A 115,343-nucleotide genomic window follows, 5' to 3' on the forward strand; every position below is an offset into this window, starting at 1 on the left:
GCGTTCAAAAGGGACCCCCGATCGGCGTCGAAGAGGGACCCCTTTTCGGATAATATGATGCTGGTTTGTTGAAGATGGCCTTGCGCTGCGTGCGGCGGAGGGCGGGCGTAGCCCGACCGGAGGCGCGCGCAGCGCAAGATAGATTTTGAAGGCGCCGAAGGTGGCTGTCAGCTGCGGTTTTTGAAGCGCCAGCTGTCGTTGCCCGTCTCGACGATATCGCAGTGGTGGGTGACGCGGTCGAGCAGCGCCGTGGTCATCTTGGGATCGCCGAACACGGTCGGCCATTCGCCGAAGGCGAGGTTCGTGGTGATGATGACGCTGGTCCGCTCATAAAGCTTGCTGATGAGGTGGAACAGCAACTGCCCTCCCGAGCGGGCGAACGGCAGATAACCGAGCTCGTCGAGCACGATCAGGTCGAGCCGCGACAGCTGCGCCGCCAGGGTCCCGCCTTTGCCGATCCGGGTCTCCTCTTCGAGGCGTGTCACCAGATCGACGGTGTTGAAGTAGCGGGCGCGAGCGCCCCTTCGCACGACATTGGCGGTGATCGCGATGGCGAGGTGGGTCTTGCCTGTCCCCGTGCCGCCGACCAGCACGATATTGCGGCGAGGCGGGAGGAAGGAGCCATCGTGAAGGGAGCGGATCATCTCCTCATTGATCGGTGTGCCCTCGAAGCTGAACCGCTCCAGGTCCTTCACCACGGGCAGCCTCGCAGCCGTCATCCGATAGCGGATGGAGGCTGCATCCCGGTGGGTCGCCTCAGCACGGAGCAGGTCGGTCAGTATCTCCATGGTGGTGCGCTTGCGCTGGAGGCCGGTGGTGACCGCCTCGTCGAACGCCGCCGCCATGCCCTTGAGTCCGAGGCCGCGCATCGTGTCGATCATATCATGCCGCTGCATCATAGCCTCGCAGCAGATCATAGCGGGCACAGTCGGCGAGCGGAGGATGCTGCAGCATCCGGTCTTCCGAAGTGACGATGCTGTGGGGTGTCGCCGGCTCGCGGCGCCGGGAGAGGATGTTGAGGATCAGCTCGTCGCTGGCCGTTCCGTTCGCCAACGCTTCGCGCACGGCAGCCTCTACCGGCTCCAGGCCATCGGTGAGCACCGCCGAGAGGACCCGCACGAACCTGCGATCGGCCTCGTCCCCGGTGCCGAGCCTTCGCCGTAATCGGTGCAGGGCGGGCGGCAGATCCCAGTCCTGGAACGGTGCGCCGTTACGCAGCGCGCCGGGCTTGTGCGCGAGGACCGGCAGATAATGCCAGGGATCGTATATCGTGCGGTTCCGACCGAAGTGGCGCTCTGATCTTCCTCCGGTTGTGCGGACACTAGGGTTAGCCCGTCATGCGTTGCTCGGCCTGTTCGGGGGTGAGATACCCGAGCGCCGAGTGCATGCGATGCCGATTATAATAGCCTTCGATATATCCGAACAGAGCCTGCCGGGCTTCGACGTGCGTTGCCCAGCGGCATTGATGGACCAGTTCGACCTTCAGCGTATGAAAGAAGCTCTCCATCGGCGCGTTGTCGTAACAGTTTCCGGTGCGGCTCATCGACGCGGTCGCGCCGATCGCGGTGAGTTGATCGACATAAGCCCCGGCGGCATATTGCGATCCGCGATCGGAGTGATGCACGAGTCCGCGTGCTGGTCGCTGCCGTTGGGCGGCCATCATCAACGCAGCGAGCGTCAGTTCGGTGCGCATGTGATCCCGCATCGCCCAGCCCACGATCTTGCGCGTCGCCAGATCGAGCACGGCCGCCAGATACAGCCAGCCTTCGCCGGTCGGGATATAGCTGATATCGGCCAGCCACACGCGGTTCGGCGCCGTTGCTTCGAAGCGCTGCGCTAGCAGGTTCGGCGCGATCGGCAGGTAATGGCGGCTGTCGGTCGTCGAGGGCCGAAAGCGGCGACCGGCAAGCGCACGAATGCCGTGACGGCGCATCAGCCGCTCGACACGACCGCGGCTGCAGCCGCGCCCTTCCGCGCGCAGCGCGGCATGCATCCGGGGACTGCCGTATCGCCCGGAATGCCGCGCCTGGATCCGGCGGATATCGGCGAGCAACACGGCGTTCTCCGTCATGCGCATACTCGGCGGTCGATCGCGCCAATCGTAATAGCCGCTGCGCGACACACCGAGCATGCGGCACATGACGCTGACCGGCCAGGGGCCAGCATGGGCGCGGATGAACTGGAACTTCACCGTGGCATCTCCGCGCAAATGCCGACCGCTTTTTTAGAATGTCGCGCTCCATGCGCGTGCGATCGAGCTCGCGGCGTAGCCTGGCAATCTCCGACGCCTGATCCGCCGGCGACGCCATCGACGATGATAGCGGCTTCGCCGCAGGCACTGTCCCCTTGATCTCCAGTGCCCGTTGCCAGCGCCTCAACATCGTCGGCATGATACCCAACTCACGCGCAACGTCGGCCTGCATCCGACCGCTCGTCTCCCATAGCGTCACCGCCTCGCGCTTGAACTCGTCCGTGAAATATCGCTTCCCAACCTTTGCCATCTTACACCTCCTGGCTCCAATGAGCCCTTCATCGGTGTCCGCGCAACCGGGGGAAGATCAGCTCATGCTCCCCGACGATCGCATCGCCGCAGCGTATGACGATGCGATCGGCATAGGAGCGCACCTGAACGGTCCGGCGTGCGGCCGTCGACATGACCGAGTAGCGGTTGCGATCGAAGCTGATGAGGCAGGTGCCGGTGACGGCATGCTCGCTCTCATGGAAGCCGTCGAACGGTGCCAGGATCGGCTGCAGGGCCGGTCGCTCCATATCCAGCGCCTCGGCGACGGTAATATCCCCGCGTTCGGGATGGGCATGATGCTCGGCCCAGCGCCGGCACTCGGCCTCCAGCCACCCGTTGAGCTCGGCCAGGCTGGCGAACCGGAGTCGCGGCTGGAAGAAGCGGCCTCGGATCGTCTGGACCTGCTGCTCGACCTGGCCCTTCTCCCATCCCGCCGCCGGCGAGCAGGCGGTCGGCTCGACCATGTAATGATCGGTCATGATCAGGAAGCGGCGGTTGAACACACGCTCCTTGCCGGTGAACACGGCCGTCACCGCCGTCTTCATATTATCGTAGATACCGCGTCGCGGCACACCGCCGAAGAACGCGAACGCCCGGGCATGGGCATCGAACAGCATCTCCTGGCCCTCGCGCGGATAGGCTCGGACATAGGGTGCGCGCGAGTCGCAGAGACGCATATGCGCCACCTTCACCCGCATCGGCTTGCCGGCGATCTCCACATCCTCGTGGCTCCAGTCGAACTGGTAGGCCTCACCCGGCTGGAAGGTCATCGGGATGAACGCCGGTGCGCCTTCGCCAGCATCCTTCCGCCGCGCAGCACGCCAGCGCGCCGCATAGCGGCGCACCGCATCATAGGATCCATCGAACCCCTCGCGCACCAGCAGGTCATGGATACGCGTCATCCGTAGCCGATCGCGGCGGCCGCGACCTTCGTTCTCCTCAAGCAGCGCATCGAGACGATCCTGATAAGGACCGATCCGCGGCAGCGGCTGGACTTTGCGCTGATAGTTGAACGCCGCCTCCGGCGACCGGATCGCTTTGCGGACGACCTTCCGCGACAAACGAAGGTCACGAGCGATCGCCTTGATCGCCTTACCCGCTGCATGCTCACGCCGAATCCGAACCACTGTCTCCACGATCAACATCCCGTTCTCGCCAACTGATCAAAACCAGTCGGCCGACTAAATCCCCGGGATGAAGGGGTCCTTTTTGCACGCCGATCACCCCACGAAGGGGGTGCCTATTGCACGCTGATCCTCACCGCTCAGCATCTCCGCGCTCACCGCCGAGCAGATCGAGAAGCGCGGTTTCGACGGCTTCACCGATTACGCCCGCAGCGTCCCCGGCCTGTCGTTCGTGGATCGCGGCTCGGGCCGCAACAAGATCACGCTGCGCGGCGTCTCCACCGGCGTCGACCAGAACCACCAGTCGCCGGTCGGCGTCTACATCGACGAGACCCCGGTCAGCTTCCCCAACAACGAGCCCGACCTCCGCCTCTACGACGTCGAGCGCATCGAGGTGCTGCGCGGCCCGCAGGGCACGCTCTACGGCGCGGGCTCGATGGGCGGCACGATCCGCATGATCACCGCGAAGCCGAAGCTCGACCGCATCGAGGCCTCGGTGAGCGGATCGCTCTCCACCACCCGCCACGGCGACGAGAGCGTTGCGCTCAATGGCATGATCAACGTGCCGCTCGCCGCCGACAAGGTGGCGATGCGCACCGTCTTCTACTACCGGAACGAGGGCGGCTTCGTCGACAACGCGCAGCTCGGCAGGAACGACGTCAACGACGCCGAGACGTGGGGCGCGCGCTTCGCGTTGAAGATGGCGCCGAGCGAGACGTTCGATGCGACCGCGAGCATCCTCCTCCAGCGCTCCGACTTCGGCGGCACGCAGGAGATCGACCCGACGCTCGCGGGCCTGACGCAGCGCCGCGCGGTGCCGGAACTGCGCAGCGACGACCTCACCGTCTACAGCCTCGTGCTCCACAACGATTTCGGCTGGGCGGACCTCATCTCCTCGACGAGCTATCTCGACCGCAAGATCAACGACAACCGCGACGTGACCGCCTTCCTCGGCGTGCCGGTGCCCGTGTGGCTGAACAACGTCGTGCCGGACAAAAACTTCGTGCAGGAAATCCGCCTCGCCTCGCCGAGCGGCGGCACGGTCGAGTGGATCGCGGGCCTCTATTATTCGCGGCGCAAGAACTCGCTCTACCAGCTCGCGTGGCACGGCGGCCTGTTCGGCATCCCGACGACGACGCCCCTCCTCGACAGCGACATCAACAACGTGACGAAGCAATACGCGGCGTTCGGCGAACTCACCGTCAACGTGAGCGAGGCGCTGAAGATCACCGGCGGCCTGCGCGCCTTCAAGGTGAAGGAGCGCTTCAGCAAGGTTTCGGACGGCATCATCGCGGGCGGCTATTCCGCGGATTCCGGAAATTCGAGCGAGAGCAAGATCAACCCGAAGATCAACATCTCGTACAAGGCGACGCCGGACATTCTCGTCTACGCGCAGGCCGCGCAGGGCTTCCGCGTCGGCGGCCCGAACACGACCGTTCCGCCGCTCGGCGGCGTGTCGGCGCCCGCGACGTTCGATTCGGATTCGCTGTGGAACTACGAGGTCGGCATCAAGTCCGGCTTCCTCGGCGGCAAGGGCACGTTCAACGCCTCCCTGTTCTACATCGACTGGACCGACATCCAGGTGACGGTGACGCGGCCGGACGGTTTCTCCTACGTGACGAACGGCGACAAGGCGAAGAGCAAGGGCGCGGAGGTGGAACTGACGCTGCGCCCGGTCGGCGGCCTCGAATTCGGCGCGACGCTCGCCTACACCGACGCCTATCTCGCCGCGGACAGCGCGAGCGGCGCGGGCCTGAAGGGCGACCGCATCCCGGCGGTGCCGAAGTGGAGCTACGACCTTTACGGCCGCTACGCCTTCCCGCTGTCGGACGCACTTTCCGGCTACCTGCAGGCGAACGTCCAGCACGTGGGCGGCAGCTACAACGGCTTCCCGAGCGACGTGCCCGCGCCCGACCTCCAGCACGGCTACGAGCTTGCGAACGCGAAGATCGGCGTCGAGACGAACGACCTCGACATCAGCCTGTTCGTGAACAACATCTTCGACAAGCGCGCCGAGCTTTTCGTCGACACGACGCTCGGCGACCAGCGCATCAACGTCAATCGCCCGCGCACGTTCGGCATCAGCGCGAGCAAGCGGTTCTGAACGTCTCTTTGATGACCCTTATTTCGCGGGCGCGACGGCGATTGCAGCCGCCGCGCCCAGTTTTTCGCGCGGCGGATTGGCGAGGAACACGGCGCGGTAGGTGAGCGTCGCCAGCGCCTCGGCAAGCTGGTCCAGCGAATCCACGCAGCCCGCGAGATCGGGATTCCGCTGCACGTAATATTCATGGACGACGCCGTCCGACATCGAGCCGAGGCAATAGGCCATGAGCAGGCTGGTCTTGCGGTCGAGCCGGTCGGGGCCGAGCGCCTCGGACAGCCGCCGCGCGAAGCTGTGCGTCCACTGGCGGTTGGAGGCTTTCCAGATCTCGCCGAACTCGGGGATTTCCTCGGAGGCCTGCAACATGCAGCGCATCAGCCCCGGCTGCTCCTCGAAATGGCCGATCAGGATCTTGTATTGCTCGCGCAGCGTTTCGAACAGGTCGTCGCTCGGGCTCACTTTACGCGCCTTCGCGGTCATCTCGGCCATGTAGTCGGACAGCACCTCGCTGGTGACGGCCTTGAGATCGGGGAAATAATGATAGAACAGCCCGACCGCGACGCCCGCCTCGCGCGTCACGTCGGCGATGCGCATCTGCCGGTAGCCGATGCGTCCCAGAACGCGGATCGTCGCCTCTTTCAGACGCGCCCGCGTTTCGACCGCCTGTTCCTTGCGCGTCAGCGCCTTGCGTGCCGGCGTTTTGCTGCGCCCTGTCATCACCGTCTCCCCGGATTGCCGACGATTTGCTAGTCAGGGTTGAACACGAGTTCAATGAATTTCATCGCGCACCTTGCATCGCCGGCGATTTCGATTGACAGGGCGGCAATGATGAATATGTGCTCATTGAATATTAATTCATCGAAACTTCAGGGTGGGGGTCCGGTGCCGATGCGCGTTCTGAAATGGCTCGCCTGCCTCGTCGCGCTCCTCGCGGCGCCCGCGTCCGCCGACACCCCGCAGCCGCTCGAGGCCTGGGCCGACGCGCTGTTCGAGCCCGCGCTGAAGACGCACCGCTTCTCGGGCGCGGAAATCGTCGTCGTGGAGAACGGCACCGTCGCGCTCGCCAAGGGCTACGGCCTCGCCGACCCCGCCACGGGCCGCGCGATGGACCCGGCGGCGACGGAAGTCCGCATCGGTTCCACCACCAAGGTGATCACCGCGACCGCCATCGCCCAGCTTCACGAAAAGGGCCTGATCCGCTCGCTGGACGACCCCGCGAACCGGTACCTGAAACGCGTGCGGCTTCCCGACTGGAAGGGCCGCCCGATCACCATCCGGCACCTGCTGACGCACCGCGCCGGTTTCGAGGACAAGGCGTTCGGGCTCGGCACGGACCGCGCCATCGCGCACCCGGTGAGCGCCGAGGTCATCGCCCGCGCGATGCCGAAGCTGGTGCGCGCGCCCGGCACGTGGTCCGTCTATTCGAACTTCGGCACCGCCGTGCTCGGCCTCATCGTCGAGGACGTTTCGGGCGAGCCGATCGACCGCTATTTCGAGGTGCATATCTTCCGGCCGCTCGGCATGGAGCGGTCGTACCTCAATTTCGATCTCTCCCCCTTCCCCGCGCACGCCCGGCCCTACGCGACGTTCCCGAACGGCGCGCAGCAGGCGATCGGCTACGTGCCGATGAACCCGTTCATCGCGCCCGCGGGCGGCGTCAGCACCACGGGGCTCGACATGGCGCGCTTCATGACCGCGCAGATCGAGGGCGCGCAGGGGAAAGCCTCGATCCTGTCGCCGGAGGGCTTCCGGCGGATGCAGACGCGGCACGTCGCCAACCACCCGGCGACGACCGGGTTCGGCATGGTGTTCATCGAGGGCGCGTGGAATGGCGCGCATGTCGTCGAGCACGGCGGCGGCTGGCCGGGCTTCCAGACGGTGATGCTGCTGATCCCCGAGCGCGGCGTCGGCGTGTTCGCCTCGATTGTCGGCGAGGCGCCGGTCGTCGATCTCACCGAGCAGCTTCGCTCGCTCGTCGGCAAGACGCGCCTCGCCGCGGACCCGGCGAACCCGGTCGAGCCGGTGCTGAATTCCTCCTACATCCGCGAGGCCGCGCTGACGCGCTTCCTCGGCGCCTACCGTTCGGCGGAAGCCCCGGTGACGCGCCCGGCGAGCGACTTCGCCGGAACCTATTGCCGCCAGCGCCGCTCCTACAGCACCGTGGAGGCGGCGTTCGATTTCCTCGGCGCGGGCTATGCCGTCATCAAGGCGGCGGCGGGCGCGGACGGCACGCTCACGATCCGGGGCGTGCCCGGCTACCGTCAGGTCGCGTCGGGCGTGTTCTTCAACCCCGCCGCCGCGCCCAAGGCGCTCGGCGATCCGAATGCCTCGGCGCTGTTCGCCTTCACCGCCGAGGGCGACCGCACGACCGGCATGGCGCCGCTGCTGTCGGTGGATGCGTGGGAACGGTGCAGCGACACGTGGAACCCGCTGACCGCGGGCATGATGCTGCCGGTGCTGCTGCTCGTGGCGCTGACCGGCACCCTCTGCCTGTTCTGGCCGGGAAGCCGCCGCGCCGAGCGCCTGTCCCGCTGGCTGCCGCTGCTTCAGGTCGGCACGCTGCTTGCGCTGCCGCTGGTGCTGCTCGGCTTCTACGCGGCGGACGACGGGATCATGTACCACGTGCTCGAAGCGCGGCCGGGGCGCTTCGTCGCCCTTGCCGTCGCGGGCAACCTCGCCGCGCTCGTCGCCGTTCTCACGATCGCCGCCGCCATCGCGGCGTGGCTGCGCGGCTGGTGGGGCGACACGCGCCGGGCGATCTTCCGCCGCGTGCATTTCAGCCTCATCGCCGTCGCGGCAGCAGGCATCCTCGCCTTCCTGATTTCCCTGAACCTCGTCGGCTGGAACCTGCCGTGAACACGATGCAGCGCACATCCGCCTACGTCCCCATGCCGGACGGTATTCGCCTTGCCGTCGACGTGTGGCGCGATGCCAGCCTCGCCGAAAATCACGCCCAGCCGGTGCTGCTGCTCTCCACGCGCTACTGGCGCGCCTTCGATCTCGCGGAAGGCGACGAGACGCTGCAACCGCTCCACGCGCTCGCGCGCCATGCCGCGTCGCGCGGCGTCACGGTCGTCAACGTCGACAGCCGGGGCTCGGGCGCATCGTTCGGAACGCGCCGCACCGAGTGGTCGGACGAGGAGCGCGACGATTTCGGGCCGGTGATGGACTGGATCGCAGCGCAGCCGTGGTCGAGCGGCAGGATCGCCACGTTCGGCTATTCCTACGGCGGCAACACCGCCTTCCTCGCGGCGACGAAGGGACATCCGGCGCTCGCCGCGATCCTGCCGCAGTTCGCGGATTTCGATCTCTACCGCCACAACCTGCTGCCCGGCGGCATTCCCAACCTGTGGCTGGGCGACAACTGGGCGCGCGTCACCGCCGCGCAGGACAGCGCCGACGTGAAGGCGCTCGCCGAGGCGATGCCGGGCATCGACAAGGCATCGTTCCTGCGCCACGTGCGCGGCCCTGCGCCGGTGGGCGGCGTACCGCTGGCGGACGCGGTCCGCGAACACGCCGACAATTTCAACATCGCCGCCACCGTCCGCAGCATCGTCTGCATGGACGACGCCGCGCGGCTGAACGCGGGCCGCCGCATCGACGCCGTGCTCGACCCGGACCGCTACAGCATCCGCAGCCACAAGGCCGCCATCGAGGACTCCGGCACGCCCATCGCCTATTGGGCGGGCTGGTTCGACGCGGGCACGGCCGAAGGCGCGATCGAACTGTTCCGCAGCTTCTCAAATCCCATGCGCGTCATCATCGGCCCGTGGAGCCACGGCCGCCGCTGGGTGCAGGACCCGTTCGCGATCGACGTGGAACCCGCGCCGATCCCGCTCGAGGAGAATTTCGACGACATCCTCGATTTCGCGGACGCGCCGCCGGAGGGAAAGCGGCTCGACTATTACGTGCTCGGCAGCAACGTCTGGCGCAGCACGGACGTCTGGCCGCCTGCGGGCATCGCGCCGCTGCGCTATCATTTCGCGGACGGCGGCCTTGTCCGGGATGCCCTCCCCTCCGCGCCCGCCGAATGGGCGCCGGACCCCGCCGCCTGCACCGGCACGCGCAACCGCTGGTGGACGCAGATCAACTGTATGCCCGTCGATCACGACGACCGCAGCGCGGCGGACGCGCGCCTGCTCGTCCACGACAGCGCGCCGCTCGCCGAGGCGCTGGAGATCGTCGGCGCACCCGTCCTGCATCTGGCGCTCGCCTGCGACAGCACGGACGCGGCGCTCCATGCCTATCTCGAAATGATCGCGCCGGACGGGCGCGTCTCGCTGCTCACCGAAGGCCGGCTTCGCTTGCTCCATCGCCGCACGCTGCCGCCGGGCGCGTCGCCGTTCGAGCTCGAGCCCGCGCGCAGCTACACCCGCGCCGACACCGCGCCGGTGACGCCGGGCGAGATCATGGCGATCGACATCCGCCTGCTGCCGATCGCGATCCGCATCCCGGCGGGCTTCCGCCTGCGCGTCGGCCTCGCGGGCGCGGACGCCGATACGTTCGGCGCGGTGGGAAATCCGGCGCCGACCTTCACCCTTCATCGCGGAGATGCCGCCGGGTCGTGGATCGACCTGCCGGTGATCGCCGCCTGACTCATCAACGAAACGGGGCAATTGCAGGAATGAGCATGAAAGACAGGATCGGGGAAACGCTGGGCACGTCGCGCTGGTTCGACGTCGAGCAATCGCTGATCTCGCAGTTCTCGGCCTCGACGCTCGACGACGATCCGATGCACCTCGATGTCGAATGGGCGAAGGCGAACACGCCGTTCGGCGGCACGGTGGCGGCGGGGTTCTGGACCACCTCGATGCTCATCACCATGTCGCACGACATCGGCTTCATCGACGCGTTCGGGCGCGAGGCGGAACCGTATTATGCGCTCAACTACGGCTTCAACCACATGCGGCTGATCACGCCGGTGCCGGTGGGAAGGCGCATTCGCGGCCACATGCGCCTGCGCGATTTCCAGGATCGCGGCGAGGGCAAGTTCCTGTTCGTGATCGACGTCGAAGTGGAGATCGAGGGCGAGGCGAAACCCGCGCTCGTCGCCGAATGGCTGGCGATGGTCGTCCGGCACGGATGAGGCGCCGCGACGTCCTTGCAGCGGGCGCGCTCGCGTGGCTTGCCGGTTGCGGACGCGCAGGCAGCCAATCGCCGACGCTGGTGATCGGCAAGCCCGGCGACATCAGCACGATGGACCCGGCGATCACCACCATGTCGGGCGATTTCGCGCCGATCGGGCTCGCCTACGAAAAGCTCGTGCGCTTCGTGATGAAGGACGGCGCGCCGACCGGCGACGTGGAAGGCGAACTCGCGCGGGCGTGGACGCTCGATGCCGACGGGCGAAGCTGGGTGTTCGACCTTTCGCCCGGACACCGTTTCGACGACGGCAGCGAGGTGACGGCGGACGCCGTGCGCTTCTCGTTCGAACGCTGCCTGAAGATCGGGCGCGGCGTCGCGCAGGCGCTCGGCGGGCTCGAAGCGGTGGAGGTGCAAGGCCCCCACCGCGTGCGCTTCCGCATGGCGGCAGCGATGCCGATCTTCCCGCTGATCCTCGCGCTCGCGCCGATGGTCGTCATCAACCCGCGCGTGATGCGTTTCGAGACGAACGGCGATCTCGCGCGTGCGTGGCTTTCCGAACACACGGCGGGCAGCGGCCCCTATCACGTCACCGGCTGGCTGCGCGGCCAGCGCGTGACGCTGAAGGCCAACCCGTTCGCGGCTGTGAAGCCGCGCCATTTCGAGCGCGTCGCCATCAAGGTGGTGAAGGACGAATCGGCCTATCGCACGCAGCTTCGCAAGGGCGACATCGACATCTACGAATCGGTGACGCCGGACGCCGTGGAACCGCTCGCCGCGATGGAGGGCGTGCGCGTGATCTCGCAGCCGATGCCGCTCGTCATCGCGCTCGTCCCCAACAACCGGAGGAAGCCGCTCAGCGACGTGCGCGTGCGCCGCGCGCTGGCGCACGCGGTCGACGCGGCGGGGATCGCGCGCACCATCGTGCGCGGGCGCGCCTCCATGATCCACGGCGTCCTGCCGGCCGGCGTGCCGGGACAGGACGCGTCGATCCCGCTCATCGCCTACGACCCGGCGGAAGCGCGCCGCCTGCTGGACGAAGCGGGCATCGCGCCCGGCCTCGCACTCACCCTGTCCTACGCGCAGACCTCCGCCGCGAGCGACACGGTCGCGCTCGCCATCCAGAGCCAGCTTGCGAAGGTCGGCATCGACCTCCGGCTCGAAGTGCTCGCGCCCTCGGCGATGAGCAAGGTGCGCAGCGGCGACTTCGACCTTTCGATCAGCACCTGGTACGCCGATTTCCCCGACCCGTGGCCGATCATGAAGTTCGCCTACAATTCCGCGAACATCGGTGAGGGGCTCAATCTCTCGCGCTATTCCAATCCCGCCGTCGACAGGCTGCTGAACACAGCGGAAGCGACGATGGATCAGGCAGAACGCATCCGGCTCTATCGCGAGGCGCAGCGCATCATCGTTTCCGACCAGCCGATGATCGACCTGTTCTCGCTGCACGGCATCATCGCCTGCCGCGCCGACATCGAAGGCTTCGACTACAGCTTCTGGCAGCCCGGCATCTACAACGCCGCCGCCATGTCGCGCCGCGCGGAAAGCGCCGCGGCATGACGATCGCGAAACGCCTCGCTGGTCTCGTCGCAGTGATCTTCGGCGTCACCGTCATCACCTTCGCGATTTCGCACATGATTCCGGGCGATCCCGCGCAGATGCTCGCCGGGCCGCGCGCGACGCCGGAAGCCGTGGCGAAGATCCGCGCCGACCTCGGCCTCGACCGGCCGCTTCTCACGCAATACACGCGCTATCTCGGCGATCTCCTGAGCGGCGATCTCGGCACCTCGATCGTCACCGGCAGACCGGTCGCCACCGATCTCGCGCAGGTGTTTCCCGCCACCATCGAACTCATCGTCGCCGCGCTCGCCGTTTCGATCACGGCGGGCATCCTCGTCGGCACGCTCGCCGCCGTCTATCGCGGCTCGCCGCTCGACGTCGCCGCGCGCCTCATGGCCTCGGCCTCGATCTCGATCCCGGCGTTCTGGCTGGCGCTCATGCTGCTGCTGCTGTTCTACGGCGTGCTCGGCTGGCTGCCGGGCGACGGGCGCATCGGCGTCGCCTTCGACCCGCCGCCGCACGTCACCGGGTTCTACACGCTCGACGCGCTGTTCGCGGGAAACCTCGCGCTGCTGGCGGACGCGCTCGCGCACCTCGCGCTTCCGGCGCTGACGCTGGCGTTCGCCTCGGTGGGCGGCATCATCCGCGTGGTGCGCTCCTCGATGATCGAGGTGCTGAACGAGGACTATATCCGCACGGCCGTCGCGAGCGGCCTGCCGCGCCGCACGATCATCTTCAACCATGCGCTGAGGAACGCGCTGATCCCGGTCGTCACCATGCTGGGGCTGGAGGCGGCGGCGCTGCTGTTCGGCTCGGTCGTCGTCGAGACCGTGTTCGTCTGGCCGGGCGCGGGCTCCTATGTGCTCGGCGCGATCTTCGCGCTCGATTTCCCCGTCATCATGGGATTCACCGTGATCGCCTCCGTCGCCTACGTGCTCATCAACACGGGCGTCGATCTCCTTTACCGCGTGCTCAACCCCGCGATCCGGGAGATCGGCTGATGCGCCGCCCGCCCTCGCTCGTGATCGGCGGCGCGCTCGTCGCGCTCATCATGCTGGCCGCGCTGCTCGCGCCGTGGCTGGTGCCGGACCCGAACGCCATCGCGCTCGATCAGCGGCTGCTGCCGCCCTCGGCGCTCCACTGGGCGGGAACAGATGAAGTCGGCCGCGACCTCTTCGCGCGTATCCTCTGGGGCCTGCGCGCGTCGCTCGCGGCGGCGATCGCCATCGTCGTCATGGCGAGCGTCGCGGGCACCCTCATCGGCAGCCTGTCCGGCTTCGTCGGCGGCCTCGTCGACACGGCGCTGATGCGCCTGATGGACATGGCGATGGCGCTTCCCGGCCTCGTCGTCGCGATGGCGCTCACCGCCGCGCTCGGCGCCAGCCTGCCGAACGCCGTGCTGGCGCTCGGCCTGCTCGGCATCCCCTATTACGCGCGCGTCTCGCGCGCCGAGGCGCTGGCGCTGGCGAACCGGGATTTCGTGCGTGCATCGGCGGTGATGGGCGCGGGCCTCTGGCGGCAGCTTCGCGTCAACATCATCCCCAATCTCGCCGCGCAGGTGCTGGTGGTGATGACGCTGCACATCGGCGCCGCGATCCTCGCCGTCGCCGCGCTCAGCTTCATCGGCCTCGGCGCGCAGCCGCCCGCCTCGGAGCTCGGGATGCTCGTCGGCACGGGCCGCCGCTACATCCTCGAACAATGGTGGTATTCGCTGTTTCCGGGCCTCGTCATCGTCGTCACGGTGCTGGCGTTCAACCTCCTCGGCGACGGGCTTCGCGACCGTATCGACCCCCGCGCCGGCAAGCGGTCGCTGGTGGGATGACGCGGGTGACGCAGCCCCTGCTCGGCTACCGGGACTTCAGCCTGGAATTCCCGACGCCCGAAGGCCCGGCGAAGGCGCTCGACCGCGGGTCGATCACGGTCGGCGCGGGCGAGATCGTCGGCCTCGTCGGCGAATCCGGCTCGGGCAAATCGGTCGCGGCAATGTCGGCGATGCGCCTGCTGCCGCGCGGCGCGTACCGTGTCACCGGCGGGTCGCTGAATGTCTTCGGGCGCGACGTGATGGCGATGGACGCGCGCGATCTCGAGGCGCTGCGCGGCGCGGAGATCGGCATGATCTTCCAGGAGCCGATGAACGCGCTCAACCCCGCGATCCGCGTCGGCGAACAGATCGCCGCCGTGCTTCGCCGCCACAAGCGGCTCGGCCGCGCGGAGGCGTCGGCGGAGGCCGAGCGCCTGCTCGGCGACATGCTGATCGCGGACCCGGCGGTAGTGATGAAACTCTATCCGGCGGCACTCAGCGGCGGGATGCGGCAGCGCGTGCTGATCGCGATGGCGTTCGCCTGCAAGCCCCGGTTGCTGATCGCCGACGAGCCGACGACCGCGCTCGACGTGACGGTGCAGGCGCAGGTGCTCTCGATCATCCGCGACCGCGCCCGCGCGCTCGGCACGGCGGTGCTGTTCATCAGCCACGACATGGCGGTGGTCGGCCAGCTCTGCGACCGGCTCTACGTGCTCTACGCGGGCACCGTCGTCGAAAGCGGGCCGACGCAGGCGGTGCTCGCCGCGCCGCGCCATCCCTACACGCGCGTATTGCTCGCCGCGCTGCCGGACGGGCACCCGCCGCGAAGCGAGCTCGCGGCGATTCCCGGCAGCGTGCCGTCGCTGGTCGACCCGCCCGAAGGCTGCCGGTTCCGCCCGCGCTGCGCGCGCGCCGCGGACGACTGCACGCGCCGCCCGCCGCTCGGCGAGGCGCCGCACGCCGCCGCCTGCTGGCACCCGGAAATCGCGGCATGACGGACGCCATCGCCGTCGACGATCTCGTGATCCGCTATCCGGGCCGGAAGATGCCCGCCGTGGACGGCGTCTCGCTGCGCGTCGCGCGCGGCCGCACGCTCGGCGTCCTCGGCGAATCCGGCTGCGGCAAGAGCACGCTCGCGCAAGCGATGGCGGGGCTGGTGAAACCGGCGTCGGGCAGGATCGCCTTCGACGGCGTGACACTCGAACCCCGGCGGCGCTTCGGCCGCGCCGCGCCCGCGCCCGCGCAGATGATCTTCCAGGACCCGCAAGGCTCGCTCAATCCGCGCCGCCGCGTCTGGCAGATCATCGCCGAGCCGCTCGCCATCGCGGGCGAGGACACGCGGGCGCAGCGCCTGCGCGCCGCCGACCTCGGCGCCGAGGTCGGGCTGTCGCCCGAACACCTCGACCGCTTCCCGCACGCCTTCTCGGGCGGCCAGCGGCAGCGCATCGCCATCGCGCGGGCGCTCGCCACCGATGCGCGCATCCTCATCCTCGACGAGCCGACCTCGGCGCTCGACGTTTCCGTGCAGGCGCAGGTGCTGAACCTGCTGCTCCGCCTCCAGCGCGCGCGGGGCATGACGTGCGTGTTCATCAGCCACAACGTCTCCGTCATCCGGCACATGAGCGACGAGATCGCGGTGATGCAGGCGGGGAGGATCGTCGAGGCCGGACCCGCCGCCGCCGTGCTCGAACGCCCCGGCCATCCCTATACGCGCGCGCTCATCGCCGCCGTGCCGAGGCTCTGCGCATGATGCTCCGCCCGCCCCTCAGGATCGCCGTCACGCGCGGCGGCCATGTCGAAAGCCGTCACGCGGTCTCGGCGGCGATCGTGCGCGGCGACGCGATCCTCGCCGGGTGGGGCGACATCGACGGCAATGTGTTCGCGCGGTCGTCCTTGAAGCCGCTCCAGGCGCTCGGCGTGCTCGGGCACAGCCCGAAGCTCGATGCGGAACGGCTGGCGCTCGCCTGCGCCTCGCACAACGGCGAGGCGGTGCACGTGGAGGGCGTCACCCGCTGGCTCGCCGATCTCGGGCTCGGCCCCGAGGCGCTCGAATGCGGCGCGCATCCGCCGATCGACCCGCCGAGCGCGCGGACGATGATCGAGGCGCACGGCACGCCGGGGCGGCAGCACAACAACTGCTCGGGGAAGCATTGCGGCTTCCTGCAACTCTCGCAGCAGCTCGGCGTCGACCCGCACGGCTACACGGGCCGCAACCACTCCGTGCAGGCGGAGGTGCGCCGCCAGATCGGCCGCCTGCTCGGCCTCAACATGACGGCGCTGTCGTGGGGCGTCGACGGCTGCGGGGCGCCGATCTACGCGTTTCCGGTCACGGCGCTGGCGCGCGGCTTCGCGCGGCTCGCGGCGCCCGAGAGCCTGCCGCGCGATCTCGAAGCCTCGGCCACGCGCATCTTCGCGGCGATGGCCGGGGCGCCATACCTCGTCGCCGGGCGCGACCGTTTCGACACCGCCGTCATGCAGGCGCTGCCCGGACGCCTCATCGCGAAGGGCGGCGCGGAGGGCGTTCTGACCGCCGCCGACGCGGAAACCGGCCTCGGCATCGCGCTCAAGGTGCACGACGGCGCGAAACGCGCGGCGGAAGTCGCGATGGCGGCGCTGCTCGGGGCGGCGCTCGGCGTGGACGGCAGCGCCGTCGCCGCGATGGCGGCGGTGCCGGTGCTGAATGCGGAGGGCCGCGCCGTCGGCGACATTCATCTGGAACAGGAAGGTTCGCTTTCGTGGACGTGAGGTTTTCCACCGGCGGCGGAGACGGCATCGCCGTCACGCTCGCCTTTTCGGATCGCGGCCTGCCCGAAACGCTGAAGGCCGCGGCGGAAGCGCGCGGCTTCACGGGCAAGGCGGACGAGACCGTCGACTTGGTGGTCGCGGACGGCGCAGTCGCACGGCGCGCCCTGCTGATCGGTGGCGGGCCACAGGCTGATTTCACGCCGGTCGCAGCGACGGCGGCAGGGCGGCACCTGTCCGCGATCGCAGGGCTCGGCGGGCAGGCGCTCGACGTGCGCGGCGTGCCGGATGCCGTCGTCGCCGCCTTCGCGTTCGGCGTGCTCGACGGGGCCTATCGCGACGACCGCTACAAGACCGCGCCGCCCACGCCGCTCGCACCCGCCGCGCTCACCATGATCGTGGACGCCCCGGACGCCTGCACGGCAGACTTCGCGGCCATGCCCGCGCTCGCGGAGGGCATCGCCGCCGCGCGCGACCTCGCCAACGCGCCGCCCAACCGCATGACGCCGCCGCTGTTCGCGGACTGGTGCCGTGCGCTCGCGATTCCGGGCCTCGACGTCGAGGTGCTGGACGCGGAGGCGCTCGCCGCGCTCGGCATGGGCGCGCTCATCGGCGTCGGGCAAGGCAGCGCCGCGCCGCCGTGCGTCGTCGTGCTGCGCTGGTCGGCACGCGGCGGCGAGGCGCCGCTCGCCTTCATCGGCAAGGGCGTCACCTTCGATTCGGGCGGTCTCCTCCCCAAGCCGGCCGAGGAAATGTGGGACATGAAATACGACCGCGCGGGCGCCGCCGCCGTGGTCGGCGCGATGATCGCGCTCGCGCGCCGGAACGCAGCCGTGGACGCGGTCGGCATCATCGGGCTTGCCGAGAACATGCCCTCCGGCGCGGCCCAGCGTCCCGGCGACGTCGTCGTCTCGCACTCGGGGCAGACGATCGAAGTGCTGCACACCGATGCCGAGGGGCGCCTGCTGCTCTGCGACCTCCTCAGCTACGCCCGCGCGCGATTCAAGCCGTCCGCGCTCATCGACATCGCGACGCTGACCGGCGGCCTCACCTCGGTGCTGACCGATCAGTACGCGGGGCTCTACGCCAACGACGATGCGCTCGCAGCATCGCTCACGGAGACCGGCGAGGCGTGCGGCGAGCGGCTGTGGCGGCTGCCGCTCGGCGAGGCGTTCGACCGCATGATCGATTCGCCCGTCGCCGACATGCAGAACATCTGCAAGGTGCGCTGGGGCGGCACCGTCACCGCCGCGCAGTTCCTGAAGCGCTTCGTTGGCGACACGCCGTGGGCGCATCTCGACATCTTCGGCCCGGCGTGGAACCACGGCGCGAAAGGACGGCACGGCGCGACCGGATACGGCGTCCGCCTGCTCGCGGCGATCGCCGAACGGCAGGCCGCGCAATGAACATCGACGTGCGCGTGGAGACGTGGCCGCTGCGCGATCCGATCCGGATCACCGGCTACACGTTCGAGAGCTTCGATTTCCTCGTCGTGACGCTGGAGGAGGACGGCTTCACCGGCCGCGGCGAGGCGAGCGGCGTCTATTATCGCGGCGACCTGCCCGCGAAGGCCGCCGCCGAGATCGAAGCGCTGCGGCCGCGCCTTCGCGGCATCGACCGCGCCGCGCTCGCGGAGCTGCTGCCGCCCGGCTGCGCGCGCAACGCGCTCGATTGCGCGCTCTGGGAACTGGAAGCGCGCAAGAGCGCCACGCCCGTGTGGGCGCTTGCCGGGCTGGAACAGGCACCGAAGCCGCTGAAAACGACCTTCACCGTGGGCGCCGAAGACCCCGACACGCTCGTGAGGATCGCCACCACGGCTTACGCGGACGCGAAAGCGATCAAGATGAAGCTGACCGGCGAGGCCGTGGACGCCGACCGCGTGCGCGCCGTCCGCGCCGCCCGGCCGGACGTGTGGATCGGCGTCGACGCCAATCAGGGCTTCACGCGCGCCAGCCTCGATGCGCTGATGCCGGTGCTCGTCGAGGCGGGCGTCGGCCTCATCGAGCAGCCCTTCGCCATCGGCCGCGAGGCCGACCTCGACGGTCTCGCCTCGCCGATCCCGGTCGCGGCCGATGAAAGCGTGCAGTCGACCGCCGAGATTCCCGGCCTCGTCGGCCGCGCGGACATCGTCAACATCAAGCTCGACAAGTGCGGCGGCCTCACCGAGGCGCTGGCGATGGTGAAGCTGGCGCGCGAGCTTGGCCTCGGCGTGATGGTCGGCAACATGGTGGGCACGTCGCTGGCGATGGCCCCGGCCTGCCTCGTGGGGCAGCTTTGCGACTTCGCCGATCTCGACGGCCCGCTCGCGCTGCGGGACGACCGGGCGGCGCGCGTGCTTTACGCGGGCGGCGAGATCACGTGCCCGTCGGACGTATGGGGCTGAGCCTTTCCGTCAGCGTGAAGGCTTGCCCTGCGGCCTCGGGCGGCGCGGCTGGCCCGGGCGCGGCGCACCGCGCGGACCGCCGGGACCGCGCGGGCCTGACGGCTGGGGCTGCTGCGGCCGGCGCGGCGGCGGTGCGAGATCGGGGTTCAATACCGTGTACCCCTCCTTCTGGAGCCGCGTGAACGCCGCCCGCACGCTCGCGAGGATCGAGGCCTGAAGCGCCTGCGGCAGGTCGTCGAAGGTCGTGTTGGGGTGAATGGCATTGAGGTCGCGCAGCAGCGTGTTGGGCACGCCGCCCGATGCCGTGCGCAGCGCGGACACGCCGTCGATCACCGCCGCGACGATCGCCTCGCGCATCACTTCCGCCGCCGGTTTCACCATGACCTTTCGCTCCTGCCCCGATGCCGGACGCGACGCGCTATACACAGCGGCACGCAGGCGCGGAACCGGAATCATCAATCCGCCCAATAGAGCCGTTCTGGGTTCGTCACGAGCAGCTTGCGCTGCAACGCCTCCGTCACCGCGATGCGCGGCAGCACGTCGACGAGCGTGCCGTCGTCGGGGATGCGGTGCTCCATGTTGGGGTGCGGCCAGTCGGTGCCCCAGAGCACGCGGTCGGGGTAGCGCTCGACGATCGGGCGGACGACCTCCACGAAATCGTCGAACGGCGGGCCCATCGGCGACAGGCGTTCGGCGCCGGAGACCTTGGTCCAGATGTTGGGATGGCTGTCGAGCAGCGCCTTGAACGCGCTGATGTCGGCGCCGTCCGGCCCCTGCGAAATGTCCGGCCGGCCGAGGTGGTCGACGACGATGGTGGTCGGGATCGCTTCGAGGAACGGGATCAGCTCTTCGAGGATGTCCGCCTCGAAATAGACGACGACGTGCCAGCCGAGCGGGGCAACGCGCTTCGCGACCTCGATGAATCTGTCCTTCGGGGCATTGTCGACGAGGCGCTTCAGGAAGTTGAAGCGTATGCCCCGTATGCCGCCCGCGTGCAGGCGCTTCAATTCGTCGAGGCCGATATCGGGATCGACCACGGCAACGCCGCGCGCGCGGCCGCCCGATTTGGCGATGGCATTGAGCGTCGCGGCATTGTCGGTGCCGTGGCAACTCGCCTGCACGATGACGTTCTTCGAAAAGCCGAGGTGATCGCGCAGCGCGAACAGCATCTCGGGCGTCGCGTCCTCGGGATGGTACTTGGCGAGCGGGCTGAACGGGAATTCCGCTTCGGGGCCGAACACGTGCACGTGCGCGTCGACGGCACCGGGCGGCGGCGTCCATTTCGGCTTCGAGGGGAAATCGACCCAGGTCCTGCTGCGCGCCATCGCCTAGAACACCACCCCGTCCATCAGCTTGCGCGCCGTGCGCAGCAGCGCCGCGCGCGTCACCGCGCCGCTCTCGTCGACGTCGAGCACGCAGCTCATCTCGCCGGTCGGATGCTCGACCGAGATCAGCCTCCGCATCCCCTCCGGCACTGCGGCGACGGCGGCGGCGGGAGACCCCGCGATCAGGCAGGCCGTCGCCACGCTCACCGCGCCGAGCACGCCGATGCTCGCGTGCGCGCGGTGCGGGATGAAGCTGCGGACGCTGATCGCCCCGCCGCTGCGCGGCGGCGCCACCAGCATCATCTTCGGCACCGATTTCGCCGCGACATCGCCGAGGTTCATCATCGGGCCGGCCTTCAGGCGGATCGCCTCGATCCGGGCCTTGAGCGCCGACGCGGCGTCGAGCGCCTCGCGGCTCTCGTAGCCGCTCGCGCCCACGTCCGCCGCCCGCATCACGACGCAGGGCATCCCGTTGTCGATGAGCGTGCAGGGCACGCCCTCGATCACGTCCACGGCCTGCCCTGTCGGCAGCAGCGCGCCGCAGCTCGACCCCGCCGTGTCGCGGAACGCGAGCGGCACGGGCGCATGGGCGCCCGGCACGCCGTCGATGCGCGCGGTCCCCTCGTAGGTCACGGCGCCGCCGGGCGTGCTGACCGTCGCCACCGCGATCTGGCCGGTGTTTTCCATGTAGATGGAGACGTTCGTCTCACCGTCCTCCGCCGTCACCAGCCCGCGCTCGATCGCGAACGGGCCGACACCCGCGAGGATGTTGCCACAGTTCTGCGCGTCGCTGACGACCGCCTCGTCCACGAACACCTGAAGGAACAGGTAATCGACATCCACGCCCGGCCGCGCGGATTTCGAGACGACGGCGACCTTGCTGGTCAGCGGATCGGCGCCGCCCATGCCGTCGATCTGGCGCGGATCGGGCGAGCCCATGATCCGCAGCAGCAGCGCGTCGCGCGACGCCGGGTCCTGCGGCAGGTCGGCGCCGAGAAAATAGCCACCCTTCGACGTGCCGCCGCGCATCCACATGCAGCGGACGCCCTCAGACATATTTGAGGCCCATCGCCGCGAGCTTTTCGCGCATGGAATAAATGTCGAGCCCGAGTTCGCCCGCCGCGAGGCGTTCGCGCTTCGCCGTCTCCGCCGCCTCGCGCGCTTCCGCCTTCGCGAGCGTTTCGGAGGCGGACTCGCGCGGCACCACGCAGACGCCGTCGTCGTCCGCGACGATCACGTCGCCCGGCATGATCGCCGCCCCGGCGCAGACGATCGGCACGTTCACCGAGCCGAGCGTCGCCTTCACCGTGCCTTGCGCGGACACCGTCTTCGACCAGACCGGGAAGCCCATTTCGGTGAGGTCGCGGACGTCGCGCACGCCCGCGTCGATGACGAGGCCCCGGCAGCCGCGCGCCATCGCCGAGGTCGCCAGCAGATCGCCGAAATAGCCGTCCTCGCAGGGGCTGGTCGGCGCCAGCACGAGGATGTCGCCGGGCCGGAGCTGCTCGATGGCGACATGCACCATCCAGTTGTCGCCGGGCGGCGCCGAGATCGTCACCGCCGAGCCCGCGATGCGCGCGCCCGCGTAGATGGGCCGGATGCGGCCGGCGAGCAGCCCGGTGCGCCCCTGCGCCTCGTGCACCGTGGCGACGCCGCAGCGCGCGAGGCCGTCGATGACGGCGGCGTCCGCGCGCGCGATGCTCTGGACGACGATGCCGGACATGATCCCTCCCGTTTTGCCGCATCCCGGATGCGCCCGCCCCGCCCCGCCCGCAATTCGGAACTGTGCACTCGCCATAGGCTGATGCTAATTGTCGCTCCGTGGACTACTGGAACTTCAATCTGCGGCACCTCGGTGCCCACGCCATCGTCGCGCGCGCGGGCAGCATCTCGGCGGCCGCGCGCATCATCGGCCTCACCCAGCCCGCGATCACCGAAGCGCTCGCGCGGCTGGAAGGCCGGCTCGGCCTCGGCCTGTTCGAGCGCATCCCTTCGGGCATGTCCCCGACCGAGGCCGGACGCCTGCTCGCCGGGCGGGCGGAGGCCGCGCTCGCGCAGATCGGCTCGCCGCGCGTGACGATGGCGCAGCTCCGCGCGCTGCTCGCGGTCGCGGAAAGCGGCGGCTATGCGGGGGCGAGCCTCGCGACCGGCCTTGCCGAGCCTTCGCTGCACCGCGCGGTCCGCGACCTGTCGGTGGCGCTGAGGCGCACGCTCGTCGAGCGGCGCGGGCGCAGCGTGGCCCTGACGGCGGGCGGCAGGCGCACGGTCCGCGCGTTCCGGCTCGCCCGCGCCGAACTCGCCGCCGCGCTTTCGGAGCTCGATGCGCTGAGGGGCCGCGAGAGCGGGCGCATCGCCGTCGGCGCCATGCCGCTGTCGCGCGCGCGGCTGCTGCCCAGCGCCATCGCCGCGTTCCACCGCGCCCACCCCGGCGTCACCGTCGCCATCGTCGAAGGCTCGCACGCCGAGCTCATCGAGCCGCTGCGCGACGGCGAGCTCGACCTGCTCGTCGGCGCCCTGCGCGCGCCCGAGCCCGGCGGCGACGTTGCGCAGCAGCCGCTGTTCGACGATCATCCGATCGTGGTGTCGCGCGCCGGGCACCCGCTGACGCGGGCGAAGACGCCGGGCATCGCGGCGCTCGCCCGCTACCCGTGGACGATCGCCGCGCCCGGAACGCCGCTGCGCGCGCAGTGGGAGCGGATGTTCCGGGAGAGCGGCGTCGCCCTGCCGGAGGTGCCCGTCGAATGCGGATCGGTGATGACGATCCGGCAGGTCCTGCTCGAAAGCGACTTCCTGACCTTGCTGTCGCGCGATCAGGTCGCGGTGGAGCTGGAGGCGGGCTGGCTCGTGAAGCTTTGCGACGCGCCGCCCGGCCTCAAGCGCACGATCGGCATCACCACCCGCGCCGGATGGCGCCCCACGGCCGCGCAGCAGGCGTTCGCGGACGCCCTGAAACGCTGCGCGGGAACGCTCTGAATTCGCCAAAACCTATACCTCCGGTTGCGTTCCGATTAGCGGACCGGGCGCGCCCGTGCGCATATGCCCGGCATGGCTCACAGGATCGCCCTCATCGGTTTCGGCGAAGCGGCGCAGGCGTTCGCCGCGGCGGCGGGGTGGAACGGCGACGCGGCGGCGTTCGACATCAAGACGGAGGCCGCGGAGACGCGCGATGCGAAACGCGCCGACTATGCGCGGCTGGGCATCACCGGATGCGGGAGCGCGCGTGAGGCGCTTGCCGGCGCGCCTGCCGCGCTGTCGCTGGTGACGGCGGACGCCGCGCTTGCCGCAGCACGGGAGAATGCGGGCCACCTCGGTGCAGGCGCACTCTGGTTCGACATGAACAGCGTCGCGCCCCAAACCAAGCGCGCCGCCGAAGCCGTCGTCACGGCGGCGGGCGGGCGCTATGTCGACGTCGCGGTGATGGCGCCCGTCCACCCGAAGCGCACGTCCGTCCCGCTGCTCGTTTCGGGGCCTCATGCCGAGGCGGCCGCCGCCGCGCTCGGCGCTCTCGGCTTTCGGGACGTCCGCTGCGTCGGCGCGCATGTCGGCGACGCGTCGGCGATCAAGATGATCCGCTCGGTGATGGTGAAGGGCATCGAGGCGCTGACCGCCGAGTGTATGCTCGCCGCGCACCGCGCCGGGGTCGTCGACGAGGTGCTGTTCTCGCTCGGGCCGGACTGGGCGGGGAAGGCCGACTACAATCTCGAACGGATGCTGGCGCACGGCCTGCGCCGCGCCGCCGAGATGGCGGAATCCGCGCGCACGCTCGAAGACCTCGGCGTCGCTCCGCTGATGACGCGCGGCACGATTTCCCGCCAGCGCGGCCTCGGCGCGCTCGGCATGGCACCGCCGGAGGGGCTGGCCGCCAAGCTGGCGGCGCTCGATAGCCTGAAAGTGCCCGCATGACGCTCGTGATCGACTGCCACGGCCACTACACGACCGCCCCCGAACCGCACAACGCATGGCGCGAGGCGCAGAAGGCCGCGTTCAAGGCCGGGAGCGCGCCGCCGCCCTACCCCGCCGTTTCCGACGACGCCATCCGCGAAAGCATCGAGCAGAACCAGCTCCGGCTGATCCGCGAGCGCGGCGCGGACATGACCTTGTTCTCGCCGCGCGCCTCCGCGATGGCGCATCATGTCGGCGACGAGGCCGTCAGCGTCGCGTGGTCGCGCGCCTGCAACGACCTCATCGGGCGCGTCGTCGGCCTGTACCCGGAAACATTCGTCGGCGTCTGCATGTTGCCGCAGTCGCCCGCCGCCGATCTTGCCGCCTCGGTCGCCGAACTCGAACGCTGCGTGACCGAGCTTGGCTTCGTCGGCTGCAATCTCAATCCCGATCCGGGTGGCGGGCATTTCCGGCATCCGCCGCTTACCGACCGCTACTGGTATCCCATTTACGAAAAGATGTGCGACCTCGACGTGCCTGCGATGATCCACGTCTCGGGTTCGTGCAATCCGGGCCTGCACGCGACGGGCGCCTATTACATCGCCGCCGACACCATTGCCTTCATGCAGCTGATCGAGGGCGACCTGTTCCGGGATTTCCCCACGCTGCGCTTCATCATCCCGCACGGCGGCGGCGCGGTTCCCTACCACTGGGGCCGTTATCGCGGGCTCGCCGACATGCTGAAGAAGCCCGACCTCGCGAAGCACCTGATGAACAACGTGTTCTTCGACACCTGCGTCTACCACCAGCCGGGCATCGACCTGCTCGCGGACGTGATCGACACGAAGAACATCCTGTTCGGCAGCGAGATGGTGGGCGCGGTGCGCGGCATCGACCCGACGACGGGCCGGTATTTCGACGACACAAAACGCTACATCGACGCGCTGCCGATCGGCGACGCCGAGCGCCACGCGATCTTCGAGGGCAATGTGCGCCGCGTGTTCCCGCGCCTCGACGCGCTGCTGAAGGGCCGCGGCCTGTGACGCACGATATTCACGCCTATCTTGCCGAATTCGACGACATACCGGGCACGCGCGTGTTCACCGCCGCGCGTGCGCGCAAGGGCTATCACCTCAACCAGTTCGCGATGAGCCTGATGAAGGCGGAGAACCGCGAACGCTTCAAGGCGGACGAGCGCGCCTATCTCGAGGAATGGCCGCTCACCGAAGCGCAGAAGGTGGCGGTGCTGGCGCGCGATTACAACGCGATGATCGACGAGGGCGGCAACATCTATTTCCTCGCCAAGATCTTCGCGACCGACGGCAAGAGCTTCCAGTACGCGGCGGGCTCGATGACCGGCATGTCGCAGGAGGATTACGCCGCGATGATGCTCGGCGGCGGACGTTCGCCCGAGGGCGTCCGCTCGATCCGGGAGAAGCGCTGAGATGGCCCGCATCACCGCCGGAATCGCCACCAGCCACGTCCCCGCCATCGGCGCGGCGATCGACAACGGCCGCACGGGCGAGGACTACTGGCAACCCCTGTTCGCGGGCTACGAATGGGTGAAGCAATACCAGCGGCAGGAAAAGCCCGACGTCGTCGTGCTCGTCTACAACGACCATGCCTCGGCCTTCGACATGAAGGTCATCCCGACCTTCGCGATCGGCTGCGCGGACGAATACGCCATCGCCGACGAGGGCTGGGGGCCGCGTCCCGTGCCGCCCGTGAAAGGCCACGCCGATCTCGCGTGGCACATCGCGCAGTGTTGCATCCTCGACGAATTCGACCTCACGATCATCAACGAGATGGCGGTCGATCACGGGCTGACCGTGCCGCTGTCGCTGGTGTTCGGCGAGGCAAGCGAATGGCCCGCGCGCATCGTGCCGATCGCGGTGAATGTCGTCACCTATCCGCCGCCCTCGGGCAACCGCTGCTGGCTGCTCGGCGAAGCGATCGCGCGCGCCGTCGAGAGCTTCCCGGAGGACCTCAACGTGCAGGTCTGGGGCACGGGCGGCATGAGCCACCAGTTGCAAGGCCCGCGCGCGGGCCTCATCAACAGGGCGTGGGACACGGCCTTTCTCGATCGCCTCACCCGCGACCCGGAAGCGCTTCGCCACATGCCGCATATCGAATATCTGCGCGAGGCGGGCTCCGAGGGCATCGAGCTCGTCATGTGGCTCATCATGCGCGGCGCGCTCGGGCCGCGCGTGCGCGAGCTTCATCGCCACTATCACGTCCCCGCCAGCAACACGGCGGTCGGGCATATCGTGCTCGAACCCGCGTGACACGAAAGCCAAGGAGAAAAGCATGAAGATCGCCCTCGCAGGCGCCGGCGCATTCGGCGAGAAGCACCTCGATGCACTGCGGCTGATCGGCGGTGTCGAGGTCGTCTCGATCGTCGGGCGCACGCTGGAGCCGACGCGGGCCGTCGCCGCGAAATACGGCGTCGGGCACGCCACGACAGACCTTGCCGAAGCGCTCGCGCTGCCCGGCCTCGACGCCGTGATCCTCGCGACGCCGACGCAGCTTCATGCCAAGCAGGCTCTCCAGTGCCTGAAGGCGGGCAAGCACGTGCAGGTGGAAATCCCGCTCTGCGACAATCTCGCCGAGGGCGAGGCCGTACTGAAGGCGCAGCAGGAAACCGGCCTCGTCGCGATGGTCGGCCACACGCGGCGCTTCAACCCGAGCCACCAGTATATCCACAAGAAGATCGAGGCGGGCGAGATCCGCGTCCAGCAGATGGACGTGCAGACCTATTTCTTCCGCCGCCGGAACATCAACGCCAAGGGCGAGCCGCGCAGCTGGACCGACCACCTGCTCTGGCACCACGCCGCGCACACGGTCGACCTGTTCGCCTATCAGGCGGGGCCGATCGTGCAGGCGAACGCGATTCAAGGCCCGCGCCATCCCGAACTCGGCATCGCGATGGACATGTCGATCCAGCTCAGGAGCGAAAGCGGCGCCATCTGCACGCTGTCGCTCTCGTTCAACAATGACGGCCCGCTCGGCACCTTCTTCCGCTACATCTGCGACAACGGCACGTGGATCGCGCGCTACGACGACCTCGTCACCGGGCGCGACGAGGCGGTGGACGTGTCGAAGGTCGACGTCTCGATGAACGGCATCGAGCTTCAGGACCGCGAGTTCGTCGCCGCGATCCGCGAGGGCCGCGAGCCGAACGCCGGCGTCGCGCAGGTGATGCCGTGCTACCGGGTGCTGGACGGTCTCGAAAGGCAGCTCGCCGCCGCCTAGGGAATATCGGCGGCCTGCGCCTTGGCGGCGCGGCGCTCCGCGAACCACTGCCGCAGCAGTTCGGCGGTGCAGCCGGTCTGCCCGCCGGTGCCGACCGCCGAGCAGCTGTTCGGCATCGTGGGACGGCTCGCCTCGTCGAGCGTCCGCACGCGCGCCGTCCACGATTGCGAGGGCGGGTCGGACCTCCTGGTTTCGCGCAGGCGTTTCGGGATGCGATACTGCTCGCCCTCGGGCTCCCGCGCGCAAACGACGATCTCGTCGCCGTCGGCCTTGGGGCAGGGTTCATTGCCGTAGACGGTGACGTTGCTGATCCGCTTCGGCACGTCCGCGGCGGCCGGATAGACCGCCACCAGCATGAGGGCGCCCAGCACGCCGATCAGCGGCCGCTTTCCCCGTACTGCCGCACCGCCGCGTTCCATGAGCCCGTCCGTCATCGCCTGCGCGCATCCTTCGCGCACCGGTCATGAGCGGAGGCTGAACGAAGGCGGTGTCATCCGCAAGCGGCGAGGAAGTCCCCGAGAACCCGGTTGTAGCGGTCGCGGTCCTCGACGAACGGGGCGTGGCCGCAATCCTCGAAGTCCTCCAGCCTGCCGCGCGGCGCGAGCGCCGCCGCGGCGCGGCCGATCTCCGGCGCCGCGACGGCGTCGAGACTGCCGACGATCGACAGGAACGGCACGTCGAGCGCGGCGAGGATGCCGCGCTGGTCGATGACGTCGAGGTCGCGGAGCGCGTCGTCGGCGGAGGGCGCCGCCTCCATGAACTGCGCCCACATCCAGTTCACCACCGCATCGCCCACCGGCTTCGCGCAGACGCCCTGCGACAGGCCGAGCAGGAAGCTGGCGCGGTCCGCGCGCAAGGTCTCCACCATGCCCGCGACCGTTCCGGCGGGCGCGCCGTGGGGGAAATCGGGGCCCTGCACGTAGCGCGGCGTCGCGCCGCATGTCGAAACCACGCCCGCGCAGCGCGCGCCGAGCCTGTGCGCCGCCGCGACGGCGACCGCGCCGCCGAGCGACCAGCCGTTCAGCACCGCGCGCGATATGCCGAGATGATCGAGCAGCGCGACGACGTCCCCCGCCGAGGCCGCGATCGAGCTTTCCCGGAAGTCCTTGTCGGACTTCGCGCAGCCGCGCTGGTCGAAGCTCACCACCGCGTGCCCCAGCGCTTGCAGATGGACGAGAACACCGTCCCACGCGCGCAGGCTCGTGCCCCAGCCGTGGATCAGCACCACCGGCGTCTTCGCGCCCGCATAGTGCTCGAAATAGATGCGGCGGTCGCCCTCGACGTTCAGAAAGCCCATGTCATCTCCCCTTGAGGCGCGGCAGCACCTTCGATGCGATATACTCCATCCGCCGCTGGCCGGATTCGACCGGCTCACCCGGGAACTGCGCCCAGAAATGGATGTCGCGGATCTGCGGATACGCCTCGATCAGCGCGTTCAGCTTCACGATGGCGGTTTCGGCGTCCCAGAGTTCGTAGAGGCCGCCCGCGATGGCGTCGGCGCCGGTCTCGAACAGCGGCGTCGTCTCCGGCGGGCCGAACGCGCCCCAGCGTATATATTCGTTCGACTGGTAGAGGATGTGCGGCGCGAGCTTCGCGGCCTCCGCCTCGGGGTCGTCGCTGATGATCGCCCAGTGCCCCGCGATGATCGTGCCCTCGCCGGGCCTCTTGCCGACGCGCTCCAGCGCCGCGACATACTCGTCCTGCCCGATGCCGCCCGTCGAGAGGAAGCCGTCGCCGATCCGCGCGGCGCGCTCGATCGCGGGCCCCGCCATGCCGCCGACGAAGATGCGCGGCCGCTGCTCGGGAACCGGCGTGACCGGATGATCGCCGACCGTGAAGCGCTTGCCTTCGAAGTCGACGTTCCCGCCCGACCACGCGCGGCGGATGATCTCGATCGCTTCCTCGATCAGGCTCGGGCGGTGCCTCAGGTCGCGCCCGAATTCGCGGAACTCCATCTCGCGGTAGCCGATGCCGACGCCGAGATCGAAGCGCCCGCCGGTGAGCAGCGAAAGCGTCGCCGCGTCCTCCGCGATGCGCACGGGGTCGTGGAGCGGCAGGATCATCAGGTTGGTGCCGATCCGCATCCGCTGCGTGCGCGCGCCGATGGCGGCGGCGATGACGAGCGGCGAGGGCGTGTAGCCGTCGTCGCAGAAATGATGCTCGGTGAGCCAGACCGAATCGAACCCGAGCGCCTCGGCCCCGGCGATCTGGTCGAGATACGCGGCGTACATCGCGCCGAACGGCTTGCGCCACTGCGCCGGGTTGCGGAAATCGTACCACAACCCGAAGTTCACCTGACCCATGCTCCCTCCCCTTCAGCGCCTCTTATGCGGGCGGGCTGAGCGTGATCCCGACGAGCGGGCTGAAATGATACATGACGACCCGGCGCTTGCGAATCTTCCAGACGCCGCCGCGCCGTTCGAAATCGTCGTAGTAGGTCGCGGAAACGGTCTGCGCCTGCCCGTCCGACGTGGTGCCGATGCAATCGACGTCGCACATGCCGCTCGCCGTGTCCTTGCCGGTGAATTCGACGCGGTGGTTGGTGGTGAAATGCGAGGACGCCTTCCACGCCGGCCACAGGATTTCCTTCACGGCCTTGGTGATGCCCGCGTGCCCTTCGAAATCGCCGAACGGCGGGCCGATCTCCCACACGCAATCCTCCCACCAGATGGCGAGGAACCGGTCCCAGTCGCGCTTGTCGAAGCCGTGGCAATAGTCGGCGGCGAGGTCCTGAAGCGCGAACCGGCTGGCAACGTAGTCGAGCGTATCGAGAGTCATTCGGCGGCCTCCTTGGCGAGATAGGGTGCGAGCTTGCGCTCCGCCTCCGCGCGAAGCTCCGGCACGAACTGCGTCGGGAACACGCCCGGCGCGGGCTTCACGTTCCTGAGCACGTCCTTCGCGACCGACACCTTGTGGACTTCGGTCGGGCCGTCGACGATGCCCATCTCGGGCACGTACTGCCACATGTTCATCAGCGGCGTTTCGTTGGACATGCCGAGCGAGCCGTGGAGATGCAGCGCGCGGTAGACGACATCGCGCAGCACGCCCGGCATCGCCGCCTTCACTGCCGAAATCTCGCGCCGGACGGGCCGCGAATAGCCGCCGTCGCGGTCGAGCAGCCACGCGGCGTAGAGCACGTGCAGGCGGAATTGCAGGATCTGCGTGTAGCTGTCGGCGATCTTCTCCTGCGTCATCTGCTTGTCGGCCAGCCGCTCGCCCTTGGTCTGGCGGCTGACGGCGCGCTCGCACATCATGTCGAGCGCCTTGTTCAGCATCCCCACGGTGCGCATCGCGTGATGCACGCGCCCGCCGCCGAGCCGCGACTGCGCCACCATGAAGCCGCCGCCGACGGGGCCGAGCACGTTCTCTTTCGGCACCCGGCAATCGGTGAAGCGCAGATAGCCGTGCACGCCCGATCCGATCTCGTCCTTCGGGCCGACCGCGACGTTGCGGACGATCTCAAGGCCGGGCGTATCGCGCTCGACGATCAGCATCGTCGAGCCCTCGTGCACCGGCACCGTGGGATCGGTGATGACGACGACGATCAGGAACTCGGAGAAGCAGGCGTGCGAGGCGAACCATTTCTCGCCGTTCACCACCCAGTGATCGCCGTCGGGCACCGCGCTGCACGTGAACTCCGCCGGATCGGCGCCCGCCTGCGGCTCGGTCATCGAGAAGCACGAGGCGATCTCGCCGTCGAGCAGCGGCTTCAGGTAGCGCGCCTTCTGTTCCTCGGTACCAAAGCGCGCGAGTATCTCGGCATTGCCGGTGTCCGGCGCCTGCGTGCCGAACACGGTGGGCGCGAAGCGGCTGCGGCCGAGAATCTCGTTCATCAACGCGAGCTTCACCTGCCCGAAGCCGTTGCCGCCGAGGTCCTTGCCGAGGTGGCAGGCCCACAGCCCCTTCGCCTTCACGATCGCCTTCAGCGGCGCCATCGCCGCGGCGGCGGGCGACGCGGGATCGAAGGGATCGGCGGGGCCGCGGAAGACGAGGTCGAGCGGCTCGATCTCCTCGCGGACGAAGGTTTCCATCCAGTCCAGCTTTTCCTGGAAATCCGGGTCAGTGCTGAAGTCCCAAGCCATTCGTATTCAAGCTCCGGCAGATCGTGGGAGGGAACAAGGAAGCCGGCGCGGCCTCAGCCGGCGTACCAGCCGCCGTCGATCCAGAGCTCGGCGCCGGTCACGTACTTGGCCTCGTCGGACGCGAGGTAGAGCGAGCCGTAGGCGATGTCCTCGGGTTCGCCGACATTGCCCATCGGGATCGAGGCCTTGATGGCGGCATCCTGCTCCGGCGTGATGTCGCCGAGGATGGGCGTGCAGATCTGCCCCGGGAAGATCGTGTTCACGCGGATGCCCTGCTTCGCGAACTCGAGCGCCGCGCCCTTGCTCATCACGCGCACCGCCGCCTTGCTGGCGTGATAGCTGAGCGCGTCCGGGCTGCCGATGAGGCCGTAAAGCGACGAGATGTTGACGATGGCGGCATTGCCGCTCTTCAGCAGCTCCGGCGCGGCCGTGCGCATCCCGAGGAACACGCCGGTCTGGTTGACGGCGATCATCCTGTCCCAGCCCTCGCGGGTTTCGGTGACGACGCCGCCCGGATGGAAGATACCCGCGTTGTTGACGAGCGTGGTGAGCCCGCCGAATTCCGAGACCGCCCGCGCGACCGCGGCTTTCCACGACTCCTCGCTCGTCACGTCGAGACGCTGGAACACCGCCTTGCCGCCCGCTGCCGTGATCTTGGCCACGACCTTCGCGCCGAGGTCCTCCTGGAGATCGCCGACGACCACCGCCGCGCCCTCGCGCGCGAACAGGCGCGCCTGTCCGGCCCCGAGTCCGCTTGCGGCGCCGGAAATGAGCGCGATCTTGCCTGCCAGTCTTGCCATCGAAATCTCCCCGGATTTTCGCGTGTTTCGTCGGAATGGACTTCCGAACGTCGAGACTCATTACAACACACTTGCTTGTTCATAACAAGAATATTAGTGTCTGCATCGAGATCGGGAAGCGGGATCGAATCAACCGCGTTCGAATCCCCGAAGAAGAGCGCCTCAAGCGCCACTCGGTTCAACGATGCAAAGCAATGCCCCGCACGCGGGGCGCATGGGGAGGTCGTTATGAACAAGCATATCCAAAGAGCACTGCCGGTCCTGCTGGTTTCCACCAGCTTTGCGGCACTGACCCCGGCCCACGCGCAGGAGCAGACCAGCGTCGGCCTCGACGAGATCGTCGTCACCGCCCGCAAGCGCGCGGAAAACCTTCAGGACGTCAGCTCCTCGATCTCGGCCATGTCCGCGACCGAGCTTGCGCGCCGCTTCGACGTCGACGTGCGCGACTTCGCGAACAGCTCGCCGAACGTCGTCATCGACGACACGCAGCAGGGCCCCGGCGGTGTCGCCGCCGTCACCATCCGCGGCATCGGCGTCGCGGACGTCGAGAAGAGCGTCGACCCCGCGGTCGGCGTCGTCATCGACGACATCTACGTCGGCACCAGCACGGGCGGCCTCATCAAGGCGATCGACCTCGACCGGGTCGAGGTGCTGCGCGGTCCGCAGGGCACGCTGTTCGGCCGCAACGCCATCGGCGGCGTCATCAACCTCGCGCGCTCGCGCCCCACGCAGGAGCTGACCGGCAAGGTCCGCGGCACCTACGCCAACCACGATTCGCTCGATCTCGAAGGCCTCGTCAGCTTCGGCCTCAGCGATGCGATCGCGGTCAAGTTCACCGCCGCGCACCGCAAGTCCGACGGCTACATGTACAACGCCACGTTCGGCAAGGACGGGCAGACGTCGGAGTTCACCGCGCTCGGCGTGCAGGTGCTGATCACGCCCACGGACAACCTGGAGTTCAGCTTCAGCTTCGACGACCAGAACACCAAGCAGGACCCGGGCCAGCTTCTCAATCTCGCGAAGTCCACGGACCTGTTCTGCGCCGTCTACGAGCAGTGCGCGCAGGGCGTCGGCGTGCCGCAGTCGGGCAGCCGCTACGTCTCGCTCGGCAACGGCCGCCTCGGCCGCAACGGCTTCTTCGACATGAACCTCGGCATCGCCAAGGCGAAGTGGGACATTTCCGACGATTTCGAGCTGCAATACATCTACGGCCGCCTCGAAACCGACGAGGACGCCTATCAGGACTGGGACGGCACCGCCCTCACCCTGTTCCACACGGACCGGCCCGCCCGCTACCATCAGGACACGCACGAGCTGCGCCTGACGAAGGCCAACGGCCCGCTCACCTTCGTGGTCGGCGGCTACCTCTGGGATTCGGCCTACACGATCAACCTCGTCAGCTACATCGGCTTCGCCGTGCCGGACACGATCCTCGCCATCCCGCAGGACGTGCGCCAGACGACCAAGTCCTACGCGGGCTTCTTCGAGGCCGACTACCGCTTCACCGACGCGCTGAAGCTCACCGTCGGCGGGCGCTACACCAAGGACAAGAAGACGAGCGGCGTCCTCGACGGCACCTTCTCGACGTGGGACGACCCGCGCCGCGAAAGCTGGTCCAAGTTCACGCCCAAGGCGAGCCTCAGCTACGACGTGAACGACGACCTCATGGTCTATGGCCTGTTCTCGCGCGGCTATCGCGGCGGCGGCTTCAACGGCCGTCCCTCGACGCTGTCGGCGGCGACCGTTCCCTACGACCCGGAGACCGTCGACAACTTCAAACTCGGCTTCAAGAGCGAGATGCTGGACCGCAGGCTGCGCCTCAACGTCTCGGCGTTCCTGATGAAGTACGACGACAAGCAGGAGGACGTCGACGTGCCGACGCCGGGCATCGGCACCGGCCGCGAGAACCGCACGCTGAACGCCGCCAGCGCCGAGATGAAGGGCATCGAGGCCGATCTCACGGCCCAGATCACCGAGAACTTCACGCTTTCGGCGAACCTCGGCTACCTCGACGCCAAGTACAAGGACTTCCTTGCCGACACCAACAATGACGGCGTCGTCGACGACAACAGCGCCCTCAAGCTGCGCCGCGCGCCGAAGTGGACGTGGGCGGTCTCGGCGAACTACGAGGCGGAGATCGGCCCCGGCACCGGCTGGATACAGGCGGACCTGCACTATCTCGGCGCGCACGAGATCACCTTCCTCAACAACCCCGCGTTCCACAACAAGGCGCAATACCTGATGGACGCGTCGCTCAACTACCGTATCGACAAGACGCAGATCAGCGTGTTCGGCCGCAACCTCTTCAAGGAGGACGGCTGGACGATCGGCTATGACGCGCAGGGCCTGTGGAGCTACGGTGCGGCGCGTCCGTCGCGGACCTACGGCGTTTCCGTGACGCAGAGCTTCTGAACGAAGAAAGACCGGCACAGGTGCGCAAATCCCTCCCCCCGAAACCGCGTTCCTGGGTCGTCACCGGCGGATCGCGCGGCTTCGGCCGCGCGATCGCCGAACACGCGGCAGCGAAGGGAGACCGTGTCGCCATCCTCGCCAGAAACGGCAATGTCGAAGCCGTCGCGCGCGAGATCGGCGACACGGTCGTCGGGATCAGGGCGGACATCACGCGCCCCGACGAGCTTCGCGCCGCCGCCGAGCGGCTCGCGGCGGACTGGGGGCACATCGACGTTCTGGTGAACAACGCCGGGCTGCACCGCGGCGGCCTCGTCGACCAGATCGCGGAGGAGGACTGGCAGGCGGTCCTCTCGACGAACCTCTCCGGCCCCTTCGGCATGATCCGCGCGGTGCTTCCGCACATGGGCGCGGGCGGCTCCATCGTGAACGTCGGCGCCGTCGTCGGCTTCCGGGGCTTTCCGGGGGACAGCGCCTACGGCGCCTCGAAGGCGGGCCTCGCCGGGCTCACGCAGGTGCTCGCGGTCGAACTCGCCCGCCGCCAGATCCGCGTCAATCTCGTGGTGCCGGGCTTCGTCTCGACGGAAATGACCGCGGGCATCGACGAGAAGGCGCGCAAGAAGCTGCACCAGCGCATCCCGATGCGGCGCGAGGGGCGCCCCGAGGAGATCGCCGAGGTCGTCTGGTGGGTCGCCGGCTCCACCTACATGACCGGCTCCGTCATCACCACCGACGGCGGGCTCTCGTGTGCGCTCTAGAGACGGCAGACGCCCGCTTTTCGGAATGGATGCGGGACACGCACGGCATCGGCGGCGCAAGGCTCGGCCCGCGCCTCAGCGGCGGTAACGTCAACGTCACGCGCCTCGTCGAAAGCGACGCGGGCCGCCTCGTCCTCCGCCACGCCCCCGCCGAAACCGTCTCCGAAAAGGCCGCGGCGGGCATCGAACGCGAATTCCGCATCGTCGAGGCGCTGACCGGCGTCGCGCGCGTGCCCCGCGCCGTCGGCTACTGCTCTGACGCAAGCATCATCGGCGCGCCGTTCGCGCTCACCGCCTTCGTGGACGGCACCGCCATCAGCACCGAACTCCCCGCTCCTTACGCGAATGACCCGGCGACGATCGACCGCATCGGCGAGGAGCTCGTCGACGCGCTCGCCGAGGTGCACGTCGCCGACTGGAAGGCGCGCCTGCCCGCCGGGTTCGGCAAGCCGCAGAACTTCGTCCGCAGGCAGGTCGAGCGCTGGACCGCGATCCGCGAGGCCGACGCGGTGCGCGACCTGCCGCTGATGCGCGACCTCGCGGGCTGGCTTCTGGAGAACCTGCCGCCCGAAGGCCCGGCGGCGATCGTCCACAACGACTATCATCTCGACAACACGCTGTTCGACACGGACGCGCCCCGCCTCAACGCCATCATCGACTGGGAGATGGGCGCCGTCGGCCACCCGATGATCGACCTCGGCCTCGTGCTGATGTTCTGGGGCCGCCCCGACCGCGCCGACCTCGGCTTCGGCTTCGTGCAGAAGGTCTCGAACCGGCCGGGCGTCGTGTCCGCGCGGGCACTCGCCGAACGCTGGAGCGCGCGCACCGGCTTCGACAGCGGCGCGCTCGACTATTTCCGCTGCCTCGCCTTCTGGCGTCTCGCCGCGATGGTGGAGGGCGCCTACGGCCTCTACCGGCGCGGGCAGGTGGACACGCCCTACGCGCGCAGGCTCGAAGCCGATGTCCCCGCTTTGCTCCGCGAGGCGGCGGCGCTGATCGACGGATCGACAAGGGAAGACCGATGAAAGCGACCATGATGCACCTGCCGATGACCGTGCAGATGATCATGCGGCACGGCGCGCGTATCCACGCGGCAAGCGAGATCGCCTCCTACGACGGCGCGCGCCTGCACGCGGCAAGCTACGCCGAGGTCGCCGAGCGCGCGGCGCGGCTGGCGCGCGCCCTCCTCGCACTCGGCGTGAAAGACGGGGACAGGGTCGCGACCTTCTGCTGGAACCATCAGGCGCACATGGAGGCCTATCTCGCCGTGCCCTCGCTCGGCGCGGTGCTGCACACGCTCAACATCCGCCTGTTCGCCGCGCAGGTCCGCTACATCGTCGAACATGCCGAAGACACGGTGCTGATCGCCGACGCCTCGCTCCTCGAACAGCTTCGCGAGGTGCTGGCGGCCCCGACGCCGATCCGCCACCTGATCGTCGTCGGCGACATGCCTGACGAGATCGCGTTCCCGGGCGCCGTACACCGCTACGAAGACCTCCTCGCCGCCCACGATCCCCTCGATGTCTGGCCGGACATCAGCGACGACGAGCGCGCAGCGGTCATCTGCTACACCACCGGCACGACCGGCAACCCGAAGGGCGTCGTCTACAGCCACAAGTCGATCTTCGTGCACAGCCTCGCCTCGATGGGCGCCGACACGTTCGCCGTCGCGCAGGCCGACCGCATCCTGCTGCTGCCGCCGATGTTCCACGCCAACGCATGGGGCCTGCCCTACACGGGCTGGTTCGCCGGCGCGCGCTTCGTGATGCCCGGCGCGCACCTCCAGCCCGATCACATCCGGCGGCTGATCGAGGAAACCCGGCCGACCTTCACCGCGATGGTGCCGACGCTCGTCAACGACCTGCTCCTGGCGCACCGGCGCCAGCCGCTCGACATGTCGTCGTTCCGCGTCATCGTGTCGGGCGGCTCGGCGGTCTCGCCCGCGCTCATCGACAGGGTGCGGGAGACGTGGGGCCTGCCCGTGCTGCAAGGCTGGGGCATGACCGAGACCAGCCCGCTCTGCGCGCTTTCCGTCCCGCCGGTGGGCACGCCGCCGGAAGAGCAGGCGGTGTGGCGCGCGAAAAGCGGCCGTCCGGTGCCCGGCGTCGAGGTGCGCATCGTCGATGCCGCGGGCGCGCCGGTTCCGAACGACGGCGAGAGCGTCGGCGAGCTCCAGCTTCGCGGCCCGTGGATCACCGGCGCCTACCACAAGCAGGACGCCGCCGACGCCGTCACCCCCGACGGCTGGCTCAGGACCGGCGATGTCGGCACCATCGACGCCCGGGGCTACGTGCAGATCACCGACCGCGCCAAGGACGTCATCAAGTCCGGCGGCGAATGGATCTCGTCGGTGGAGCTGGAGGCGCATCTCGCCGCGCATCCCGCCGTCATCGAGGCGGCGATCGTCGCCGTTCCCGATCCGCGCTGGGAGGAGCGGCCGCTCGCCGTCCTCGTCGCCGACGACGCCCCCGAAATCGGCGCGCTTCGCGCCTATCTCGCCGAGCGCGTCGCGCGCTTCTGGGTGCCCGAATACTGGGTGTTCGTCGAGGCGCTGCCCAAGACCAGCGTCGGCAAGGTTGACAAGCTTGCGCTTCGCAAGCAAGCGGCACTCGGAGAAATCGTCTACAGCCGCTATCAGGATCGTTAGTCGCGCAGGGCGATGACAACGGATGGGGCAGTGACGATGGCCGACAGCGCCGCCGCGGCAAGGAAAACACCGAGGAAGACAACGGCAGGGAAGGCGGCCGCACGGAAAACCCCGGAAAAGGCGCCCGCCGAAGCCGAGCCGAAACGCACCCGCATGACGCAGGCGGAACGCAACGCCCGCTCCGCGAACCGGATGTACGAGGCGGCGATGCAGCTCATCGTCGAGCGCGGCACGCACAACACGACGCTGAAGGAGGTCGGCGAGCTTGCCGGCTACAGCCGCGGCCTCGCCGGAAACCGCTTCGGCTCCAAGGAAGCGCTGTTCAGCGCGCTCGTGGTGTATTTCAACAAGAAATGGGCGGCCGAACTCTGGAAGTTCGTCGGCGGACGCACCGGGCTTGCCGCCTTCTGCGCCGCGCTCGACGCGGTCGAGCACTATCTCGAGACCGAGCCGGTGAACATGAAGGCCATGTACACGCTGTGGTACGAATCGATCGGCAGCCACAACGAGGTGCGCGAACGGCTCGCCGCGAACCACCGGGCCTACAAGCACGACGTCGAGCAATGGCTGCGCGAAGGCATCGAGCAGGGATTCGTGCGGCCCTACATCAACCCGTCGCACATCTCCGTGCAGTTCCTCTCGTTCATTTCGGGCACGATCTACCAGTGGCTCGTCGACCCCGAAGCCATTGATGTGAAACAGGCTTTCGCGGACTATCGGCAGATCACGCTCGACGCGATCACCGAGCGGCGCCGCGCGCCCCGCCCCTAACCGGACGGCGCCTTCCAAAACTTGCTAGCTTTAAACAAGTAAATGTTGCCGACCCTCTCCTTCTGGGTTAGCATGATGCCATCCTGAACATCACAGGAGTCGCCCGCAGCCGGAACAGGCGCGGGCCGCGAGGCATCACGCTGGGGAGGTTTCAAATGAAAGTCGGATTGTTGATGGTGTTCCAGAACTTCATGGATCAGACCTCTGATCGTGAAGCCTACGAACGCGACCTTGCCCTCGCCGATCTCGCCGAACCCCTCGGCTTCGATACGCTCGGCGGCGTCGAGCACCACTTTTCCAACTATGCGATGATGGCCGACAACGTCGAGTTCCTCGCCTACATGGCCGGGCGCACGAAGACGATCGGCCTGCTGACGGGCGCCGTGATCCTGCCGTGGAACGATCCGCTGCGCGTCGCGGAGAAGATGATCCTGCTCGATTACCTCAGCAAGGGCCGCGCGCTGTTCGGCATCGGCCGCGGCCTCGCGCGCCGCGAATACGATACGTTCGGCATCGACATGAACGAGGCCCGCGACCGCTTCGACGAATCCGCGGAGATGATCATCTCCGCGCTCGAAACCGGCGTCATCGAAGGCACCGGCCGCTATTACAAGCAGGCGAAGACGCCGCTTCGTCCCGCGCCCTACGCCAGCTTCAAGGACCGCTTCTACAGCGTCGCCATGTCGTCGGATTCCGTGCCGGTCTGCGCGCGCCTCGGCGCCAAGATGATGAGCTTCGCGCAGAAGCCGTGGGAACAGATGGCGCCGCATTTCGACAGCTACCGCACGCTGTATCGGGAGCATCACGGCCGCCCGGCCCCCGCCCCGGTCTGCGTCGACTTCCTCGCCTGCGACGAAAGCGCGGACCGCGCCGAGGCGCTCGCCCGCGAGCACATGTCGAACTACTATCTCACTGTCATGCACCATTATGAAATGGCGGGCGACCAGTTCAAGAACCTGAAGGGCTACGGCGACTATGCCCAGAACGCCCAGATCCTGAAGGACATGGGCCAGGAAGCCGCGGGCAACGCCTTCGTCGACGTCAACACGTGGGGCACGCCGCAGCAGATCCTCGAAAAGCTCGAAAGGCGCCGCCAGGCGCTCGGCGAGTTCGACCTGACCGTCCAGATCACCTACGGCGGCATGTCCGGCGAGAACGCGCAGAAGAGCATGAAGCTCTTCGCCGAAAAGGTGCTTCCGGAGCTGCACTCCTGGACGAACAGCAACGGCTGAGCCGACCCGGGACCCGCACGCCGATGACCCGCGAACTCGCGATCCTGCTCGACGATGCCGCTCTTGCCGGGGCGGGCCGCGGCATCTTCTTCGTGGACGCCGCCGGCATCACGGCGGCCGACGTGAACCGCATGGCGACGCACGGGCGCGGCGTGATCAGCGCGTCCATGTCGCTTTCGCGGGCGTTCGCGCTCGGGATCGGCCGCATGGAGCGGGCGCGCGTGCGGCCGGATTGCCCGGTCTTCCTCGCCAGCGTCGAAGCCTCGGCGTGCTGCGAGACGGGCATTTCCGCGGAAGAGCGCGCGCTGACGCTGCGCACGCTCGGCCGGGCGGACACGGCGCCCGGCGACCTCAAGTCGCCGGGGCACATCATGCCCGCGGTCGTGATGGAGAACCGGAGCGTGCTCCCGGATTTCGGTCAGGCCATCGTCGCCGCATCCGGCGGGCTGGTCGCGGCGTGGTGCGATATTCTCGATCACCGGGGCAACGTGGCCGGCACGCGCGACGTGCTGGCCCTCGCCGCGCGGCTGCAAATCGAGGTGATGCGCGCGAACGTATCGGTTCCGGCGCTGCATAGGCCGCAGCGGGAACCGGTGCTCGCCGATTGCGCCTAGAGGCTGCCTTCCGCGCCCGGCCTGTTCAGAATCCGTTCCGGGGTTGCTAGACTGCCGGCGTGTCCGCCGTGCGCAAGATCATCCATATCGACATGGACGCCTTCTATGCGTCGGTGGAGCAGCGCGACGATCCGGCGCTCCGGGGCAAGCCCGTCGCCGTCGGCCACGGCGCCGCGCGGGGCGTCGTCGCGGCGGCGAGTTACGAGGCGCGCGCATTCGGTGTCCGCTCGGCCATGCCGTCCGTCTCCGCGCTTCGGCGCTGCCCGCACCTCATCTTCGTGCGGCCGCGCTTCGACGTGTACCGCGCCGTCTCGAAGCAGATCCACGCGATCTTCGCCGACTACACCGATCTCATCCAGCCGCTCTCGCTCGACGAGGCCTATCTCGACGTGACCGCGAACCGCCGCGGCATCGCGACCGCGTGGGAGACCGCGAAGGAGATTCGGGCGCGCATCCTTGCCGAAACCGGCCTCACCGCATCGGCGGGCGTCTCCTACAACAAGTTTCTCGCCAAGCTCGCGTCGGACCAGCGCAAGCCGAACGGCCAGTTCGCGGTCACGCCCGAGATGGGCGCGGCGTGGGTCGAAACGCTTCCCGTCGCGCGCTTCCACGGCATCGGGCCGGCCACGGCGGCGAAGATGAAGCGGCTCGGCATCGAGACCGGACTCGACCTCCGTGAAAAGCCCCTCGCCTTCCTCAGGCAGCATTTCGGAAGCGCGGCGGAATGGTATCACGCGATCGCGCGCGGTGAGGACAACCGCCCCGTCGATCCCGACCGGGTCCGCAAGTCCTCGGGCAGCGAGACGACGTTCGACCGCGATCTCACCGACGACGCGGAGATCGAGACCGGCGTGCTCGGACAGGCCGACGAGGTCTGGGCATGGTGCGAGAAGGCGCAGGCGTTCGGCCGCACGGTCACGGTCAAGGTGAAGTATCAGGATTTCACGCAGATCACGCGCAGCCGCAGCGACTCCGCGCCCGTCACCAGCCGGGAGCGCCTGCACCAGCTCAGCCTCGCCCTGATCCGCAGCGTGCTGCCCACGCGCAAGGGCATACGGCTCGTCGGCGTCACCGTCTCGAACTTCGCGCCTGCCGAAGCGGACGCCGCGCCCCTGCCGCTGTTCTAGGACGCCTCGTCGAGCCTCGGCCGGAACAGCATCGGCCCGTAGGCGAGCAGGAACAGGATGAACGCGCCCGCCCAGAGCGTGCCGGCGGCCTCGATCCCGACGCGGTGATCGACGAGCCCGAGCGAGGCGGAGACGCGCAGCAGCGCGCCGAGGGTGACGCACGCATAGGCCGCCGTCGTCGCCGGTCCCGCCTTCAGCGCGCGGCCGGTGTGGCCGAGCGTGGCGCGCGTCATCACCGCGAGGATCATCGAGGCCATCGCCCCCGCCGTCAGCGCGTGGATCGCCGCGGTGCGCGGGACGGCCGCGTCGAGCGCGCTCCAGCCGAGCAGCAGCAGCCCGACCGGCACCCACAGGTAGCCGACGTGCAGCACCACCACGATCGGGTCCGCAAGCGTGCGCCAGCCGCGCCAGCGCGCGAGGCGGACGAGTTGCAGCGCCCCGGCCGCTGCCAAGACCGCGCCCGTCGCGCGCGCGCCGGGCGCGACCACCCACGCGAGCAGCGCCAGCCCCGTCAGCGCCAGTACGATCTGGTCGAACCGGCCGGGCTGCGTCGGCAGGCCCGCGGTCCAGCCCTGCTTCGCCATCCAGTTGCGCGTGAACGAGGGCACGATGCGCCCGCCGATCAGCGAGATGATCATCACCACCAGCGCGATGCCGGCGCGGAAGCCCGCCTCGCCGTCGGCGATCAGCCCGGCGGCGGCGGCGTAGTCCACCGCGTTGGCGGCGCCCAGCAGCAGCACCATGCCGACCACCGGCAGGTTGCGGTTCTTCGCGGCGACGACCTCGCACCCGGCCAGCAGCGCGAACGCCGCGTAGAACCCGACATCGAGCACGGCCGCGAGGCCGAGGCCGGTCTCGCCCGACCAGAACAGCGCGAGCCGCCCCGCCAGCCACAGTGCGAACAGCGCGGCGAGCGGCGGCCCGGCGATCGGCAGCCGCCCGGTCCAGTTCGGAATGGCGGTGAGCAGGAATCCGGCGATCACCGCGCCGACGAAGCCGAACAGCATCTCGTGCCGGTGCCATGCAAGCGCGTCGAACGCGGACGGCAGCGCGCCCCCGCCGAGGAACGCGAACAGCCACACGGCAAGGGCGATCACGGCCCACAGCGGCCCGCCGAAGAAGAACGGCCGGAAGCCGCCCCTGAAGAACGGGGGCGCAGCCGCCATGCGCGCCTTGCGCAGCGCCAGCATCTGCGCGCCCCGGGTCGCGAACGTACCGCTTTCCGTCATCACTGTCCTCCCGGCGTGCGGCTGCACGCGAAGTTTCAGGATCCGCGGTCTCTATTCTTTCACCCGAACCGAACCGATGTCAAAATCCACGGTGTCGCAGCAGGGGACCGGCATCCGGCCCCCTGCCCGCCGATCAGAACTGCGCCGAGACGCGAACGCCGAAGGTCCGGGGCGCTCCGGGGAACAGGTTCTGCCCGAGCGCGCCGAGCGTGGACCCCCACGGCGAATATTCTTCCTCGGAGAGGTTCTTCCCGTAGATCGTGAACGTGATGTCGGAGGGCAGCCTGTAGGACAGGCTCGCGTCGATCAGCGTGTACGCGTCCTGCTTCAGCAGGTTCGGGTCGTCGTAGAAATACGAACCCGTGTAGCTTGCCGAAACGCGGGCGGAGAGGCTGCCGCCGTTCTCGAGCTCGCGCTCGTAGTTGAGCCCGATGCTACCCGTGTGCCGGGGCACGCGGACGAACCGCCTGTCCTCGGGATTGGGGACGCCGATGAACGTCTTGTAGTCGGCATCGGTGTAACCGTAGTTCGCGTCCAGCGACAGTTCGTCCGTCAGGATCGCGGTCAGCTCGAGCTCGAGGCCCTGAACGGTCGCGTCGGCCGCGTTGAACACGGACTGGATCACGCCCGCCTCGGGGCTGACGCCCAGCACCGTGCGCTGCAGGTTGCTGTACTCGTTGTAGAACAGCGCGGCGTTGAAGCGCAGCCGCCGGTCCAGAAGATCGCTCTTGAAGCCCCCTTCATAGGCCGTGACGGTTTCGGACTGATAGGGCTCGATCAGCGGGGTGCCGCGAAGCGAGAAGCCGCCGCTTCGATAGCCGCGCGTGACCGACGCGAACAGCAGCATGTTGTCCAGCGTGTACGACACGCCGAGCTTGGGCGAGAAATTCCCGTCGCTGTACTTGCGCGGCCCGGTGAACGTGCAGGTCAGGAGATCGAACGAGCAGCTTCCGAACGGCGCCGCCGACGCCGTCTTGGTTTCGTCCGTGTAGCGCGCGCCGACCGTCACGGTGAGGTTTTCCAGCGGCGTGATGTCGGCCTCGGCGAAGAACGCGTAGCTGCTGTTCTCGAGGACCGACCGCGTGCCGAGCCGTTGCAGGCCGTTGTTCAGGTCCCGCGCTTCGCCGAAATGAATGTCCTGCTCGAAATAATATCCGCCGATCGTGAAGCTGAGCCAGTCGCCGACCTCGCGCGCGTAGCGAAGCTCGGTGCTGAACTGGTCCTGATCGTACCGGATCTGCTGAAGGAAACCGCGGCTCGGCGTGCCGTCGTAATCCGTCTCCACCCGCGTGCGGACATCGCGGTATCCCGATATGGATGTCAGCACGCCGCCGCCGAGCTGCCAATTGAGTTCCAGCATCGCGAATTTCACGTCGATGTCGTTGTAGCCGCGCGCGTTCGGGGAAACGCTCCAGTAATCCTTCGGCGTGACGTAGCCTTCCACTTCCGGCAGCGTGACCGGTCCGCCGGGAATCGTGTTGGGCGCGATGCCCCGCGCGGCGGTGGGGTCGCCCTCTTCGGAATACCACTCGGCGAGCACGGTGATGTCGAGATCGGGACTCGGCGTCAGGCGGATGCTCGGCCGCACGAGATAGGTGGTGCTCTTGCCGTAATCCGTGTTCGTGTTCGTATCCGTGAAATATCCGTCGAACGTCCGCGCCTGAACGGCAAGCCGCGCGGCGAGCACGTCGGGCGCGATCGGCGCATTCAGGACCGCCGAGCCTTCGAACAGGCCGTAGTTTCCGATTCCCGCGCCGAGGCTCCCTTCGAATTCGTTGCGGGGCCGCGCGGACCTCACCGCGAGCGCGCCGCCGGTGACGTTGCGTCCGAACAGCGTCCCCTGGGGCCCGCGCAGCACCTCGACCCCTTCCATGTCGAAGAGATCGCCGACGGCGCCGTAATTCGATCCCCAATAGACGCCGTCCTGAAAGATGCCGACGGCCGGTTCGTCGGACGGCGTCGAGCCCGAAATGCCCATGCCGCAGATCGAGAAGTTCTGGATGCCGCGCTGCGACGAGGGTTGCAGGGATGCGTTCGGCGTCATGCGGCCGACATCGACGAGGTCCTTCACGACGGCGCGATCGAGCTGGCCCGCGCTGAACGCCGTGATCGAAAGCGGTGTTTCCTGCACGTCTTCGGCGCGCGCACGCTTGCGGCCGGTCACGACGATTTCTTCAAGCTGGACACCGGTGTCCGAAGACCCGGCGCTCTGCGTCGCGGCCTCCTGCGCCGCGCTGCTGCTCGCCCACGCGATCGCGGCAACGGCAACACCGACGGACAATACGGATTTGCTGTTCATGCTCTTCCTCCCTCCAGGACCCCAATTGTATAACATGTTATATTCGACCTTCTGTTTGGTAGATTAAACGGCCGGCGACGAACTCTGCAACTGTTTTTGACCGTGCGATCATCCGGGGGGTTCGCGCTTGCGCGCGAAAGTGCGTCACCCGTTGCCGATATGCGACAACTCCAGCGCACCGAGCACCTGATGGCGCTCCGATGCGGCATTGAATCTCGATGCGACGGCGTCGCAGACCTCGGCGGTCTGCATCGCCGGCGGTACGACATTCCAGATGAGCCCGTACATGGTGTGCCTGCGATAGCTGAGCCACGCATCGTCCCGGTCCATCGGCGGCACGCCGAGCGCGGCACGGCAGGCGAGATAGTGACGCAGGAGATCCTGCTCGTGCGCCGCGCAGTCCTCGATGCTCATCGACGAAACGAGCAGGTAATTGATGTCGTGCGCCCAGTCGCATTGCATCAGGCGCTGCCAGTCGAGAAAGCCGGGGCGCCCGTCCTGTTCGAAGAACAGGTTGCCGGGATGCGCGTCGCCGTGAACCATGCACAGCCCTGCCGACGTCCGATCGAACGCCCAGAGCGCTTCCATGCCGCGGCGCACGTTGCCGACATCGCGCAGGCGCTTCTCCAGCGCGTCGGCGGCGGGGCGGCGCATCGCGGCCTCCCACGCTTCGGGGGTGAGCAGGCGCAGGATGATTCCGTCCGTCGCCAGCGTGCCGCCCGGCGCGCCCAGCATGTCGAGTTCGGGCGCCCGCCACCAATGGGCATGGAGCCGCGCCAGCATTTCCAGCGCCTGCGCCGCGGCCTCGGGAGACAGCGGCCGCAACGCGGTGCCGAAGCGCGCGTTGCGCTGCAACAGGTCCTCGATCAATTGGGCGGAATGGCCGGTTTCGTCGGTCGCGGCGAAATAGCCCGCGGGCGCGTTGACGAGATTGAGCGGCGCGATCCGGTCGTAGAAAAGCGACTCGCGGACATGGCTCGTCCGCACGTGGTCGGAATGCGGTTCGAGACCGCCCTTGTACCACATCGTCGCCGGAAGCCGGTGGGCATGGCCCGCGTCGTTGTATTCCAGCAGAAGCCGCTGCTTGGTGCCCGTCGCGCGGACGGCGCTCCCGAACGTCAGGCGCGTCACCTCCGTGCCGGGATAGCGCACGGAAAGCGCTTCCGAAACCCACGCGGCGGTGACGTCCTCGATGGCGTGCGGCAGCTTCATCCGCTTTTCCCCAGCTTGCGTTCGTCGAGGCCGAGACCGCGGCCGATGATCTCTTTCATGATCTCGCTGGAGCCTGCGAAGATCCGCGAAATGCGTGCGTCCGTGTAAAGGCGCGAGATGCGGTATTCGTCCATGTAGCCGGCGCCGCCGTGAAGCTACACGCCGGCATCCGTCATCCGCCCCTCGGTTTCGGAGGCGAGCAGCTTGGCCTCGGCCGCGAGCTCGGCGGTGAGTTCGCCCGCGTTGTAGAGCAGCACGCACTGGTCGACGAAGGTCTGGATGGCGTCGATCTCGGCGCGCAGCCCGGCCAGCGTGAAGCGCGCGTTCTGGAAGGTGCCGATCGGGCGCCCGAACGCCTTGCGCTCCTTGACGAACTCCAGCGTCGTCTCGAACGCCACCTGCGCGGCGGCGATCGAACCGACCGCGGCGATCAGCCGTTCGCCCGCGAGGAACCGCGTCAGGTAGCGGAACCCCTCGCCGGGATTGCCGAGGATGTTCGCCTTGGGCACGCGCACGTCGTTGAAGAACAGTTCCGACGTGTCCTGCGCGGCAAGGCCCATCTTGTGCAGGCGCTGGCCGCGCTCGAAACCCGCCATGCCCGCCTCGACGACGAACAGGCCGAGTTCGTGGCTCCCCGCGCCCGTCCGCGCCGCGACGATGATGAGATCGGCAAGCTGGCCGTTCGAGATGTAGGTCTTGGAACCGTTGAGCAGCCAATGGTCGCCGAGGTCCTCCGCGCGGCTCCGCATCCCGGCGAGGTCGCTGCCCGCGGCGGGCTCCGTCATCGCGACGGCGAGAATCGAATCCCCGGAAATGCAGCCCGGCAGCCAGCGCGTCTTCTGTTCGTCGTTCCCGAGCTTGGCGAGATAGGGCGCGACGAGGCCGGAATGCAGGTTGATGTAGAACCCCGGCTCGCCGTAGCGGACGTTTTCTTCGAAGATGATCTGCTCGTAGCGGAAATCCGCGATGCCGAGGCCGCCGTAGGCTTCGTCGGCCCACGGCAGCAGATAGCCCTGCGCGCCCGCCTTGCGGAAGATCTCGCGGTCGACGAAGCCCTGCGCGCGCCAGCGCCCGGCGTGGGGCGCGACTTCCGCCTTGTAGAAGCGGATCACGCTGTCGCGGAACGCCTCGTGCTCGGCCTCGAAGATCAGCCGGCGCATCAGTAATCGAATCCTCGCCCGGCGGCGGCCATCGCGCGAAGCCCGTCCGTCGGTGCGAAGCGCGCGCCGTAACGCTGCGCCAGCCTGTCGCAATCGGCAACGAAATCGGCGACGCCGACGGTCTCGATGAGCGAGAGCGTGCCGCCCGTCCACGTCGGGAAACCCCAGCCGAGAACCGCGCCGAGGTCGCCGTCCGCCGGATGCGTCAGGACATTTTCCTCGAGGCAGCGGACGGTTTCCAGCGCCTGAATGTAGAGAATGCGCTTCTTGACCTCCTCGACGTCCGGCTGCTCGGCGGCGGGCGGGAAATGCTCGGCAAGGCCCGGCCAAAGGTGTTTCGCACCCTGTTCCGGATAGACGTAGAATCCCCCACCGGCTTTCCGGCTGGAACGCCCGAGCTGCTCGGCCATCTTTTCCATCACCGCCATCGAGCCGGGGCGGCGATAGTCCGGGTCCTCCGCCTCGCTCTGCCGCACGATCTTCATCGGCAGGTCGAGCGTCACCTCGTCGAGCACGGCGAGCGGGCCGACCGGCATACCGGCCTGCCGCGCGCCGTTCTCGATGAGCGCGGGCGCGACGCCTTCGCGAAGCAGCTCCATGCCTTCGTGGATGAAGGTCTGGAACACGCGGCTGGTGTAGAAGCCCCGGCTGTCGTTGACGACGATCGGCGTCTTCCTGATCTGGGCGACGAAATCGAGCGCGTGCGCCAGCGTCTCGTCGTTTGTCTTGCGGCCCATGATCACCTCAACGAGCGCCATCCTGTCGACCGGCGAGAAGAAGTGCAGGCCGATGAACCGCTCCGGCCGCGGGAACGCCTCGGCGAGCCGGGTGATCGGCAAGGTCGACGTGTTGGAGGCGAACAGCACGCCCTCGCCCAGCACCGCCGCCGCCGCCTTCGCCGTCACGTCCGCCTTGATCGCCGTGTCCTCGAAGACGGCTTCGACGACGAGTTCGGCGCCCGCCAGATCGGCATAGTCGACGGTCGGGTGAATCCGCGCGAGCAGCGCATCGGCGGCGGCCTGCGCCATCGCGCCCTTCTCGACCGCCTTGCCGACGATCTTCGCGGAATAGGCCTTGCCCTTGTCCGCCGCGTCGAGGCTCATGTCGAGCAGGACGACCTCGATTCCCGCCTTCGCGGCGACATGGGCGATCCCCGCGCCCATCATGCCCGCGCCGAGCACCCCGATCTTGCCGACCTTGCGGCGCGGCACGCCCTGCGGGCGGCGGGCGCCCTTTTCGGCGAGGCCCTTGTTTACGAAGGTGGTGCGGATGATGTTGCGGCTGACCGGATCGGTCAGAAGACGCGCGAAATGCCGGCTTTCCACCGCGAGGCCCTTGTCGAACGGTACCTGCACGCCTTCGAAGATGCAGGTGAGGATCGAGATCGGGGCCGGATAGTTGCGCCCGTAGCGCGCCAGCAGCTTGCCGGTGGCGAGCGTGAAGAGCCCGGCCGTGCTCTGCTTGAGGAGCCCGTCCGATTCCTTGGTCCTGAAGCCCTTCACGTCCCACGGACGCACCGGGTCGGGTCCGGTCTTGAGCCATGCGCGCGCGGCATCGAGCAGTTCGCCCGGCGGCACGACGGCATCGACGAGGCCCATGTCGAGCGCCGCCTTCGGCTTGTAGCTGCGGCCTTCGAGCAGCACCTCCATCGCGCGCTCGGCGCCGATCATGCGCGGAAGCCGCTGCGTGCCGCCCGACCCGGGGAGCAGACCGACGCTCACCTCGGGAAGGCCGACGACGGCGCCCGGCGCATCGGCGAGGATACGGTGCGTGCACGCCAGCGCGAGCTCGTATCCGCCGCCGAGCGCATAGCCGTTCAGCGCCGCGACGACGGGCTTGCCGCACGTCTCGAGCAGCCGGTGCATCCGCGTCGCGCGCTGGCTGAACGCGAACGCCTCCGCACGCGACAGGCCGGCGGCGTGTTCAAGGATATACTTGAGGTCGGCGCCCGCCATGAAGCTGGGCTTCGCCGAAGTTATCACCAGCCCCCTGACGGCCTCGTCATTCTTCACCCGGCCGATAACTTCGACAATTTCGTCGATCCAGCCCGGCGACACCGTGTTCACCGGCGCATCGGCCTCGTCCAGCGTGAGCGTCGCGATACCGTCTGCAACGTCGAAGCGGAAATATTTGGACATGTCAGACTCGCTCAATGATCGTTGCCGTTCCAAGGCCGTTGCCCGCGCACAGAGTCACCAGCGCCGTCGACAGCCCGCGTCGTTCCAGCTCGTCGAGAGCCGTGCCCAGGATCATCGCGCCGGTCGCGCCGAGCGGATGGCCGAGCGCGATCGCACCGCCCGCGACGTTGACCTTTGCGGGGTCCAGATCGAGCTTCCGCATGAACCGCAGCACCACGCTGGCGAACGCCTCGTTGATCTCGAAAAGGTCGATGTCCGCCTTCGTCATGCCGACCTGCCGGAGCAGCTTTTCGGAAACGGCGGCAGGCGCCGTCAGCATGATCGTCGGCTCCGAGCCGATATTGGCGAAACCGACGATCCGCGCCCGCGGCTTCAGTCCGGCAGCCTCTCCGAATGCCGCACTGCCGACCAGAACCGCCGAGGCGCCGTCCACAATGCCGCTCGAGTTTCCGCCGGTATGGACGTGCCTGACGGCCTCCACGCCCGGATAGCGCTGAAGCGCGATCGCATCATAACCCGCAGCGCCGAGGCCGACGAACGCGGGCTTCAGCGCGGCGAGGCCCTCCATCGTCGTGTCCGGGCGCAGATACTCGTCGCGGTCGAGGACGGTCTGGCCGATCACGTCCACCACCGGCACCACCGCCCGGTCGAAGTGCCCGGCCGCCTGGCTGGCGGCAGCACGGCGCTGGCTCTCCAGCGCATAGGCATCGACATCCGCGCGCGAAAAGCCGTCCATCGTGGCGATGAGGTCGGCGCCGATGCCCTGCGGCGCGAAATAGCTGTGGTAGCTGCGCCACGGGTCCGCCGACCATGCCCCGGTATCCGCCCCGATGTAGGTGCGCGACAGGCACTCGACGCCGCCTCCGATCGCGGCGCCGGCCGCACCGACCATCACCTGCGCCGCCGCGTTGTTGACCGCCTCCAGCGCCGAGGCGCAGAAGCGATGCACCTGCTGCCCGGCCACGTTTTCCGCGTAGTCCGCGGCGAGGACGGCTGCCCTTGCGATATTTCCGCCCTGCTCGCCCACCGGCTGGGCGCAGCCCATGATCACGTCGTCGATCAGCGCCGTATCAAGCGCATGGCGCGCGGCGAGCGCGCGCAGCGGGGTCGCTGCCAGCTCCACCGCCGTGATCTCGTGCAGGGCGCCGTCGGGCCGCCCGCGCCCCCGTGGCGTGCGGGCATGGTCGTAGATATATGCGGTCTGCGTCACGCTCACGTTCTCCCTTTGCCCGTTTATCTACCATCCGTTTGATGGATTTCAAGATGAATGATGCCTCCCGCGGTTCATTTTTCCTCTTGGCAACGGCCAATAATTTTATCAAACGTATGGTAGATAAAAAGCCGATCGCCGGGAGATTACCGTTATGAGCATCCTTTCCGAAGAGCACCTCGCCTTCAGGGACATGGCACGCCGCTTCGTTGAAGCCGAGATGCCCAAGGACTGGGCGCGCGCGCTCGAAAAGGATGAGCACAACTACCCCTTCACACTTTGGGACAAGTTCACCCAAGCGGGCTTCCACGGCCTCGGCATCGACGAGAAATACGGCGGACAGGGCGGCGACATCCTGATGCAGATGCTGCTGGCCCGCGAGCTTGCGCGCACGCTCGGCGGCCTCTCCTGGATCTGGGGCATCACCTCCTTCGCAGGCGTGAAATCCATCGGCCTCTACGGCACCGAGGAGCAGAAGGACCGCTTCCTGCCCGAGATCGCCGCAGGCCGGCTCCGGGCTGCGATCGCCTTCACGGAACCGAGCGGCGGCACCGACCTTCTCGGCGGCCTGCGGACCACCGCGACCAAGGTGGACGGCGGCTGGCGGATCAGCGGCGAAAAGATCTGGAGCTCATCCGCGCACGTCGCGGACTATCTGCTGCTCCTCGCCCGCAGCGACAAGAACGCCGCCCGCCCGCAGCAGGGTCTCACCCTCTTCTGGATCCCGACGAAGAGCGACGGCCTCACCATCACGCCGCTCGCGAAGCTCGGTATGCGTTCCATGGGCTCGTGCAGCGTCCACCTCGACGACGTGTTCGTCCCCGACGACCTTGTGCTCGGCGAGCCGCACAAGGCATGGTATACGCTGCTCCCTACGCTGAACAACGAGCGCCTGATGGTCAGTGCCTTCTGCCTCGGCATTCTCGACGGCGTTCTGGAAGACGCCCTCGATTACGCGAAGGAACGCAAGGCGTTCGGCAAGCCGATCGGCCAGATGCAGGCTATCCAGCACATGATCGCCGACATCAGGATCGGGCAGTACCAGGTCGAGACCATGCTGATGGACTGCGCCACCAAAATGACGACCGGGCAGCCGGCCGTCATTGAGACGACCATGCTGAAGGTCGCGGCCTCGGACATCGCCAACAGGGCGGCGGACGCGGGCATCCAGATCCTCGGCGGCATGGGCTATTCGGCCGAAACCGACATGCAGCGGTACTGGCGCGATTCGCGGCTGTGGCGGATCGGCCCGATCACCAACGAAATGGCGCGCAACTCGATCGCGGAGCAACTCGGCCTGCCGAGGTCGTTCTGATGACCGTGGAAGGCCGCGCCTTCCCGGGCGGCACCTACCGCATCACGCGGCAGGAAAACGCGGCACTTTGCGAGGCTGTCGGCGCCGCGCCCGACCCGGACGGGCGGGCGCACCCGATCTTCTACTACATCGCGACGCAGGTCGGCATGGGGATGACGGTCGCGGACCTTCTGGACCTCTGCGACTTCGACGTGAACGACGGGCCGATGATGACGGGCAGCAGCGCCAGCTTCGCCGGCGATCTCCTGATCGAGACGGACTACCGGATCGACGGCGAGATCGTGTCGCTAACCCGCAAGCCCAGCCGTACCTTCGGCTTCGCCGACACGCTGCGCTTCCGCCTGCGGATGACGCCGGGCGACGGCGCACCCGTCCTCGAATGCGTGAACGAATGGATCCTCCCGCGCAGGCAGGCAGACGCATGACAGAGCCGGACACCCCCCTCCCCACGCTGACGCACACGGTCCGCGCCGCCGCGATGATGCCGATCGCCGACATCCTGCGAGACCCGAACCCGATTCACCTCGATCCGGCGGCCGTGAAGGCGGCAGGGCTCGGCGACCGGGTGATCAACCAGGGGCCGGCCAATCTCGCCTATGTCATGAACATGCTCGCGACGGCGTTTCCGGACCATCGGCTGGAGCAAATGGAAAGCCGCTTCCTTGCCAACGTCAGGGACGGCGACACGGTCGAGGCCGGCGGCATGATCACCGCACATGAAGGCGACCGCATCACCTGCGATGTCTGGCTGAACGTCGCCGACGCGGGGCCCGCCGTGAAGGGACGGGTGACGCTGGTCCGGCGCTAGCGATCCGCCCGCAGCAATTCGAGGCCTTTCGCCGTGGCGATCCCTCTCAACATGATCGTGACGAAATGGTTGGCGATCTGATCCATTGGCTTGCGCGGCTGGGGCCGATACCATTGGTAGAGCGAATTCGTCCAACCCATCATGGTCTGGGCGGTCAGCTTCGGATCGAGGCTGTCGAGGATCAGGCCCTCCGCCTGCCCCTTCTTGATCAGCGCGAGGAACTGATCGCGGAACTCGTGCCCGCGGAACAGCGACTCCCGGCGCTTCGGGTCGAGCGCCTTCAGCTCATGAAGGTAAACCGTGGTTTTCGCCTGGTTGCGGCACATGTAGTCGATGTGGCTGCGAAACATGGCTTCGAGCTTGTCGAAGACCGTTCCGGACTCTTCGGAGCGCTGCCTTATCATCGCGACGCCCTCGTTGTGCACTTCCGTCAGCAGATGATCGAGAAGGTCGCTCTTCGTCTTGATATAATAGTATATGCTGCCTTTCAGGATACCCACCCGGTCGGCGATTTCCTGCAATGTCGCAGCGTCATATCCTTTTTCGTAGAAGACCTCGGCAGCCGCCTTCAGTATTTCCTGCCACCTCTTCTCCCTGGGCTTCCTGTCGTTTGCGCCGCGTCCATTGCCGGGCGGCGCAGGCTCCGTTTTCTTCATCGCTTTCGGCACTATCATTCGCCCCTGCTCTGTTTCAGCATATCGTCGGCCCGCGAATATCTCGCGTCAACAGAAAAACCCGTATATGCTCCAATAACGACCATACGTTCGGTAGACATGATATCCTTGAAAGGCTGGATTTCAGACCATGACGGAAAATGCGAACGGCTCCGGCCTCTTCGACCTGTCCGGCAAGACCGCGCTCGTGACCGGCGGCGCCAACGGGCTGGGCCGCATGATCGCCGAGGCTCTGCTCCGGGCGGGCGCGCGCGTGGTCGTCACGTCGCGCAAGGCTGATGCCTGCGCGCGTGCCGAAGCGGAGATGTCGGCGTATGGCGCGTGCCGCGCGATTGCCGCCGACTTTTCGGATCCTGCCGCAGCGGAAGCGTTTTCGGCCACGTTCCGGAACGATCACGACCGGCTCGATATCCTGATCAACAATGCAGGGAAGACGTGGGGCGCGCCGCTCGACAGCTTTCCGGACAAGGCCTGGCCCGGCGTCATGACGATGAACGTCCAGATTCCGTTCAAGCTCACCCAATTGCTGCTTCCATTGCTGGAGAAAGCTGCGGCGGACGGCGACCCCTCCCGTATCATCAATATCGGCTCGGTCGCGGGAAAGATCATCGAGCCGCTGCACGCCTACAGCTACTCCGCCAGCAAGGCGGCCATCCACCAGCTCAGCCGCCAGCTCGCGAGCGAGCTCGCCGCGCGGAACATCACGGTCAACACGATCATCCCGGGGTATTTCCCGACCAGCATGACCGCCCATCTTCAGGACAAGGACGGCGCGCCCACCGGAATGCTCGCGGACCATATCCCGCTGCGCCGGTTCGGACGGCCGGACGACATCGGGGGCGTCGCGGTCTTCCTCGCATCGCGCGCGGCGGCCTACCTCACGGGCAGCGAGGTGGTCGTGGACGGCGGGCTGAGCGGCTGCCGCTAGACCAGAAAGGTAGACGAACGTGCGTGTCATCATCACCGGAGCCGCCAGCGGGATCGGGGAAGCCGTGGCGCGGCTGCTCGCCGGAGGGCATGGACCCGTCGCGGCTGAAAAGCTGCTCCTCGTCGACCGGGACGCCGCAAAGCTCTCGGCGCTGGCCGCAGACATCGGGGCAAGCTGCACCACGATGACCTGCGACCTTGCCTCTCCCGATTCCGGCGAACGGATCGTCGCCGAGGCCGTCCGCACACTCGGCGGCGTCGATGCCGTCGTCAGCAACGCCGGGATCATCCAGAATGCGCTGCTCGCCGATCTCGAAACGGCCGACTTCGACCGGATGTTCGCCATCAACACGCGCGCGACCTGGCTGATCGCGAAGGCCGCGTATCCGTACCTGCGCGCCGCATCCGGCGCGATCGTGGCGACGGGCTCGATCTCCGCCGCGCACCCGACGCCGCCGCTCGGCGCCTATGCCGCGAGCAAGGCGGCCTTGCAGATGCTCGTGCGGCAGCTCGCCAACGAATGGGGGCCGGACGGCATCCGCTGCAACTGCGTGTCGCCGGGGCCGACGATGACCGGTCTCACGCAAGCGGGCTACACGAACGAAGACCTGAAACGCCGCCGGGAAGCAACGATACCGCTGAGGCGCATCGGCAGCCCGGAGGATATTGCCGAAGCCGTCGCCTTCCTGCTCAGCCCGGCGTCACGCTACATCAACGGCATCGACCTGCTCGTCGACGGCGGTCTCTCGACGACGCTGATGACGAACAGCGGCGCCGGCAGCGGCCACGGTACGAACGCCGCCTAGAGGGCCTCCAGCGAACCCAGGAACCGCCGGAGCGCGGGCAGATAGGCGTCGTTGTCATCGCCCGAGACCATGTGGCCGACCCCGGCAATGCGTTCGTAGCGCAGATCGGGCACGACCTCGCGAAATCGTCGCACCTGACCGGCGGTCACGACCGTGCTGAACTCGGCGTGCATCAACAGGGCGGGAACCCGAAGCGCGGCAGCGGAGGCAGCGAACAGCCCGCCCTCGCCGCCATGACGCACGAACTCATCCCGGATGAACCGCGGATCCCAGCGCCAATACAGGCGGCCGTCATCGCCCTGCCGCATGTGCGCGCGCAGGCGTTCGGCGCTGCCGTGCGAGGCAACGCCCCGAAGCGCATCGACAGCGGCAGCGGCGTCCTCCACGGTATCGAAGCCCTCGGCCGATCGGCGCATCGCACCGCGCAGTTCGTCGGCGTCATCCTCGTCGATCCAGGGAGTGACATCGGCAAGCGCGAGAGCACGGATACGGTGCGGCATCCTTGCCGCCGCGATCAGCGCGATATGGCCGCCGAGCGACGCGCCCACCAGGATCGCGGGCCGGCCGAGACCGGAGACGATCGCGTCGAGATCGGCGACGTGACGATCGAACGCATAGTTTCCGTCCGGCGCCCAGTCGCTGTCGCCATGCCCCCGGAGGTCGAGCGAAACCGTGCGGTAGCCGTCGCTCGCAAGCGTGCGTGCGGCGCCCCGCCATGCCGACCGGCTCTGTCCGCCGCCATGCAGGAAGAGCACCGGATTCTGCCCCTGCTCCCCGAAGGAGTCCGCGGCGATCGCATTGCCGTCCGCGCCGCGCAGCCACAACAGAGCCATGCGCGGATCAGGCGAAAAGGCGTGCGTGAAGCGGACCCATCGACCGCATGTAGAGGTGCCGGAAGACGGGCTCTCCCTTCGCGCGGTCGAGGGCCAGCGCCGGATAACGGTCCAGCAGCGCCGATATGGCTTCGCGCATTTCGACGCGCGCAAGCTGCGAACCGACGCACGACCGCGTGCCCTTCGCGAAGGCGAGGTGATCGGTCGGCGCACGGCGGTCGAGGTCCATCGCGTGCGGGCATCCGTATTTTTCCGGGTCGCGGTTGGCGGCCGCGTGGACGAGGATGATCATTTCCCCCTTGCGGATCGGGACGTCGCCGATCTCGGCGTCCGCCACGCAGAAGCGGTGCCGGAACTGGACGACGTTGAAGAGGCGCAGCGACTCCTCGATGAGCGCCGCGAGCGGCTTGCCGCGATCCGCGCGAACCCGCGCCATTGCCGCGTCGTCGGTGAGCAGCAGGTAGAGCGCGTTCGAAATCCCGTGAACGGTGGTGTCGGAACCGGCGAAGTAAAGCTCGCGGCAAAGCCCCAGCGCGCCTTCCTCGTCCAGCGCGATTCCCGCCTCCGGCGCTTCCTGCCAGACTCGGCTGATGAAATCGTCGCGGGGCTGGTCGCGCCGCGCGCGGACATAGGGAAGCAGCATGTCGTTGAGTTCGTGCGAGGCCGCGAGCGCACGGTCGCGCAACGCCGCGTCGCGGTAGCCCGAGGCGATGAAGTTGACGATCTCCTCGTTGAGGAAGAGGATTCGCGCCATCATGGCATCGTCCTCATAGGGCATACCGAGCAGCGAGCAGATCACGCGCGGCGGTATCTGCGCCGCGAAATCCGCCGAGAGATCCGCCTCGGACCGGCCTTCCAGCCGCCTGAGCGCGAAGTCGATGATGGGGCGCACGTGCGGCTCGCGGAAGCGCTCGACGCTCGCCGGGGACAAGAGCTTCAGATGGAAGCGCCGCAGTTTGTTATGCTCTTCGTCGCGGCTGATGGTGATGTTTGCACCACCGCCCTTGATCTCCTTCACGAGATCGTCGGCGAAAACATACGCGTTGGCGAAATGGCTCTCGTCCTTTTCCGCGGCCGCGCACTGGTCGAAATCGAGCACCAGCCACGCGTTCGCCTTCGCGTCCCACACCGGCGAGCCCTGCGCGCGCATACGCTCGTAGAAGGGAAACGGATCGGCGTCGGCGAAGCCGACGATGGTTTCATGGGCCGGGCAGGCGCGGGCCTCTTTCAGCAACTCCGCCGATTCAGACATACGACCTCCCATGTTTTCAAAGCCCGCCGTGGACATCAATGGTCTCGCCGGTGACGTAGGACGCCTCTTCGCCGGCGAGGAAAGCGACGACATTTGCGACTTCCTCCGGCCGCGCGCCGCGTTTCAGCGGCGTTTGCGCCAGAAACGCCTCTTTCACATGCGGCGGCAGCCGCTCGCCCATGCCTGCATCGACGAGCGCGGGGGCGACGGCGTTCACCCGTATGCCGTGCGCGGCAAGCTCGCGCGCGAGCGTCATGGTGAGGTTGATCACGCCCGCCTTGGACGCGCCGTAGTCGACCTGGCTCGACCCGCGCCGTCCCGCGATCGAGGCAATGTTCACGATGTTTCCGCCTTCGCCGCGCGCGATCATGCGGCGGGCGACCGACTGGCAAAGCAGCAACGTCGCCGCGACGTTCACCGTCAGCGTGCGCCGGATCTGATCCGCCGTGAGCTCGAGGAACGGCGTCGGACGCCAATAGGCGGCGTTGTTCACCAGCAACGCCACAGGCCCGGCATCGGCCTCGATGCGGTCGACGAGTGCATCGAGGCCGCCGAGATCGGTAAGGTCCGCCCGGTAGTGCCGAATCGCCTCGGGCGGCCCTGCCTCGGCGAGATCGACGCTCGCGACCGCCCGGCCGTCGGCATGGAGCCGCCGCACGATGGCGGCCCCCAGCCCCCCGGCAGAACCGGTCACGATCGCGACGCTCATGCCGCCGCGCCCCGGAAGCGTTCGGGAAGCATGTCCCTGAGCCTGAACTTCTGCACCTTGGTGGTCGACATCGGCCATTCGGTGACGAACACCACGTCGCGCGGAATCTTCCATTTCGCGATCTGGCCCTGACACATTCCGATCAATTCCTCGGCCGTCACCGTCCCGCCCGGCACGCGCTCGACGAAAGCGACGGGCACCTCGCCGAGACGCGCGTCGGCGCCGCCGATCACCTGCACCATCTTCACGTCCGGGTGCTGATTGAGGAAGAACTCGATCTCGGCCGCTGCAACGTTCTCGCCGCCGACCTTCAGCATGTCCTTCAGGCGGCCGAGGAAATAGAGATAGCCCGCGCCGTCCATCTTGCCGCGATCCCCGGTCCGCACCCAGCCTCCCGGCAGGATCGTCGCGGCGGTCGCCTCGGGGTCGCGGTAGTATTCCTTGAGCGCACCGCCGCCGCGGAACTGGATTTCGCCCGGCTGATCGGGGCCGCAGACTGCTCCGCTCTCCGGATCGACGATCCTGACCTCGGTATGGGCAGGCGCCTTGCCGCTGGTCGTCGCGCGCACATCGAGCGGGGCATCCATCGGCGTGAACGTCACGATGCCCGATCCTTCGGTCATGCCGAACAGGTTGAGCACGACCGCGCCGTCCGGCAGCAGGGCCTCGATCTGGCGCTGCATCGCGGGCGGCCCCACGTTGAGAAGCGAACGGACGTGCGAGAAGCGCGCCTTCGAATAGCGCGGATGCTGAAGGACGGTGAGCGACATCTGCGGGAAGCCGGGGTAGAGATGATCAATCCGGTATTTTTCCATCAGCGCGATGACGCCGTCGGGGTTGAAATGCGGCTGGGTGACGAACGCCGCGCCGCGCGAAAGATAGGCGGTCATCGGGCCGATCCCGCCCGTGTGGAAGAACGGCATCGGCATCCAGACCCGCTGGCCGCGCTTCAGGTCGACGATCTCGGCGAACGTGTACCAGCTTCTTTGCAGGCTGCCGTGCGTCAGCACGCAGCCCTTCGGGTTGGCCGTCGTCCCCGACGTATAGATGATCGCCGCAGGGTCTTCCGGTCCGACCGCGTCCATCGCCGCATCGACCTCCGCGTCGGAGACCGCCGCACCGGCATCGACGAGGCCTTGCAGGGACAGGAAACCGTCCGCACGCGCTTCCCCGAACAGCACGAGAGACCGCAATTCCGGCGCACCCGTCAACCGGGCGGCGGCGACATCGTCCTGCGTTGCAATGTCGGGATAGAGATTTGTGAGCAGGCCCGCGAAATCGACGTAATCCTCGATCGCGTCCGTGGTCATCAACACGCGCGAACGGCTGTGGTTGATCGTGTAATCCAGCTCGTGCCGCTTGTAGCGCGCATTGAGCGCGACGACCGTGGCGCCCGCATAGAGGGCGCCGAAATAGGCGAACGGCCAATGGGGGTGGTTCGGCATCAGCGTGGCGACGTGATCGCCGGGGCGCACGCCGAGCGCGATCAGACCCTTCGCGATGCGCCGCGCCCCGGCATCGAGCTCGCCGAACGAAATCTCGCGATCGGGAAAAATGCCGTAGATGTCGTGCGGAATTTCCGCCGCCTTCTCCCTCAGAAGCGCAGCGATCGTCTTGATTCCCGGAACCGGCGGCGCATCGGCGGCACTCATGCCCTGGCGTTCCTCCCTCAGCTTTTCTTTACGGCATATTTGCCGATAACGCAGCACGTTTCAATACGTTTATTGATCAAACATTTGTTTGATTGATTTCCGGGCTTGCGATAGGCTGCCCCTGAAAATGGCGCGGATTCGCGCACTTCAGCGACGGGAGACTCTTCAGTGAAAGCCCTCTTGCTCTCTTCGGCGGACGGTCCCGCCTCGGCGGCGCTTCAGGATGTCGAGACGCCCGCGCCGCGCGCGGGCGAAGCCGCCGTCGCGCTGCGGGCGGCCTCGCTCAACCACCGCGAGCTGTGGATTTCCCGCGGCCTTTACCCGGGGATGACGCTGCCGACGATCCTCGGCGCCGACGGGTCCGGCATCGTCACTGCTGTCGGCGAGGGCGTGGACCCCGCCCTCGTCGGCCGGGAAACCGTCCTCTATCCGGCGCAGCACTGGGGCGAGAACGAAGCGTTCCCAAGCGACCGGTTCGGCCTGCTCGGTATGCCGGGGCCGGGAACCATCGCCGAGACGATCTGCGTGCCCGTGGAAAACGTCTTCGCCAAGCCCGCACACCTCTCCCACACACAGGCCGCGGCGCTTCCCGTCGCGGCGCTGACCGCGTTCCGGGGCCTGACCGTGAAGGCGAACGTGAAAACGGGCGACACCGTGCTCGTCACCGGGATCGGCGGCGGCGTGGCGACCTTCGCGCTGTTCTTCGCCAAGGCGCTGGGCGCGCGGGTTTTCGTGACCAGCGGTTCGGAAGCCACGCTCGAAGCGGCCCGCGCGCACGGTGCGGACGGCGCGTTCAACTACCGCGACGAAAGCTGGGGCAAGGCCCTGCGCAAGGCCGCCGGCGCGATCGACGTCGTTTTCGACGGCGCCCCGGCCTCAGCATTTTCAGGCTATGCGCGCACGCTGGCGATGGGCGCGCGCGTCGTGCTCTACGGATCGACGGGCGGCCCGAACTTCACGGCCGCCGCGCCCGACCTGTTCCTGCGCCACGCGTCCGTTATCGGAACCGCAATGGGCAGCCCGGCCGATTTCGGCGCGATGCTGGACTTCGTTTCGGCGCACCGGCTGGCGCCGGTGATCGACAGGACCTTCCCGTTCGCCGAAGCGCGGGACGCGCTGCTGTATCTCGAAAACGGCCATCATTTCGGGAAGGTCGTCGTCGAGATGCCGGCGGGCGGCTGATGCGCACCATCGTTACCGGCGCGGGCAGCGGCATCGGCCGGGCGACGGCAGAAACGCTCGCCGGGCAGCCGCACGCGCGGCTCCTGCTCGTCGACCGGAACGCCGAACGCCGCGAGGCGTACCTCGCCGCGCTGAGGGCACGCGGCACCGATGCCCACGGCATCGGCGGCGACATCAGCGATCCGGCGTTTCCCGCGGCGATCGTCGCGGCTGCGGTAGAGCGATTCGGGGGAATCGACGCCATCGTCAGCGCGGCGGGCTCTATCGCGAACGGCGCGCCGCTCACCGACCTGCCGCTTGCGGATTTCGAAGGCGCTTTCGCGGTGAACGTGCGCCCCACGCTGCTTCTGGCGCAGGCCGCCTTTCCCCACCTCAAGGCAAGCCGGGGCAGCCTCGTCGCCGTGTCGTCGACCGCGGCCCGTCATCCCGTGCCCGATCTCGGCGGCTATTCGCCGAGCAAGGCGGCGCTTTCCATGCTGGTGCGGCAGCTCGCGCTGGAATGGGGGCCGCATGGAATCCGCGCCAATTGCGTATCGCCCGGACCGACGGCAACGCCGATGGCGCCCGCCTATGCGGACGCGGCCGTGCGCGCGGCGCGGGCCTCCACCTTGCCGCTGCGGCGCATCGCCGATCCCGAACAGGTCGCCGCGACCATCCTGTTCCTGCTCGGCCCCGGCGCGGCCGCGATCACCGGGGTCGATCTCGACGTCGATTGCGGCATGGGCCTCACCACCATGCAACTGAGCGGCGCCGCGCTCGGGCGTTCGACGAATGGCTGAGGCGCGGTTTCGGGTCGAGATTCCGGAAGCTGACGTACTCGACCTGAAAGCGCGTTTGCGCGGGGTCCGGCTCGCTGACGATTTCGCCAACGCCGACTGGCGTTTCGGCGTCGAGCGAGGCTGGCTCGCGGACATGCTGGCCTATTGGGCCGATGGCTACGACTGGCGCGCCGAGGAGGCGGCGATCAACCGCCTCTCGCACCACCGCATCGAACTGGACGGCATCCCCATCCACTACGTTCGCGCCGAAGGAAACGGCCCGCGGCCCCTGCCCGTCATCCTGACGCACGGCTGGCCGTGGACGTTCTGGGACTGGCGCGACCTGATCGGGCCGCTGAGCGACCCCGCCGCGCACGGCGGCGACCCCGCCGACGCCTTCGACGTGATCGTCCCGTCCCTTCCCGGCTTCGGTTTTTCCGCGCCGCTCCGCACGGCCGATGTCGGCGTGCGCGAAATCGCGGCGCTTTGGGTGCGCCTGATGGAAAGGCTCGGTCACAACCGCTTCATGGCGGCGGGCGGCGACTGGGGTTCGCTGGTGTCGGCGGAGCTGGGGCACGCGCACGCGGCGCGGGTCGCAGGCGTGCACCTGACGCTTCCGATCCTGCCCGGCGTCGATCGGGGCACGGTGCAGCCTTCGGACTTCGACGCTTCGGAAAGCTGGATGCGCGACCGCAACCGGGAAGCGCAGGCGGTGTCCGACGGTCATATCCTCGCGCACCGGCGCAGCGCCCAGACGCTCGCCTACGCCTTCACGGATTCGCCCGCCGGCCTCGCCGCGTGGATCTGGGAGCGTCGACGCAACTGGAGCGACTGCGGCGGCGATGTCGAACGCGTCTTCAGGCGCGATTTCCTGTGCACGACGGCGTCGCTCTACTGGTTCACGCGCACGATCGGGACCTCGATGCGGCTTTATGCCTCGCACGGCCCCGAGCGCTGGACGCCGCTGCATGACAGGGAACGCGTGATCGACGTGCCCACCGCCTTTGCCGTCGCGCCGCGCGAGCTGTTCCTGCTGCCGCGCCGGGTCGCCGAACGGAAAACCAATCTGGTCCGCTGGACCACGCTTCCCGAAGGCGGACATTTCCTGCCGTCCGAAACGCCGCGGCAATTGATCGACGAGTACCGCGCCTTCGCGCGAACGCTCCGCTAGGCGGCGTCGATCTCGATCAGCATCTGGCCCTTCGACACGGCCTCGTTCGGCGTGCAATTGACCACGCGCACGACACCGCCGTGCGGCGCGGCGATCACGACCTCCATCTTCATCGCCTCGAGGACCAGCACCGTCGCGCCTCGCTCCACCGCATCGCCGGCGCGGACCGGCGCCTGCAACACCATGCCGTCCATCGGAGACAGGACCACACCCTCCTTCGCGGAGGCTCCGCCGACCGATGCGGCAGCACGCGCGGCGCGCGGGCTGGGCGAGACGCGGGGTGGCGGCGAATGGGCAAGCCCGAACACGGACACCGTCCGGTTCGCGGCGCCCGTAAGCCTCACCTGCCGTTCCGTAAGGCGGGACGTCACGATATCATCCTCCTCGGCATAGGCTGCGCTCTCAGCGACCGGGGGAAGCGCGATCGCCCAGTCCTGCTCCACCGACCCGGTAAAGTGGCGCACCGACCTGAAATCCGGTTCCTCGAGCACGGCCGCGGCATAGGCCGCCGTCGTCGGCACACCGGCAACGCGCAGGCTGCTGAGCGCCCGGTGCAGCCGTATCCGCGCGCTTTCCCTGTCAGGCCCCCACGCCAGCAGCTTGCCGATCATCGAATCGTAGTGCGGCTGCACGCTGTCGCCGCGCTCGACGCCGAAATCGGCGCGCGTCCACGGTGCAAGCGGCACGGAAAGGTCGGTGATGCGGCCCGGCGCAGGCCGGAAATCGTCCGCGCAGTCCTCCGCCGAAATCCGCGCCTGTATGGCGTGGCCGGAGATGCGGGCCTCGTCCTGCCGGATGCCGAGCAGCTCTCCCGCCGCGACGCGGATCTGCGCCTCGACGAGGTCGATGCCGGTGACAAGCTCGGTGACGCCGTGCTCGACCTGAAGGCGGGTGTTCATTTCGAGGAAGGCAAAGCGCTCCGCCTGCCTGTCGACGAGGAACTCGACGGTCCCGGCGCCCGCATAGTTCACCGAGCGGCAAAGCGCGACCGCCGCCGCCTGCATCGCCGCGCGCATCTCGTCCGGCAGGTCCGGCGCGGGCGCTTCCTCGATCATCTTCTGGTGACGCCGCTGGACGGTGCAATCCCGGTCGCCGAGATGGATCACGTTGCCGTGAAGGTCGCCGAGCACCTGAACCTCGACATGGCGCGGGCGCGGCAGGAAGGCCTCCAGAAAAATTTCCGACCGCCCGAACGCTGCCCCGGCCTCCCGCCCGGCGGCCATCATGGCCGCCTCCAGTTCGTCCGCGCCCGCGGCCACGCGGATGCCGCGTCCGCCGCCGCCGAACGAGGCTTTCACGGCGACCGGAAAGCCGATCCCGCGCGCGATCGCCTGCGCCTCGTCGAGGCCGGAAACGGCGCCGTCCGATCCCGGCAGCACCGGGACACCGGCCGCGATCGCCGCCTTGCGGGCCGCGACCTTGTCGCTCATCGTGGCGATGGCGTCGGCGTCGGGACCGATGAACGCGAGGCCGGCGGCCGTCACCGCGCGGGCGAAGTCCGCGTTCTCGCTGAGGAAGCCGTAGCCGGGATGAACGGCCTCGGCACCGCTTTCGAGCGCGGCCGCGACCACCGCCTCGATCTTCAGATAGCTCTGCCGCGCGTTCGCCGGCCCGATGCACACGGCATCGTCCGCCATGCGGACGTGAAGCGCGCCCGCATCCGCCTCGCTGTACACCGCGACGGTTCGTATGCCGAGCGTCTTCGCGGCGGCGATGATGCGCACGGCGATCTCGCCGCGGTTCGCGATCAGGATCGAGGAGAACATCAGGCGCGGCCCAGCGACCGGGCGAGTTCGAGGCGGTTGCGGATGATGCGTCCGCGCTTCACCCGCCCGTCCCCGACATGAACGAGGCCCGCCATGTGGAGGCGCACCGGCATCCCCGCCTCGCCCGCCACGTCCGCGTCCGGGATCAGGCCGCCGTGCTGGGTGAGATGGAAGGCCACGGCCTTGCCGCAGGAGAAGAAGTCGTTGATCTCGACATGGCTCTGCGCGACGAGCGGCGACGCGGGAATGCCGGTCCACTGGTCGTCGAGCAGCACGCCGGGCGTATCGGCGAGAGCGCCCGTATCGAGCCACGCCTTCACCACGGCTTCCGCCCCGGCATCGGGCGCCTCCGCGACCGTGTTCCACGGCGACAGCGCCGGATGATCGACGAGATCGGGAACGCCCGTTCTGAGCTGCCGCTTGCGCGCCAGATAATCCTGCTCGACGTGATTGCTGACGAGCCTGGAACCGTTCCACGCATATAGCCCGATGCCGCCCCACGCGCAGCCGCGATCGCCGTGCAGGCGGGACCGGCCGTGCTCCGAGAAGCGCATGACGAGACGCTCCCCGGACGTCGCGATCTCGTGAACCGTCAGGCAGAGATTCGGGAACTGCTCCATCTGCTTGGCGGTGGCGGCATGATACTCCGTGTCGCGCCCGCGCACGAAATGGTCGCCCATCCGCAGCAGATAGCCCGCCTCCATGATGGCGGGCGTCTGCGACTGGTCGTTGCGGTTCGTGTAGTCGAGCACGTAGTGCTTCATCAGCCGGAGAAAGGCCGGCGCGTCGGCGAGCGACAGCGTCATGGACGGACCCTTTCCGCCCTGACGCCCCAGGCATAGTCGATGGCCGACACCAGCTTGGCGCGGGTTTCTCCCGGCTCGATCACGTCGTCGAGCGCGATGTGCGCGGCGGCCTCCCACGGCTCCGATTCGGTTTCCCATTCGCGCCTGAGCTCCGCGGCGAGCGCGGCCGCGGCCTCATCCCCCGCTTCCGCGCGCACGGCGTCGATCTTCCGCCGGTACACGGTCCTGACGCCGGTGTCGGGCGCCATGAACCCCATTTCGGCGGACGGCCACGCGAACAGGAAATCGGGATGCGTCGGCCGGCCGCCGAGGGCGAAATGGCCGCCGCCGTAGGCCTTGCGGATGATCACGCCGATCTTGGGCACGTTCGCGGTCGAAATGCGGAGCGCGAGCTTTTCGTAAGCCTTGAGGATGCCCGTCCGCTCCGCGCTGGTGCCGACCATCAGGCCCGGCACATCGTGCAGGAAGATGATCGGCAAATTGAACGTATCGCAAAGGTCGACGAACTCGCGCTCCTTGTTCAGCGCATCCGCATCGAGCGCCCCGGCCCGCACGATGGGCTGGCTCGCAATGAGGCCGACCGGCTGCCCTTCGATCCGCGCGAGGCAGGTGATGACGGACCCGCCCCATTCGTCCGCCCACGGGAAGATGCTTCCGGCATCGGCGATCGCCTCGATCACCCGGTACATGTCGTAACCGTCCTTCGCGCCGAGCGGGACGATGTCGGCGAGGCGCGCCGGATCGACCGCCGGATCGCGCGCGGGCGCGGCGGGCGCAGGCAGGCTGCTGTTCGAAGGCAGGAACGACAGGAACGCCGCAATCGCGTCCATCGCCTCCGCCTCGCTGTCCGCAACGGCATGGGCGTTGCCGACCGCGAGCGCCTTCGCCGGGCCGCCGAGTTCCTCGTCCGTCAGCTTCTCGCCGGTCGCCGGCTCGATGACCGAGGGCCCGACGAGCGCGAGCGAAGCCGAGCGCAGCATCACGACGAAATGCGCGGTCGACGCATGGAGCGCGGAATCGCCGTAGGACGGCCCCAGAACGGCCGCCGCGCGCGGGACGAGCGGCCCGCCGTCCGTCGGCGCGAGGAACGTCTTGAAATCGAGCGGCAGATGCGAAAAGCGCCAGCCCATGACATCGGGAATGCGGCCGCCGTCCGCGTCGCAGAGCAGCACGATCGGAAAGCCGTTGCGCTGCGCGATCTCGATCAGCCTGCCCTGCTTGCGCATACTGGTCGGCGCCGTCGTCCCCGCGACGATTGAGCTGTCGATCCCGATCACGCCGACATGACGGCCGTCGAGCCGCGCGAACCCGGTGACGACGGCATCGCCCGGCACGTGCTTCGCCGTGCGCAGTTCCGGCAGCGCCAGCGCGCCGATCTCGAACCAGCTCCCCTCGTCGATCAGCAGGTCCACGCGTTCGCGGACGGGAAGACGGCCCGATGCGCGATGGCGGGCGAGCGCATCCGCGCCGCCCATCTCGCGCGCACGCGCCTGCCGCGCCCGAAGATCGGCGATCAGGGCAGCCATCGTCCGGTCTTCGCTCATGCCTTTTCTCCGAAGCTGGACACGGCGGCGCGCGATTCCGGCGTGGAATGGAGTGCCGTCACCGTTTCGACCGACAGCGCAACACGGTCCGGATCAATCGCCGCATTGATCAGCGCCTTTCCCGCCGCAATGGCAGCGGGCGGCACCGCCGCGATCGTCCGCGCGAGGGCGCGCGCATCATCCATCAGCCCGTCCGCCGTCGAAAGGCGCTGAACGAGGCCGTGGCGCAGCGCGCTTTCCGCATCCAGTCTCTCTCCGGCGAACACCATGAGTTTCGCCATTTGCGCGCCGACGACGGACGGCGCCCGCAGCACGCCGTAACCCGGAACAAGTCCGAAACGCGCCTCGGGCATCGCAAAGACCGCATCGTCCGCAGCGATCACCATGTCGCACGCCATCGCCACTTCGCACCCGCCGCCGAGGGCAAGGCCGCGCACGGCCGCGATCGTCGGCAGCGCGCATTGCGCGATGGCATCGAACGTCTGCATGGCGTCGATCTGGAACGCGCGGCGCTCGTCTTCGGTCGACAGCGCCGCGAAACTCTTCACGTCGCCGCCGACGGAAAAGGCGCGCGTTCCCGCCCCGCGGAACACGATGCAGTGCGCCGTCATCTCCTCCGCCCACGCCAGCGCCGCGCGAAGGTCGGGCCAGAACGCGCGGTCCATCGCGTTCAGCTTTTCCGGGCGGTCGAACGTGACGAACGCAACCGTATCCTCAAGATCCACGCGCACCATGCCGCGCTGCCAGTTTGGCGACCGGCTCATATCAATTCCTCCAACGCACGCCGCTCGAAACGGTGCAGTTCACCGAACCGCCCTTCCCGAACCTTCTCCGCCCACGCCGGGTCCGCGATGAGCGCGCGGCCCACGGCGACCAGATCATAGTCGCCTCTTGCAACGGCGTCCGCCAGCGGCTGCAACTCATCGTCCGCACCGGCCTCGTCGCCGATGTCGGTGACGGAGAGCGGGGCGCTGAGACCGACGCTGCCGACGGTGATCGTCGGCCGCCCCGTCAGGCGTTTGACCCACCCGGCGAAGTTGAGCGGAGACCCTTCGAATTCGGTTTCCCAGTACCGGCGCTGGGAGCAATGGTAGATGTCGACGCCCGCCGCGGTCAGCGGCGCAAGGATCGCGCCGAGAGCCTCCGGGTCGGCCGCAAGCCGGGCGGTATAATCCTGCTGCTTCCACTGCGATATGCGCAGGATGAGCGGAAAGTCCGCCCCGACCGCGCGGCGCACCGCCGAAACCACCTCCGCGGCGAAACGCGTCCGCTGGGCAGCGTCTCCGCCGTAGGCGTCGTCCCGGCGATTGAGCGGCTCCCAAAGGAACTGGTCGAGAATATATCCGTGCGCCCCGTGGATCTCGACGCCGTCGAATCCGAGACGCCGCGCATCATACGCGGCCTTGGCGAACGCATCGACGACATCCGCGATGTCCTGCGCACTCATTTCCCGGCCGAGCGCAGCGGCGCCGGGCTTGTGCAGTCCCGATGGGCTCATCGCCGCGAGGTGCCGGTTGGGGAGATCCTGTTTCGGGTGCCGCATCGCGCCGACGTGCCAGATTTGCGGCACGATCCGGCCGCCCGCCGCGTGCACCTCGTCCACGACCCGCCGCCACCCGTCGAGCGCCGCGCCGTGGAAGGCCGGGATTCGCTCGGAGTGCGAGGAGACCGGGTGGTCGATCGTCGTGCCCTCGGTGACGATGAGGCCGACGCCATGCTCCGCACGCCGCCGATAGTATGCCGCGACGTTCGGACCCGGCACCTCGCCCGGCGAAAACCAGCGCGTCATCGGCGCCATGACGATCCGGTTCGGAACGTCGAGGTTGCCGCCCGAAAACGGCGTGAACAGCGGCTCGAGCCCGCTCATCTTGCCAGCCTCTTCCTGTCCATGTCCCAATCCGAAAGCCGGGCGGCCGTATCGCGGCCCGGTCGAATCCTGCCGAAATCGCGCGTCATCGTCGAGCATCCGCAGGCAGCCGGAGCGTGGCGCGGTAATGGGGCAGCGCGCGAAATGCCAGCCATGCACCGATCGCGGCGCTGGTTCCGCAAACGATGGACAGCGAGACGCCCACCTTCGCCGGATCGCGGAAGACGACATCGGTGAACAGCGCCACGATCGTCGGCGCGATGCCGAGCCCGACCACCGCGACGAGGAAAACATACATGGCGGAGGCGAGCCCGCGCATTCCGTTCGGCGAGGCGAGCTGCAACGCGGATGCCGCCATCGCCTGCGGTAGGCTGAAAAAGAAGGTCGCGACGGCCGCCGCCGCGAGCGCGGTGCCGTAGGTCGGCGCAAGCGAAAGCGCGACGCTCGCGGGCACCAGCGCCACGGCCGCCACGGCGGCGACGATCACCGTGCCGCCCTCGTGCCCGCGCCGTTCGATCCACCGCCCGATGACGGGTCCGCTGAGCACGCCGAGCGTGCCCATCACCAGCACGAGCGCGCCGTATTCGAGCCCCATCGACGCGGACTCCGCGCCGTGGCGCCGCATCAGGAACGCAGGCATCCACGCCGGCAAGGCATAGAGCACGATGATGATTCCCGTCATCGCCGCATAGAAACGCCCGAAGAAGGCACGGCCGGCCCAGAAGAACGCCAGCGTTTCGCGAAGCGTGTAGGTTTCCGCGGGCGCGGCGTCGTTCCCGAGGCTGCGCCGCGGCGGCTCGCGCACCGCCAGCGTGGCCACGCCGAGCAGCACGCCCGGAAAGCCGATGGCGATGAACACGAATTGCCAGGGTTCGAGGCCCGACAGAATGTCGTGCGCCGCGATGACGCTGTCGGCGGCGCCGATCAGCAGACCGCCGAACACGAGCGCGAGCCCGGCCCCGAGGTACGGCCCGATCAGGAAGATGCTCATCGCGCGCGGCAGGCGCTCGCGATTGAAATAGTCGGAGAGCATCGACCACGCCGCGGGCGACACACAGGCCTCCGCCGCACCGACGACGACCCGCGACGCGAACAGCGCCCAGTAGTCGTCCGAAAGCCCGCACGAAATCGTGCCGAGACTCCAGACGATCGCCCCGGCAACGAGAATGTTCCGCCGGTTCGCCCGGTCGGCCAGACGTCCGAAGACCGGGCTGAACAGCACGTAGGCCGACGTGAACGCCAGCCCCTGAAGCAGGCTGACCTCGGTGTCCGAAAGCACGAGGCTGCGCTTGATCGGATCGACCAGCAGGTTGAGAATCTGCCGATCAATGAAGGCGACCGTGTAGATCGCCGTCAGAAAGCAAACGACAACCCACGGATAGACGCCGGACGCCGATTCTTCCTTTCCGTTCAGTTTTTTAGCTACGGCTTGCAACACCGGCCCCAACGTCATCCTGCCCGACCAAGGCGTTCAGCCGTAACACAGTTATCAAACTGCTGGAAGGTAGAATATTTGCGTATGATTCTCGTGCTGCGCGTCCTGCCTTGCGATGCCGCGGGCCTACGCCTCCGACCGGTTCAGGCTCTGCCGCAGATCCTGGATCGCCGCCTTGAGGTCCGCCGGGGGCTTGGGGATGAAGCCCGCGACGAGCGACAGGACCGCGAGCTTCAGGCAGGCGCTGAGGTCGGCGAGCGGAATGCGGCCGCTGAGCGCGTCATTGATCACGGCGAACTCGATGTTCGCCATCTGCGCGATCAGAAGGTCCTTTTCGCCCTCGCTCAGCGCATTGGCCTTCGAGGACGCCAGCTCGCACACGAAACTCTTCACATGCGAGATCGCGATCTCTCTCAGGATGTCGTAGATTCCCGGGTCGATGTTCGCCGAGAAGAATATCGGCGCGAGCGCCGACGAATAGGATTTGCTCCCGATGATGATGTCGGTCAGCCTGTCGAATCGGTCGAGCAGGCTGGCAATCGTCTTCGGCTCGGGATCGGCGCCGGATTCCTCTATGTTCTTGTAGAAGAAGTCCTTTATCGCGACTCCGATGATGACTTCCCGGCTGCCGAAGTAGAGGTACAATGTCCTGAGGGCGACGTCGGATTTCTTGCTGATCTGCCGGATCGTGACGCCGTTCACGCCGTCCTCTTCGATGAGCTGCAAGGTCGCCTTGAGGATTCTCTGCCGCCGTTCGACCATCGAGCGGCTGTTGTAGGGCCGCTTCTGCCGCGGCGGGTCCTCTGGAGCCTTCGTCTCCGGCGTGGTCTTCTTCCTGTACTTCATAAGGATCCTGCTCCAAAACCCGGCATCGGAAAAGCGATCTCCTGAGACGCGCTCCGGAACGTCCCGGCCCGGCAACAGGCTATAGAAAGAACCGCCGCCGGAACTCAAGTCATGCCGCGCGCAAACGCCGCTTGATACACCTCCACCGTTTCGCGGACACGCCCGAACGCTTGTCACGCCGTCCGCAAACGTTATAACTTGTTATAACAACACTTGCCGAGCACCGTCAGCGATGCGCACCCGTGCGGATGGCGGAAGATTTCGGCCGACGGCGGGAGGATACCATGCAACCGACGCTGCAAAGGCGCGTCTCCGTGATCACCGGCGGATGCGGCGGCATGGGGATCGCCTGCGCCCGCGAATTCGGCAAGTCCCACGACCTGATCCTCGCCGATGTCTCTGCCGACCGGCTGGCAGACACGGGCGCGCGGCTGAGGGACGAAGGCTACAGCATCCGCGCCGCGGTCGCGGGGGACATCGCGGACGCGAAAACCGTCGCCGCGATCGGCGACGCGATCGACGCGCACGGGCCGCTCGGCGTCGTCATCCATGCCGCCGGCATCTCATCGGGCATGGCGGACTGGCATACGATCCTGCGCACGAACGCCCTCGGCACCGCGCTGCTGCTCGATGCGCTGGAAGCGCGGCTCGTTCCGGGGACCGTCTGCGTGCTCATCGCCTCCATCGCCGGCCACCTCGCACCAGCGGACCCCGAGGTGGATGCCATCCTCGCCGCGCCTTCGGCGGACGGTCTTCGACGCATGGAATCGCATCTCCAGCGGCTGGCGGCGATGATGACGGACGGGAAATCCTTCGCCTATTCGGGGCTGAGCGGCCCGGCCTACGGCGTCTCGAAACGGGCGATGATCCGGGCGGCGGCGGCCCGCGCACCGGCATGGGCCCGCAAGGGCGCCCGCATCGTATCCCTGTCGCCCGGCCTCATCTGGACGCCGATGGGACGATTCGAGGTGGATCACGGTGAGGCGGCCGGCGATCTCCTCAAGGAGACCCCGATACAGCGGTGGGGCACGCCGATGGACATTTCACAGGCGGCCGCCTTCCTCGCCTCCGACGCGGCCTCGTTCATCACCGGAACGGATCTCCGGATCGACGGCGGCATGGTGCCGTTCCGGCTCAGCGAGAACAGTTGACGCCGCGACGCGCACCGGCCGCAAGGCCCTGGAATCATGGAGAACATCAGGCGCTCCATTGATTTGCATAATGTGTATAACTTGATATAACGATATGCGATTCAATCGCGAAAAACAGACAGAAGAAACAGCCAGGAGGGAAGGATGAGCGAAACGCCTGCGGACGGGGAGGTTCTCGACGTATTGATACTCGGCGCCGGCTTCGGCGGCCTTCACGCCCTGCACCGGCTCCGCGAGGACGGGTTCAAGGTCCTCGCGATCGAGGCGGCGCCGGACACCGGCGGCGCGTGGTACTGGAACCGCTACCCCGGCGCGCGGTGCGACGTCGAGAGCCTGGCCTATTGCTATACGTTCTCGCCGATCCTCGACGCGGAATGGAAATGGACCGAGCGCTATGCGGGACGCGACGAGATCTGCCGCTACCTGCAATGGGTCGCCGACCGGCTCGACCTTCGCAAGGACATCCGCTTCAATTCCAGACTGACGAAGGCGGCGTTCGACAAGGCGAGCGGCCTCTGGACGTTCGAGACCGGGAACGGCGACCGCTATCGCGCGCGGCACTTCCTGTCGTCGCCCGGCCCGATCTCGACGCCGATCATGCCCGACATACCGGGTCTCGACACGTTCCGGGGCCAGGTGATCCACACCGCCCGCTGGCCCGAGACCTATCCGGATTTCGCGGGCAAGCGCGTGGGAATCATCGGAACCGGATCGTCGGGCACGCAGGTGATCCCGATCGTCGCCGAACAGTGCGGGCATCTGACGGTTTTCCTCCGCACCCCCAATTTCTATGCGCCGGCGCGCAACCGGCCCCTGACGCAAAACGACTACGACTGGTGGGAACAGAACCGGGACCTGACCCGCGAGCGTCTTCAGAACTGCCAGCGCTGGGGCGGCGGCGACCTGATGCTCGACGAGGCCGTCAATGACGTCATGTTCCGCAAGGCGTCGGAATTCACGCCGGAGGAGCGCCGGGACATCTACGAGCGCCGCTGGGAATGCGGCGGCGGCGTCGTCGGCTGGGCGTTTTGCGACGCCATGATCGACAAGGCGGTCAACGACGAGGCGGCGGACTTCCTGCGCGGCAAGATCAAGACGATCGTGAAGAACCCTGACGTCGCGGAAACGCTGACGCCGCGGGGGTTCGCCTACGGCACGAAGCGTTGCACGGTCGGCACCGATTTCTACGAGACCTTCAACCGTGAGAACGTCGAGGTCGTCGACGTGAAGGCCGAGCCCATCGCGCGGTTCACCGAAACCGGCGCCGTTGTCGGCGCGCGTGAGATTCCGCTCGACATCCTGATTTCCGCGTCCGGGTTCGATGCGCTCACCGGCGCGCTCACCGTCATCGACGTCCGCGGCGAGGACGGCCGGTCGCTCGCGGAGGTCTGGGGAGACGGCCCGCACACCTATCTCGGGATCAGCGTACAGGGCTTCCCCAACATGTACATGATCGGCGGACCCGGCAGCCCGTCCGTTCTCACCAATGTCGTGATGACCAACGAGATGCAGGTCAACTGGATCGCGGACCTGATCGGGTACGCGGAAAGGAACGGCTACGCGCGCTGCGAAACCACCTCCGAAGCGCAGGACACGTGGACGCAGCACGTCAACGATCTCGTCAAGGGCAATCTCTGGGAAACGGCGGACAGCTGGTATGTCGGCTCCAACGTCCCCGGCAAGCCGCGCGTCATCCTCGCCTATGTGGGCGGATACGGCACCTACAAGCAGCGCTGCATCGAGGAGCGCGAGCAGGGATACCCCGGCTTCCGCTTCTCATAATCCCGCGTGCCTCCCGCCGGTTCGCAGGCCCGGCGGGAGGTGGCGGCGGTTCAGCTCGTCCAGACCGGCGCGCGGCGTTCGATGAAGGCTTTCGCGCCCTCGGCAAGATCGGGCGAAGCAAGCACGTTCGCCACCACCTCGTCCTGAAGCTTGCGGTTTTCCGCCTCGCCGCGATCGGCGGCGGCGCGCGTCAGCCGAAGGCTTTCGCGAACGGATAGCGGCGCGTTGCGGGCGATGGTCTCGGCGAGGCGGAGCGCCGTGCTCACTTCCTCGCCCTCGTCCACGAGGTGATTGACGAGACCCAATTCATACGCGCGCCGGGCGGCGATCGGCTCTCCGGTCACGACCATTTCGATGGCGACGGGGCGCGGCAGCACATTGGTCACGCGGTACGCGCCGCCCGCACCGGCGATGAGGCCGCGCTTCACTTCGGGAAGGCCGAAGCCGGCCTTCTCCCCCGCGACGATCATGTCGCAGGCGAGCGCGATTTCCGTCCCGCCGCCATACGCCGGCCCCTGAACCGCGGCGATCCACGGCTTGGTCCTGCGGGCGTAGACGAAACCGGCGAACCCGGTTTCCGGCCGCGCGAGCTGAAGCGCGCGCCCGGCGGCGACTTCGCGCAGATCAGCGCCCGCGCAGAACGAGCGGCCCCGCGATGCGAGCACGGCCGCGCGGATGCTCCTGTCGGCCTCGATCTGCAAGACACAGGCTTCCAGCGCCTCGGCGACGGCCACGTTGACGGCATTGTGCACGTTCGGGCGATTGAGCGTCACCAGCGCGACGTGATCGCCCACGCGCTCGAACAGGACCTCCGCCTCGGGCGTTTCCACGGGATCAGCCACGCTCATTCCTCTTCGCCTTTCCAGATCACCAGACCGTCGAGGGCCTCGACATCATCGCCGCGCACGATGAGCGGATTGACCTCCAGCGATTCGAGCTTCGGCCCCAATGCGAGCGCCGCATCGCCGATGCGGACGACCGCGTCGGCAACGCGGTCGAGATCGGCCGCGGGCGCGCCCCGGAAACCCTTCAGCAGCTTCGCGCCGCGCAGACGGTTCAACATGCCGGTCACGTTGCCGCGCGTGACCGGCAGCGGCGAAATCGCAACGTCGGCCAGCAATTCCACCAGCACGCCGCCGAACCCGACCGTGATCATCGCGCCCCACGTCGGATCGCGGGTCACGCCGACGAGCAGCTCCACGCCGCCCTGCCGCATCGGGGAGATGATCACGCCCTCGATGCGCGCGTCCGGGCGGGCGGCCTTCACGGCGTCGAGGATCGCATCGTATGCGGCCCCGGCGTCGGCCTCGGCGACATTGAGGCGAACGCCGCCCGCCTCCGTCTTGTGGGCGATGTCGGGCGACAGGATCTTGAGCACCAGCGGTCCCTCGATGCCGGCGGCTTCCGCCTCGGCGCGGGAGGTCGCCACGACCGCCGGAATCACGGGAACGCCCTTCCCGGCGAGATAATCGAGAACCGCGCGTTCCGAAGACAGCGGCGGCGGGGCATCGACAATCCCCCGTTCGGGATCGAGGCCTTGCGCGGGCGTTTTCAGCGTCTGCGACCACCATGCCGCGCGCGACGCCGCGCGCAGCATGGCGTCGATACCGCAGACGACATGCGGAAGCGCGTGCTCCCTGATGGCTGCGCGGGTCACGTCCGTCAGCGATTTCGTCGTCGTCGTGACCATGATCGCAGGCTTGTCGAGCCCCTTCACGGCGCGCCCTATCGCGGTGAGCGCAGGCGGAAGCCCCGCGCTGTCTTCCGATGTCGGGACGGCGATGTTGATCCCGATCAGCCCGATCTCGGGCGCTCCGGCGGCGACCGGGATGATGCGTTCCAGCATCGTCGGATCGCCCATGACGGCGCCGGTCACGTCGAGCGGATTCATCGCGGAGGCGAAGTCCGCCATCAGCGATTTCAGGGCCGCGGCCGTTTCCGGCGGCGGCGGCGGCACCAGAAGGCCCACGGAGTCCGCCCCGTCCGCGACGAGCGTGCAGGCGCCGCCGGAAATCGAGATGAAGCCGAGGCCGGGCTTCGGCAGCGGCCCGGTTTCCGCGAGCATTCCCGCCGTGATGATCAGGTCCTCCGTCGAATAGACGCGGATGATCCCGAGGCGCTCGCACACGGCATCGAAAACGCGGTCGTCCCCGGCGAGCGAACCCGTGTGCGCCTTCGCGACCTGCGTCGCGAGTTCGCTGCGGCCGATCTTCAGGATGACGATCGGCTTCTGCCGCTCCCGCGCACGCAGCGCGGCGCGCGCGAACGTGGCGGGATCGCGGATCGATTCCGAAAAGATCGCGATGGCGCGCGTCGGCTCGTGATCGACGAGATAATCGACGACATCGGCGAGGCTGAGCTGCGCTTCGTTGCCCGTCGCGGCGACGAAACTCGTGCCGATGTTCTGGCTGTTCGCGAACTCGTTGAGCTCGCTCGCCGTCGCTCCGCTCTGCGATACGATCGCGATGCGCGGCTCGAGGATCGGAAAGGCCGCCGGGATCGACGACACGGGCGCGCTTGCGCTCACGTTGTTGAAGCCGAGCGAATTCGGCCCCCAGAACGTCACGCCGAGTTCGCGCGCCTTTTCGAGGAGCGCCTGCTGCAAGGCCGCTCCTTCCTCGCCTGTTTCCGCATAGCCGGAGGTCAGGATCGCCATGTTGCGGATACCGGCCGCGGCGGCGTCCTCCATCGCGCCGAGCACCGCGGATTGCGGCACGAAGAGGAAGGCGACGTCGACCGGCTCGCCGATCTCCCGGCACGACGCATAGCCCTTCACGCCCAGAACGTCGGACCCGTTCCGGTTGACGGCATAGACCTTGCCGGCAAAGCCGAAGTCCTTGAAGTTCCGGATGATGAAGGCGCTCCACATCGAGCGTTCCGTCGCGCCGACGAGGGCAACGCTGCGCGGCTCGAACAGGGTGGAAAGACGGTGCGCGGGCCGCGCGGTTGCATCAGCCATAAATCTCTCCCGGCAGCGGGCGGCATTCCCGCCCGCGTGATGTTTTCAGCTTTCGATCGTGGTCATCAGGCTTTCGACGGCGTCGGCGAAATCCTGCTTGAATTCCTGCACCACCGCCGTCGCGGAGCGCACGGACTCGACGAGCCCGACACCCTGCCCCACCCAGTAGCTCACCAGCCGCTTCGCCTGTTCGTTGCCGGTGTCGGCAGCGCGGTCGATCCGTGCGAAGGTCGGAATGCTGATCATCGCCATCATGGGCATGGGTAGCGCGCCGGGGCTCTGCGGCCCGTCCCATGCGTCGTGCCATTCGGAGCGCAGCTGGCGGCTCGGCTTGCCGGTGCGCGTCTTGGATCGGATGGTGTCGCGCGATCCCGCCGCCACCATCTTCTCCTTGAAGGTCTCGCTGGTCTCCGCCTCGCTCGTCGCGAGCCAGACAGAGCCGGTCCATGCGCCCGCCGCGCCCATCGCCATGCAGCCCGCCATCTGCGCGCCGGTCATGATGCCGCCCGCGGCGAGCACGGGCACCTTGCGGATCGGGGCGATGGCGCGGATGACTTCCGGGACGAGCACCATCGTGGACACCTCCCCGCAATGGCCGCCCGCCTCACCACCCTGCGCCACGAGGAGATCGACGCCCGCGTTCACCTGCCGGACGGCATGTTCCTTGGCGCCCACCAGCGCGCCGACGGGAACGCCGTGGCGGCGCGCGCGCTCGATCATCGAGGGCGGCGCGATGCCGAGCGCATTGACGATCAGGCGAATAGGATGGCGGAACGCGACATCCATCAGCGCCTCGCCGACTTCGGGCAGGGTCGTCGGCGGGATACTGGCGACCACGTCTTCCGGCTTCGCAGGAATATCGTGCTTCTTCAGAAGATCGACGGCGAAGTCGACATGCTTCTGCGGAATCTGCTGGAGCAGGCTGTCCATGTCGACGTCCGCCCCCAGCGCCTGGTGCTCCGGTATCAATATGTCGACGCCGTAGGGCTTGCCGTCCACGTGGTCGTCGATCCAGCGCAGCTCCTCTTCGAGCAATTCCGGCGTGAAGCTGCTGCCGCCGAGCACGCCGAACCCTCCCGCCCGGCTGACGGCGGCGACGACATCGCGGCAGTGACTGAAGGCGAACAGCGGGAATTCCGCACCCACAAGACTTTTTACAGGTTCCATCGTCTCTCGCTCCCTTCCGGCATCCGCCGGACATTCCTATCGCCCCAGACCGAGGCCGCGCTGCGCGATCATCGACCGCTGTATCTCGTTGCTGCCGCCGCCCACGACGTACATGATCGACGTGCGCAGGATCTGTTCGATCGCTCCCTCCGCCGGAACGCCCGGCGCACCGGCGCCGAGCAGCGCCTCGCCGCCGACGAGGTCGAGCGCAGTCTCTGTGAGCCTCTGCGCGAGCTCGCTCGCGTAGACCTTCGCCATCGCGGCTTCCACGAGCGGCACGCCGCCGTCGTTCATCAGCGCGATCGAATTCAGCGCGAGCTGGCCGCCCGTCACCAGTTCGGCGGTCAGCCTGCCGATCGCTTCGGCGACAATGGGGGATTCACCCCGATCCCCGGCCTCCCGGAAATGATCGACCAGCGCTTCCAGCAGCACGCGCAGCTGGAACACGAAGCCGCCCATCGCGATCCTTTCGTTGGCGAGCGCGCGAGAGAGAATCTTCCAGCCGCCGTTCTCCTCGCCCAGCCGCCAGCTTGGCGGCAGGCGGACGTCGTCGAAGAAGATGTTGCAGAACGTCTGGCCGTACATCGCCATCATCGGTCGGACAGTGATACCGGGGCTGTCCATCGGCAGAATGAACAGGCTGATGCCGCCGTGCCTCACATCCGGGTCGGGATGCGTGCGCGCCGCGAGGATCATGTGCGAGGCGCGGTGCCCGTCCGTGGTCCAGATCTTCTGGCCGTTGATCACGTAGTCGTCGCCGTCGCGCACCGCCTTCGTGCGAAGGCTCGCGAGGTCCGATCCCGCTTCCGGCTCGCTGTAACCGAGGCAGCCCGTGACCGTTCCGGCCCGCAGTCCGGGCAGCAGCGCGGCCTGCAATTCCGGCGTGCCGTGCGCGATGATTTCCGGCGCCATGATCCGGCAGCCGCAGATCAGCGGATAGTCGGACACGCCCGCCTTCAGCAGTTCCTCGCTGAACGCCAGTTGCTCGAACGGCGTGGCATCCAGCCCCCCGGCCGCTTTCGGCCAGTTCAGCGCCGCCCAGCCGTCCCGTCCCAGCCGCTCCGCAAATACCAGATTCCAGTTGCGTTCGCTGAGGGGCTTGCCGCGATGCGCGGCGCTTTCCGCCGCCGACCAGTTCGCATCGAGCCACGCCCGCAGCCGTGCGCGGAACTCCGCCGCCGGATCGTCCTCCCGTGCGAAGAGCGCGTCGATGGCCTCTGCGCCGCCGTTCAGGACATGGCGGCCGAGATCAAGCCGGGCATCGAGCGCGCCGCCGCAGCGCGCGACGTCGCCGTGAACGCGGCGGAACAGCGCGGGCGCCTCATGCTCTTCCGCAAATCCCACGGCGCCGAAACAGTGCTGGGTTTCGAGCGCCACCTGCCGCAGTGACAGGCCGGCGAAGGCCGCCGCGGACGTCGCGAGCGCCCACCAGTCGGCCGAGCCGCAATCATGGGCCTGCGCGGCGGCGGACATCTGAAGCCTGCACCCTTCGAGCGCGATATGGCTGTTCGCCAGCTTGTGCTGGAGCGCCTGGAAACTGCCGATCGTCTGGCCGAACTGGCGCCTCACCCTCGCATAGTCGACGACCATCTCGAACCCGCGCTGCGCCGCGCCGAGCGCACGCGCGCCGAATCCGAGGCGCAGGATCGCGACCAGCCTGCGCGCATCGGCAGCGGACAGGGGGACGGCCTCGCAGGGAACGCCGTGCGCGTGAACGTCCGCGAGGCCGGGCAGCAATGCGGGCGTGGCGGCGATCTCGACGCCGGGCGCCCCGGCGGGCAGGATGCACAGGTCCCGCCCCCCGCACAGGATCATGAGCCGATCTGCGTCCGCCGCCCCTTCGACGAGGCGCACCGTTCCGCTCAGCCTGCCGCCGTCGTACCGGGCCTCGCCGTCCCGGCCGATGCCGATCGCGATCCGTTCGTCCGGACCCACACGGCCCGGCGCGAAGATGTTGGCGATCGCCGCCTCCAGAACCGGCAGCGGCGACGCCGCCCGCCCCAGCTCGTTCATCACCGGCAGCAGGTCCTGGAGACCGGCATCGTCCCCGGCGCAAAGCATCGTCAGGCCCTGATCGACGGCGCCCCGCCACCGGCGTTCGGGCGGCGATACCGGTGCAGAAAACTCCGCGAGCATCTTGCGGACGGCCGTCCGCAGGATCTCGTCATGGCTGCGCCCGGTCGACATCAGAACGCGCCGCCCCGCCGCCAGAAGACGTAGCCGTCCTCTCCCGGAACCGCCGTGCCCGTCGTGCCGACCGGTTCCGTTTCGCCCGAGACGAGGAAACGAAGCGTCTCCTCGTCGCTCCGCGGAACGCGGCAGACGAAGCGCACACCCTGCGGCGAGAGCCCGACGACGGTTCCATGCCCCGGCAGGCCGTCGCGGCCGTAGGGGACCGTATAGGCCTCGATCCGGCCCGGCCCCGCATAAGCCTCGTCGAGCGGCGGGATCGCGCCGCGCAGGCGGTCCGCTTCGGACTGACAGTCGAAGTCCTGCGGGAACAGGCCGTCCTGCATCCGGCGGGTCAGCACGATCGAATGATTGTGCGTGGCGAAGCCTCCGTTCGCGAAAATGAGGCCGCTGCGTCCGCCCGCCCGCAGCTTCTGCGTCATGACGACGGCGGCGTGCATCATGCAGTTGCCGATCGGCCCGCCGCCGAAGCTGAGCCCGCCGTAGACGCTCGGCGACCTGTCGAGCGGCCAGCCGAGGACACGCCGCGCCATCTTCGCAACGCACGGGAAGCAGTTGTAGAGCTCGACGAAATCGAGGTCGCCCGCGGCAAGGCCGTTGAGCTCCATCGCCCTCCGGATCGAAACGGTCATGGCCGCCGATCCGGCATAGCTGTCCCGCGCGAGGAAATCCTCGTCCTCGTGCGCGGCGGCGCCCGCGCCCACGAAGACGATCCGGTCTTCGGCGATGCCGAGTTCGCGCGCCTTGCCGAGGCTGGTCAGGATGACCGCGGCCCCCTGGTTGACGGCGCTGTTCGCCACCATCAGCTTCGTATACGGATAGGTGACGACGCGGTTGCGGGGCGATGCCGTCGTTATCGCGTCCGGTTCGAGCGCTTCGCGTATCCAGGCGCCCTCGTTCGCGGCCGCGGCGCGCGAATAGTGCGACCACAGGATCCCGGTTTCGCGCTGCGCGTCCGCGAAGCTCTGCCCCCATGCGGCGCGCGTGCCGGTTTCATACAGGGGATAGACGTCCGCGGGCGTCATGAGGCCGTATTTCTTCAGGAACGGCCGCACCGACCGGTCGAGAAGGTCGCGCATGACATTCGATTTTCCGGCGCCATCGTCCTTGCGCGCGGCATTCCGGTAGGCCGCCGTCCGCAAGGCTTCGGCGCCGACGATGGCCGCGACCTCCGCCTCGCCGGTAGCGATCAGGTTCGCCGCATGGTTGAGCAGGAACACCGGCCCGTCGCCGCTCGGCTCCCGCGTCAGCAGGGTCGACCGGGGGGCGACACCGATGCGCCGCAGGAGATGGGGCGTGATCGGCGCCTCGGCGGGCCATGCCGTGATCTCGCTGCTCACCTGATTCTCGATGCCGAGAAAATCGGCCCGGGCGAGCAGGCCGCCGCCGGCGTCATGATCCGCGCGTTCGAGCGCGAGCGCCATCAGCTCCAGCGTATCGAAGCCCGATGCGGAATCCTCCCGTGCATCATTGATCTGGCCGACGCCGACAATGACGGGAACCGCGTAAGCTCCATTTCTACTCATCAGATACTCTTCTGAACGCTTCCGACAGTTGTGCAACGCCTGGGGAGAGGGAGAGCCGTGACGCTCTCCCTCTCCCACGACCTCAGAACTTCACGGTGCCCTGCACCATGATCTGGCGGCCGCGGTTCGGCAGGCCCATGATCTGGACCGTGTCGCCCGCGGCGGGCGCCGGGGCGCCCGGCTTCTCGGCCATGTAGGACGTGTAGTACTCGTTGGTGAGGTTGCGTCCGATCAGCGCCACCTCCCACTTGTCGTCGGAGGTCTTCAGGCGCACGCTCGCATCGAACAGCCAGAAGCTGTCCTGAACGCCCGCCGGGTTTCCGTTTTCCACCGCGAAATAATTATCGCTGTACCGCGTGTTTCCGGAAAGCCCGATCACGAAGTCGTCGCCTGCCGGAACATCCAGATTGAAGCCGGCGGTCGCCGTCCAATCGGGTGCGCGGGCGAGCGGCTGACCGGCGCGCTGCTGCGAGAACGTGCCGTTTCCGTTGTCGACATTGCAGCCCGTCGCGGCCGTCTGTCCGCCCCAGCACTGCGAGAGGTAGTCGAGGAAGCGGGCGTGGTTGTAGGCGATGCCGCCGTTGAAGGTCAGCCACGCGTTGGCGCGCGCGCTGAACTCGACCTCGACGCCCTTGACACGCGCCTCCGCGGCATTGGTGATGATGAAGCTCGTCGTCGCCGGGTTGAACGAGTTCACCTGCAGGTTGGAATATTTGTAGGAGAAGATCGAGCTCGTCACCGTCAGCGCGCGGTCCAGCAGCCTCGCCTTCACGCCGCCCTCGAAGCCCCTGATCTTCTCCGACTTGAACCGGATGGAATCCGAGGTGATCGCGGCGGGAATGAGGTTCGTGCTGATGCCGAACCCGCCGGACTTGTAGCCGGTCTTGTAGGCGATGTACGTCGTCAGGTCCGACGTCGGCCGCCATGAGAGCGTGGCTTCGGGCGAGTAGTTGTTGTCCTTGAACTTGTCCGTGAAGACCTTGCCTTCCGGCGCAAGGACGGTGCCGGACAGCGGCGGGTGAACGTAGGTGTTCACGATGTCCGAATCCTTGGTCTCATGCGTGTAGCGAACGCCGCCGGCCAGTTCGAGCTGGGGGACGATCTCCCAGATCAGCTGACCGAACACCGAATAGGTGTTGCCCTTCGTGTTGCCCGGCTTTTCCCACGTGTGATACTTGCCGGTCGCCGCGTCCACGGGCAGCGGCGCGATCAGGCTGGCGTTGAAGAAATCGTGGTCGGTGTGCTGATAATAGGCTCCGATCATGAAGTTGACCGGCGAATCGAACGACGACAGAAGCCGGAATTCCTGGCTGAAGGACTTGAATTTTTCCTGCTCGGCCGCGTCATAGGCCATGTACACGGTCGCGTCGTAGTTATCGAAGTATTTCGTGTTGTTGGCGAAATACCCGGTCACTGACGTCAGCGTGAGATTCTCGAAGTCGTAGTTGGCGGTCAGGCTGGACAGCAGCATCCGCGTCTTGCTGTAGGGGTTCTGCCGGGCGACCGGCCAGTTGTCCGCATAGCCGTTCGGCAGGGCGCCGTTCGAATAATTCCGGTCCAGCTTGCAATCGCCGTAAGGATCGACGGCGACGGTGGGGATGCCGGCATAGACGACGACCGGCGTGGTATAGCCGCCGCAGTTCACGAGCTGCTGACCTGCGGACGGACCGTCGTCGTTGCGGATCATGCCCGCGACCTTCAGCGTGGCGCTGAAATTGCTTCCTTCCGGCTCGTAGGCGAGGCTCACGCGGCCGAGGAATTCCTCATCGCCGGGGCGCGACGTCTTCGGCGCCTGCGGCAGATTGGTCGGCCCGGCGAACGGCGAGCTCGTCAGCTGGCCCGCGTTGTTGCGCAGCCAGCCGTCCATGTAGCGGTAGCGAACCGCCACGCGGGCGGAGAACGCGTCCGAAAGCGGCCCCGACACCGCACCTTCGACGAGCGCTTCGTCGGCCACGAATTCATAGCCGACCCGCGCGTAGCCCTCGAACGTGCGCGTGGGCGCCGCGGACGTGATGCTGATCACGCCGGCGGGGCTGTTCTTGCCGAAGAACAGCGCCTGCGGCCCCTTCATCACCTCCACCTGCGCCAGGTCGAGCATACCGAGTTCCATGATACGGGAACGGCCGGTCTGGATTCCGTCCACGTTGATGGAAACGGCCTGATCGAAGCCCGCGTTGCTGGGCGATGTGCCGATGCCGCGCAGCGCGATGACGCCGCCGCCGCCGCTCGACGAGCGGTCGATGGTGAGCGATGGCGCCAGCTTCACGAGGTCGCGCGTGTCCGTCGCTCCGAACCGGCTCAGCGTCTCGCTGTCGATCGCGCTGACCGCGACCGGCGCCTCAATCAGCGTCTCCTTGCGCTGGCGGGCCGAGACGATGATTTCGCCGGCATCCTGCGCGACCTGCTCCGTCGTCTCGCCCGTCGCCTGTGCGGCGGCGGGCAATGTTCCGAGGACGAGCGCGGCGGCCGCCGACGTGCACATCAATCCAATCCGACAAATCTTCCCTGAAACACCCGTCTCATTATTCGTCATTTCTCACTCCCCTGGTCTTGATTCCGGTTTCACGAGATTTTCTGATCAAGTCCGCTGTACCAACGTCCCTACACACGTCGGTCCTCTCCCCCTCCCGTTTCGAGATTGATCCGTTCGCCGCGATCTCCGGGCCGGCTATCGCGCATCGTTTGTGCCGCCTTCCCGGTCGGCGAGCTTGCGCGCCTGCATCTGGACATAGGCGCGGATCTGTTCCGCATCCCCGGCCGAGAGCCTGTCCTTGAAGCTGACCATCCCGACGCCCGACAAGGCGCCGTCGATAACGATGGCGCGCCACGTCTCGGCGTCCGGGAGCACGCCGCTGCGCCGAAGATCGGGTACGACGTTCGCCGACATCGCCCCGGCGGCGTGACAGGCCGCGCAGGTCTCCGCGTAGAGAACCCGGCCGCGCTCGACGGCGGCTGCCGACCATGTCTCCTGCGTGACGCTCGGAGAGCCGACCGGCGGCAGTTCCGGCAGCACCGCCTTGCCGTCCAGTTTGAAGACGAGGAGCCGCCCCGGGATGCGCGGTCTCGGCTCGTAGAAGTTCGGCAGCGCAAGCGCCATCGCGCCGCCGTATCCCGCGAGCACGGCGACATATTGCGTGCCGTCGATCGTGTAGCTCATCGGGGCCGCGACGACGCCCGACTGGGTATCGAAGCGCCACAGCTCCTTGCCGTTCGCGGCATCATAGGCGGAGAGAATCCCACTCGACTGTCCCTGAAAGACCAGCCCGCCGCCCGTCGCGAGAACGCCGCCGTTGACGGGGCGTTGGTGGTCCACCTTCCACGCCATCGTCTGCGTGACGGGATTCCACGCGATGAGGGCGCCGCTCAGCGCATCCCGCGCGGCCTTGATCGCGTCCTTCGTATCCGGCAGGGGCGCGGCATTCATGTCGACACCGAGATTCCAGCTTCCGGGGCGGAAGCGGAACTGCTTGTCCTCCAGATAGAGGAACGGGATCGACTGGGCCGGAATATAGACGAGGCCGGTATCCGGGCTGTACGCCATCGGCTGCCAGCTATGCGCGCCGGGGCTGCCCGGAAGCCCGACCTCCGGATCGGGATAGCGCGCGTTCGCCGTTTCCACCGGACGGCCGGTCTCGAGGTCGATCGAGGTCGCCCATGTCGTCGGCACGAAATTTCTGGCAGAGATCAACTTTCCGGTATGCCGGTCCAAGACGTAGAAAAACCCGTTCTTGGGCGCCTGCATCAGGACCTTGCGGTCCTGTCCGTCGATCTTCAGGTCCGCCAGGATGATCGGCTGCGTCGCCGTGAAATCCCAGGTCTCGCCGGGATTCTGCTGGTAGTGCCAGAGATATTTCCCGGTGTCCGGATCGAGCGCGACGATGGAGGAGAGGAAGAGATTGTCGCCCCGCCCGTCCGAACGGATCCTGTGATTCCACGGCGAACCGTTGCCGACGCCGATGTAGAGCTGGTTCAGTTCGGGATCGTGAACGATCGCATCCCAGACCGTGCCGCCGCCGCCGTATTTCCAGTACGATCCGAACCACGTGGGCACCGCCTTCGTTTTCAGGACCTCGTCGGAGACCGAGCCGTCCGGTCCCTTCGCGGGATCGCCCGGCACCGTGTAGAAGCGCCACACCTGCTTCCCGGTCTGCGCGTCATAGGCCGTCACATAGCCCCGCGCGCCGTAGTCGGCGCCGCCGTTGCCGATGATCACCTTGCCGCTCGCTATGCGCGGTGCGCCCGTGATCGTATAGGGCCAGACGCCGTCCAGCGTCTGAACGCTCCAGACCAGCTTGCCCGACCGGGCGTCGAGCGCGATCAGGCGGCCGTCCAGCGTCGCGGAATAGATCTTGCCGTCGAAATAGGCCGCGCCGCGATTCACCACGTCGCAGCAGGCCTTCACCGCGGTTTCGCCGGGGACCTCCGGATCATGCTGCCATTTCAGTTTCCCGCTGACGGCATCGACCGCGATCACCTTGCTCCACGCCGTCGTGGCGTAGAGCGTGCCGTCGACGACGAACGGCGTCGCCTCCTGACCGCGGCTGGTATCGAGGTCGAGCGACCACGCGAGGCCGAGCCTGCCGACGCTCTCGCGGTTTATGTCCGACAGGGGCGCGTAATGCTGTTCGAGCGGCGACCCGCCGATCGACGGCCAACCCGCGGGGTCCGCGATCCCGGACGACTCCGGCCCCTCGCGATCGCAGGCCGAAAGCACGAGCAGTGCGGCAAGGCCGAGAGCGGCGGCGCGCACGGCGTCAGGCCTCGCCCAGATTGACGTACACGGACTTGGATTCGAGGAAGGCCGAGAAGCCCTCGTCGCCCATTTCGCGGCCGATGCCGGATTGCTTGAACCCGCCGAACGGCATCGCGGGATTCATCACGCCGTAGCAATTGATCCAGACGTTTCCGGCGCGCAGCCGCGCGGCGACGCTGTGCGCCTTGGCAAGGCCAGATGTAAAGATACCGGCGCCGAGCCCGTACTGCGTATCGTTGGCGAGTGCGATAACTTCATCAACATCGTCGAAAGGAGTCGCAACAACAACCGGGCCGAAGATCTCTTCACGGACGACACGCGCACTGGAAGAGAGATTCGTGAACACCGTGGGCTCCACGAAGAATCCCTGCCCCTCGCGCGCCTTGCCGCCCGCAACGACCTGCCCGCCCTCCTCTTCGCCGAGCGCGATATAGTCGCAAACGCGCCTGCGCTGCTTTTCGGAGATCAGCGGCCCGATCTGGTTTGCCGCGTCGAGGCCGCTGCCGATCTTCAGGGAGCGCGCGAACCGGGCGACACCTTCCACGACCCTGTCGAACGAGGCGCGCTGCACATAGAGGCGCGAGCCGGCGAAGCAGACCTGTCCGGTATTGGCGAAGATCGCCATCGCCGCGCCGGGAATGGCCTGTTCCATATCGGCGTCGTCGAAAACCACGCAGGGCGATTTTCCGCCGAGTTCCAGCGTCACGCGCTTGACGCTGTCCGCGGCCGAACGAAGCACGCTCTTGCCGGTCTCGGTGGACCCCGTGAACGAAATCTTGTCGACGCCTTCGTGCGCCACGAGCGCAGCGCCCGCATCGCCGAAGCCGGTCACGACATTGAGTACGCCCGCAGGGACCCCCGCTTCCAGTGCCAGCTTGCCAAGGCGCAGCGCCGTGAGCGGCGTGTCCTCGGCAACCTTGACGACGCATGTGCAACCTGCCGCAAGCGCCGGCGCCACCTTTATGACGAAGGTCCCGATCGGCCCGTTCCACGGAATGATGAGGCCGACGACCCCGACCGGCTCGAGCGCCGTATATGCATGGAAATGCGCGCCTCCGCCGGATACCGCAGCAGAAGCGTTCCGACCGATTGCTCGCCCCGTCATCCCGGCAAAATGACGCAGCCAGGACGCCGAAGCCGCGACGCCCCACTCGGCAAACGCCCTCGGCATTCCGTTGTTGAGCACTTCGAGTTCGACGAGCTCGGCGGCATTGGCTTCGAGAAGCTCGGCGAAACGCCACAAGAGCCGCGCCCGCGCATCGGACGACAGGCCGCGCCACCGGGGATTTTCGAACGCCCGCCGCGCCGCGTTCACCGCGCGGTCCACATCGCCCCCATCACATCGCGCGACATTGGCGATCGGCATCCCGGTCGCAGGATTCAGGGCGTCATAGCGTGCGCCCGAGGCCGAAGCCTGCCACTCACCGTCGATCAGCAGATCATGCCGGCGGGCAAGGAACCTCTCCACCCGCGACCCCGGATTCGCCCCCGCTGGCTCCACTGGACACCCTCCCTCCGCCGATGCGGCCGCACGCTGCAGACGATGTGCCGGGAAAACAGCCCACGAATGGTCGAAGAACGACCGCCTCCCCTTCGGCTCATCAACCAGCCGTTTTCGTTGCTTGGGTGATTTTTACATCGCAGCCATAACCGCGGTCAAGAGTTTATATCAGTGTGCAAACTTTTCAGCGACGCTATCAAACATCTGGATGGTTGTTAAATATATATGGACAATTTTTCCATATTATCTTTATATATCAGTATATTGAAAGAAATTCTCTTGGAAGGTCATTATCCAAAATGGTAGCGCTCAGGGTAAATTCGTGTGGCCGCACACCCACACGAATACACGCCATCGTCGTCCCGCAACACACAACCAACCAATCGGTAGGTATCTCGAATTCGCAACCTGCAGCCAACTGCACCGCTCGCCGAGCAGCGGATGCTGCCCAAGCACTATGCGAAGTGGCTCGACGACGCTGACGCGATCCGCGAGGCGAGCAAACTGAACAGCCTGTTCGGCGAATTTGGTCAGATTTTGGTCACGGAAATCAAAAAGATTAATGATTCCAATGGATTAATGGTGACCCCTACGGGACTCGAACCCGTGTTTTCGCCGTGAGAGGGCAAATCTACTTTTTTTCTGGACATCTGTGGATATCTGTAAATTATTATAAATACAGGATAAATTTATCACCATCTTCTTTATGTCCTTGCCTATCCACGCCAATCCACGTAGGTTTATTACCCGATTGTTACCCGATTTTATTCGCCCCGGAACTGCCCATGACTCGTCATGTTACGGAAACACGTCTACAAGACCGCGCTGCACGAGCACGGTTACGACCGAGGGAAGAGCCCTACTGGCGCGCCATCAGCGAAGGACGCCATGTCGGTTACTTCAAAGGAATCCGTGGCGGGAAATGGGTGACGCGTTTCTGGGAAGCCGCCCAAAACAAGTATGTCAAGGATCGCCTAGGCGATAGCGACGATACGGTGGAAGCAGACGGGATACAAATCCTCAACTGGAAGCAAGCCGTAGATAAAGCCATGGCATGGTTTACGGCCCAGGAGACCAAGGAACCTGCCGCCGAGGCAAAGGCGGATCAGATCAGGCCGAGTCTCCGTGTACGCGATGCCATTAATTCTTATATCGCAAAGCGAGATACTCGACATCAATCAAGAACAGAGACGCGAGGGAAATCAGATGCACATCGTCTGGAACGACATGTGCTTAATGATGCCAACCTTGCTAATACTGATCTTGTCGACCTTACAGAGGTCGCGCTGCAAGATTGGCAGGAACACCTTCCAAACTTGAAGGCATCTGGCCGCCGACGAATCATAAACGACTTCAAGGCCGCGCTTAATGCGGCTTATATTCAGCATCGTCGTATTCTTCCTGCGGACTTCCCAATCACTGTGAAGCATGGCCTCAAGTGTGCTGCGGTCGAGGACGGTGAAGCCCAATCGGAAGCACGGGAGAACCAGATCCTGGCCGACGAGCAGGTCCGAAAACTGATTGAGGCTGCCGCTTCGATTGATGAGGATGGTGATCTTGCGCGCATGGTAATCATACTCGCGGCAACAGGCGCACGCTTTTCACAAGTACGGCGCATGTTTGTTCGTGACGTGCAGATTGACCAATCACGTCTCCTTGTGCCTCCATCCCGGAAAGGCCGCGGAAAAGCCTGCGTTTACTTGCGGATACCAGTCGGCGAGGATGTTCTCACGGCATTAGCTCCAGCGGTTTCCGGACGCAGCGCTAACGAACCGCTTCTCGAACGTTGGCGTCACGTGCAAACCGCCCCCATGACGTGGGAGCGCGATAAACGCGGTCCATGGAACAGCGCCTCTGAATTATGTCAAACGGCGTTCAAAAGGGACCCCCGATCGGCGTCGAAGAGGGACCCCCTTTTCGGATAATATGATGCTGGTTTGTTGAAGATGGCCTTGCGCTGCGTGCGGCGGAGGGCGGGCGTAGCCCGACCGGAGGCGCGCGCAGCGCAAGATAGATTTTTGAAGGCGCCGAAGGTGGCTGTCAGCTGCGGTTTTTGAAGCGCCAGCTGTCGTTGCCCGTCTCGACGATATCGCAGTGGTGGGTGACGCGGTCGAGCAGCGCCGTGGTCATCTTGGGATCGCCGAACACGGTCGGCCATTCGCCGAAGGCGAGGTTCGTGGTGATGATGACGCTGGTCCGCTCATAAAGCTTGCTGATGAGGTGGAACAGCAACTGCCCTCCCGAGCGGGCGAACGGCAGATAACCGAGCTCGTCGAGCACGATCAGGTCGAGCCGCGACAGCTGCGCCGCCAGGGTCCCGCCTTTGCCGATCCGGGTCTCCTCTTCGAGGCGTGTCACCAGATCGACGGTGTTGAAGTAGCGGGCGCGAGCGCCCCTTCGCACGACATTGGCGGTGATCGCGATGGCGAGGTGGGTCTTGCCTGTCCCCGTGCCGCCGACCAGCACGATATTGCGGCGAGGCGGGAGGAAGGAGCCATCGTGAAGGGAGCGGATCATCTCCTCATTGATCGGTGTGCCCTCGAAGCTGAACCGCTCCAGGTCCTTCACCACGGGCAGCCTCGCAGCCGTCATCCGATAGCGGATGGAGGCTGCATCCCGGTGGGTCGCCTCAGCACGGAGCAGGTCGGTCAGTATCTCCATGGTGGTGCGCTTGCGCTGGAGGCCGGTGGTGACCGCCTCGTCGAACGCCGCCGCCATGCCCTTGAGTCCGAGGCCGCGCATCGTGTCGATCATATCATGCCGCTGCATCATAGCCTCGCAGCAGATCATAGCGGGCACAGTCGGCGAGCGGAGGATGCTGCAGCATCCGGTCTTCCGAAGTGACGATGCTGTGGGGTGTCGCCGGCTCGCGGCGCCGGGAGAGGATGTTGAGGATCAGCTCGTCGCTGGCCGTTCCGTTCGCCAACGCTTCGCGCACGGCAGCCTCTACCGGCTCCAGGCCATCGGTGAGCACCGCCGAGAGGACCCGCACGAACCTGCGATCGGCCTCGTCCCCGGTGCCGAGCCTTCGCCGTAATCGGTGCAGGGCGGGCGGCAGATCCCAGTCCTGGAACGGTGCGCCGTTACGCAGCGCGCCGGGCTTGTGCGCGAGGACCGGCAGATAATGCCAGGGATCGTATATCGTGCGGTTCCGACCGAAGTGGCGCTCATGCTCCCCGACGATCGCATCGCCGCAGCGTATGACGATGCGATCGGCATAGGAGCGCACCTGAACGGTCCGGCGTGCGGCCGTCGACATGACCGAGTAGCGGTTGCGATCGAAGCTGATGAGGCAGGTGCCGGTGACGGCATGCTCGCTCTCATGGAAGCCGTCGAACGGTGCCAGGATCGGCTGCAGGGCCGGTCGCTCCATATCCAGCGCCTCGGCGACGGTAATATCCCCGCGTTCGGGATGGGCATGATGCTCGGCCCAGCGCCGGCACTCGGCCTCCAGCCACCCGTTGAGCTCGGCCAGGCTGGCGAACCGGAGTCGCGGCTGGAAGAAGCGGCCTCGGATCGTCTGGACCTGCTGCTCGACCTGGCCCTTCTCCCATCCCGCCGCCGGCGAGCAGGCGGTCGGCTCGACCATGTAATGATCGGTCATGATCAGGAAGCGGCGGTTGAACACACGCTCCTTGCCGGTGAACACGGCCGTCACCGCCGTCTTCATATTATCGTAGATACCGCGTCGCGGCACACCGCCGAAGAACGCGAACGCCCGGGCATGGGCATCGAACAGCATCTCCTGGCCCTCGCGCGGATAGGCCCGGACATAGGGTGCGCGCGAGTCGCAGAGACGCATATGCGCCACCTTCACCCGCATCGGCTTGCCGGCGATCTCCACATCCTCGTGGCTCCAGTCGAACTGGTAGGCCTCACCCGGCTGGAAGGTCATCGGGATGAACGCCGGTGCGCCTTCGCCAGCATCCTTCCGCCGCGCAGCACGCCAGCGCGCCGCATAGCGGCGCACCGCATCATAGGATCCATCGAACCCCTCGCGCACCAGCAGGTCATGGATACGCGTCATCCGTAGCCGATCGCGGCGGCCGCGACCTTCGTTCTCCTCAAGCAGCGCATCGAGACGATCCTGATAAGGACCGATCCGCGGCAGCGGCTGGACTTTGCGCTGATAGTTGAACGCCGCCTCCGGCGACCGGATCGCTTTGCGGACGACCTTCCGCGACAAACGAAGGTCACGAGCGATCGCCTTGATCGCCTTACCCGCTGCATGCTCACGCCGAATCCGAACCACTGTCTCCACGATCAACATCCCGTTCTCGCCAACTGATCAAAACCAGTCGGCCGACTAAATCCCCGGGATGAAGGGGTCCTTTTTGCACGCCGATCACCCCACGAAGGGGGTGCCTATTGCACGCTGATCCTCAGAATTAACACGTCCGTGGAAGAAAGTCATCGCTACAGCAGGTATTCCAGACATTGTACCCTATGCTCTACGTCATAGTTCTATAGTCAGGAGCATTCGGGTCGGCCTTCCCATCCGGTTGGTGGCAGCGCTTCATGATACTTCTGTAGCCATGATCGAGCGTCACTATTCCAGATGGATTACAGAGGGTTTGGACGAGTTGGCAGCGAAAGCCGTCGTTCCGTTGGTGAATATTGAAGGCCCAACCGCAGCTGAGCTACCGACATTATCAAGGTGACGAGATAGTCCAGCCATACCACGCATAGATTTTTTTGCGTGGTATGGCTGGACAAGTTGCCACACGAAAATTATAGTGTGTGGCAATATGAGCAAGCCTCGCCGCCATTCCTTGACTGCACAGACAGCCTATCATGAATTGGTGTCCCTGCTGCTGGACGATGCCGCCTCGGATATCCGCGGATCGCCAACCCTGCGCGTGCGGGGAGAACGGCGCTATTGGTACGACCGCTACCGGATCGGCACAGACACAAGGGAGCGCTATCTTGGAGAAGACAATGAGGCGCTGCGTCAGCGCATCGAACGGCATGAACAACTGAAAGCTCAGCAAGAGGAGCGTCGGGCCGAACGGGCACGTCTCGTTCGCCTTTTGAGGAGCGAGCGCCTCCTGGGCATGGATAATCTTTCAGGTAGCCTCGTTGCAGCAATGAGCAAGGCAGGCGTCTTTCGCCTTGGCGGTGTTCTTGTGGGCACCACTGCATTTCGCTTCTACGAAGGTGAGCTTGGCCTCCGACTCTCGTTCGACCAGACGACGCGCACACAGGACATCGACATTGCAAGCTTTGAGAGGCTCTCACTTGCAATCAGCGACACCGTCGAACCCAGCCTTGTGGACGTCTTCAGCGATCTGGATTTCACACCTGTCCCCGGCCTTGACCATAACAAGACCTGGCGCTGGAAGCAGTCCCGTGGCGCTGCCCTTGTCGAGTTCCTGACACCGTCTTTTGACGCCGAAGAGAGTCTCCGTGACCTCGCGGCCTTAGGCGTAAGCGCACAGTCCCTTCATTACCTCAACTACGTCCTGGCAGAGCCCATTGACGCCGCTGCGGTCTACCGCGAAGGCGTTCTCGTCAAGATACCGCGGCCCGAGCGCTTCGCCATTCACAAGCTGATCGTCGCCGATCGGCGCCGGGAGGGGCCGGACAGCTTCAAATCAAGAAAGGATCTTATGCAGGCGGAGTTTCTGATCGCCGTGCTCGCAGAAGATCGACCGGAAGATCTTCAGAATGCCTGTCAGAACGCGCTTGAACGTGGCCCACGCTGGCGGGAGCGCATCGAGCGAAGCCTTACCCGCATTCCGGATGCTGCCCGGTATATGCAAGACATTCGGTGACGGTAGGCTAGGAACCCTGCTGTGTGGTACCGACGTCTCGAACGCACGACCAGCGTTGCCACTGTCGCCAGGACGCAGGAAATACTTGCATGAGTTGTTTAAAAGCCTCTCACAGCAAGAACATACTATCAGAAGCGAGCGAGGGCTTCCGAAAGTCAACGCCTGTTCGGTAATGCCCACGCACCGGATCAAATCCGTCATCAGCATGCCAAGCTCGACCTGCTTCAATACCGATACAATCTGCTCCGTGGAAAATCGTTGCTTCTTCATCGACGTACTTCCTCATCAAGGAAAATGCGCTCGGCGGAAGTGCTGCTACCATGAACATTCTGATCCGGGCCTAAGAACACTTCGAAGCAGGAATCGGGCGTGTTTCCTATGTGCGACGGGTCAGCTTCGCGACTGCAACGGACAGTGACCCGCGCGCTAGTCTTGTAGCCATACCGCCACGCTCTCCCCAGTTCACAAGCTGACGACGATCGTGATGGCCAGCCCGCGTGACCTTGCAGTCTAAGTCGAGGACTAGATGGAGATGCCCGAGACACGAGTGTTAATCAGCAGCTTTGTCCGTCTTGCCAGGGATCCTGTGACCCATGTCCTTAACCGTGACCTGTTTGCGGAGATGTGGCTCCAAGAAAATGGCGCTCAGGTGGACGGGACGCTGGCACAGCTGCGCTTCAAACTTAAAAGGGAGTCTAGAGAGCGATGTGCGTGCGAATAACCCGTTAGTCCATCTCAATTGGAAATTGGTGACTTTTAGATCACTTTATGGGATTTGAGTTCCTAGGTTTGCCGCCGCGATGCCCGCCAACGCGCATGTTTCGTCGTTGTCCGAAGTATCACCGGTGATGCCGACAGCGCCGATGACAAGCCCGGTGTCGTCAACGACGAGAACGCCGCCCGCCGCCGGGATGATGCCTGCTTGCGAAACTGTGCCGAGCGCCGCGACGAATGTCGGTCGCTCCGCTGCCATGTCGCCGATCTTGCGGCTTGAAACGCCGAGCGCCAGTGCACCCGACGCCTTGCCTACGGCGATCTGCGGGCGAAGGTTCGAGGCGCCGTCCTGCCGTTCGAACGCGATCAGGTGTCCGCCTGCGTCGAGCACCGCAACACTCAGCGGTTTCAGCCCCAGTTCTTTGCTGCGCATCAGCGCGGCGGCAATGACGGTTCGTGCCTGATCGAGACTAATGCGGCTCATGCGTTGTTCCTTTCACGATGGGAGAGAGCTTGAGGCGCGAGGCCCCCGGTCGCCCAGTCGACGAGTTCGACCGTGTGCACGACGGGAACGCCGGTGCCGCCGCCGATCTGGACGGCACAACCGACGTTGCCGGCGGTGAGGCTGTATTTCAGGCAATGCGCGCTGCCCGAGTTCTCCTCGATATTGCCGCCGATCGAGCAAGCGATCTGGCTGGAGAGGCCGGGCACATAATAGAAGCCGCGGCCCTCCACCGCTCGCGTCATGGCGAGGTTGGTGACGCCCGGCTGCACCACCGCGACACGGTCCTCGTGGTCGACCGCGAGCACACGGTTCATGCGCGAGAGGCCGAGCAGCACCGCGTCGGCGAGCGGCAACGCGTCGCCCGAAAGCGAGGTTCCCGAGCCGCACGGCACCACCTTCACGCCGTTCGCGCCGCACCACTCGAGGATGCGGGAGACCTGATCCGTCGTTTCCGGCAGAACCACAACTATCGGCGGCGGGCGATCCGCGGTGGGCACATCGGTCTCGTAGGGGCACAGCGCATCCACATCGTCGATGACGCCTTCGCTGGGCACGATGGCGCGCAGCGCGGCGACGATTTCGCCGCGGCGTGCAAGCACCGCCTCGTCGGGTTCGGGCATCCTGATCGTCATCGCCATGCCTTCATAGACGAGGCATGACTGATGCGGTAGGCGATCAAGAATTAAAGCAGTTTTTCACGAGAAGATAAAATCGGATGGATGCCGACCATGTGCTGTTCGCCAAGATCGTGGAGCAAAGTATTCCGTGTCTAGGTGGTTTTGTGTGCGTGTCAGACGTCCAGCTTAGAGCTCGGCCCCGAAGCGATGTTGCAAGTGCAATGCCACACCTTTGGCATAGCGCCGTTGCCGCCAAGCCGTCGGACTATGATAGACGCCGATTGCCTTCCAGTAGTCTCCGGTGACCGCGAGCCCCGACAGGAAGATCCAACGCGCCGCCTCAGCGTTGAAACATGCGTCGTGCTGCAGCCAGTGACGGACATGCGTTTCGGGCCGCTCGACGAGCACCGCAATCTTCGGCACCCACCAACTGTTCACTTGGAGCGGGCCGAGATCGTGCGTGCCGTTCGTGTTCTCGACCGCGGCGCCGATCCAGCCGCCCTCCTGGTCGCGCAGCCCCCACAAGGTCCGCTCGAGCCACGCCCGGCCTTGCGAGGCCTTATGAATGCAGCGCGCGACCTCCTTTTCGCCAGCCGGATCGCGCACCGCCTTTGCCTCGGCCAGACCGGCCCTCACCAACACGGCAGACAGCAACGCGAGCATGACGGTGAACTTGTTCCGCCGCAAAATCATGCCCCGATCCTCCGCATCGGACGCTCCCATCGCGGCGCGAACGGCGCCCCGGTAAGGAGGTCGACCAGCCACTCGCCCGAGACGATCACGATATGCGGCGTTTCGGAGAGGATGACACGGCTGGTATTCCCGGTGCGGCCTGCATGGATGAACAGCCCACGTACCTTGCGCGCCGCGCAGACATTGGCGAACGCGTGGACATGCTCGGGGCGCACGGCGCTATGGTAGCGTTTCATCTGCAGGAGCAGACGCTCCCCGCTCATCACGACCTCACCGTCGACACCGCTGTAGCACTTGCTGCGAACGACGCGGTGGCCGCGCCGCGCGAAAGCCTCGATGACCAGTTCCTCGAACGCGAGCGGATCCATGGCCCTCAGCCGCGCATAGATGAGCGACCGCGGCTGCCCTCGATCGCGTCCTTGCAGCTGATCGCACATGACGCAAGCCTGTCGCCGTCGCCAGCGATGGGTGACCGGCGTGCGAAATCGAAGGGCAAGCTGGATGAGCAGAACGGCAGCGACAAGGATCGCCGCCAGGATCAGCATCATGTCGGTCATCGGTCATGTCCTTGGTTAGCGGGTGACGGTTCGTGGGGTTGAGCGGGAGGCTGCGCCTGCTCGGCGCCTCCCCGGTCGGCGCCCGCGAGGACGCCGCGCAGATAGGTGTCGAAATTGCCCGCCGCATCGCGCGCGCGTCCCGCGAGCATCTCGGCAAGCGACGGCGGGCGGAACACCTCGTTCCACCCGCGCTCGCGCTCCGTCTTCCGCGCCGCCCGCTCGGTCCGCGCGCGCAGCATGTCGGCGCGGGCCACGCCGAACCGCTCCTCGTGCCGCGCGCTGCGCGCCCGTTCGCTGTCGCGTTCCAGCCGGCCAAGGCCTTCGAGCGACGAGGTCTTCTCGCCCGAGTGCTGGAGGAGCTTTTCGATGAGACGCTCCACATCCTCGGTCCAGAGCTTCACGCCGAACCTCGCACGCGTGATCGCGGTATAGTAGTTCTGGCCGTGGACCAGCCCCGAGTTCACCGGCGCCAGCAGATAGACGCGGTCGTAGCTTTTCGACTGCGCCGAATAGACGGTCTCGGCATAGCCATGGTCCCAGGTCTTGTAGACCGAGAGGTCGACCGTCTGCGGCCCCGCCTTCCGGTCCCAGCGGATGGTCGCGATATTCCCGTCGAGCCGCACGACCGTGCCGCGCTCGGCGTTCTTGAGATCGAGATCCCGGGTGGCCAACCGCCACTGGATGCGGTCTCCGGCGGCAAGGTCGCGCTTCTCCTCGACGAACACATTGACCTGGCTCGCCTTGCCGACCCGCGGATTCCAGAGGATCGTGCGGCCGTTTTCGTCGATCAGCCGCACGAGCTGGCGTCCTCGGGCATCGCGCTCGATGCCGTCGACGCGATATTCGGCGCCCCTGGCGATGCCGAACCCGGCATCGTCGCGGGCAAAGGTCACGACCTGCCCGCCCGAATAGAAGCGCGCGAACCGCTTTTCCTGGTCGGTCATACCCGATGGCGTGAGCACCTGGAGCCGTGCATCCTCGGCCGCGACCGCGCCCTCGCGCTTCAGCACCTCGCGGATCCGGGTGTTGACGACGAGCCGCGTGGCATTGTCGAGCACGAGGATATTGGTGGCGGCGCGCGAGTTCGATCCAAGGCGTGTCCATTCCTCGACCAGCTGCTCAGCAAGCTTGTCCGCGCCTTCGCCGCTCACGATCTTGTCGAGATGGCGCAGGCTTGCGGCATAGTCCCCGCTGCGCGCCGCGGCCACCGCCGCCTTCATCTTGCCGGTCTCCTGCCGCACTGTTTGGGCAAGTTCGCTGGTCGGAAGGCCGAGTTGCTGCATCAGCCAGTAGGCCTTGCCCTGCTCGATCGCCCCGGTCTGCTTGTTGTCACCGAGCAGCATGATCCGGGCGCCGCTCTCGTGGCTGATCTGCAGCAGGCGGAGCGCCTGCCGGTTGCCGAGCTGGCCCGCCTCGTCGACGACGAGAACGTGCCGGTCGTCGATGTCGCGGCCGCCGCCGCCGAGCAGCCTGGCGACGGTCCGGGATTCGATGCCGGCGTCCTTGCCGAGCTTGGCGGTGGCGGAGGATGTCGGCGCAAGCCCGATGAACGTCCAGCCGGGATCGGCGATGTCCTTCAGTTCCTTGACCAGGGTGGACTTGCCCGACCCGGCCACGCCGTGCACGCCGATGATGCGATCGTTCGACATGGCGAGTTCGGACAGCACGCGGCGCTGATCGTCGTTCAGGATCGAGCCTTCGAGGCCGGCGCGGATGCGGTCCCGGTCGGCAAGCGGCACCGTGTCCCCGAGGCTGAGCGAGAGATGACTGGACAGTGCGATCTCGAGCCGTGCGGTGCGGATCGAGGTGCGGCCGCGCGTCAGCACCTGGTCGCCCGTCTGGTGGTGGACCTTGAGCAGCTTGAGGCGGTCTTCATGCTCTTCGAACAGCGGCAGGATGTCGGCAAGCCGCACTTCGCCGACATGGCTGGCAAGGCCGGTGCGAACCAGCTTCCCGAGGTTGTTGACGGCCTCGCGCGTCTCCGACTGGCGAAGCCCGAACAGTGCCGCGCGCCGCGCTGCGGCGGGATCGGTATCGAGGGTCAGATCGCCACGCTCGTCTGCCGCCTCGCAGATGTCATTAAGCTTCCCAGCATATTTTTCGGAGCGCTGCGTCCACTGCGCGCGGAGGCTGTCCAGGGACACCTTCTGCTTGGGGCCGCGCGTCTTGTAAAAGGAGGCCATGCGCGCCGCCTGGCCTTCGAGTCCATGTTCCTTCGCATGGGCCTCGATCTGTCCGGCGCGCTGCGACATGTCAGTGATCAGGCCACGCGGCATGTCTTTCATCTCGAACAGGCCCCGCCGCGGGTCGAACTCGATCTCGAAACCGAGTTCGCGCAGGGTATATGCGAGGTCGTTGCGGTAGATTTGCCCGCCCGCCATCTGCTCGGCGAACATCGCCCTTGTCTCGAGGCTGACCATCTGCTCATCGCCCTCGTGTCTCGTCATGTTAAGGATGACGACATGGGTATGGAGATGCGGGTCGAGTTCGCGCGAAGCAAATTCGGTGAAGCGCGCATAGGCGAGGCGGGCGGTCGTCTCGTGGACGATCTCGCCGTTCATACGGCGGCGCAGCTGGGCATAGTCCTCGAGCCAGGCGAGCGCCGTGCCGACCGCCTTTTCATGCGCCGCGATGATACGCTCATCGCCCGTGACCAGCGCCATGATCGACACCGACTTCGGGGCATTGACCGCGAAATCCCAGCCCGGATGATGCTGGATCGTGCCGTCCTTGCGGTGCCGTCCGAGTTCCTGGTCGCCGACCTTGCCCGCGAGGAGCGCGGTGAAGGTCTTGGTGTCAACCGATCCCTCAAGTCCGAGTTCGGCCGCGAGCTTGCCGCCCCACTCCGAATGCTCGTCGGCGCCCTTGGTGTAATAGTCGCCGATCGTATAGTAGCGGGCGATGTTGCCGGGCTTGCCGGAAAGCCGGATCGGATGGATCATGCCGGCCTCGCGGGTCTGCGGCTACCGCCCGGGCGGCCGTGCTGGTGCAGGGGCTGGTTCCACCGCCTGCCGATGATCTCGACGGGAACGGCGGGCACTTCAGGACTATCGGCACCATCGCTTGCAGGAGTCTCGGCGCGGTTCACACCGCCCCCCTCTTCCGCATCCCCGACCACAGGTGCGGGCGGATCGAACGGCAGCTCCGGCGCACCGGCATCGGACGCCTTCTTCTGCAGCCGCTTGCGAGCGGTGGGCTTTCCGCATGCAGCGGCAGACGCCGCTGCCGGTGCCGCAGGTGCAGCGCCGGGTGTAGCGGGCGGAGACGGCGGCGTTTGCGGCGTCACGACCCGGAGCGGCGGACGCGTCCGTTCAATAAACGTCGCACCGATGGACTGGGCCCGGTTGTAGCTGTCCGTGAACCGGATGACGGGAAGGTCACGCCCGAACCTGAGATAGCCAGAGAGGTTCGGCAGGTTGGTGACCTCGGTGTGCATGACGAGCGGCCGTGTCACCTGGATGCGCGAGAGGTTGACCCCGTCGCGCATGTCGTTGACGCCGTAGCTCATGCCCTCGTTCGCCTCGACTTGTTCGACCTGGCCGAGGTTCTCGCTGACATGCTTGGCCGTTGGGGTATCGTTGGCCCTGAGCGCCACCCATGTCGAGCAATAGCCGGTGATCGCCGCGGCATCCTGGATGCCGTAGGTGGCTTCGAGCTGTGGATAGGACTGGAATCCCAATATGCCGCAGCCGCCGTATTTGCGGGCGCGGGCGAGGAAATCGGAGAGCGACGGCAGCTTCTGAAGTGAGGGAAGCTCGTCGACGACGCAATAGAGTCGCCGCTCGCGGTCGGGCGTCAGACTCATGATCGCGCTGATCGCGATGTCGAGCCAGACCGTGATGAGGGGACGGAGCGAGGGAAGCTGGTCGGCCTTGACGGTGATGAAGAGCCAGCTGTCGTCCCCTTCCGTCGTCACCCAGTCGCGGATCGAGAGCCCGTCCTCGGTGTCGTCGAGATAGGCGAAGCTGCGCATGACCGAAGCAAGCTCGGCCTGGATACCCGCCGACGTGCGCTCCCCCTCCATCGAGATGAACGCCGCCGCATCGGTGCCGGCCGAGAACGCCGAGAGTTCCTTGAGCGTCGAGCGCAGCACCGTGCGGAGCAGGATCGATACATAGGTGCGGCCCTGCGCGGCGAGCTTGCGCATGACGGCGACGAGCGTGCCCCTGGCCGCCTTGCTCCAGAAGGGATCGCCGGTCTTGTCCGGAATCGTCGATTCCGCGATCTGGTCGTAGTGATAGTCGCGCGGCACATCGACCCAGGGCGACCAGACGGCGGTGCGGTCGTCGAGGGGATTGAGCAGGATGTCCTTCCCCGGCCGATAGAACTTCTCGACGAAGGTGCCGGCGGTATCATAGACGATCGCGCGCTTGCCGGCCTTGCGGATGCCGGCGAGCATCTTGACGATCATGTTGGTCTTGCCCGTTCCGGGTGCGCCGCAGATCAGCACATGCTCCGGCTCGAAGGCGTGCGGCACATTGGTCCCGCCGATCGCGAAGCTGCCCTTGCGCTCGCGCCAGAGCGCCCGGCGCACCTGTCCGGCCGTGCCGAAACGCGCCCCGCGCAGGTACTCGTTGGACCCGAGCCCCTTCCCCGTCCGGGTAAAATAGAACCAGGCCAAAATGAGCGCGCCGAGCGCGAACAGCCCTGCGATTAGCGCTCCGCTGATGAGATCACCCTCGAGTTTCTTGAGCGCCTCCCTGGCGACCGTGGACTCCAGCAGCCAGTCGGCCGAGGTCCAGTACTCCTTGCCCACCGGCGTGCGGAAGAGCACGGGGGCGTTCGTTCCCGGCGCGGCGTCTGCCTTGAAGGTGGCCTCGACCACCTTCATCAGCACGAAGCGCTGGTATTCGTCGGACTTCTCGAACGCATACCAGACTGCCCCGATCAGCCAAATGGCGAGCCCGGCAAGGGTGGTCTGGAAGAAGACCTGCGTGGTCATGCGGACGTTGTGAACGATCGCCTGCCCGCCCCGCGTCCACGATCCCAGCGTGTCGTTGCGGAAGATGCTCATCGCTCCGGCCCGTCTCCTGTTTGGGGGTCATCGTCCGGGTCGATCAGTCCCCGTTCACGTAGCAGACGGCGGGTGTCCTCCATCCCCCGCGCGAGGACATCGGGCGCGCGGCGGCCGACATCGGTTGCGAGGATCGCAAGCACCTGGATGACGGTCGAGTGAAGTTCGTCGAAGCGCGAGTGGAAACCGGAGGGATCGGCACCGCCGAGACGCTTCAGTTCGTCGCGGACATAGGCGGCGGTCGGCTTACCCGCCGCCTCGGCTTCGGCGACAAGCCGGTCATAGTCCACGTCATCGAGACGAATGGTCAGTCTTGCCAATGTGCAGCTCCGGGATAGAGCCGTCGGGCAAGAGGACATGAAGCGGTTGCATATATAGCGAAAATTCTGCGAAGTCGCAATCGGCGGATGCGCGCAGGTCGCGATTCCAGGTGGCCGTCGCAGCGGCAAACGCAAATGTCGATCCTGCCGGAATTGAAGAGCTGGTCGGCGAGGAACTGGGGGCCTTGGAAAGCCACCATTCAGAATGGACCGGCCCCAGGCACAGGCCGTCCCGGCTGCGTGTCAGTTTCCAAGGTTACGTGAATCGGTGAGAATTGAAACTCGAGTCTTTGGAAGGGTTTCTCCTCCGCGAGAACGTCCAAGGTTTGTGAATCAGGCCGAAAATGTCCAAGGTTGTGCGAACTGAGTCGCCTGCAACATTGGAGGAAAATTGAGGCACGATCTGCTCAGGGATTGATCGGCTTCAACGCCGTGCCGACAGTTATGAAGAGGCGTCGATATGAACTTTGATCGAATTAACAGGCTGGTGACGGAAGAAGGCTTCTGCTTTCAGGCGTGGGATGACCGCTACGGCAAAGGCGTATGGGCTGCGCTAGGACTATGGCCGAGCCAGGTTGACACCGTGCGCGATCTGTCGGGCGATGGCGATCTCGATATGATCCCGGCGACGGAATACGTCTTTTCCGCTGACTGGCTTCCTTATGAGACCGGCGAAACCTTTGCCGAGGCGATGCAGAGGCTGGAGGACCGTCTGGCGCTCCTTCCGCAAGATCAGCTCAATCGCGAGAGTCAGTGGGCGGACCTTGTCCGCAAGGCCATGGAGGCCCTGTTCGAAGCAACATGCGGGCGTTCACGCTATGGCGACAAGCAGCCCGAACCACTTGACGATCTTCCCGCGACATTTGAACTGGCCATCGAACGGTTTGCGGCATCCGCCCCGGAACACTGACGATGACCAATGACAGCGAGCCCGATGTTCGGTTTCATCGCTATGTTCGACGCGGCCATCCACGTGCTCTCGGGCTTGCTCAAGTTCGAACTTGCGGCAGCGCGAGGCTGATGGACCGGGTTGGCGACGCCCACCCCGTCGACCCCGATCCAGCGTTTGCGAATCGAGTCCGCGAAACCTTGAGCTTGTACGCGATCTTTGGACGCAGTTCGCGAAATCTCGGAAAACGACACTGCGAACTGTCGGTTTTCGAGAATGAGTGAATCGGTGGCCGATGAGCGCCTTGAAGATGCGCCGGAACCCCAGAACTGAGACACTCCCGAACTCAGTACACAATTCTCGATCCGGTCCACCATTCTCGAGCCTCAGTTCACTCGTTCCCGAAAAACGACACGCAGAACCGGCCGGCCAGCTTCGCGCCCGACAATGTCGTGACAAGTGAGCCCTGCCATGGTATAGGCGGTTCGGATTGGAGATAGACATGGCCGCTACCACGGTTCGTTCCGAAAAGCTCGATCTTCGCCTCACCGCCGAGGCGAAGCGGACGCTGCACGCCGCGGCAAAGGCGATGCATCGTTCGGTGAGCGAGTTCGTGCTCGAGAGCGCGCTTGCACGTGCGCAGGAGGCTCTTCCCGACCGGCGGCAATTCGGATTGAATGCCGAGCGGTGGGAGGCTTTCATCGCTGCGCTTGATGCGCCGACGCGCCCGTTGCCTCGCCTCAAGCGCCTGATGGAAACGCCGAGCGTCTTCGAGCAGAAGACGAACCCGTAGCGCGGTGGCGCTTCGCATTGAAAAGCTGCGCCGGGAGCATCCCGTCGACGATTTCGATTGCGGAAAGGAACCGCTCAATCGGTTCCTGGTCCGTTATGCATTGCAAAGCCAGCTTTCCAGGAGTTCGCAAACTTACGTCGCGCTATTCGATGATGACATCGTCGGGTTCTACACGCTGGTGTTCGGCGAGGTCGCTTTTGACGACGCGCCCGATCGGCTGCGAAAAGGCATGGCGCACCATCCGATCCCGTTGATGGTCCTGGCGCGCCTTGCCGTATCGACGGCCTGGGCCGGCAAAGGTCTTGGTTCGGGCCTTCTCAAAGATGCGATGCTTCGTACGCTGAAAGCCGCCGACATCGGCGGCCTCCGCGCCCTGGCGGTTCATGCGAAGGATGACGAAGCATCGTCTTTCTACCGCCATTTTGATTTTATCGCGGCGCCGAGCGACCCCTTGCACCTCTTCCTGCTCATCAAGGATCTGAAACGCCTGATGGAGGGCTGAATGCAGTATCGGCCGCCGCCGGCCCCCGCGCAGGGAGCGTCTATCTCACATGGCTGACGACCATTCGCTCGACCGCTTCGTGGAAGCGCAGACGCGCACCTACCAGACGGCGCTCAGCGAGATTCGGCGCGGGACCAAGCGCACGCACTGGATCTGGTATATTTTTCCGCAGCTGTCCGGTCTCGGCCGCAGCCCGACCGCGCAGCATTTCGGGGTTCGGTCGATCGAGGAGGCGCGGGCCTATCTCGACCATCCGGTGCTGGGTCCGCGCTACCGCGAGTGTGTCGAGGCGCTGCAGGACCTGAGCGGCAGCGACGCGCAAGCCGTGTTCGGCGCGGTGGACGCGATGAAGCTCCGCTCCTCGCTCACCCTGTTCGAGTCGGCGAAGCCCCATCCGCTGTTCGCCGCCGCGATCGACCGCTGGTTCGGCGGCGAGCGGGACCCGGCGACGCTGGAAATGCTCCGGTCATCCGACGAGGCGCGGGTCTAGCTGGAACGGCTCGTCCGCCACGATCTTCACGCGGCTCATGTCGGCGTGCCGGACGTTGAGCAGCATATTCCATTCCTGCGGGACCACGACGCTCCGCACCCGGAGCGCCAGCGCGTCGCCGACGTCGAGAAACGCATCGCCCTCGGCGAGACAGGCGGAATCGTCGGCGAGATCAGTATCGAGCAGATGGATCGGGGCATCGTCCGGGAGTTCGATGGAGAGCAGGCGCAGGTCGTCGGGGAGCAAGTCGGCAGGCAGATCGAGATGAACCAGCACCTCGAGTACCGCGAGACTCGGCGTTGCGGCCGTATAGACCATCGCCCGCCCCGCCGAATTCCAGCGCCCGCCCCAAAGGCGGGCGCCTTCACCATCGAGCGCGATATGGGCTGCCTTGCACAGCCGATAGACGATCACGCAGCGATGCCGTGCTCGATCCGGCCCAGGAGAGCTTCCACCGCGCGCGCACCGCGATCGGTGTCGGCCATCGCCAGGGGGGTTTCGTCGTCGAGCGCTCGGTTCTCGCGATTCAACCAGATTTGCGCCTTGTCGCGGTCTCCAAAGACTTCCTCCGCCGCCACGACGATGCCGACCACGCGCAGCAACCTGTCGGATTCATCCTGTTCGAGCGGCTGCGCATTCTGCTTGCGCCTCTTGAAGGTGCGCAGGTTGATGACCTTGGGACCGAGCAGGTTGAACGAAAGCCGGGCCGCTTCGAGGAAATGGTCGACCGCCTGCGTCGGCACGCCGCGCCGAATGAGGCGCACGATGTCGCGCTCGTTGTGCAACGGTCCCGTTACGGCCTCGCCTCCGAGCAGTTCCTGGATACGCGCCAGCGCCGTCATGTCTCACCTCGCAAAATGCCGACTCGTATTCGGCATATTGCACATATAGGGTAACGACGTGTAATCGGCAAGCGGGCGTCGAAATATGCGGTCCGGGGCGCTTCGACCATCGGCGAAGATTCATCGTGCTTGACTTTATCCTTCGACTCATCAGAACATAAAGTGAACAAATGAGTCGTTATCCTTGACCAATGTCTGTGCAAACCGCCTTACAACGGCCTCGCGCCGAACAGCTTGCCGCGCTCCGCGCGCAACTGGCCCATGCGCGCGGTGCGCGCGGACCCGCGCTGGCGTTCGGGCTGGACGCGATCGATGACCGGCTCGCCGACCGCGGGCTCGATGGCGCCGGCCTCCACGAGATAGCTGCCGCGACAGCGGCGCTAAGTGACGATGCCGCGGCGACGCTGTTCGCAGCGGGCATCGCGGCACGCTTTGCGGAGAAGCCCGGATTCACCGTGCTGTGGGCGCTCACGCGCTTCGATCTCTATGCGCCGGGACTGGAACAGGTCGGGCTTGGTCCGGCCAAGCTTCTCTACGCGCATGGCCGCAACGACGCCGATGTTCTGGCGATGGCCGAAGATGCCTTGCGCGAAGGGACGCTCGCCTGCGTGGTCGCCGAGGTGAAGACGGCAGATCAGACCGCGACGCGCCGGCTTCAGCTTGCCGCCTCCGATGGCCGGACGCCGATGCTGCTCTACCGCCGTCACCGAGCGTGCGATCGCTGCCCGCTGACCATTCCCTCCTCCGCAATGACGCGCTGGCGGATCGGCTGCCGATCATCGGAGCCGCTCCCGCATCCGGGCGTCGGCCGCGCCCGCTGGGCGGTCGAGCTTGTCCGCCAGCGAAACGGCAATCCCTTTTCTCTCGAAGTTGAAGCCAGCGATGACACGGGTCGCCTCGCTCTACCTGCCGCAGCTCGCCATAGAGCGGCTGCGCCGGTCGCGCCGCACGTTCAGGCCGCCTGAACACGTCTTTCCTGATCTCTCGCCCCGCCTTCCGGGGCCGATAGACGACAACCCCGGCGGTTGTTCGGTACCGAAGGATGGCGGCTGGCGGCCCGGCGCGCGCTGGGCGCGCGATGGCGCATTGGGTGCGAAGTCGACGCGCGAGGAGATCGATGCGCTGCCCGCGCATCAGCACCCGACTTGCCAAGAGATGGATCGTCGCAGCGAGCCCGCCGAGCACCCGTTCAAGGCGATGCTCCCCGACGAAGGCAGTCCAGGCCCACCGTCCGGCTGGGCCGCGCATCTGGGCCGGCCGATGATCATGATTGCGCGCGTCGGCCAGCGCGATGTCGTCACCGCCGCTTGCCGCGCCGCGTCCGATCTTGGTCTCCGTCCCGGCATGGCGGCGGCGCATGCCCGCGCGCTCACCACCGATCTTGACGTCGAGGAGGCCGATGAAGCGGGCGATATCGCCTTCCTCGACCGGCTGGCGCTGCACGCGGTCGGACACTGGACGCCGACCGCCAGCGCGTGCGTGCCTGACGGGCTCTGGCTCGACCTTACCGGCACGGCGCATCTGTTCGGGGGCGAGCCCGCTTTCTGCCGCCGCCTGCTGCGCTTCCTCGCGCGGCTGGGATTTAGCGCGACGATCGCGACCGCCGGGACGCCGGGCGCTGCGCATGCACTGGCACGCTATTCGGGAAAGCCGATCACCATATTGCCTCCCGGTGCCGAGACAGCAGCCATCGCCGATCTGCCGATTTCGGCGCTGCGACTCACACCCGACGCCCTGGCGTCGGCCTTGCGCTTCGGTTTCGAGCGGATCGCCGATCTCTTGTCCGTCCCGCGCGGTCCGCTCGCGAAGCGGCTCGGTCTTTCAACCGTCGAACGGCTCGATCAGGCGCGCGGGCTGGTCGCCGAACCGATCGTGCCGGTGGTCCCGTTCGAAGAACCACGGGTCATGCGCCGCCTGCTCGAACCGATCGGCACGGCCGAGGCGCTCACCCAGGTTATCGGTGATCTGGTCGATGACATGGTGCTTGCCCTCGAAAAGCGCGGCCTGGGGCTGCGCTCCGCCATCCTCACCTGCCTGCGCGTCGATGGCGAGGAGCAGCGGATCGGGCTCGGCACGGCGCGGGCAACCCGCGACGCCAAGCATCTGAAGCGCATGTTCGCCATGCGCGTCGAACGGATCGAGCCGGGACTTGGCATCGAAGCGATGGCGCTCACCGCGCCGCGCGTCGAGGATCTTGCTCCCGTGGCGCTCGGTAAGGGACTCGCCGGCAAGGATCGTGCGCCCGATCTGGCGCCATTGGTCGACCAGCTTGCCGGCCGTGTCGGCGAGAAGGCATTGTTCCGCATGGCCCCCCGCGAAAGCGATGTGCCCGAGCGCGCGGTCTGCCCGGCCGACGCGCTCACGAGTCCGACGGGCTGGCCATGCTGGAAACGGCCCGTTCGACTGCTGCCCCGCCCCGAGCCGCTGGCGGGCGTGGTCGCCTTGCTCCCGGATCACCCGCCGCGCCGGTTCGTGTGGCGCGGCAAGCCCTATCGTGTCGTCGCCGGGGACGGTCCCGAGCGCATCCATGGCGAATGGTGGCGCAGTTCCCGCGAGATGTGGGCGGTACGGGATTATTTCCGGGTCGAGACGACGAGCGGCGAGCGCTTCTGGCTGTTTCGCCGCGGCGACGGCGTCGATCCGCCAACCGGCGACCTAAGCTGGTATATGCACGGGCTGTTCGGCTGATGGCGCGCTCCAGGACCACCTACGTCGAACTTCAGGTCACGAGCCATTTCTCGTTTCTTCGGGGTGCCTCGTCCCCCGAAGAGCTGTTCGCCGAAGCCGCCGTGCAGGGTCATAGCGCACTCGGCCTCGCCGATCGCGGCAGCGTCGCCGGTGTGGTGCGCGGCTGGGACGGCCAGAAGGCGACGGGCGTGCGCATGATTGCCGGCGCGCGCGTCGATCTCACCGATGGCCGGGCGCTGCTGCTCTATCCTTGCCATAGGAAAGCATGGTCAGGGCTGACCCGGCTGCTCTCCCTCGGCAAGGAGCGCGGCGGCAAGGGCAAATGCCTGTTGGACGGGAACGACGTCGCTGCGCGCGCTGATGGACTCATCGCGATCCTGCTGCCTGATGTGCCGGGCGAAATTGTCGCCGGACACCTGCGCGATCTGCGCGATATATTCGGCGCGCGAGGCTATTGCGCCCTGTCGCTGCGCCGGCGCCCCGACGATGCCGCACGGCTCCATGCCCTCGATGTCCTCGCCCTCGATGCCGGCATCCGCAGCGTCGCGACGGGGGACGTGCTCTACCATGCGCCCGAGCGTCGGCCGCTGCAGGATGTCGTCACCGCGATCCGTGAGAAGAGCACTATTGACGCGCTCGGCTTCCGGCGCGAGCGGTTCATGGACCGGAACCTGAAGTCCCCGGAGGAGATGGAACGGCGCTTTGCGGCCTTCCCCGACGCGATCCAGGCGAGTGCCGATATCGCCGACCAGTGCCGGTTCGACCTTGGCGAGATCCAGTATCAGTATCCCTATGAGGAGGTGATGGAGGGCCGCACGGCACAGGAAGCCCTGGCCGCGCTCACCGAGGAAGCCGCCGCGCGCATGTTTCCGGATGGCCTGCCGCCCCAATATCGCCAGCAGATCGACCATGAGCTGAGGCTGATCGACCAGCTCGGTTACGCACCCTATTTCCTCACCGTGAATTCCATCGTGGCGGAGAGTCGGCGGCGCGGCATTCTCTCCCAGGGGCGTGGGAGCGCCGCGAACAGCTGCGTTTGCTATATGCTCGGCATCACCTCGATCGACCCCATCAAGCACGAGCTGCTGTTCGAGCGTTTCGTCTCGGGGCAACGCAAGGAACCGCCCGATATCGACGTCGACTTCGAGCATGAGCGGCGCGAGGAAATCATCCAGTGGATTTATGACACCTACGGCCGCACACGCTCGGCGCTGACCGCCGTCGTTACCCGCTACCGCACCCGCGGCGCCGTCGCCGAGGTCGGCAAGGCGCTCGGCCTCCCGCGCGATCTCACCAAGATGCTGACCGGCCTCGTCTGGGGCTGGTCGATGGACGGCATTCCAGAGGAACAGATCGCCTCACTCAACCTCAATGCCGAGGATCATCGCCTCAGGCTGACGCTCGACCTTGCCCGTCAGCTGATCGGCACGCCCCGGCACCTCTCACAGCACCCCGGAGGGTTCGTGCTGACGCAGGACCGGCTCGACGATCTCGTGCCCATCGAGCCCGCGCGCATGGAGGACCGCCAGATCATCGAGTGGGACAAGGACGATATCGACGCGCTGAAGTTCATGAAGGTCGACGTGCTGGGGCTCGGGATGCTCGGCTGCATGAACCGCGCTTTCAATCTTCTCGAACAGGAGAAGGGCATCAGGGTCGGCATGGCCGACCTGCAGGACGATGACCCCGGCGTATATGCGATGATCCAGAAGGCCGACACGCTGGGCGTGTTCCAGATCGAAAGCCGCGCGCAGATGTCCATGCTGCCGCGGATGAAGCCAAAGGAATTTTATGATCTCGTCATCGAGGTGGCGATCGTGCGGCCCGGACCGATCCAGGGTGACATGGTGCATCCCTATCTCCGCCGCCGCGAGGGCAAGGAGAAGCCTGAATATCCGAGGCCCGAATTGCGTGCGGTGCTGGAAAAGACGCTGGGCGTGCCGCTCTTCCAGGAGCAGGCGATGAAGGTGGCGATCGTCGGCGCCGGCTTTACCCCGGTCGAAGCCGACCAGCTTCGCCGGGCGATGGCCACCTTCAAGCTCACCGGCGGCGTCAGCCATTTCCACGACAAGCTGGTGAACGGCATGGTGGGCCGGGGCTATCCCAGGGACTTCGCCGAGCGCACCTTCAAGCAGATCGAGGGGTTCGGCTCCTATGGTTTTCCCGAGAGCCACGCCGCCTCCTTCGCCAAGATCGCCTATGCCTCCTGCTGGGTGAAGCACCATCATCCCGACGTGTTCTGTGCGGCGCTATTGAACGCGCAGCCGATGGGTTTCTATGCCCCGGCGCAGATCGTCGTCGACGCCCGAAAGCATGGCGTCGAGGTGCGGCCCGTCTCGGTCAACGACAGCCATTGGGACTGCACGCTCGAGCCGACCGACACCCGGCACATGGCGGTGCGGCTCGGGTTCCGGCAAGTTCGCGGGCTAACCAATATGCACGGCGCGGCGATCGTCGCGGCGCGCGGTCCAGCGCCCTACGAGAGTGTCGAGGAGGTCTGGCGCCGTGCCGGTGTCCCCCGCGCCGCGATCGAGCGGCTGGCCGAGGCGGATGCCTTCCACTGCATATCGGAGGATCGGCGCCAGGGGCTCTGGAAGGTGAAAGGGCTCGGCGAAGCACCCCTCCCCCTGTTCGCGGCAGTCGACGAACGCGAAGCCGGATTCTCGCCCGAAGGCCGCGAGCCCTCCGTGGCGCTGAGGCCGATGACCGACGGACGGGAAGTGGTCGAGGACTATCGCGTGACGCAGCTTTCGCTCCGCGCTCATCCGGTGCGTTTTCTGCGCGGCAAGCTCGACGCAATGAATGTCGTTCGCTGCGCCGATCTTCCCTCGATCCGGGACGGCCGCAATATCGAGGTCGCCGGCGTTATCCTCGTGCGACAGCGGCCCGGCTCGGCCAAGGGCGTGCTGTTCGTGACGATCGAGGACGAAACCGGGATCGCCAATGGCATCCTCTGGCCCGACCGGTTCGAGATTTATCGTCGGCAGGTCATGTCCGCCTCGATGATCGCGCTTCGCGGTCGACTTCAGAAGGAGGGGGAGGTCATCCACATCATCTGTGACCGTATCACCGACCATGACGATATGCTGCGCTCGATCGGGCGGATGGATTTAAACGGCGCGCCGGGACGCGGCGACGGCGCGAGGAATGGCGGCGGTCGTGATCCGCGCGATCCGACCTGGGCGCCGGGTGGCACACTGGCGTCACCGCCCTACGGCACAGCATCTGAGCAGGAAGAAATCCTGCGCATACGGAGTCATGATTTTCATTGAGCGCAACCTGCTCGATGTCGCGCCTGCGGCGTCGTCATTGTGGTGAACTGGCCGCCACGGCAGCCAGAAGATGCCAAGCCTTATCCGCAACTTGGCGGCGATGGCAGCCAGACGCTGCCGCAATCGGCAGCCGCGGCAGCCAGCTGACGCCGCCCTGCCCTGTCTTGAAACCGGCGCAGAACCTGTTGATTTATCGTGAAAATAGCCCCGCAGCATCCCGTGCGTAGGGTGCATTACCGACGCCGAAGCGGCGTGCGTCCGCCTGCCGCAGCGACAGTGTCGCTGCGTGTAGCTCAGACGGGCACCGGCGGAGCCACGAAGCTGAGGTTGGGGATTGCATCACGCCGACGGACACGCAAGGTTGCGCGGCAGGCGGGCAGACCACTCTGGAAGGAAGGATGGTCATGCCGAAGATGTCGGAACGCGAGAAGCTCGCCGAGCTGGTCGAGCGTCAGAAGAGGGTCGGCGAGGAGATCGAGGCGACGCGCGCGCGGCTGCGGGATCGCTATGCGCGGATCGTCGCCGATATGCCGGTCGAGAGGATCAGCGAGCGCGAGTTTCGCGACGTGCTGGGGCAGGTCTTGCGGGTCGGCGTCGCCGCTGCATTGGCGGCGTTGAAACCGCTGCCGCCCGCGAGTTGATCCCGTCCGGCGCACTCTGGTCGGCTTCCATCCTTAGCGGAAAGGGGAGCGACGTTGGCGGGCCGCCTGGACCGCCAAAAGGAGCGGCGTGGGGAAACCGTTCGGGTTTCCCCCACCGGGCGCAGCGCGCACGAAAAAGGGCCGGGCGCAGGGATGCCGCGCCGGCCCTTACCGGGATTGGTGCGATGCCCGCTAGTCAGTCGGGTATGAAGTCATAACCGTTACTGTGACCGCAATGGTCGCAGTCGATGGTGTGATAGGCGTTGATAGAGCCGCCATCGACCTGCTGGAAAACATGGTTGCGCGCGAGTTCGCCGCAGGCGGGGCATGGTGCCTCGAAACGCTCGTCGTCGAGTTCCATTCCGCCGGGTTCGATGCAACCGCCATAGACTCGGGCCATGACGAATCTCCTGTGGATAGGCGGCCCGCCCGAAGGCGGGCCGCAGGGTCACGCCGTCCGCCGCCTTCCAAGTCTCCTGATCGGGGGCATTGGCGCCTGATCCCGGACATAGAAAAGGTGGGTCGGCACACGCCGTCCCGATGGCGGGTTGAACAGGTCGTAAAGATCATCCTGAATGCCCGAGCCTTCGCAAAGGATCGCTTCGACGGGCTTGAAGCTGTTCATGTGCTTGTTGCGCCGAAAGCCCTTGTTCTTGCCGGTTCCGTATCGGTTCCCGCGAAGGTCGAAGCCGACATGGGGCACGCGCCGGGACTCGGCCCAAGCGGCTGCGCTGAGATCAACGCCCGTGTCCTGCCCGGTGGTGAAAAGCACCATGTTCGGGATACGCGCGTGGATTTCGTCCAACCGATTATAAATGAGCAGCCAGTCGTGCCATACGGCGGGACCGGATACGACGACGACAGGCCCTTTCGGATTGTGGCGGTCGCTCCATTCCATGGCGCGGGCGCGCAAAAAGTCGGCTGCCCTGATCTGGCTTGCGCCCGTGACGTGCGATACACGCGAACCGCGCGGAGGTCTCCAAACCTGCCCGCAACACGCGCGATAGGCTGCTGCCGCATATTCGCGCATCGCCTCGACCTCCTTGCGGCGCTCGGTACGCTCTTCGCACTGGCGCTGCGCGTCCTCCAGTTCCTTGGTGGCGATTTCGTCGGCTTTCGTTATGCGCGCCATGTCGCGGATTTTGTTCGCTATGGCATCCTCCTCGCGCTCCAGCGTGCCAGCGACGAAATGGAAGCTGTTGACGATGCCCCATGCGATTTCACGCGCCTGCGGCTCAAGCCGGGTGTTCGTCAAGAGGTCGAAAATCGTCTTGACGATGCCGCTGCATTCCCCTTGCGCCGCGAGTGGATGGGGCAAATCTTCTTCGCCCGGCTCTGCCTCCCGTTCACCGATTGATAGCGGAACCGGGTCGCCGAACGACGCCTCGAAGGCATCGGCTTCGGTCAACGCCGCATAGTGCTCCTGCACGTCGCCGCGCGTGATTTGCGATGTACTGCCTTCGTCGCGCATATATGCGATTTCGGCATCCATCGGCTCGCCCTCGTCGTGCTGATCGGACTGGCCAGCGGCAAAGGGCGCAAAGAGTTTCGGCAGTTCGGAAAAGCTGCTAACGAAACGGGACGCTGTTGTCTTGCTCATGGGTGCTACTCCATTGACGGGTTGATGGCGAGGGCCGGGGAAGCGTTGCTGCGCTCTCCCGGCCCGTCTCGGTCACGGCCTAGAGCGGAACATCGTCGTCCAGATTGTCCGCGAAGCCGCCGGGGTTGCCATCCGTGGCCGTGCGGCCGGAAAAGCCGCCAAAGCCGTTCGCCTCGCCACGATCCGGCCCGACATATTCGCCCGACGGTCCTGCCGTGCTGCCGCCCGAAAAGCCGCCGTATCTCTGCTGCTGGTCGCCGCCTGCCGACTGCGGGCCGGTCGTGATATAGTCGTCGTCGTCCTCTTTCGACACCATGTCCGCGCCGGTCGCGAAGTCACCAAAGACGGCCACGTTCATCGAAACCGCGTGGCCGCGATCGGTGATGAAACCGCCGTGGAAGGGCGTGCCATCGCGTTTCATCTCGCGCGGCCATAGCGTCCCCAGATGGTACAGGTTGCCCTCCTTGGCGCGCGCCCAAACCTCATAGGACGGGCTTCGCTCGCTGCGCCGCTCCATCGGCCTCAACTCGGCGTAGGGAGCATTGATTTGTGCGGTGCTGACCCAGCCCGTAATCTTGCGGCCCGTGT

At 66.9% G+C, this 115,343-nt stretch carries 100 protein-coding genes, 1 tRNA gene and 3 pseudogenes (1 of these 104 running past the window's edge); 47 read left to right on the plus strand and 57 right to left on the minus strand.

Translation table 11 applies throughout. The features are described 5' to 3' along the window. Positions 1–167: 167 nt before the first annotated feature. The 4 genes and pseudogenes from istB (PE061_RS00005) to istA (PE061_RS00020) all read right to left on the minus strand — a co-directional run. The gene (gene istB, locus PE061_RS00005) at positions 168–896 is read right to left on the minus strand and encodes an IS21-like element helper ATPase IstB (RefSeq protein ID WP_031304487.1); all 729 of its coding nucleotides are present in this window, start codon (positions 894–896) and stop codon (positions 168–170) included. After that, a pseudogene (locus tag PE061_RS00010) lies at positions 883–1,296 on the minus strand (IS21 family transposase); the annotation flags it as partial. The gene istB (PE061_RS00005) and the pseudogene PE061_RS00010, both read right to left, overlap by 14 nt. 31 nt (positions 1,297–1,327) lie before the next feature. Further along, a protein-coding gene (locus tag PE061_RS00015) for an IS3 family transposase (protein WP_420794306.1) occupies positions 1,328–2,501 on the minus strand; the annotation gives its coding sequence in 2 pieces (ribosomal slippage) (positions 1,328–2,219 and positions 2,218–2,501; 1,176 coding nt in all). A 46-nt stretch (positions 2,502–2,547) separates the two neighbouring features. Then, a pseudogene (istA, locus tag PE061_RS00020) lies at positions 2,548–3,666 on the minus strand (IS21 family transposase); the annotation flags it as partial. Between the two features lie 124 nt (positions 3,667–3,790). Here istA (PE061_RS00020) and PE061_RS00025 point away from each other — a divergent pair. Continuing rightward, complete coding sequence (locus PE061_RS00025; protein WP_271259265.1) at positions 3,791–5,749, plus strand: TonB-dependent receptor; 1,959 nt, start codon at positions 3,791–3,793, stop codon at positions 5,747–5,749. Between the two features lie 18 nt (positions 5,750–5,767). Here the strand turns inward: PE061_RS00025 and PE061_RS00030 are convergent, their stop codons facing one another. Then, positions 5,768–6,463: a TetR/AcrR family transcriptional regulator gene (locus PE061_RS00030; RefSeq protein ID WP_271257207.1), complete on the minus strand. Its 696-nt coding sequence runs from the start codon at positions 6,461–6,463 to the stop codon at positions 5,768–5,770. 171 nt (positions 6,464–6,634) lie between these two features. Here PE061_RS00030 and PE061_RS00035 point away from each other — a divergent pair, with 171 nt between their 5' ends. The 11 genes from PE061_RS00035 to PE061_RS00085 are packed head-to-tail and all read left to right on the plus strand — an operon-like array spanning position 6,635 to position 19,317. Further along, the gene (locus PE061_RS00035; RefSeq protein ID WP_271257208.1) at positions 6,635–8,602 is read left to right on the plus strand and encodes a serine hydrolase domain-containing protein; all 1,968 of its coding nucleotides are present in this window, start codon (positions 6,635–6,637) and stop codon (positions 8,600–8,602) included. 5 nt (positions 8,603–8,607) lie between these two features. Then, the gene (locus PE061_RS00040; protein ID WP_271259266.1) at positions 8,608–10,341 is read left to right on the plus strand and encodes a CocE/NonD family hydrolase; all 1,734 of its coding nucleotides are present in this window, start codon (positions 8,608–8,610) and stop codon (positions 10,339–10,341) included. A 35-nt stretch (positions 10,342–10,376) separates the two neighbouring features. Then, entirely contained in the window at positions 10,377–10,832 is a 456-nt protein-coding gene (locus tag PE061_RS00045; RefSeq protein ID WP_271257209.1) for a MaoC family dehydratase, read from the plus strand. Continuing rightward, complete coding sequence (locus PE061_RS00050) at positions 10,829–12,391, plus strand: ABC transporter substrate-binding protein (RefSeq protein WP_271257210.1); 1,563 nt, start codon at positions 10,829–10,831, stop codon at positions 12,389–12,391. Before PE061_RS00045 ends, PE061_RS00050 begins: the two co-directional genes overlap by 4 nt. Next, positions 12,388–13,392, plus strand: a complete 1,005-nt coding sequence (locus PE061_RS00055) for an ABC transporter permease (RefSeq protein WP_271257211.1) — start codon at positions 12,388–12,390, stop codon at positions 13,390–13,392. Before PE061_RS00050 ends, PE061_RS00055 begins: the two co-directional genes overlap by 4 nt. After that, positions 13,392–14,213, plus strand: a complete 822-nt coding sequence (locus PE061_RS00060; protein ID WP_271257212.1) for an ABC transporter permease — start codon at positions 13,392–13,394, stop codon at positions 14,211–14,213. The genes PE061_RS00055 and PE061_RS00060 overlap by 1 nt, the downstream gene beginning before the upstream one ends. Positions 14,214–14,218: 5 nt before the next feature. Beyond that, the gene (locus tag PE061_RS00065; protein WP_271257213.1) at positions 14,219–15,187 is read left to right on the plus strand and encodes an ABC transporter ATP-binding protein; all 969 of its coding nucleotides are present in this window, start codon (positions 14,219–14,221) and stop codon (positions 15,185–15,187) included. Continuing rightward, on the plus strand, positions 15,184–15,942 hold the full coding sequence (locus PE061_RS00070; protein WP_271257214.1) for an ATP-binding cassette domain-containing protein: 759 nt from the start codon (positions 15,184–15,186) through the stop codon (positions 15,940–15,942). Before PE061_RS00065 ends, PE061_RS00070 begins: the two co-directional genes overlap by 4 nt. Next, complete coding sequence (locus PE061_RS00075; RefSeq protein WP_271257215.1) at positions 15,939–16,937, plus strand: asparaginase; 999 nt, start codon at positions 15,939–15,941, stop codon at positions 16,935–16,937. The genes PE061_RS00070 and PE061_RS00075 overlap by 4 nt, the downstream gene beginning before the upstream one ends. Then, positions 16,928–18,340: a leucyl aminopeptidase gene (locus PE061_RS00080; RefSeq protein ID WP_271257216.1), complete on the plus strand. Its 1,413-nt coding sequence runs from the start codon at positions 16,928–16,930 to the stop codon at positions 18,338–18,340. Before PE061_RS00075 ends, PE061_RS00080 begins: the two co-directional genes overlap by 10 nt. Beyond that, entirely contained in the window at positions 18,337–19,317 is a 981-nt protein-coding gene (locus tag PE061_RS00085; RefSeq protein ID WP_271257217.1) for a dipeptide epimerase, read from the plus strand. The genes PE061_RS00080 and PE061_RS00085 overlap by 4 nt, the downstream gene beginning before the upstream one ends. A gap of 9 nt (positions 19,318–19,326) precedes the next feature. Here PE061_RS00085 and PE061_RS00090 read toward each other — a convergent pair whose 3' ends face one another. From PE061_RS00090 to ligK, 4 genes are all read right to left on the minus strand, one after another. Further along, a complete protein-coding gene (locus PE061_RS00090; protein ID WP_271257218.1) occupies positions 19,327–19,698 on the minus strand; it encodes a hypothetical protein in 372 nt (123 codons plus the stop codon). Positions 19,699–19,772: 74 nt separating this feature from the next. Then, the gene (locus PE061_RS00095) at positions 19,773–20,642 is read right to left on the minus strand and encodes an amidohydrolase family protein (protein WP_271257219.1); all 870 of its coding nucleotides are present in this window, start codon (positions 20,640–20,642) and stop codon (positions 19,773–19,775) included. Between the two features lie 3 nt (positions 20,643–20,645). Next, positions 20,646–21,698: a 4-oxalomesaconate tautomerase gene (locus PE061_RS00100; protein ID WP_271257220.1), complete on the minus strand. Its 1,053-nt coding sequence runs from the start codon at positions 21,696–21,698 to the stop codon at positions 20,646–20,648. Then, positions 21,691–22,365: a 4-carboxy-4-hydroxy-2-oxoadipate aldolase/oxaloacetate decarboxylase gene (gene ligK, locus PE061_RS00105; protein ID WP_271257221.1), complete on the minus strand. Its 675-nt coding sequence runs from the start codon at positions 22,363–22,365 to the stop codon at positions 21,691–21,693. The genes PE061_RS00100 and ligK overlap by 8 nt, the downstream gene beginning before the upstream one ends. Positions 22,366–22,463: 98 nt before the next feature. Between ligK and PE061_RS00110 the strand changes: the two genes are divergently transcribed. The 6 genes from PE061_RS00110 to PE061_RS00135 all read left to right on the plus strand — a co-directional run bounded on the left by PE061_RS00110 (position 22,464) and on the right by PE061_RS00135 (position 27,776). Next, positions 22,464–23,615: a LysR family transcriptional regulator gene (locus PE061_RS00110; protein WP_271257222.1), complete on the plus strand. Its 1,152-nt coding sequence runs from the start codon at positions 22,464–22,466 to the stop codon at positions 23,613–23,615. Positions 23,616–23,687: 72 nt separating this feature from the next. Beyond that, entirely contained in the window at positions 23,688–24,545 is an 858-nt protein-coding gene (locus PE061_RS00115) for an NAD(P)-dependent oxidoreductase (protein WP_271257223.1), read from the plus strand. Continuing rightward, entirely contained in the window at positions 24,542–25,567 is a 1,026-nt protein-coding gene (locus PE061_RS00120) for an amidohydrolase family protein (protein ID WP_271257224.1), read from the plus strand. Before PE061_RS00115 ends, PE061_RS00120 begins: the two co-directional genes overlap by 4 nt. Next, on the plus strand, positions 25,564–25,968 hold the full coding sequence (ligA, locus tag PE061_RS00125) for a protocatechuate 4,5-dioxygenase subunit alpha (RefSeq protein WP_271257225.1): 405 nt from the start codon (positions 25,564–25,566) through the stop codon (positions 25,966–25,968). Before PE061_RS00120 ends, ligA begins: the two co-directional genes overlap by 4 nt. 1 nt (position 25,969) lies before the next feature. Continuing rightward, positions 25,970–26,809, plus strand: a complete 840-nt coding sequence (locus tag PE061_RS00130) for a class III extradiol dioxygenase subunit beta (RefSeq protein ID WP_271257226.1) — start codon at positions 25,970–25,972, stop codon at positions 26,807–26,809. A gap of 22 nt (positions 26,810–26,831) precedes the next feature. After that, positions 26,832–27,776 carry a Gfo/Idh/MocA family oxidoreductase gene (locus PE061_RS00135; RefSeq protein ID WP_271257227.1) on the plus strand — a complete coding sequence of 315 codons (945 nt, stop codon included), beginning with the start codon at positions 26,832–26,834 and terminating at the stop codon, positions 27,774–27,776. Here PE061_RS00135 and PE061_RS00140 read toward each other — a convergent pair. From PE061_RS00140 to PE061_RS00165, 6 genes are read right to left on the minus strand one after another with little or no spacing between them, the layout of a single operon-like run. Further along, positions 27,773–28,210, minus strand: coding sequence for a hypothetical protein (locus tag PE061_RS00140; RefSeq protein WP_271257228.1), 438 nt, complete (start codon positions 28,208–28,210; stop codon positions 27,773–27,775). The two genes, PE061_RS00135 and PE061_RS00140, sit on opposite strands and share 4 nt — an antisense overlap. A gap of 56 nt (positions 28,211–28,266) precedes the next feature. Beyond that, positions 28,267–29,073: an alpha/beta fold hydrolase gene (locus PE061_RS00145; RefSeq protein ID WP_271257229.1), complete on the minus strand. Its 807-nt coding sequence runs from the start codon at positions 29,071–29,073 to the stop codon at positions 28,267–28,269. A 1-nt stretch (position 29,074) separates the two neighbouring features. Then, complete coding sequence (locus tag PE061_RS00150) at positions 29,075–30,079, minus strand: LLM class flavin-dependent oxidoreductase (RefSeq protein ID WP_271257230.1); 1,005 nt, start codon at positions 30,077–30,079, stop codon at positions 29,075–29,077. Between the two features lie 22 nt (positions 30,080–30,101). Then, a complete protein-coding gene (locus PE061_RS00155) occupies positions 30,102–30,554 on the minus strand; it encodes a nuclear transport factor 2 family protein (protein ID WP_271257231.1) in 453 nt (150 codons plus the stop codon). Then, on the minus strand, positions 30,551–31,858 hold the full coding sequence (locus PE061_RS00160) for an acyl-CoA dehydrogenase family protein (RefSeq protein ID WP_271257232.1): 1,308 nt from the start codon (positions 31,856–31,858) through the stop codon (positions 30,551–30,553). The genes PE061_RS00155 and PE061_RS00160 overlap by 4 nt, the downstream gene beginning before the upstream one ends. Before the next feature lie 53 nt (positions 31,859–31,911). Beyond that, on the minus strand, positions 31,912–32,658 hold the full coding sequence (locus PE061_RS00165; protein WP_271257233.1) for an SDR family NAD(P)-dependent oxidoreductase: 747 nt from the start codon (positions 32,656–32,658) through the stop codon (positions 31,912–31,914). Between the two features lie 228 nt (positions 32,659–32,886). On the opposite strand from PE061_RS00165, the gene PE061_RS00170 reads away from it, so the two are divergent. The 8 genes from PE061_RS00170 (at position 32,887) to dinB (ending at position 42,216) form a co-directional block, all read left to right on the plus strand. Next, positions 32,887–35,070, plus strand: coding sequence for a TonB-dependent receptor (locus PE061_RS00170; protein WP_271257234.1), 2,184 nt, complete (start codon positions 32,887–32,889; stop codon positions 35,068–35,070). A gap of 20 nt (positions 35,071–35,090) precedes the next feature. After that, entirely contained in the window at positions 35,091–35,825 is a 735-nt protein-coding gene (locus PE061_RS00175; RefSeq protein WP_271257235.1) for an SDR family NAD(P)-dependent oxidoreductase, read from the plus strand. A gap of 29 nt (positions 35,826–35,854) precedes the next feature. Then, on the plus strand, positions 35,855–36,850 hold the full coding sequence (locus PE061_RS00180; RefSeq protein WP_271257236.1) for a phosphotransferase family protein: 996 nt from the start codon (positions 35,855–35,857) through the stop codon (positions 36,848–36,850). After that, positions 36,847–38,472: a long-chain-fatty-acid--CoA ligase gene (locus PE061_RS00185; protein WP_271257237.1), complete on the plus strand. Its 1,626-nt coding sequence runs from the start codon at positions 36,847–36,849 to the stop codon at positions 38,470–38,472. Before PE061_RS00180 ends, PE061_RS00185 begins: the two co-directional genes overlap by 4 nt. Before the next feature lie 36 nt (positions 38,473–38,508). After that, on the plus strand, positions 38,509–39,243 hold the full coding sequence (locus PE061_RS00190; protein WP_271257238.1) for a TetR/AcrR family transcriptional regulator: 735 nt from the start codon (positions 38,509–38,511) through the stop codon (positions 39,241–39,243). A 155-nt stretch (positions 39,244–39,398) separates the two neighbouring features. Next, on the plus strand, positions 39,399–40,475 hold the full coding sequence (locus PE061_RS00195; protein ID WP_271257239.1) for an LLM class flavin-dependent oxidoreductase: 1,077 nt from the start codon (positions 39,399–39,401) through the stop codon (positions 40,473–40,475). A 23-nt stretch (positions 40,476–40,498) separates the two neighbouring features. Next, positions 40,499–41,089 carry a 3,4-dihydroxy-2-butanone-4-phosphate synthase gene (locus PE061_RS00200; protein WP_271257240.1) on the plus strand — a complete coding sequence of 197 codons (591 nt, stop codon included), beginning with the start codon at positions 40,499–40,501 and terminating at the stop codon, positions 41,087–41,089. A 59-nt stretch (positions 41,090–41,148) separates the two neighbouring features. Then, complete coding sequence (dinB, locus tag PE061_RS00205; RefSeq protein ID WP_271257241.1) at positions 41,149–42,216, plus strand: DNA polymerase IV; 1,068 nt, start codon at positions 41,149–41,151, stop codon at positions 42,214–42,216. Here dinB and PE061_RS00210 read toward each other — a convergent pair. The 6 genes and pseudogenes from PE061_RS00210 to PE061_RS00235 all read right to left on the minus strand — a co-directional run bounded on the left by PE061_RS00210 (position 42,213) and on the right by PE061_RS00235 (position 51,464). Further along, positions 42,213–43,445, minus strand: a complete 1,233-nt coding sequence (locus tag PE061_RS00210) for an NnrS family protein (protein ID WP_271257242.1) — start codon at positions 43,443–43,445, stop codon at positions 42,213–42,215. The genes dinB and PE061_RS00210 overlap by 4 nt on opposite strands. A gap of 133 nt (positions 43,446–43,578) precedes the next feature. Beyond that, on the minus strand, positions 43,579–45,744 hold the full coding sequence (locus tag PE061_RS00215; protein WP_271257243.1) for a TonB-dependent receptor: 2,166 nt from the start codon (positions 45,742–45,744) through the stop codon (positions 43,579–43,581). 144 nt (positions 45,745–45,888) lie between these two features. Beyond that, the gene (locus PE061_RS00220; protein ID WP_271257244.1) at positions 45,889–46,956 is read right to left on the minus strand and encodes an aminoglycoside phosphotransferase family protein; all 1,068 of its coding nucleotides are present in this window, start codon (positions 46,954–46,956) and stop codon (positions 45,889–45,891) included. After that, a pseudogene (locus PE061_RS00225) lies at positions 46,953–48,116 on the minus strand (acyl-CoA dehydrogenase family protein). Before PE061_RS00225 ends, PE061_RS00220 begins: the two are co-directional and overlap by 4 nt. After that, positions 48,116–50,254, minus strand: coding sequence for a 3-hydroxyacyl-CoA dehydrogenase NAD-binding domain-containing protein (locus tag PE061_RS00230; protein WP_271257245.1), 2,139 nt, complete (start codon positions 50,252–50,254; stop codon positions 48,116–48,118). The pseudogene PE061_RS00225 and the gene PE061_RS00230 overlap by 1 nt, the downstream one beginning before the upstream one ends. Before the next feature lies 1 nt (position 50,255). Beyond that, on the minus strand, positions 50,256–51,464 hold the full coding sequence (locus PE061_RS00235; RefSeq protein WP_271257246.1) for an acetyl-CoA C-acetyltransferase: 1,209 nt from the start codon (positions 51,462–51,464) through the stop codon (positions 50,256–50,258). A 154-nt stretch (positions 51,465–51,618) separates the two neighbouring features. Between PE061_RS00235 and PE061_RS00240 the strand changes: the two genes are divergently transcribed. Genes PE061_RS00240 through PE061_RS00250 form a run of 3 tightly spaced genes read left to right on the plus strand, consistent with a single transcriptional unit; the run spans position 51,619 to position 53,587 of the window. Then, on the plus strand, positions 51,619–52,779 hold the full coding sequence (locus PE061_RS00240; RefSeq protein WP_271257247.1) for an acyl-CoA dehydrogenase family protein: 1,161 nt from the start codon (positions 51,619–51,621) through the stop codon (positions 52,777–52,779). Then, positions 52,779–53,204, plus strand: coding sequence for a hypothetical protein (locus PE061_RS00245; protein ID WP_271257248.1), 426 nt, complete (start codon positions 52,779–52,781; stop codon positions 53,202–53,204). The genes PE061_RS00240 and PE061_RS00245 overlap by 1 nt, the downstream gene beginning before the upstream one ends. Beyond that, a complete protein-coding gene (locus tag PE061_RS00250; protein WP_271257249.1) occupies positions 53,201–53,587 on the plus strand; it encodes a MaoC family dehydratase in 387 nt (128 codons plus the stop codon). The genes PE061_RS00245 and PE061_RS00250 overlap by 4 nt, the downstream gene beginning before the upstream one ends. Here the strand turns inward: PE061_RS00250 and PE061_RS00255 are convergent. Continuing rightward, on the minus strand, positions 53,584–54,261 hold the full coding sequence (locus PE061_RS00255; protein ID WP_271257250.1) for a TetR/AcrR family transcriptional regulator: 678 nt from the start codon (positions 54,259–54,261) through the stop codon (positions 53,584–53,586). The two genes, PE061_RS00250 and PE061_RS00255, sit on opposite strands and share 4 nt — an antisense overlap. Positions 54,262–54,391: 130 nt before the next feature. On the opposite strand from PE061_RS00255, the gene PE061_RS00260 reads away from it, so the two are divergent. Together PE061_RS00260 and PE061_RS00265 are read left to right on the plus strand one after the other, a co-directional pair. Then, on the plus strand, positions 54,392–55,189 hold the full coding sequence (locus PE061_RS00260; RefSeq protein ID WP_271257251.1) for an SDR family oxidoreductase: 798 nt from the start codon (positions 54,392–54,394) through the stop codon (positions 55,187–55,189). 19 nt (positions 55,190–55,208) lie between these two features. Further along, a complete protein-coding gene (locus PE061_RS00265; RefSeq protein WP_271257252.1) occupies positions 55,209–55,994 on the plus strand; it encodes an SDR family NAD(P)-dependent oxidoreductase in 786 nt (261 codons plus the stop codon). Here PE061_RS00265 and PE061_RS00270 read toward each other — a convergent pair. The 4 genes from PE061_RS00270 to PE061_RS00285 are packed head-to-tail and all read right to left on the minus strand — an operon-like array spanning position 55,991 to position 60,440. Beyond that, positions 55,991–56,827: an alpha/beta fold hydrolase gene (locus PE061_RS00270; protein ID WP_271257253.1), complete on the minus strand. Its 837-nt coding sequence runs from the start codon at positions 56,825–56,827 to the stop codon at positions 55,991–55,993. The two genes, PE061_RS00265 and PE061_RS00270, sit on opposite strands and share 4 nt — an antisense overlap. A gap of 7 nt (positions 56,828–56,834) precedes the next feature. Continuing rightward, positions 56,835–58,079, minus strand: a complete 1,245-nt coding sequence (locus PE061_RS00275; protein WP_271257254.1) for a cytochrome P450 — start codon at positions 58,077–58,079, stop codon at positions 56,835–56,837. Between the two features lie 16 nt (positions 58,080–58,095). After that, positions 58,096–58,788, minus strand: coding sequence for an SDR family NAD(P)-dependent oxidoreductase (locus PE061_RS00280; protein ID WP_271257255.1), 693 nt, complete (start codon positions 58,786–58,788; stop codon positions 58,096–58,098). Beyond that, the gene (locus PE061_RS00285) at positions 58,785–60,440 is read right to left on the minus strand and encodes a class I adenylate-forming enzyme family protein (protein ID WP_271257256.1); all 1,656 of its coding nucleotides are present in this window, start codon (positions 60,438–60,440) and stop codon (positions 58,785–58,787) included. Before PE061_RS00285 ends, PE061_RS00280 begins: the two co-directional genes overlap by 4 nt. A 168-nt stretch (positions 60,441–60,608) precedes the next feature. Between PE061_RS00285 and PE061_RS00290 the strand changes: the two genes are divergently transcribed. The 3 genes from PE061_RS00290 to PE061_RS00300 are packed head-to-tail and all read left to right on the plus strand — an operon-like array spanning position 60,609 to position 63,551. Beyond that, on the plus strand, positions 60,609–61,622 hold the full coding sequence (locus tag PE061_RS00290; RefSeq protein WP_271257257.1) for a zinc-binding dehydrogenase: 1,014 nt from the start codon (positions 60,609–60,611) through the stop codon (positions 61,620–61,622). Beyond that, the gene (locus PE061_RS00295; RefSeq protein WP_271257258.1) at positions 61,622–62,401 is read left to right on the plus strand and encodes an SDR family NAD(P)-dependent oxidoreductase; all 780 of its coding nucleotides are present in this window, start codon (positions 61,622–61,624) and stop codon (positions 62,399–62,401) included. The genes PE061_RS00290 and PE061_RS00295 overlap by 1 nt, the downstream gene beginning before the upstream one ends. Next, positions 62,394–63,551 carry an epoxide hydrolase family protein gene (locus PE061_RS00300; RefSeq protein ID WP_271257259.1) on the plus strand — a complete coding sequence of 386 codons (1,158 nt, stop codon included), beginning with the start codon at positions 62,394–62,396 and terminating at the stop codon, positions 63,549–63,551. The genes PE061_RS00295 and PE061_RS00300 overlap by 8 nt, the downstream gene beginning before the upstream one ends. Here the strand turns inward: PE061_RS00300 and PE061_RS00305 are convergent. From PE061_RS00305 to PE061_RS00335, 7 genes are all read right to left on the minus strand, one after another. Continuing rightward, entirely contained in the window at positions 63,548–65,317 is a 1,770-nt protein-coding gene (locus PE061_RS00305; RefSeq protein ID WP_271257260.1) for an acetyl/propionyl/methylcrotonyl-CoA carboxylase subunit alpha, read from the minus strand. The genes PE061_RS00300 and PE061_RS00305 overlap by 4 nt on opposite strands. Continuing rightward, a complete protein-coding gene (locus PE061_RS00310) occupies positions 65,317–66,123 on the minus strand; it encodes a hypothetical protein (RefSeq protein ID WP_271257261.1) in 807 nt (268 codons plus the stop codon). Before PE061_RS00310 ends, PE061_RS00305 begins: the two co-directional genes overlap by 1 nt. Next, positions 66,120–67,667 carry an acyl-CoA carboxylase subunit beta gene (locus PE061_RS00315; RefSeq protein WP_271257262.1) on the minus strand — a complete coding sequence of 516 codons (1,548 nt, stop codon included), beginning with the start codon at positions 67,665–67,667 and terminating at the stop codon, positions 66,120–66,122. The genes PE061_RS00310 and PE061_RS00315 overlap by 4 nt, the downstream gene beginning before the upstream one ends. Next, on the minus strand, positions 67,664–68,431 hold the full coding sequence (locus tag PE061_RS00320) for an enoyl-CoA hydratase/isomerase family protein (protein ID WP_271257263.1): 768 nt from the start codon (positions 68,429–68,431) through the stop codon (positions 67,664–67,666). Before PE061_RS00320 ends, PE061_RS00315 begins: the two co-directional genes overlap by 4 nt. Then, a complete protein-coding gene (locus PE061_RS00325; protein ID WP_271257264.1) occupies positions 68,428–69,534 on the minus strand; it encodes an NADH:flavin oxidoreductase in 1,107 nt (368 codons plus the stop codon). Before PE061_RS00325 ends, PE061_RS00320 begins: the two co-directional genes overlap by 4 nt. Before the next feature lie 85 nt (positions 69,535–69,619). Continuing rightward, positions 69,620–70,969 (minus strand): MFS transporter, encoded by a 1,350-nt coding sequence (locus tag PE061_RS00330; protein WP_271257265.1) that lies wholly within the window; start codon positions 70,967–70,969, stop codon positions 69,620–69,622. A 126-nt stretch (positions 70,970–71,095) separates the two neighbouring features. Continuing rightward, positions 71,096–71,815, minus strand: a complete 720-nt coding sequence (locus PE061_RS00335) for a TetR/AcrR family transcriptional regulator (protein ID WP_271257266.1) — start codon at positions 71,813–71,815, stop codon at positions 71,096–71,098. A 284-nt stretch (positions 71,816–72,099) separates the two neighbouring features. On the opposite strand from PE061_RS00335, the gene PE061_RS00340 reads away from it, so the two are divergent. After that, positions 72,100–72,966: an SDR family oxidoreductase gene (locus PE061_RS00340; protein WP_271257267.1), complete on the plus strand. Its 867-nt coding sequence runs from the start codon at positions 72,100–72,102 to the stop codon at positions 72,964–72,966. Positions 72,967–73,110: 144 nt separating this feature from the next. Next, positions 73,111–74,748 (plus strand): flavin-containing monooxygenase, encoded by a 1,638-nt coding sequence (locus tag PE061_RS00345; RefSeq protein ID WP_271257268.1) that lies wholly within the window; start codon positions 73,111–73,113, stop codon positions 74,746–74,748. Positions 74,749–74,798: 50 nt separating this feature from the next. Here PE061_RS00345 and PE061_RS00350 read toward each other — a convergent pair whose 3' ends face one another. From PE061_RS00350 to PE061_RS00385, 8 genes are all read right to left on the minus strand, one after another. Further along, positions 74,799–75,590, minus strand: a complete 792-nt coding sequence (locus PE061_RS00350; protein ID WP_271257269.1) for an enoyl-CoA hydratase-related protein — start codon at positions 75,588–75,590, stop codon at positions 74,799–74,801. Between the two features lie 2 nt (positions 75,591–75,592). Next, positions 75,593–77,707, minus strand: coding sequence for an acetate--CoA ligase family protein (locus PE061_RS00355; protein ID WP_271257270.1), 2,115 nt, complete (start codon positions 77,705–77,707; stop codon positions 75,593–75,595). Between the two features lie 45 nt (positions 77,708–77,752). Beyond that, positions 77,753–78,874 (minus strand): NAD(P)H-dependent flavin oxidoreductase, encoded by a 1,122-nt coding sequence (locus PE061_RS00360; protein ID WP_271257271.1) that lies wholly within the window; start codon positions 78,872–78,874, stop codon positions 77,753–77,755. A gap of 36 nt (positions 78,875–78,910) precedes the next feature. Next, on the minus strand, positions 78,911–81,061 hold the full coding sequence (locus PE061_RS00365) for an acyl-CoA dehydrogenase family protein (protein ID WP_271257272.1): 2,151 nt from the start codon (positions 81,059–81,061) through the stop codon (positions 78,911–78,913). Beyond that, positions 81,061–82,590 (minus strand): acetyl-CoA acetyltransferase, encoded by a 1,530-nt coding sequence (locus PE061_RS00370; protein ID WP_271257273.1) that lies wholly within the window; start codon positions 82,588–82,590, stop codon positions 81,061–81,063. The genes PE061_RS00365 and PE061_RS00370 overlap by 1 nt, the downstream gene beginning before the upstream one ends. 82 nt (positions 82,591–82,672) lie before the next feature. Further along, positions 82,673–85,072 (minus strand): TonB-dependent receptor, encoded by a 2,400-nt coding sequence (locus tag PE061_RS00375; RefSeq protein WP_271257274.1) that lies wholly within the window; start codon positions 85,070–85,072, stop codon positions 82,673–82,675. A 186-nt stretch (positions 85,073–85,258) separates the two neighbouring features. Continuing rightward, on the minus strand, positions 85,259–87,340 hold the full coding sequence (locus PE061_RS00380) for a PQQ-dependent dehydrogenase, methanol/ethanol family (protein WP_271257275.1): 2,082 nt from the start codon (positions 87,338–87,340) through the stop codon (positions 85,259–85,261). A 4-nt stretch (positions 87,341–87,344) separates the two neighbouring features. Beyond that, a complete protein-coding gene (locus PE061_RS00385; protein ID WP_271257276.1) occupies positions 87,345–88,811 on the minus strand; it encodes an aldehyde dehydrogenase family protein in 1,467 nt (488 codons plus the stop codon). 474 nt (positions 88,812–89,285) lie between these two features. On the opposite strand from PE061_RS00385, the gene PE061_RS00390 reads away from it, so the two are divergent. Further along, on the plus strand, positions 89,286–89,465 hold the full coding sequence (locus PE061_RS00390; RefSeq protein ID WP_271257277.1) for a hypothetical protein: 180 nt from the start codon (positions 89,286–89,288) through the stop codon (positions 89,463–89,465). Here PE061_RS00390 and PE061_RS00395 read toward each other — a convergent pair. After that, positions 89,425–89,555 (minus strand) — tRNA-Ser (locus PE061_RS00395). The genes PE061_RS00390 and PE061_RS00395 overlap by 41 nt on opposite strands. 215 nt (positions 89,556–89,770) lie before the next feature. Here PE061_RS00395 and PE061_RS00400 point away from each other — a divergent pair. Continuing rightward, a complete protein-coding gene (locus tag PE061_RS00400; protein WP_271257278.1) occupies positions 89,771–90,769 on the plus strand; it encodes a hypothetical protein in 999 nt (332 codons plus the stop codon). Between the two features lie 115 nt (positions 90,770–90,884). Here PE061_RS00400 and istB (PE061_RS00405) read toward each other — a convergent pair whose 3' ends face one another. Together istB (PE061_RS00405) and istA (PE061_RS00410) are read right to left on the minus strand one after the other, a co-directional pair. Continuing rightward, on the minus strand, positions 90,885–91,613 hold the full coding sequence (gene istB / locus PE061_RS00405; RefSeq protein WP_031304487.1) for an IS21-like element helper ATPase IstB: 729 nt from the start codon (positions 91,611–91,613) through the stop codon (positions 90,885–90,887). Then, positions 91,600–93,114 (minus strand): IS21 family transposase, encoded by a 1,515-nt coding sequence (gene istA, locus PE061_RS00410; RefSeq protein ID WP_021238707.1) that lies wholly within the window; start codon positions 93,112–93,114, stop codon positions 91,600–91,602. Before istA (PE061_RS00410) ends, istB (PE061_RS00405) begins: the two co-directional genes overlap by 14 nt. 478 nt (positions 93,115–93,592) lie before the next feature. Here istA (PE061_RS00410) and PE061_RS00415 point away from each other — a divergent pair, with 478 nt between their 5' ends. Further along, a complete protein-coding gene (locus PE061_RS00415; protein ID WP_271257279.1) occupies positions 93,593–94,618 on the plus strand; it encodes a GSU2403 family nucleotidyltransferase fold protein in 1,026 nt (341 codons plus the stop codon). Between the two features lie 109 nt (positions 94,619–94,727). Here the strand turns inward: PE061_RS00415 and PE061_RS00420 are convergent, their stop codons facing one another. The 8 genes from PE061_RS00420 to PE061_RS00455 form a co-directional block, all read right to left on the minus strand. Continuing rightward, positions 94,728–94,940: a hypothetical protein gene (locus PE061_RS00420; protein WP_271259267.1), complete on the minus strand. Its 213-nt coding sequence runs from the start codon at positions 94,938–94,940 to the stop codon at positions 94,728–94,730. A 444-nt stretch (positions 94,941–95,384) separates the two neighbouring features. Continuing rightward, the gene (locus tag PE061_RS00425) at positions 95,385–95,816 is read right to left on the minus strand and encodes a GlcG/HbpS family heme-binding protein (RefSeq protein ID WP_271257280.1); all 432 of its coding nucleotides are present in this window, start codon (positions 95,814–95,816) and stop codon (positions 95,385–95,387) included. Continuing rightward, complete coding sequence (locus PE061_RS00430) at positions 95,813–96,469, minus strand: FAD-binding protein (RefSeq protein WP_271257281.1); 657 nt, start codon at positions 96,467–96,469, stop codon at positions 95,813–95,815. Before PE061_RS00430 ends, PE061_RS00425 begins: the two co-directional genes overlap by 4 nt. Positions 96,470–96,640: 171 nt before the next feature. Continuing rightward, positions 96,641–97,147: a lytic transglycosylase domain-containing protein gene (locus PE061_RS00435; RefSeq protein WP_271257282.1), complete on the minus strand. Its 507-nt coding sequence runs from the start codon at positions 97,145–97,147 to the stop codon at positions 96,641–96,643. Further along, positions 97,144–97,704 (minus strand): restriction endonuclease, encoded by a 561-nt coding sequence (locus PE061_RS00440; RefSeq protein ID WP_271257283.1) that lies wholly within the window; start codon positions 97,702–97,704, stop codon positions 97,144–97,146. The genes PE061_RS00435 and PE061_RS00440 overlap by 4 nt, the downstream gene beginning before the upstream one ends. Continuing rightward, on the minus strand, positions 97,701–100,646 hold the full coding sequence (gene mobF, locus PE061_RS00445; protein WP_271257284.1) for a MobF family relaxase: 2,946 nt from the start codon (positions 100,644–100,646) through the stop codon (positions 97,701–97,703). The genes PE061_RS00440 and mobF overlap by 4 nt, the downstream gene beginning before the upstream one ends. Beyond that, on the minus strand, positions 100,643–102,718 hold the full coding sequence (locus PE061_RS00450) for a type IV secretion system DNA-binding domain-containing protein (RefSeq protein WP_271257285.1): 2,076 nt from the start codon (positions 102,716–102,718) through the stop codon (positions 100,643–100,645). The genes mobF and PE061_RS00450 overlap by 4 nt, the downstream gene beginning before the upstream one ends. Next, on the minus strand, positions 102,715–103,038 hold the full coding sequence (locus tag PE061_RS00455) for a hypothetical protein (RefSeq protein WP_271257286.1): 324 nt from the start codon (positions 103,036–103,038) through the stop codon (positions 102,715–102,717). The genes PE061_RS00450 and PE061_RS00455 overlap by 4 nt, the downstream gene beginning before the upstream one ends. 460 nt (positions 103,039–103,498) lie before the next feature. On the opposite strand from PE061_RS00455, the gene PE061_RS00460 reads away from it, so the two are divergent. From PE061_RS00460 to PE061_RS00475, 4 genes are all read left to right on the plus strand, one after another. After that, positions 103,499–103,948 carry a hypothetical protein gene (locus tag PE061_RS00460; protein WP_271257287.1) on the plus strand — a complete coding sequence of 150 codons (450 nt, stop codon included), beginning with the start codon at positions 103,499–103,501 and terminating at the stop codon, positions 103,946–103,948. A gap of 481 nt (positions 103,949–104,429) precedes the next feature. Further along, positions 104,430–104,720, plus strand: a complete 291-nt coding sequence (locus PE061_RS00465; protein WP_271257288.1) for a DUF1778 domain-containing protein — start codon at positions 104,430–104,432, stop codon at positions 104,718–104,720. A 4-nt stretch (positions 104,721–104,724) separates the two neighbouring features. Continuing rightward, positions 104,725–105,222 (plus strand): GNAT family N-acetyltransferase, encoded by a 498-nt coding sequence (locus PE061_RS00470; protein ID WP_271257289.1) that lies wholly within the window; start codon positions 104,725–104,727, stop codon positions 105,220–105,222. Between the two features lie 49 nt (positions 105,223–105,271). Then, positions 105,272–105,712: a DUF1810 domain-containing protein gene (locus tag PE061_RS00475; protein WP_271257290.1), complete on the plus strand. Its 441-nt coding sequence runs from the start codon at positions 105,272–105,274 to the stop codon at positions 105,710–105,712. On the opposite strand, the gene PE061_RS00480 is transcribed toward PE061_RS00475, so the two are convergent. Continuing rightward, on the minus strand, positions 105,689–106,126 hold the full coding sequence (locus PE061_RS00480) for an RES family NAD+ phosphorylase (protein WP_271257291.1): 438 nt from the start codon (positions 106,124–106,126) through the stop codon (positions 105,689–105,691). The genes PE061_RS00475 and PE061_RS00480 overlap by 24 nt on opposite strands. Then, positions 106,123–106,554 carry an antitoxin Xre/MbcA/ParS toxin-binding domain-containing protein gene (gene parS / locus PE061_RS00485; RefSeq protein WP_271257292.1) on the minus strand — a complete coding sequence of 144 codons (432 nt, stop codon included), beginning with the start codon at positions 106,552–106,554 and terminating at the stop codon, positions 106,123–106,125. Before parS ends, PE061_RS00480 begins: the two co-directional genes overlap by 4 nt. Positions 106,555–106,745: 191 nt before the next feature. Here parS and PE061_RS00490 point away from each other — a divergent pair, with 191 nt between their 5' ends. The 4 genes from PE061_RS00490 (at position 106,746) to PE061_RS00505 (ending at position 113,155) form a co-directional block, all read left to right on the plus strand. Beyond that, positions 106,746–107,519 carry an ImuA family protein gene (locus tag PE061_RS00490; protein WP_271257293.1) on the plus strand — a complete coding sequence of 258 codons (774 nt, stop codon included), beginning with the start codon at positions 106,746–106,748 and terminating at the stop codon, positions 107,517–107,519. Next, the gene (locus PE061_RS00495) at positions 107,437–109,242 is read left to right on the plus strand and encodes a DUF6504 family protein (protein ID WP_336297012.1); all 1,806 of its coding nucleotides are present in this window, start codon (positions 107,437–107,439) and stop codon (positions 109,240–109,242) included. Before PE061_RS00490 ends, PE061_RS00495 begins: the two co-directional genes overlap by 83 nt. Further along, positions 109,242–112,514 carry an error-prone DNA polymerase gene (locus PE061_RS00500; RefSeq protein WP_271257294.1) on the plus strand — a complete coding sequence of 1,091 codons (3,273 nt, stop codon included), beginning with the start codon at positions 109,242–109,244 and terminating at the stop codon, positions 112,512–112,514. The genes PE061_RS00495 and PE061_RS00500 overlap by 1 nt, the downstream gene beginning before the upstream one ends. Positions 112,515–112,918: 404 nt before the next feature. Further along, on the plus strand, positions 112,919–113,155 hold the full coding sequence (locus PE061_RS00505; protein ID WP_271257295.1) for a hypothetical protein: 237 nt from the start codon (positions 112,919–112,921) through the stop codon (positions 113,153–113,155). Between the two features lie 196 nt (positions 113,156–113,351). Here the strand turns inward: PE061_RS00505 and PE061_RS00510 are convergent, their stop codons facing one another. The 3 genes from PE061_RS00510 to PE061_RS00520 all read right to left on the minus strand — a co-directional run. Continuing rightward, on the minus strand, positions 113,352–113,555 hold the full coding sequence (locus tag PE061_RS00510; protein ID WP_271257296.1) for a hypothetical protein: 204 nt from the start codon (positions 113,553–113,555) through the stop codon (positions 113,352–113,354). 48 nt (positions 113,556–113,603) lie between these two features. Beyond that, positions 113,604–114,755, minus strand: coding sequence for a DUF2493 domain-containing protein (locus tag PE061_RS00515; RefSeq protein WP_271257297.1), 1,152 nt, complete (start codon positions 114,753–114,755; stop codon positions 113,604–113,606). A 79-nt stretch (positions 114,756–114,834) separates the two neighbouring features. Next, positions 114,835–115,343 carry the 3' portion of a DUF736 family protein gene (locus tag PE061_RS00520; protein ID WP_271257298.1) on the minus strand. The gene runs 40 nt beyond the window's last position, so 509 of the gene's 549 nt are visible here — the last part of the coding sequence; the start codon falls outside the window, past its right edge — the gene reads right to left on this strand; the stop codon is at positions 114,835–114,837.

The organism is Sphingosinicella microcystinivorans (assembly GCF_027941835.1).
GTDB lineage: Bacteria > Pseudomonadota > Alphaproteobacteria > Sphingomonadales > Sphingomonadaceae > Sphingosinicella.

Bases quoted from the DNA above. Each gene is read 5' to 3' on its own strand.
- istB (WP_031304487.1), bottom strand. From the start codon at position 896: ATGCAGCGGCATGATATGATCGACACGATGCGCGGCCTCGGACTCAAG.
- PE061_RS00030 (WP_271257207.1), bottom strand. From the start codon at position 6,463: ATGACAGGGCGCAGCAAAACGCCGGCACGCAAGGCGCTGACGCGCAAG.
- PE061_RS00035 (WP_271257208.1), top strand. From the start codon at position 6,635: ATGCGCGTTCTGAAATGGCTCGCCTGCCTCGTCGCGCTCCTCGCGGCG.
- PE061_RS00040 (WP_271259266.1), top strand. From the start codon at position 8,608: ATGCAGCGCACATCCGCCTACGTCCCCATGCCGGACGGTATTCGCCTT.
- PE061_RS00045 (WP_271257209.1), top strand. From the start codon at position 10,377: ATGAAAGACAGGATCGGGGAAACGCTGGGCACGTCGCGCTGGTTCGAC.
- PE061_RS00050 (WP_271257210.1), top strand. From the start codon at position 10,829: ATGAGGCGCCGCGACGTCCTTGCAGCGGGCGCGCTCGCGTGGCTTGCC.
- PE061_RS00055 (WP_271257211.1), top strand. From the start codon at position 12,388: ATGACGATCGCGAAACGCCTCGCTGGTCTCGTCGCAGTGATCTTCGGC.
- PE061_RS00060 (WP_271257212.1), top strand. From the start codon at position 13,392: ATGCGCCGCCCGCCCTCGCTCGTGATCGGCGGCGCGCTCGTCGCGCTC.
- PE061_RS00070 (WP_271257214.1), top strand. From the start codon at position 15,184: ATGACGGACGCCATCGCCGTCGACGATCTCGTGATCCGCTATCCGGGC.
- PE061_RS00075 (WP_271257215.1), top strand. From the start codon at position 15,939: ATGATGCTCCGCCCGCCCCTCAGGATCGCCGTCACGCGCGGCGGCCAT.
- PE061_RS00085 (WP_271257217.1), top strand. From the start codon at position 18,337: ATGAACATCGACGTGCGCGTGGAGACGTGGCCGCTGCGCGATCCGATC.
- PE061_RS00090 (WP_271257218.1), bottom strand. From the start codon at position 19,698: ATGGTGAAACCGGCGGCGGAAGTGATGCGCGAGGCGATCGTCGCGGCG.
- PE061_RS00095 (WP_271257219.1), bottom strand. From the start codon at position 20,642: ATGGCGCGCAGCAGGACCTGGGTCGATTTCCCCTCGAAGCCGAAATGG.
- PE061_RS00100 (WP_271257220.1), bottom strand. From the start codon at position 21,698: ATGTCTGAGGGCGTCCGCTGCATGTGGATGCGCGGCGGCACGTCGAAG.
- ligK (WP_271257221.1), bottom strand. From the start codon at position 22,365: ATGTCCGGCATCGTCGTCCAGAGCATCGCGCGCGCGGACGCCGCCGTC.
- PE061_RS00115 (WP_271257223.1), top strand. From the start codon at position 23,688: ATGGCTCACAGGATCGCCCTCATCGGTTTCGGCGAAGCGGCGCAGGCG.
- PE061_RS00120 (WP_271257224.1), top strand. From the start codon at position 24,542: ATGACGCTCGTGATCGACTGCCACGGCCACTACACGACCGCCCCCGAA.
- PE061_RS00130 (WP_271257226.1), top strand. From the start codon at position 25,970: ATGGCCCGCATCACCGCCGGAATCGCCACCAGCCACGTCCCCGCCATC.
- PE061_RS00135 (WP_271257227.1), top strand. From the start codon at position 26,832: ATGAAGATCGCCCTCGCAGGCGCCGGCGCATTCGGCGAGAAGCACCTC.
- PE061_RS00140 (WP_271257228.1), bottom strand. From the start codon at position 28,210: ATGACGGACGGGCTCATGGAACGCGGCGGTGCGGCAGTACGGGGAAAG.
- PE061_RS00145 (WP_271257229.1), bottom strand. From the start codon at position 29,073: ATGGGCTTTCTGAACGTCGAGGGCGACCGCCGCATCTATTTCGAGCAC.
- PE061_RS00150 (WP_271257230.1), bottom strand. From the start codon at position 30,079: ATGGGTCAGGTGAACTTCGGGTTGTGGTACGATTTCCGCAACCCGGCG.
- PE061_RS00155 (WP_271257231.1), bottom strand. From the start codon at position 30,554: ATGACTCTCGATACGCTCGACTACGTTGCCAGCCGGTTCGCGCTTCAG.
- PE061_RS00160 (WP_271257232.1), bottom strand. From the start codon at position 31,858: ATGGCTTGGGACTTCAGCACTGACCCGGATTTCCAGGAAAAGCTGGAC.
- PE061_RS00165 (WP_271257233.1), bottom strand. From the start codon at position 32,658: ATGGCAAGACTGGCAGGCAAGATCGCGCTCATTTCCGGCGCCGCAAGC.
- PE061_RS00170 (WP_271257234.1), top strand. From the start codon at position 32,887: ATGAACAAGCATATCCAAAGAGCACTGCCGGTCCTGCTGGTTTCCACC.
- PE061_RS00180 (WP_271257236.1), top strand. From the start codon at position 35,855: ATGCGGGACACGCACGGCATCGGCGGCGCAAGGCTCGGCCCGCGCCTC.
- PE061_RS00185 (WP_271257237.1), top strand. From the start codon at position 36,847: ATGAAAGCGACCATGATGCACCTGCCGATGACCGTGCAGATGATCATG.
- PE061_RS00190 (WP_271257238.1), top strand. From the start codon at position 38,509: ATGGCCGACAGCGCCGCCGCGGCAAGGAAAACACCGAGGAAGACAACG.
- PE061_RS00195 (WP_271257239.1), top strand. From the start codon at position 39,399: ATGAAAGTCGGATTGTTGATGGTGTTCCAGAACTTCATGGATCAGACC.
- PE061_RS00200 (WP_271257240.1), top strand. From the start codon at position 40,499: ATGACCCGCGAACTCGCGATCCTGCTCGACGATGCCGCTCTTGCCGGG.
- PE061_RS00210 (WP_271257242.1), bottom strand. From the start codon at position 43,445: ATGACGGAAAGCGGTACGTTCGCGACCCGGGGCGCGCAGATGCTGGCG.
- PE061_RS00215 (WP_271257243.1), bottom strand. From the start codon at position 45,744: ATGAACAGCAAATCCGTATTGTCCGTCGGTGTTGCCGTTGCCGCGATC.
- PE061_RS00220 (WP_271257244.1), bottom strand. From the start codon at position 46,956: ATGAAGCTGCCGCACGCCATCGAGGACGTCACCGCCGCGTGGGTTTCG.
- PE061_RS00230 (WP_271257245.1), bottom strand. From the start codon at position 50,254: ATGTCCAAATATTTCCGCTTCGACGTTGCAGACGGTATCGCGACGCTC.
- PE061_RS00240 (WP_271257247.1), top strand. From the start codon at position 51,619: ATGAGCATCCTTTCCGAAGAGCACCTCGCCTTCAGGGACATGGCACGC.
- PE061_RS00245 (WP_271257248.1), top strand. From the start codon at position 52,779: ATGACCGTGGAAGGCCGCGCCTTCCCGGGCGGCACCTACCGCATCACG.
- PE061_RS00250 (WP_271257249.1), top strand. From the start codon at position 53,201: ATGACAGAGCCGGACACCCCCCTCCCCACGCTGACGCACACGGTCCGC.
- PE061_RS00255 (WP_271257250.1), bottom strand. From the start codon at position 54,261: ATGATAGTGCCGAAAGCGATGAAGAAAACGGAGCCTGCGCCGCCCGGC.
- PE061_RS00260 (WP_271257251.1), top strand. From the start codon at position 54,392: ATGACGGAAAATGCGAACGGCTCCGGCCTCTTCGACCTGTCCGGCAAG.
- PE061_RS00270 (WP_271257253.1), bottom strand. From the start codon at position 56,827: ATGGCTCTGTTGTGGCTGCGCGGCGCGGACGGCAATGCGATCGCCGCG.
- PE061_RS00275 (WP_271257254.1), bottom strand. From the start codon at position 58,079: ATGTCTGAATCGGCGGAGTTGCTGAAAGAGGCCCGCGCCTGCCCGGCC.
- PE061_RS00280 (WP_271257255.1), bottom strand. From the start codon at position 58,788: ATGAGCGTCGCGATCGTGACCGGTTCTGCCGGGGGGCTGGGGGCCGCC.
- PE061_RS00285 (WP_271257256.1), bottom strand. From the start codon at position 60,440: ATGAGTGCCGCCGATGCGCCGCCGGTTCCGGGAATCAAGACGATCGCT.
- PE061_RS00295 (WP_271257258.1), top strand. From the start codon at position 61,622: ATGCGCACCATCGTTACCGGCGCGGGCAGCGGCATCGGCCGGGCGACG.
- PE061_RS00300 (WP_271257259.1), top strand. From the start codon at position 62,394: ATGGCTGAGGCGCGGTTTCGGGTCGAGATTCCGGAAGCTGACGTACTC.
- PE061_RS00305 (WP_271257260.1), bottom strand. From the start codon at position 65,317: ATGTTCTCCTCGATCCTGATCGCGAACCGCGGCGAGATCGCCGTGCGC.
- PE061_RS00310 (WP_271257261.1), bottom strand. From the start codon at position 66,123: ATGACGCTGTCGCTCGCCGACGCGCCGGCCTTTCTCCGGCTGATGAAG.
- PE061_RS00315 (WP_271257262.1), bottom strand. From the start codon at position 67,667: ATGAGCGAAGACCGGACGATGGCTGCCCTGATCGCCGATCTTCGGGCG.
- PE061_RS00320 (WP_271257263.1), bottom strand. From the start codon at position 68,431: ATGAGCCGGTCGCCAAACTGGCAGCGCGGCATGGTGCGCGTGGATCTT.
- PE061_RS00325 (WP_271257264.1), bottom strand. From the start codon at position 69,534: ATGAGCGGGCTCGAGCCGCTGTTCACGCCGTTTTCGGGCGGCAACCTC.
- PE061_RS00335 (WP_271257266.1), bottom strand. From the start codon at position 71,815: ATGAAGTACAGGAAGAAGACCACGCCGGAGACGAAGGCTCCAGAGGAC.
- PE061_RS00340 (WP_271257267.1), top strand. From the start codon at position 72,100: ATGCAACCGACGCTGCAAAGGCGCGTCTCCGTGATCACCGGCGGATGC.
- PE061_RS00345 (WP_271257268.1), top strand. From the start codon at position 73,111: ATGAGCGAAACGCCTGCGGACGGGGAGGTTCTCGACGTATTGATACTC.
- PE061_RS00355 (WP_271257270.1), bottom strand. From the start codon at position 77,707: ATGGCTGATGCAACCGCGCGGCCCGCGCACCGTCTTTCCACCCTGTTC.
- PE061_RS00360 (WP_271257271.1), bottom strand. From the start codon at position 78,874: ATGGAACCTGTAAAAAGTCTTGTGGGTGCGGAATTCCCGCTGTTCGCC.
- PE061_RS00365 (WP_271257272.1), bottom strand. From the start codon at position 81,061: ATGTCGACCGGGCGCAGCCATGACGAGATCCTGCGGACGGCCGTCCGC.
- PE061_RS00370 (WP_271257273.1), bottom strand. From the start codon at position 82,590: ATGAGTAGAAATGGAGCTTACGCGGTTCCCGTCATTGTCGGCGTCGGC.
- PE061_RS00375 (WP_271257274.1), bottom strand. From the start codon at position 85,072: ATGTGCACGTCGGCGGCCGCCGCGCTCGTCCTCGGAACATTGCCCGCC.
- PE061_RS00390 (WP_271257277.1), top strand. From the start codon at position 89,286: ATGCTGCCCAAGCACTATGCGAAGTGGCTCGACGACGCTGACGCGATC.
- istB (WP_031304487.1), bottom strand. From the start codon at position 91,613: ATGCAGCGGCATGATATGATCGACACGATGCGCGGCCTCGGACTCAAG.
- istA (WP_021238707.1), bottom strand. From the start codon at position 93,114: ATGTTGATCGTGGAGACAGTGGTTCGGATTCGGCGTGAGCATGCAGCG.
- PE061_RS00415 (WP_271257279.1), top strand. From the start codon at position 93,593: ATGAGCAAGCCTCGCCGCCATTCCTTGACTGCACAGACAGCCTATCAT.
- PE061_RS00420 (WP_271259267.1), bottom strand. From the start codon at position 94,940: ATGGTAGCAGCACTTCCGCCGAGCGCATTTTCCTTGATGAGGAAGTAC.
- PE061_RS00425 (WP_271257280.1), bottom strand. From the start codon at position 95,816: ATGAGCCGCATTAGTCTCGATCAGGCACGAACCGTCATTGCCGCCGCG.
- PE061_RS00430 (WP_271257281.1), bottom strand. From the start codon at position 96,469: ATGACGATCAGGATGCCCGAACCCGACGAGGCGGTGCTTGCACGCCGC.
- PE061_RS00435 (WP_271257282.1), bottom strand. From the start codon at position 97,147: ATGATTTTGCGGCGGAACAAGTTCACCGTCATGCTCGCGTTGCTGTCT.
- PE061_RS00440 (WP_271257283.1), bottom strand. From the start codon at position 97,704: ATGACCGACATGATGCTGATCCTGGCGGCGATCCTTGTCGCTGCCGTT.
- mobF (WP_271257284.1), bottom strand. From the start codon at position 100,646: ATGATCCATCCGATCCGGCTTTCCGGCAAGCCCGGCAACATCGCCCGC.
- PE061_RS00450 (WP_271257285.1), bottom strand. From the start codon at position 102,718: ATGAGCATCTTCCGCAACGACACGCTGGGATCGTGGACGCGGGGCGGG.
- PE061_RS00460 (WP_271257287.1), top strand. From the start codon at position 103,499: ATGAACTTTGATCGAATTAACAGGCTGGTGACGGAAGAAGGCTTCTGC.
- PE061_RS00465 (WP_271257288.1), top strand. From the start codon at position 104,430: ATGGCCGCTACCACGGTTCGTTCCGAAAAGCTCGATCTTCGCCTCACC.
- PE061_RS00475 (WP_271257290.1), top strand. From the start codon at position 105,272: ATGGCTGACGACCATTCGCTCGACCGCTTCGTGGAAGCGCAGACGCGC.
- parS (WP_271257292.1), bottom strand. From the start codon at position 106,554: ATGACGGCGCTGGCGCGTATCCAGGAACTGCTCGGAGGCGAGGCCGTA.
- PE061_RS00490 (WP_271257293.1), top strand. From the start codon at position 106,746: ATGTCTGTGCAAACCGCCTTACAACGGCCTCGCGCCGAACAGCTTGCC.
- PE061_RS00495 (WP_336297012.1), top strand. From the start codon at position 107,437: ATGACACGGGTCGCCTCGCTCTACCTGCCGCAGCTCGCCATAGAGCGG.
- PE061_RS00500 (WP_271257294.1), top strand. From the start codon at position 109,242: ATGGCGCGCTCCAGGACCACCTACGTCGAACTTCAGGTCACGAGCCAT.
- PE061_RS00505 (WP_271257295.1), top strand. From the start codon at position 112,919: ATGCCGAAGATGTCGGAACGCGAGAAGCTCGCCGAGCTGGTCGAGCGT.
- PE061_RS00510 (WP_271257296.1), bottom strand. From the start codon at position 113,555: ATGGCCCGAGTCTATGGCGGTTGCATCGAACCCGGCGGAATGGAACTC.
- PE061_RS00515 (WP_271257297.1), bottom strand. From the start codon at position 114,755: ATGAGCAAGACAACAGCGTCCCGTTTCGTTAGCAGCTTTTCCGAACTG.